Consider the following 113,413-nt stretch of genomic DNA (forward strand, 5'->3'; position numbering starts at 1 on the left):
GCTCGGGCGCGGCCTGCGCCACCGGCCACAGCGCCGGGCGGTAGTTGACGTCGAAGGTGATCCGGGCGCGGCGGGGGCGGGTGAGCAGGTGGCGGACCAGCCGGTCGCAGCCCGCCGAGAGCGCGGGGGTGATGCCGGACAGGTGCAGCACCTGCGGCGCGTCGAGCACGTCGTCGGGCAGGAAGTCCTCGTCCATCGTGGACGCCGCGGACCCGGCGCGGTAGTAGTGCACCCGCGTGCCCTGCGGGGTGGGGTCCTTGAAGTAGACGCCGGTGGGCGCGTCCGACCGCACCTCCACCAGGCCGGTGTCCACCCCGGCCGCGGCGATCGTCGCGACCAGGCGGCGGCCCAGCGGATCGTCGCCGACCCGGCTCGCCCAGCCGACCCGGTGCCCGAGCGCGGCGAGGTGGATGGCGACGTTGGACTCCGCACCGCCCGCGGAGAGGGTGAAGACCGGAGCCTGCTCCAGGGGCACCGGAGAGGCCGGGGAGACCAGCGACATCGTCTCCCCCAAGCACAGCACCTCGGGGCCGCCCGGCTCCGCCACGTCCGCCTCCTCGATCCGCCACGACGTCGGCGCCCAGCCTATCGAGGATGGTGCGAAATACACACTGCCGTTGCATTGCGCGCAATATCGCTGCTGAGATCGGGCATTCCCCGCCGCAGCGTGATCCGCGGTGCGCGATGCTCCTGACCGGGAATCCTGCGGTGCGGCCCCGCCGCGCGAACAGGACACCGGAACATCCCTAAGCTGGCCGCTGATCGTCCTCAGTCCCAGGAATGGAGGTTGCTCGCAATGAGTCTGGAGCGCCCGATCGACCCCGATCCGTACTCGCTGCTCCCCGCGGTCCCGAGCTTCGACGTCACCTCCGACGACGTGGCCGACGGGCGGCCGATGCCGCGCGCCCACGCCTTCGACGGGATGGGCGCCGAGGGGCAGAACCACTCGCCGCACCTGCGCTGGTCGGGCTTCCCGGAGGCCACCAAGAGCTTCGTGGTGACCTGCTTCGACCCGGACGCGCCGATCCCCGGCGGCTTCTGGCACTGGGTGCTGGTCGACATCCCGGCCGACGTGACCGAGCTGGCCACCGACGCGGGCAACCGCAACGGCCACGGCATCCCGGCCGGGTCCTTCCACGTGGCCAACGACTTCGGCGAGCGGGCCTTCGGCGGTGCCGCGCCGCCGCCCGGCGACCGGCCGCACCGCTACTACTTCGTGGTGCACGCCGTGGACATCGAGAAGCTCGGCCCGGACGACACGGCCAGCCCAGCGGTGATCAGCTTCAACCTGGCGTTCCACACCCTCGCCCGAGCCGTGATCACCCCCACCTACCAGCACTGACTCCGCGCTTTCGAGCCACAGTTTCAATGAGGTTTTTCCAACCTCGTTCTGCGTGGCGGTGCCGGTGGCGGTGCAGGCTGCGAGGGTGGGCTATGCGCCTGGCGGCGCATGCGACCCTCGCCGACCGGTGCCGGTCGCCCTTCGCAGCTGCGGTCCACGGGCAGGATGAAAAAGGCTCAATGGAAACTGTGATCCGCCGTGGGGAGGATCTGCAGTTTCCATTGAAACTGCAGGAGGTGCACGAGCCGCGCCCGTCCCGGTTCCCGGGGCGGGCGCGGCTTTTTCGCGTTCGACGATCACTCGATCGAGATGTATCTGAAACGGGCCTTCGCTCCTCTATATCAGCGGGGAGGTTTTCGGACGTCAGGAGATCGAGATGAGCGTGCTGCCCGGATCGTTCGCCGTGCTGGTCGCCACCGGCCTGGCGGCGGTGCTGTTCGCGCCGTTCGTCGCCGCCGAGCACCGGCGGCACGGCGAGCTGCGCGTGGGCGTCGCGCTGCTGCGCTTCGCCGTCCTGCTCTACGCGGTCGCGCTGGCCTGCTACGTGCTGCTGCCGTTCCCCGGTTCCCCGGCCTGCTACGAACCGCAGTGGCAGCCGTTCGCCGCCTTCCGCAGCACCGCGGGGCTGGAGCAGTTCGCGTGCAACATCGCGCTCTTCGTCCCGCTGGGCGCACTGCTCCGGCGCGGCCCAGCAGCGGCGGCGCTGGTCGGCGGGGCCGTCTCGGCGGTCGTCGAGCTGACCCAGCTCACCGGCATGTGGTTCCTGCTCCCCTGCCCGCACCGGGTGTTCGACGTCGACGACGTCCTCGCCAACACTGCCGGGGCCGCCCTCGGCGGGGTGTTCGGGCCGCTGCTGCGCCGCGTGCCCACCACCGCCCGCGACCGACCGGCCGAGCCGCGCCCGGTCAGCGCACCCCGCCGCCTGCTGGGCATGAGCTGCGACCTGCTCCTGCTGTGGTGGCTGGGCGTCGCCTGCGCCCGCGGCGCCGAGGTCGTGCTCTGGCTGACCGGCGCCGAGCCCGACACCTGGTGGGAGGCATCGGCGTTGTGGTTCGCGCCCGCAGTGGTCCTGCTGGGCGCGATGCTGCTCAGCGGCGGCAGCTCGCTCGGCCAGCACGCCGTCTGCCTGCGCGCCCGCGCGCCCACCAGGCCGACCGCCGCCGCGCTGCTGCGCTGGGCGTCCGGCATCGGCGGCTTCGCCGCAGCTCAAGGCATGTGCACGGCGGTGCTCGGCGAGGCGGATGCGACGCTGGGGGTGCTGTGGTGCGCAGTGCACGCTTGCGGCGTGATGCACACCCGAGATCACCGCGGAATCACCGGCCTGGTCTCCGGGTTGGAAGTGATCGACGCCAGACGACGCCAGCGCGCCCCGACCGCGGCCCGCTCGACCTGAGGCAGGATGGACCAGTGCGGCACTTCGACCTAGTGATCATCGGATCCGGCTCCGGCAACTCGATCCTCGACGACCGGTTCTCCGACTGGGACGTCGCCATCGTCGAGAAGGGCATCGGCCCCAACGACGCCTACGGCGGCACCTGCCTGAACGTCGGTTGCATCCCGACGAAGATGTTCGTGCACACCGCCGACGTGGCGAGCTCCCCGGGCAGCGGCGCCAAGCTCGGCGTCGACCTGGAGCTGCGCGACGTGCGCTGGCCGGAGATCCGGGACCGGATCTTCGGCCGGATCGACCCGATCGCCGAGGGCGGTCGCCGCTACCGCGCCGAGGACAACCCGAACGTCACCCTCTACCAGGGGCTGGCCAGGTTCACCGGCGTCAAGCAGCTGACCGTGCAGACCGCGGACGGACCCGAGACGATCACCGCGGACCGGTTCGTGGTGGCCGCGGGCGGGCGTCCGGCGATCCCGGACCTCCCGGGCCTCGACCAGGTCGACCACTACACCAGCGACACCGTGATGCGGCTCGACCGGCTGCCCCGCCGGATGATCATCATGGGCACCGGGTTCGTCGGCGCCGAGTTCGCGCACGTGTTCTCCGCGCTCGGCGTCGAGGTCACCATGATCGGCCGGTCCGGCCGGGTGCTGCGCAGCGAGGACACCGACGTCTCGGCGCGGTTCACCGAGCTCGCCGCCCAGCGCTGGGACCTGCGGCTCAACCGCAAGGAGATCTCCGTCGAGCGCGAGGGCGACCTGGTGCGGCTGCACCTGGAGGGCCCGGAGGGTGCTGAGGTGGTGGAGGCCGAGGCGCTGCTGGTCGCGATCGGCCGGGTGCCCAACGCCGACCTGATCGACGCCGCCGCGGGCGGGCTGGAGCTCACCGACGGCGGCAAGATCAAGGTCGACGCCACCCAGCGGACCTCGGTCGACGGCGTGTGGGCGATGGGCGACATCAGCTCCGACCACGAGCTCAAGCACGTCGCCAACCACGAGATGCGGGTGGTGCAGCACAACCTGCTGCACCCGGAGGCCCCGATCGAGTCCGACCACCGGTTCGTCCCGCACGCGGTGTTCTCCGCCCCGCAGATCGCCTCGGTCGGCCTGACCGAGCAGGAGGCCGAGCGGCGCGGCGTCGAGTACGTCACGTCGACCCAGGACTACGCGGGGATCGCCTACGGCTGGGCGATGGAGGACACCACGGGCTTCGCCAAGCTGCTCGCCGACCCGGACACCGGCCTGCTGCTCGGGGCGCACATCATCGGCCCGCAGGCCCCGACCCTCATCCAGCCGCTGATCCAGGCGATGCAGTTCGGGCTGGACGCCCGCAGCATGGCCCGCGGCCAGTACTGGATCCACCCCGGCATGCCGGAGCTGGTGGAGAACGCCCTGCTCAACCTGCCGCTGCGCTGACGCGCGTCCGGCGGAACCCGCGCAAGACCTGATCGGCCGGACACACCGCCGCCCGCGGTGTGTCCGGCATCATCTTGATCCGTTCCAGACACGGCTGTGTGCTGGAGCGGCAGTTGTGTCCTGGCCCTGGGGGTGCAACCCGTCCTGTAGCGCAGAGAACGAAGGAGTTCGACCAGTGCTTCACGAACGTCTCGAGCCGGTCTACGACAACGTGGTCCAGCGCAACCGCGGCGAAACCGAGTTCCACCAGGCCGTTCGCGAGGTGCTGGAGAGCATCGGGCCGGTCATCGACAAGCACCCCGAGTACGCCGACCAGAAGATCATCGAGCGCATCTGCGAGCCGGAGCGCCAGATCACCTTCCGCGTGCCGTGGGAGGACGACCGCGGCGAGGTGCACATCAACCGCGGGTTCCGGGTGGAGTTCAACAGCGCGCTCGGCCCGTACAAGGGCGGTCTGCGCTTCCACCCGTCGGTGTACCAGGGCATCGTGAAGTTCCTCGGCTTCGAGCAGATCTTCAAGAACGCGCTCACCGGCCTGCCCATCGGCGGCGGCAAGGGCGGCGCGGACTTCGACCCCAAGGGCCGCTCGGACCGCGAGATCATGCGGTTCTGCCAGAGCTTCATGACCGAGCTGCACCGGCACATCGGCGAGTACACCGACGTTCCGGCCGGGGACATCGGCGTCGGCGGCCGCGAGATCGGCTACCTGTTCGGCCAGTACAAGCGGATCACCAACCGCTACGAGTCGGGCGTGCTGACCGGCAAGCACCTGTCCTTCGGCGGCGCCCGCGTGCGCACCGAGGCGACCGGCTACGGCTGCGCCTTCTTCGTGCAGGAGATGCTGGCGGCGCGCGGCGAGTCCTTCGAGGGCAAGCAGGTCGTGGTCTCCGGCTCGGGCAACGTCGCGATCTACACGATGGAGAAGGTGCACCAGCTCGGCGGCACCGTGGTGGCCTGCTCGGACTCCTCCGGCTACGTGCACGACGAGAACGGCATCGACGTCGAGCTGGTCAAGCAGCTCAAGGAGGTCGAGCGGACCCGGATCGCGGCCTACGCCGAGCGCCGGTCGGGTGCGAAGTTCGTCGCGGACCGCAGCGTCTGGGAGGTGCCCTGCCAGGTCGCGATGCCCTCGGCCACCCAGAACGAGCTCGGCGCCGACGACGCGGCAACGCTGATCGCCAACGGCTGCATCGCGGTCGGCGAGGGCGCGAACATGCCCACCACCCCCGAGGCGGTGCGCTCCTTCCAGGAGGCGGGCGTCGCCTTCGGCCCGGGCAAGGCGGCGAACGCGGGCGGGGTGGCGACCTCGGCGCTGGAGATGCAGCAGAACGCGTCCCGCGACAGCTGGAGCTTCGAGTTCACCGAGCAGCGCCTCCAGCAGATCATGAAGGACGTGCACGCCCGCTGCTACGCCACGGCGGAGGAGTACGGCATGCCGGGCAACTACGTGGCCGGAGCCAACATCAACGGCTTCACCAACGTCGCCGACGCCATGCTCCGCCTCGGCCTCATCTGATCCGGGCTCGGACGAACGCGAAGGGCGCCCCCGACCGAAAGCCAGGTCGGGGGCGCCCTTCGTCGAATCCGGCGTCAGACCGTGCGGGGACGTCCGGCAATCACGCCGAAGACCGCCTGGACCGCGACCACCACCAGGAGCACCACCAGCGACGCCGACCACTGGTGGGTCACGTCGTGCAGGACGCCGAACAGGAACGGCCCGAAGGACGCGATCAGGTAGCCGATGCTCTGCGACATCGCCGACAGCGAGCTGGTGTCGGCGGCGTTGGCCGTGCGCAGCGAGATGAGCACCAGGGCCAGCGGGAACGCGCTCATGCCGATGCCGATCGCCAGCGCCCACACCACCGGCATGGTCAGCGGCGCCAGCAGCAGGCCGAGCAGACCGCTGATGGTGAGCACCGCCAGCCCGATGGCCCAGCCCGACTGGCTGCGGGTCTTGGTCACCAGCGGCGGCAGGACCATGTTGATCGGCACGCCGACCAGCAGCAGGAGGCCGAGCAGCATGCCCGCGGTGGTGCCGTCGATCCCGGCGCCCTTGAACACCTCGGGCAGCCAGCCCATCACGACGTAGGCGACCAACGACTGCAGCGCGAAGTACCCGGTGATCACCCACGCCAGCGGGCTGCGCATCAGCGACCGCCGCGGCCCGGTCGAGGCCGTCACCTGCCTCGCCGACGAGCGGCGGGCGGTGGCCGGAACCCACACGCACAGCGCGGCCAGCGCCACCACCGCCCAGGTGGCCAGCGCGAGCCGCCAGCTGCCGGTGGCGGAGTTCAGGTACGGCGTCAGCGCGGAGCCGGTCGAGCCGCCCGCGGCCATCGCCGTCGTGTAGAGCGCGGTCGCCATCCCGACCTTGGTCGGGAACGACTCCTTGACCACCACCGGGATCAGCACGTTGCACATCGCGATCGCCGCGCACACCAGGACCGTGCCGCTGAGCACCGTCCACGGACCGCCGACGGTCCGCAGCAGCATCGCGGCGGTCAGCACCGCCAACGAGACCCCGATGACCTTGTTGATGCCCATCCGCCGCGCCAGCAGCGGAGCACCGATGCCCGCCACGCCGAAGCACAGCGTGGGCACGGACGTCACCACGCTCGCCCAGGTGCTGGAAGCGCCGAGCGAGTCCCGGACCTCACCGAGCACCGACGCCAGGCTGGTGACCGCCGGGCGCATGTTCGCCGCCGCGAGCGCGACACCGGCGAGCAGCAGACCGCCACCGGCGGTCGCGAGGTGCCGGTTCGGGTTGACGGTCTCCGCGGCACCGTCGTTCTCGCGGGCGAGCGCGTCCGGGTGCACATCGGTGGGGAGTCGGGTGGCATCCTGGTCAGCCACATGGTCAGGGACGTGCTGGGTGCGTGACTCGGTGGACATCACGACCTAGTATGTCAAACGTAGGATGTTTGGACGAAAGGACCTGTCAGTGCCTTTGGTCACCGCCAAACGGACCGGGCTGGTCGATCAGGTCATCGCCCAGATCCGCGAACTCGTGACGTCCGGGGAATGGCCGCTGGGCGAGAAGATCCCGCCCGAGGCCGAACTGGTGGCCGCGCTCGGCGTCGGGCGCAACACCGTCCGCGAAGCGGTGCGCGCGCTCTCCCACGCCGGACTGCTGGAGGTCCGGCAGGGCGACGGCACGTTCGTGCGCGCCACCAACGAGATCTCCGGCGCGGTTCGCAAGCTGTGCGGGCAGGAGCTGCGCCAGGTCCTGGAGGTTCGGCGCGCGCTGGAGGTCGAGGGCGCGCGATTGGCCGCGAAGACGCGCACCGAGGACGACCTGCGGGAGATGTCGGCCTGCCTGACCGAGCGCGACGCAGCCGTGCAGAACCGGGACAGCGAATCGGTCGTCACCACCGACACCGAGTTCCACCGGCTCCTGGTCGCGGCCTCGCACAACCCGGTGCTCATCTCGCTCTACGACGGGATCCGCGAAGCGGTGACCTCCAGCGTGGCGACCACCTTCAACCCCGAGATCCCGCCGGAGCAGCACGTCTCGCACACGGCGCTGCTCGCCGCGGTGCGCGACGGCGATCCGCGGCGGGCCGCGGAGGAAGCGGGCGGGTTCCTGGACGAGCTGCTCGCCCAGATGGGTCCTCAGGCCGAGGAATCCGGCCAGTAGTCGGTCCCGACGTCGAAGGCCTCGGCACCGGCCGGGACCACCCAGGATCCCGCGATCAGGCCGGTGGCGAAGCCACCGCCGGACCGGCCCTGCACCGGCAGCAGCTGGACCGACGGCGCGCCGAACCGGGTGATCACGATCTCCTCCCCCGATTCGGCGCGGTCCAGCAGCTCGACCAACCGCTCGCGGGCTTCGTCAACGGAGAACTCGACAGCCATGCCGACGACGTTACCCGCGTCACACCGCGAAGGCCCGCATTCGCCGCGGTCTCAGCCGAAACTGCGGCGCAGCGTCGGGAGCCCGGCGGGGGCTCCCCCGTCGAGCAGCCGCCGCAGGGCGTCGGTGTCCAGGTGCTTCTCCACCAGGTCGCCGAGCAGGTCGAGCTGCCCGGCGCGGATGTCGGCGAACACCGTGTCCCCGGCCGGTTCGAAGCCGTCCCGCCCGGCGCGCCGGGCCGCCCAGCGCAGGAAGGACCGCCGGAAGGCGTCGTTCTCGAACAGCCCGTGCCAGTGCGTGCCGAGCACGGATCCGGCGATGCCGCCCTCCGGCTGCCCGTCGGCGGTGGTGACCAGCGGTTCGAGCTCGCCGCGGCGGACCGGCTGCCCGTGGTGGATCTCGTAGCCGGAGACCGGCTCGCCGAACGCGCGACCGCTGGGCCGCGCCAGGGTCTTGCGGGCCGCGAACTCGATCTCCAGGTCCAGCAGCCCGAGCCCGTCGACCGCCCCCGCACCGGATTCGACCTCGTCGTGGATGCGCCGGGTCAGCATCTGGAAACCGCCGCAGATCCCGGCCACCGGCAGCCCGGCGCGGGCGTGCGCGAGGACCGCGTCGGCCAGCCCGCTGCTGCGCAGCCAGGCCAGGTCCGCCGCGGTCGACTTGGACCCGGGCAGCACCACCAGGTCGGCGTCGGACAGCCGCGAGGGCTCGGTGACGAACCGCACCGCGACGCCCGGCTCCGCGGCCAGCGCTTCGACGTCCGTGGCGTTGGAGATCCGCGGGAGCCGCGGCACCGCGACCCGCAACCACTGGTCGCCCCGGGGCGGCGCGGGCCGCCCGACGACGCCGTCCGCGGCGTAGGAGAGCGAGTCCTCGGCGTCCAGCCACAGCTCCTCGGCCCACGGCAGCACGCCGTGCACCGGACGTCCGGTCAGCTCCCGCAGCTGGTCCAGCCCGGGTTCCAGCAGCGCCGGGTCACCGCGGAACTTGTTGATCACGAACCCGGCGATCAGCGCCTGGTCCGCCGCGTCCAGCAGCGCGAGGGTGCCGAAGAGCTGCGCGAACACGCCGCCGCGGTCGATGTCGCCGACCACCAGCGCCGGAAGTCCGGCGGCCCGCGCCAGCCCCATGTTCGCGATGTCGTTGGCCCGCAGGTTGATCTCGGCGGGCGACCCGGCGCCCTCGCAGATCACGTGGTCGTGCTCGGCCCGCAGCTCTTCCAATGTGGACACCACGGTGTCCAGCAGGGCGGCCTTGCGGGCCCGGTAGGACATCGCGGTCACCTCACCGGCGACCCGCCCGAGCACCACGACCTGCGAACTGCGGTCGCTGCCCGGCTTGAGCAGCACCGGGTTGAACCGCACCGAGGGCTCGAGCCCGCACGCGGCGGCCTGCACCGCCTGGGCCCGCCCGATCTCCCCGCCGTCGGGCGTGACGACGGAGTTGTTGGACATGTTCTGGGCCTTGAACGGAGCCACCCGCGCCCCGCTCCGGGCCAACCACCGGCAGATCCCGGCGGTGACGACGCTCTTCCCGGCATCCGAGGTGGTTCCGGCCACCAACAACGCATTCACGAGAACTTCCTATCCCATCGCCCGAGTTGCTCGCGCAAATTCCGTCGCACACCACATGCCTCCAGCACGCTCCTCTACTCTCTCCGCAACGCCCGGGTACACCGATTTGAGGAACGATGCATCCAGACGATTGGCTGAGCCAGTACGACTCCAAACTGCGGAAGCTCAAGGAGGACACCGACCGCGCGCAGTCCGAGCTCTCGCAGCTCGGTGCCACTGCCACGTCCCGCGACGGGCAGGTGACGGTCCGGGTCAACAGCAGCGGTGTGCTGGAGGACATCCAGTTCGGCCACGGCTTCCAGCACCCCAAGCCCGACCAGGTCGCAGCCTCGATCATGGAGTGCGTCCGCCGGGCCCAGCGGGACGCCGCTGGCCAGATGGTCGACGTCATGCAGCAGTTCGTCGGCGACGGGACGGCGCTGGACTTCGTCAAGAGCAGCCTCCCGCACGGCTACGCCGGGGACGGCACCGATCCGGACGAGACCCCGAAGCGCCCGGCCCCGCCCGCCGACGAGGACGACTACGACAACGGCGGGAGCTTCCTGCGATGAGCGACGACGGCTTCAAGGCCGACGTGCCGGTGATCAAGGAGCACAGCGGCCAGGTCCAGGGCTTCGCCAACCGCGTGAAGACGGCGCACGGCGCGGCCCAGACCACGCTGGACAGCAACGCGTTCGGCATCTTCGGCCAGTTCCTGGCGATGCAGTGCACCGCCCAGGGCGAGCTCACCAAGTCCGCCATCGAAACCGGCGCGAGAGCGCTGGAGGCCATCAAGACGGCGCTGGACGAGACCGCGGCCGAGTACGAGCGGACCGACCAGGAGAACAGCGACTTCATCAAGGGGGTGACCGTTGAGTTCGGAAAGTGACCTCGTCGTCACGGCCGACGAGTCCTCGAAGGAGTCCGAGGCGAAGGGGACGGCCAACCCGGCCAGCGGTGCCGGTGGTGTCGAGAACGTCATCGGCACCGTCCAGTCGATCCAGAACGGCGACTGGGACTCCGCCGGGCTGAACGCGCTCGGCGTCGGCGTCGACGCGGTCGGCCTCGCCGCCGACCCGCTGGCCACCCTGGCCAGCTGGGGAGTCGGGTGGTTGATGGAGAACGTCTCCTTCCTGCGGGAGCCCTTCGACGCGCTGATGGGCAACCCGGACGCCATCAGCGGCATGGCCAGCACCTGGGAGAACATCGGCAAGGAGCTCAAGGCGGTCGGCCAGGAGTACGGCCAGTCCGCGCAGGGCACCACCTCCTGGGAGGGCAAGGCCGGTGACGCCTACCGCACCCTCGGCGCCGACACCGCCAAGACCGTCGACGCGCTCGGCGAGGCGTGCAACGGCATGAAGGCCGCGGTGGACGGCGCCGGTGTCGTGGTCGGCGCGGTGCGCGGCATCGTCCGCGACCTCATCGCCGGGGCCATCGGCGAGATCATCTCCATCGTCCTCAAGTGGGGCCTGGCGGCCGTCGCCACCGCGGGCATCGCGGCGGGCGGGATGATCGCCGAAGCAGTCCAGACCGCGATCACCTGGGCTGGCAAGATCAAGGGCTGGATGGACAAACTCGCCGACGTCCTGAAGAACCTGTCCAACGTCCTGAACAAGCTCGGTTCCGCCGGGCAGTCGCTCAAGACCAAGGTGGACGACTTCTTCAGCGGCCTCGCCAACGCGCCGAGCGCCAGCGTCGTCAACCCCAACGCCCAGAAGGCCGTCACCGGTCAAGGAGTGAAGGAGCTCGGTGAGGGTCTGCAGAGTTCCACGACCGGTCGGCTCAAGGACGCCTGGGCGGGCTTCAAGGCGGGCGGCGCCGAGTACAAGCCTTGGGCGGAAGGCAACCTCTTCCAGAAGCCGACCGTCGACATGGGCCCGGACGGCGGTCGCGCGAAGATGACCTACGAGGTGACCAAGGGCGCGGCCGCGCTGGACGACGGCAAGGACCTCGCGCACGAGAACCAGCAGGAGCAGAAGTAGGTGAGGTCGGTGTGGAGGTCGGACAACCCGGTCGCCCGCGTCCTGCGGGTGCTGATCGGGTTCGGCATCGTCGCGCTGATCGCCTTCACCGCGCTCACGGTGATCTTCTCCTTCCAGCGCAAGACGGAGGCGACGAACGCCACGGCGCGGGTGACCGCGTGCGAGGACACCGGGCCGATCACCCGCCGCGGCTTCGGTCACAACTGGAACTGCACGGCGACCATCCGCGATGACGAGTCCGGCGAGACCTGGACGACCGACATCGACATGAACTTCTTCACCCCGGAGGACATCGGACAGGACAAGCGGCTCTACTGGGGCTACGGCGGCAACCGGATGGTCACCTCGGACTACCGGGTGTACGCCTCCCCGGAGGGGGTTTCCGCGGGCACCTACGCCGTGATCTCAGCGGCGGTCGGGTTCCCGGCGATCATGGCGATGCTCTGGTTCTTCGCCAAGGCTGTCGTGTGGGGGTTCTCCCAGGAAGAGCAGCGGAAGTTCTGGGAGAAGATCCACGGCACGCCGGAACAACGCGCCGCGAAGAAGCAGAAGGAGCTCGAAGAGCGCCAAGCCCGCAAAGCCCGGCTGGCGCGGTACGCCGAGATCAAGGAAGCCCGCCGCAGGGCGAAGGAGGAACGCCGTCGGGCCGGGCGCTAGCGCACCAGGTCCGGCCTGACCTCCGACACTGCCCGGGTGAGCCGCTGCACGGTGGCTTTCCCGGGCAGTTCCAGTTGCGCCTCCGGCGGGTTCGGGCTCTTCAGCAGCACCGCGTGCCGCACGCCGAACGCCCGGTCGGCCGGGTGGAGCACCAGCGCGGCAGGCGTCGGCCTGGAGTTCGGGTCGTCCTTCGCCTTCGGCTTCGGCTCCTGGCCGCGCACCGCGCGCAGCTCGCCCCACGAGATGAAGTCGGTGTCACCGCCGCTGCGCAACCACAGGCCGCGCTCGTCCACCCGGACCTGATGCCCCTTGAACAGCATGAACAGCCCGCCGACCAGCATGATCAGGGCGAACGGCGCGAAGATCGCGGCGAAGACCCAGCCGATCACCGGGTGGTGCCCCTCGGCTGCCACACCGGGCTCGACGGCGTAGAGCACGAACATCCCGTCGAAGGCGCACAGGAACAACGCGCCCGCGAGGAATCCCCAGCCGTACCGGTACCGGACGACCTTCGCCGAACGGCTCGGCGCCCACGTCTCGCTGTGCACGGGCACCGAGCCTAGACGCTTCAGCCGCAGGCGCGACGCCTTCAGCCACGAGGTATGAGCTGCCGCAAGCGCGAAGCGCTCAACCTTCCCTGCACTTCACGGCAGGGTCAGGATCTCGTTGCCGTCCTCGGTGATCAGGATGGTGTGCTCGAACTGGGCCGTCCAGCTCTTGTCCTTGGTGGTGACCGTCCAGCCGTCGTCCCACAGGTCGTACTCGTGGGTGCCGAGGGTGATCATCGGCTCGATGGTGAAGGTCATGCCCGGTTCGAGGATGGTCTGCACCGACGGCTCGTCGTAGTGCAGGATCACCAGCCCGCTGTGGAACGAGCGGCCGATGCCGTGCCCGGTGAAGTCGCGGACCACGCCGTAGCCGAAGCGCTTGGCGTAGGACTCGATGACGCGGCCGATCACGTTGAGCTGGCGGCCCGGCTTGGCGGCCTTGATGCCGCGCATCATCGCCTCGTGGGTGCGCTCGACCAGCAGCCGCGCCTCTTCGGAGACCTCCCCGGCCAGGAACGTCGCGTTGGTGTCGCCGTGCACGCCGCCGACGAAGCCGGTCACGTCGACGTTGACGATGTCGCCGTCCTCGATGACCGTCGAGTCCGGGATGCCGTGGCAGATCACCTCGTTCAGCGAGGTGCAGGAGGACTTCGGGAAACCCCGGTAGCCGAGCGTCGACGGGTACACGCCGTGGTCGCAGAAGAACTCGTGCACGACCGCGTCGACGTGGTCGGTGGTCACGCCGGGCTGCACCGCCTTGCCCGCCTCGACGAGCGCCTGCGCGGCGAGCTTGCCCACGACCCGCATCGCCTCGATGACCTCGGGCGGCTGCACGTCGGGGTCGGTACCGCGCTTGGGAGCCGGCTTGTCGACGTACTCGGGACGCTCGATGTGCGCGGGGACTGGGCGGCGCGGCGTCTGCACGCCTGGTTGCAACGGAGCTCGAACCGGCATGCCCCCCACTCTAACCGCGCCGCCCGGCCGAACTCAGAGCGGTGACGGCGGGTCAGCCGGTCCTCGGCGGTGCGGTCAGTTCGCGCCCGGGGAGGCGGTGGCCAGGCCCGCTTCCTCCGCCGCGGCCAGCAGGGCCGGGTCGTAGGAGAGGTAGGCCACCAGGCCGTCCTTGATCTTGCAGGCCGATGCCAGGTGGACGGCGTCCACCGGCCCCACCTTGGCCTGCAGCTCGCTGGCCGCGTCCAGCACGTCCTGCTTGACCGGCAGGTGGTCGATCTTGGAGATGATGATCGCGGCCAGGTCCACCGCGTGCGGCCCGATCTCGCGGAAGGTCCGCAGCACGTCGACCTTGGACAGCGCGCTGGTGACCCTGGGGTGCTCCCAGCGCTCGCGGACCCACTGGCTCAGCGCCTTGCTCTCCGGCTCGGGGGCGATCAGCTTGATCAGCGCGGAGGAATCGAAGTAGATCAAAACCGCTCCTGTTCACGCCTGCGCAGCAGCCGGTCGGACACGCTCGGGGTGGGCGCTGCGGGCAACGGGTCGGGCAGCTCGCCGCCGTCGCCGGGCACCAGCTCCCCGGCCGCGACGAGCTCGTCGTACAGGGCTTGGTCACGCGTGGGCGGAGCCAGCACTGCGACGGTGCGACCTCGGTCGGTCACCAGGATCGACTCGCCGGCGGCGACCCGCTTCAGGTACCGGCTCGCGTTCTGCCGCAGCTCGCGCACACCGATCCGCTCCATGAGCTACAACGTAGCACAACGATCACCCGCCGCGATCACCCGAACACGTGACGCGATCAGCTCGCCGACAGGAACCGCCGCGCCGCCTCGACCGCCGGGCCCGACGAGCCCGCGTCGGTCACCAGCACCGCGAACGCGACGTCGTCGCGGTATCCGACGAACCAGCCGTGCGAATGGGTGCCGTCGCCGAACTGCGCGGTCCCGGTCTTGCCCCGGACCTCGCCGGACCCGGCCAGCGCGGTCGCGGTGCCCGCGGTGACCACCTCGCGCATCATCTGCCGGAGCTGGTCCAGGGACTGCGGCGACGGCGGCTGCGGGGTGGCGTCGGCCTTGGTCTGCGCGCCCCGGATCAGCGAGGGCACCGGCATCCGCCCGTTCGCGATCGAGGCGGTGACCAGCGCCATGCCGAACGGGCTGGCCAGCACCGTGCCCTGGCCGATGCCGTTCTCCGCCCGCTGCACCGCGGTGTCGGCCGGGGGCACCTTGCCGGTGATCGTCGTCGCGCCCGGCATCTCGAAGTCCACGCCGAGCCCGAGCTGGTGCGCGGAGTCGGTCAGCGCCTGCGCGGGCAGGTCGACCGCCAGCTGCGCGAACGTGGTGTTGCAGGACCGCGCGAACGCCGTGTGCAGCGGCACCCGGCCGAGGTCGAACTCCTTGTCGTTGGGCAACACCCGGCCGTCGAAGGTCTTCTTGGCCGGGCAGTCCACCTGGGTGCCGACGTCGACCTTGCCCGCTTCCAGCCCGGCCGTCGCGGTCACCGTCTTGAACGTCGAACCGGGCGGGTACTGGCCGGACAGCGCCACCGGCCCCTGCGCGTCGGCCGCCGAGTTCTGCGCGACCGCGAGCACCTCGCCGGTGGAGGGCTGCAGGGCCACCAGCATCGACGCCTGCGGGATCTGGTCCACCGCCTGCTCGGCGGCCCGCTGGGTGCGGTCGCCGAGGGTCACCGCGATCGGCTCGACCGGCCGCTCGGCGACGCGGTGCAGCTCGGCCGCCTCGTTCCCGGCCGCGTCCACCACCACGACCCGCCACCCGGCGTTGGCCGCGACCTGCTCGTCGGACTTGCGGGCCACCCCGGCCAGCACCTGCGAGCCGTAGCCGCGCTCGGCGGCGACCAGCCGGGTCTGCGCCGGGAAGCGCACCCCGGGCAGCTCGTAGATCTGCCCCTTGACCTGCTCGTAGTCGCCCTGCCGGAGGGTCACCACCGGGTACGGCTGGCCCGGCGGCGTGCGGCCGACCCCGTCCATGATGGACTGCTGGGTGATCGCCGGTTCGATGGCGCTCAGCGCGTTCGCCAGCGAGCCCGCCACCTTCGGCACGTCACCGGCCTCCTGCGGGCTCAGGCTGACCGTGACCAGCTGCTCGGGGCGCATCACCTCGACGCCGTCGCGGTCGCGCACCGGCGCCGGGTCGGGGCGCTGCTCCCGGAACGCCAGGCTCTGCCCGGCCTGCAGCTGCGGGTGCAGCACGCTCGGCGCCCAGCGGACCTTCCAGCCCTGCTCCCCCTCGGCGAGCTTGAGCTCACCGGGGTAGTTCCAGACCTTGCCCGCGCCGAAGTCCCAGGACATGTCGAACTTCGCCGTCGGCGTGCCCTGCTGGTCCTCGGCGACGTCCCGGACCGTCGCGTGCACGGCCTCCGGGGACATGGCGCGGCGCACCGCCTCCACCGCCTGTCGGGCCTGCTCGGGGTTGTCGGTCTGCGCGGCCGCGCCTGCTGCGTCCCCGGCCGCCACGGCGGTCAGGAAGGACGTCGCGACGTCCTCCTCGGACGGCCCGGTGCTGCACGACGCGAGGGGCACCAGCAGCAGGGCGGCGAGTCCGGCGAAGATCCGGGTGGAAACCATGCCCGCGAGTATGCCGAAACCAGCGGACAGATCCACCCGCCTTTTCCGCCCGGTTCGCCCCCACCTCCCGCGGCCCGCGATTTCCACGGGATCCGCGGATCACCGGCGTGTCGCACCCCGGCACGCCGACCCGCCCCGCAACTTCAATGGAAGTCGGACCCGCGATTTCCATTGAAATCGCATTGCAGGGGCCCGGGCCGGGTCAGAGCAGGACGGTGGCGAAGGAGCCGATCCGGCGGAAGCCGACCTTGCGGTAGGCCAGCCGGGCGGCGACGTTGTAGTCGTTGACGTACAGGCTCGCGGTGCGGCCGAGGCCGCGCACCAGGCGGTCGGCGACCGCGGCGGTGCCCGCCGTGCCCAGGCCGGTGCTGCGGCGGTCCGGGTGCACCCAGACGCCCTGGATCTGGCCGACGGTGCGGGACAGCGCGCCGATCTCGGCCTTGAACACCACCTCGCCGCCCTCGAAGCGGGCGAACGCCCGGCCGCTGGCGATCAGGTCGGCCACCCGCGCCCGGTAGCTGGCCGCGCCGCCGTCGCTGCACGGGTCCACGCCCACCTCCTCGGTGAACATGGCGATCGCCGCGGGCAGGTAGCGCTCCAGCTCGTCCGGGCGGACCTGGCGCACCAGCGGGTCCGGGGCGACGTGCGGCGATTCCGCCAGCACCATCAGCGGCTGCTCGGCGCGGACCTCCCGGGCCGGTCCCCACTGCGCGGCGACCTCGTCCCACAGCGCCAGCACCTGCTCGGTCGGGCCGACCAGCGAGGAGCACACCCGGCGGCGGCGCAGCGCCCGATCGGCGAAGGCGCGCATCGCGTCCGGCCCGCCGCGCAGCGGGATCAGGTTCGCCCCGGAGAAGCACATGCCGGTCAGCTTGCTGCCGTAGCCCCACAGCTCACCGCCGAGGCGCAGCGGGTGGATGCCCGCCTCCTCGACGCGCGCGGCGACCATGCAGGCCGCGACCGGAGCGGAATCCAGCACGGAGCGGACCAGCATCGCGTCCCGCTCCTCCAACAGCCGTGCACCGGCGAGCTTGAGCACCTGCCAAGACTGCCAGAAACGCCTGCCCGGCAACTCCCCCGGCCGGGACGCGCCACACCCGGAGAGCCCGCGCTCACCCATTCGGAGTAGCCCGGTAGGCGGAACCGCCCGGAACCCGATCGCCCGAGCCCGGGACGCAGCCGATCGGCCGCCCCCGAACCGGGGACGGCCGACCTCGCGAACTCAACCGACCGTCACGACCGGAGCGTCACCGTCCGCGGGCTCCATGTCCTCGGCGATCCGCATGGCCTCCTCGATCAGCGTCTCGACGATCTTGTGCTCGGGGACGGTCTTGATGACCTCGCCCTTGACGAAGATCTGCCCCTTGCCGTTGCCGGACGCGACACCCAGGTCCGCCTCGCGGGCCTCGCCCGGCCCGTTGACGACGCAGCCCATCACCGCGACGCGCAGCGGGACCTCCATGCCCTCCAGCCCGGCGGTCACCTCGTCGGCGAGCTTGTAGACGTCGACCTGGGCGCGGCCGCAGGACGGGCAGGAGACGATCTCCAGCTTGCGCGGGCGCAGGTTCAGCGACTGCAGGATCTGCGCGCCGACCTTGATCTCCTCCACCGGCGGCGCGGACAGCGAGACCCGGATGGTGTCGCCGATGCCCTGCCGCAGCAGCGCGCCGAAGGCGACCGCGGACTTGATCGTGCCCTGGAAGGCCGGACCGGCCTCGGTGACGCCGAGGTGCAGCGGGTAGTCGCACTGCTCGGCCAGGATCTCGTAGGCGCGCACCATCACGACCGGGTCGTTGTGCTTCACCGAGATCTTCAGGTCGTGGAAGTCGTGCTCGGCGAACAGGCTCGCCTCCCACAGCGCCGACTCGGCCAGCGCCTCCGGGGTGGCCTTGCCGTACTTCTGCATCAGCCGCGGGTCCAGCGAACCGGCGTTGACGCCGATCCGGATCGGCGTGCCGTGGTCCTTGGCGGCCTGCGCGATCTCCTTGACCTTGTCGTCGAACTTCTTGATGTTGCCCGGGTTGACCCGCACCGCGGCGCACCCGGCCTCGATCGCCGCGAAGACGTACTTCGGCTGGAAGTGGATGTCGGCGATGACGGGGATCTTCGACTTCTGCGCGATCGCGGGCAGCGCCTCGGCGTCGTCCGCGCTGGGGCAGGCCACCCGGACGATGTCGCACCCGGCGGCGGTCAGCTCGGCGATCTGCTGCAGCGTGCTGTTGATGTCCGCGGTGACGGTCGTGGTCATGCTCTGCACGGAGATGGGGAACTCGCTGCCCACTCCGACCGCCCCGACCTGCAACTGCCGGGTCTTGCGCCGTTCCGCGAGCACCGGAGCGGGAGCCGCGGGCATGCCCAGATCGACGGTCATCGAAACCTCTCCACCTCTTCTGGTGTTCTTCGGCGGCTGCCACCGCCCGCGCTCCACGATACCGGCGAGGCTTCATCCGGCTGGACGTCACGGTGGTAGGACGGATCACGTTGGGTGATCGTCTCGGGGGTCAAGGTCGCGTTCAGCGCAATTCCACCCGGTGATCGTCACTCGTTCGCCGAAGCTCCGGAAGCCCCGGCCGAGCGGCCGTCGGCACCGCTGACCCCACTTCTGCCCCACCGCAAGCCGTCACCCGACCGTGCCCAATCCGCCCCGTACCGCCCACGAGCACCAACGCACCCGCGAGCGCGCTGGGACCAGCGCACTCGCGGGCCCGCGCTAGAACAACTTGACCGGGTTCACCACGTCGGCGACCAGGACGAGCAGCGAGTACGCGATGAAGACGAGGCTTATCGCGTAGGCCAGCGGCATGAGGCGGGCCGTGTCGAACGGGCCCGGGTCCGGGCGCCGGACCAGCTTGGCGAAGCCGCGCCGGATCGACTCCCACAGCGCACCGGCGATGTGGCCGCCGTCCAGCGGCAGCAGCGGCAGCATGTTGAACACGAACAGCGAGAGGTTCACCCCGGCCAGCAGGTTGAACATCAGCATGATCCGGCCGTCCACGCTGATCTCGTCCGAGGACAGCACCTCGCCGCCCAGCCGGCTGGCGCCGACGATGCCCACCGGCGAGTCCTGGTGGCGTTCGCCACCGAAGATCGCCGAGACCAGGTCCGGCACCCGCTGCGGCAGCTCGATGACCTTCTGCGCGGTCAGGCTGACGAACCCGCCGATGGTGCTCACCACACCGCCGACGTCCTGCTTGGCCAGCACCTGCGTCGGGCTCAGCCCGAGGAAGCCGACCGTCTCGTACTCGCTGGGCGAGTTCAGCTTCGGCATCTGGTTCTGCATCAGGTTCGGGGTCAGCGTGACCCGCTGGCCGTCGCGCTCGACGACCACCGGCACCGGCCCGGTCGACTGGCGGATGGCCAGCTGCAGGTCGGCCCAGGTGGTGTAGGGCTTGCCGTTGAACTCCACGATCCGGTCGCCGGGCCGGAACCCGGCCTCCGCGGCCGGGGCCTGCTTCGCGCCGGGCGGGCAGACGTCCTTGTTCGGCGCGTCGGCGGGCAGCACGCACTCGCTGACCGAGGCGACCGTGGTGGTCGGGGTGTAGAGGCCGTGGCCCATCAGGATCGCGGCGAAGATGCCGATCGCCAGGATGAGGTTCATCACCGGCCCGGCCATCATCACGACGACCCGCTTCCACGGGCTGCGCTGGTAGAACTGCCGGTGCGCGTCCTCGGGGGTGATCTCCTCGGCCGACATCTGCCGGGCGTCCTCGACCATCGCCCGGAACGGCGAGGAGGAGCGGGTGGTCCCGTACTTCTCGTCCTTCTTCGGCGGGAACATGCCGATCATCCGGATGTAGCCGCCGAACGGGATCAGCTTGACGCCGTACTCGGTCTCCCCCTTCTTGCGGGACCAGATGGTGCGGCCGAAGCCGACCATGTACTGGGTGACCTTGATCCCGAACAGCTTCGCCGCCGCGAGGTGGCCCAGCTCGTGCCACGCGATGGAGAACAGCAGCCCGAAGAAGAAGATCACGATGCCAATGACGACCAGCATCCGCTACTCCGCCTTCCCCGCGGCCACCAGCTCGTTCGCCCTGGTGCGCGCCCAGTCCTCGGCCGCGAAGACCTCGTCCAAGCTCGTCGGCGCGGACCGCCACTGGTCGGCCCCGGCGAGCACATCACCCACAGTCTGCACGATTCCGGTGAAGCCGAGTCGGCCGTCGACGAATGCCGCCAGCGCCTCCTCGTTGGCCGCGTTGTAGATGGCGGGCAGGCATCCGCCGCCGGAACCGGCCGCGCGCGCCAGCTCGATGGCCGGGAACGCCTCGTCGTCGACCGGTTCGAAGGTCCACTCCTGCGCCCGGGAGAAGTCCAGCGCCGAGGCGGCCCCGGGCACCCGGCGCGGCCACTCCAGGCTCATCGCGATCGGGATCCGCATGTTCGGCGGGCTGGCCTGGGCGATCGTGGAGCCGTCCACGTAGGTGACCATCGAGTGCACGATGGACTGCGGGTGCACCGCCACCTCGATGCGGTCGTAGCCGACGCCGAACAGCAGGTGCGCCTCGATCAGCTCCAGGCCCTTGTTCACCAGGGTCGCCGAGTTGATGGTGACCACGTTGCCCATCGACCAGGTCGGGTGCGCCAGCGCCTGCTGCACCGTGACGTCGACCAGCTCGTCGCGCTTGCGGCCGCGGAACGGCCCGCCGGAGGCGGTCAGCACCAGCTTCTCGACCTCCTCGGACCGCCCGCCGAGCAGGCACTGCGCGAGCGCCGAGTGCTCGGAGTCGACCGGCACGATCTGCCCGGGCGCGGCCTGGTCCAGCACCAGCGAACCGCCCGCGATCAGCGATTCCTTGTTCGCCAGCGCCAGCTGGGCGCCGGTGGCCAGCGCGGCCAGGGTGGGCTTGAGGCCGCGGGACCCGTCGACGCCGTTGAGCACCACGTCGGCGGGGGCGGACTCGATGAGCTCGGTCACCGCGTCGGGCCCGGCCAGCAGCCTGGGCAGCGGGAACTCGCCGGCGGCGTAGCCGCGCCGCTGGGCCTCGGCGTAGAGGGCGAGCTGGACGTCCTCGGCGGCGGTGCCCCTGGCCACCGCGACGACCGGGACCTGGAACTCCAGCGCCTGCGCGGCCAGCGTCCGCGGATCGCTGCCGCCCGCGGCCAGGCCTGCGACCCGGAAGCGGTCCGGGTTCTGCCGGATCACGTCCAGCGCCTGGGTGCCGATGGATCCGGTCGAGCCGAGCACCAGGACGGTGCGGGGGCCGGGAGCGCTCTGTTTCGGGGTGTCGGCGTGCATCGTCGCCATTGTCCCCGAAGGAGGTGAGGAGAGGTCGCTCGCGGTGCACAAATCACGATCGGGGGTCACGATCTGGCCATCGGTCGTTGCACGGAGGAGGTCGGCCATGGGAATCATCGGATGGATCGTTCTCGGGCTCATCGTGGGCGCGCTGGCCAAGGCGATCATGCCCGGAAAGGACGGCGGCGGGATCCTCGTCACGATGCTGCTCGGAGTCGTCGGCGCCTTCGTCGGCGGGCTGATCGGCAACTGGATCTTCGGGGTGGGCATCGACCGGTTCTGGTCGCTGAGCACCTGGATCCTGGCCGTCGTGGGTTCGCTGATCGTGCTGGGCGTCTACCGGGCGATCATCGGCCGCAAGTCGGTCACGCGCGGTTGACCGCGCGGCGGGGTGTCGCGGAAGCCGCTTCCGCGACACCCTTTTCGCTGCTCGCGCCGAGACGGGCGGACGCCGCCGCATCGATGGCGTGTGCGAGGATGGGGCGCGTGGATCGCCGGTCGGTGGTTCGCGCTTCGAGCATCATCATCCGGCCCCGCGCGGCCGGGCGTGGCACCAGGAGGGGAACGTGGCGAGCACCGAGCTGGAGAAGAAGCCCAGCCAGGCCATCGACCCGGCCGATGAACCGTCGGTCGAGTGGGGCTGGCACGGCGGTTTCCCGAAGGCGACGCAGGTCGCCGGGTGGTTCTCCGTCTTCGCGTGCCTGATCATGCTGATCGGCAACCACCAGGGCATCCTCAGCGGCGGCGGTCACTTCAAGACCGAGGACGCCTGGCTGATCATCATCGCGGTGGTGCTGGTCATCGGCCTGCTGATCGACCTGCGCCGCAAGAAGACCGCTTGGCGCCGCTGACCCGAGAGCACGAGAACGCCGCCCCGGACTTCCGGAGGCGGCGTTCTTGCGTTCGGGGCTGAACCTTCCGGTCCCGGCGTCCCGTGTTGGTGGTGTCGTGAGTGCACAACCGCGCCCGCGCACTCACGACACCTAATCTTCAGACCGCGATGCCGGTCAGGACCGTGACGTGCTCCTGGGTCAGGTCGAGCATCGCGGCGTGCACGCCCTCGCGGCCGACGCCGGACTCCTTGACGCCGCCGTAGGGCATCTGGTCGGCGCGGAAGCTCGGCACGTCGCCGATGATCACGCCGCCGACCTCCAGCTCCGCCGCGGCGCGGAAGGCCAGCTGCAGGTCGCGGGTGAACACCCCGGCCTGCAGGCCGTAGCGGGAGGCGTTGACCTTCTCGAACGCCTCGTCCACCGAGTCCACCGGCGCGAGCACCAGCAGCGGGCCGAAGACCTCCTCGCAGGAGACCTTCGCGTCCTCCGGGACACCGGTGAGCACGGTCGGCGCGAAGGTGGCGCCCTCGCGGGTGCCGCCGGTGAGCACCTCGGCGCCCGCTTCGACGGCCTCGCCCACCCACGCCTCCAGGCGCGCGGCGGCGTCCTCGTTGATCATCGGGCCGACCTTGGTCGCCGGGTCCTTCGGGTCCCCGGTGACCTGCGCCTCGACCGCCTTCACCACGCGGGCGGCCAGGTCGTCGTAGACGTCGCGGTGGGCGTAGACGCGCTGCACCGAGATGCAGGACTGCCCGGCCTGGTACATCGCGAAGGTCGCGATCCGGTCCGCGGCGAAGTCCAGGTCCGTCCAGGTCGGGTCGACGACCACCGCGGCGTTGCCACCGAGCTCGAGGGTCACGTGCTTGCGCGGCGCGGCGTCGCGGATGCCCCAGCCGACCGGGCCGGACCCGGTGAAGGACACCACCGGCAGCCGCGGGTCGGCGACCAGCTCGGCGGCCTTCTCGTTGCTGGTGGTCAGCACCGACCAGGATCCGGCGGGCAACTCGGTCTCGGCCAGGATCTCGCCCAGCACCAGCGCGGACAGCGGCGTCTTCGGCGCGGGCTTGAGCACGATCGGCGTGCCGACCGCCAGCGCCGGGGCGACCTTGTGCGCGACCAGGTTGAGCGGGAAGTTGAACGGGGCGATGCCGAGCACGGGGCCGCGCGGGACGCGGCGGACCAGCGCCATCCGGCCGGTGCCGCCGGGATCGGTGTCCAGCCGCTGCAGGTCGCCGGAGAACCGCCGGGCCTCCTCCGCGCCCCACCGGAAGGTGGAGACGGCGCGGGCCACCTCGCCGCGGGCCCAGCTGATCGGCTTGCCGTTCTCGGCGGTGATCAGCTGCGCGATCTCCTCGGCCCGCTCCTCGAGCCGCCGGGTCACGTGGTCCAGCGCGGCCGCGCGCACGTGCGCGGGCGTGGTGGCGAACTCGCGGCGCACCGCGTCCGCCGCGGCCACGGCGCGCTCCACGTCGGCGTCGGTGGCGTAGCACGTGGTGGCGACCGGCGTGCCGTCGTAGGGGTGCCGCACCTCGAACGTCGCGTCGTTGGTGACCCGCTCCCCCGCGACCCAGTTCCCGATGACCGATGACATCGGCTGCCTCCTGTCGTATCCGATCCTGCCCAGACGCTACGACCGAACCCGATCGCCCAGCACTGCCAATCCGTCCACCGGCACCGCTGGCGCTGTCCAAACCGTCAGGGCTCGCGGGCGAACGCCGCGCAGCCCGGGCACTCGTCGAGGTACCGGTGGCGGCACTCGACGGTGTGCTGGAGGAAGGTGATCACCGCCCGCCTGCTGGCCACCTCGTCCTCGAGCGCGGCGATCTTCGCCCTGACCACCGCTTGCGCCGCCTCCTTCGTCGGCGCCATGGCGGCGATGACCTCCGGCAGGGAGAGCCCCGCCCGCCGCAGCTTCAGCACCGTGCGGGCCTGCTCCAGGGCCTCGTCGTCGTAAACCCGGTAGCCCTTGCCGTCGCGGCGCGGGGTGAGAGCTCCGACCTGCTCCCAGTGGCGCAGCACGTGCGCCTCGATCCCCAGCTCGGCGGCCACTTCCCCGATCGTCCGCAACGCGACCTTGCCTTCATGCCGACCTGAACCCATAGCGTCCCCAGCATGACCGAAAACCCCCGCACCGCGGACACCTCCCGGATCCTCGTCACCGGCGCGACCGGCAACCTGGGGCGCGAAGTCGTCGACCAGCTCGTCGCACGCGGCGCGCGCGTGCGGTGCCTCCACCGCCGCCCGGCAGCCGCCCGCCCCGGCGTGGAGTCGGTGGTCGGCGACCTGACCGCCCCGGAAGCTCTCCGGGAGGCGCTGACCGGAGTCGACGCCGTCTTCCTGATCTGGCCGCTGCTCGACGCCACCCCGGTCCGCACCGTGCTCCCGGAGCTGATCCGCGCTGCTCCGCGCGTCGTCCACCTCTCGTCGTCGGCCGTCGACGACGACCGCGCCCGGCAGACCGACCCGATCGTCCAAGTGCACGCGGACGTGGAAGCGCTGCTCACCGATGCCGGGTTGCGCCCAGTGGTGCTCCGCTGCGACACGCTGGCCTCCAACGTCCGCGGCTGGACCGCGCAGCTGCGGGCGGGCGATGTGGTGGCCGGGCCGGACATCGCGCGGACACCGGTGGTCGACGAGCGCGACGTCGCGGCAGCTGCGGCGGCCGTCCTGCTCGCCGACGACGACCGCTTCGGCCGCGGACCGCACGTGCTCACCGGTCCGGAGGTGCTCAGCCGCGCCGACCAGGTCGCCCAGCTCGGCGCCGCGCTGGGGCGTCGGCTGCGCTTCGAACCGGTCCCGACCGATCTCGCGCGCTCGCGGATGCTTGCCGACGGTCGTCCCGAAGTGCTGGTGGAGGCGCTGATCGCTGCCGCCGAGCACCGGCCGGAGTCGACCCGCACCACCGACTGCGTGCAGCGGCTCACCGGCCGTCCACCCCGGACGTTCGCGCAGTGGGCCGCCGACCACGCCGCCGAGTTCCGCTGACCGGTGGCGCCCATGCGGCCCGCCGCGGGTTCTCAGACGTCGCCTGGCGAGGACAGCCCGTGTTGGACAACGGGCTCCCGCAGCCAGGCGGCGTCTGAGGTTCCGCTACCGGCGCCGCCGCGCAGAACGAGCCGGGAATTTCGTTCTGTCAGGTGTGGCTGTGCATGACGTGCTTGATGCGGGTGTAGTCCTCGAAGCCGTAGCGGGAGAGGTCCTTGCCGTAGCCCGAGTGCTTGAAGCCGCCGTGCGGCATCTCCGCGACCAGGACCATGTGCGTGTTCACCCACACGCAGCCGAAGTCCAGGTCCGCCGTGCAGCGCTGGGCCCGGCCGTGGTCTCGGGTCCAGACGCTGGAGGCCAGGGCGTAGTCCACGCCGTTGGCCAGGCTGAGGGCCTCCGCCTCGTCGGCGAACGGCTGGACGGTCAGCACCGGGCCGAAGATCTCCTCCTGCACCACCTCGTCGTCCTGGCGGACGCCCGCGAGCACCGTCGGCGCGAAGAAGCAGCCCTCGTCGCCGATCCGCTCGCCGCCGACGAGCACCTGGGCGTGCTCGGGCAGGCGGCCGATGATGCCCTGCACCCGCTCCAGCTGCGCGGCGTTGTTCAGCGGCCCCAGATCGGCGTCCACATCGGACGGTGGTCCGCAGCGCAGGGCGCGGACCTGCTCCACCAGCAGGCGGGTGAACTCCTCGGCGACGGACCGCTCCACCAGCACGCGGGTCGCCGCCGTGCAGTCCTGCCCGGCGTTGAAGGTGCCCGCGGCGGCGATGCCCGCCGCCGCTGCCGCCAGGTCCGCGTCGGCGAACACCAGCGCGGGCGCCTTCCCGCCCAGCTCCAGGTGCACCCGCTTGACGTCCTCGGCCGCGGCCGCGGCGACCTGCCGCCCGGCCCGCGTGGAGCCGGTGATCGACACCATGGCGGCGGCGGAGTTCGCGACCACGGCCTGGCCGGTCTCCCGGTCGCCGCACACCACGTTGAGCACGCCGGGCGGCAGGATCCCGGCCGCCAGCTCGGCCAGCAGCACCGCGGACACCGGCGTGGTGTCGGCGGGCTTGAGCACCACGGTGTTGCCCGCCGCGATCGCCGGGGCGATCTTCCACACCGCCATCAGCAGCGGGTAGTTCCAGGGCGCGACCTGCCCGACCACGCCGACCGGCTCGCGCCGCACGTAGGAGGTGTGCTCGGGCGCGTACTCGGCGGCGGCGGTGCCCTCCAGCACCCGCGCCGCACCGGCGAAGAACCGGATCTGGTCGACGGAGGCCTCGACCTCCTCGCTGCGGGTGGTCGCCACCGGCTTGCCGGTGTTCTCCACCTCGGCCGCGACGAACTCGTCGGCGCGGCGCTCGAGCTCGTCGGCCAGCTGCAGCAGCAGTCGCTGCCGGGTGCCGGGCGTGCTGCGCCGCCACTCCGCGAATGCGCGCCGGGCCGCGGCGTACGCCGCCTCGACGTCCTCAGCGGACGAGAGCGGCGCGGTGCCGAAGACCTTCCCGGTGCAGGGGTCGACCAGTTCGGTGGTGAGCCCGCTGCGGGCGTCCACCGCGCGGCCGTCGATGATGTTGCGGATCTGGCGCATCAGCGGCCTCCGGGCAGGATGCAGAGCAGGTCGTAGAGCACGTGCGCGGCGGCGATGCCGGTGATCTCGGCGTGGTCGTAGGCCGGGGCGACCTCCACCAGGTCCGCGCCGACCACGTTGAGGTCGGCCAACCCCCGAACCACCTCAAGCAGCTCGCGGCTGGACAGCCCACCGGCCTCCGGGGTCCCGGTGCCCGGCGCGAACGCCGGGTCCAGCACGTCGATGTCGATGGACAGGTACACCGGCCGGGAGCCGAGGCGGGCGCGGATGCGCTCGATGATGGTGTCCAGCGGGGTCCGGGCGAACTCGCGGCTGTGCACCGCCGCGAAGCCCATCCGCTCGCTCTCGTCCAGGTCGAGCTTCGAGTACAGCGGGCCGCGCAGCCCGACGTGCATGGAGTGCTCGAAGTCGATCAGGCCCTCCTCGGCGGCGCGGCGGAACGGGGTCCCGTGCGTGTAGGGCGCGCCGAAGTAGGTGTCCCAGGTGTCCAGGTGCGCGTCGAAGTGCAGCACCGCGATCGGCCCGTGCCGCTCGTGCTGCACCCGCAGCAGCGGCAGCGCGATGGTGTGGTCGCCGCCGATGGTCAGCAGCGTGCGGCGGGTGCCGGACAGCTCGCGGGCGCTGCTCTCGATGGTGCTGATGGCCTCGTCGATGTCGAACGGGTTCACCCCGACGTCACCGGCGTCGGCGACCTGCCGCGCGGCGAACGGTTCGGCGTCCATCGCCGGGTTGTACGGCCGCAGCAGCCGGGAGCTCTGCCGCACGTGGTTGGGGCCGAACCGGGCGCCGGGCCGGTAGCTGACGCCGGTGTCGAAGGGCACGCCCCAGAGCAGCACGTCGGCGTCCGGCACGTCGGCGAGCCGGGGCAGCCGCGCGAACGTGGTGTCCCCGCCGTAGCGCGGGACGCGCGTGGCGTCGACCGGACCGATCGGGTGGTTCATGCTCGTTCCTCCACTACCTCGTGAGTGCGAACACCGGCTCCAGGCGGCTTTCGCACTCACGACCTCACTGCTCGGCCGCCAGGATCTCCGCGGCCGTGCGCTTTCCGGATTCGATCGCACCGTCGATGAAGGCCCGCCAGCGGCGCGCGGTGTGCGAACCGCTGAAGTGCACCCGGCCCTCGGCCCGGCCCACGCACAGCTCGTACTTGGCGAACTGCCCGGCGCGGAACGTCGCCCAGGTGCCCTTGGAGTACTCGTCGTGCACCCAGGCGTGCGAGTGCGCGTCGAGGACCTCGGCTTCCGGCGCGAACTCCCGCACCGCGCGCTGCACGTCGGCGAGGTCGTCGGCGTCCACGCGGTCGTGCTCCGGGGCGAAGCAGACCAGCACCACACCGCGGTCGGTGGTCTTCATCGCGCCGACGTAGTCGAAGCTGGTCCCCCAGCCGAAACCGCTGATGTCCTCCGGCACGTTGCGCGCCAGCGCCCAGATCTTCTGGCCCTGACCGGCGTGGTTCTCCCGGGAGATCGCCAGCTTGTCGGCGGGCAGCGCCGGGGAGAACTCGATGTCCTGCCACACGCCGACCGGCGTCGTCATGACCACGCGGTCCGCGCGCACCACCCCGCCGTCGCAGGTGACGGTGACGCCCTCGTCGTCGGACTCGACCTTGCGCACCGGGCTGGACAGCCGCAGCTCCGCACCGCCGTCGTCGCGGATCGCCCGCGCCAGCGACGCGGTGCCGTCGACGAAGGTGAAGCCCAGCACGCTGGCCTGCACCATGCCCCACAGCGAACTGTCCATCGAGGAGCACCAGCGCAGGATGTCCAGCGCCGACCCGGTGTCCTCGCTGGCGTTGGCGCAGCCGCAGAACCAGGACATCATCAGTTCCTTGGCGTTGCCGGTCAGCCCGGCGTTCTCGGCCCACTGCCGGATCGGCACGTCCAGGTCGGCGACGTCCTGCTCGGACAGCGGCCGCGTCGGGTCGAACCGGGACGCGTCGGTGATCAGCGCCCGCACCGCGTGCTCCAGCTGCTCGTACTCCTGCGGCGGCACCGGCAGCAGGGTGTCCAGCACCTGGCCGCGGTCGGACCAGGTCATCCGGGCGGGCAGCTCGCTGTCCTCGACGGCGATGCCGTAGCGCTGCACCTCGGCCCACACGTGCGTCTGCTGCGGGACGATCCAGGTGCCGCCCATCTCCAGCCCGACGCCGTCGAAGACGTCCGGCTGGTACCAGGTGGAGCCGCCGATCCGGTCCCGCGCCTCCAGGACCAGCACGTCCTTGCCCGCTTCGCGCAGGTCGCGCGCGGCGGTGAGCCCGGCGAAACCGGCACCGATGACGACCACGTCGTAACGATCCATTGCACTTCCTCGTTCGTAGCTCGACAGATCAGACGTTCGCGGTTGCCCGCACGTCGGGTTCGGCGGGCACCGGCTGCGGACTGCCGATGCCCAGCAGCAGGTAGCTCGCGGCGGTGGCCGCGGCGGCCAGCACGAAGCTCAGGTCGATGCCGCCGGTCAGCGCCAGCAGCGGCCCCTTGTACAGCGCGGTGTCCACCGCCAGCAGCCCGACCAGCGAGCCGATCGCCCAGGCCGCCGCGGCGCGCAGGTTCCAGCCTCCCGAGTACCAGTAGATGCCGCCCCGCGAGCGCCGGTTGTAGACCTGCAGCGCGTCCGGGTCGTAAGCGCCCCGGCACCGCGCGAAGCCGATCAGGGTGATCACCGCCCACGGCGTGCCGACCGCGGTGAGCAGCAGCACGAACGCGGTCACCGCGTCCTGGGCGTCCCAGACGAAGTAGCCGAGGAACACCAGCACCGTGGAGATCGCGGAGGTCAGGACGGTCGCCTTGACCCGCGACAGCGGCGGCACGATCGCGTCCAGGTCCAGGCCCATGCTGTAGATCAGCACCCCGGCGTTGCCGATGGTGCCGAACACGCCGTTGAGCAGCAGCGGCAGCAGGAACCACAGCGGTGCGGCGGCGACGAGGGAACCGACGTAGTCGTCGGCGGCGCGGGAGGCGAAGGCGGTGAACGTGCCGAACAGCTGCGGGATCAGCAGGCCGAGCAGCATCCCGGCGCAGGTCGCGCCGAACACCGTGCCCGCGGAGTGGCGGCGCGGCGAGACGTAGCGGCTGTAGTCGCCGAGCAGCGTGATGAACGCCATCGGACCGCTGAGCCCGGCGGCCACCACGGACAGCGCCCAGGTCGGCCAGAAGTCGCCGAGCAGGTAGCCGGAGTCGGTGACCGGGCTGGTCTGGAACTGGTCGGCGTAGGCGAACAGCCCGACCGCCATCAGCAGCACGGTGCCCAGCGCGACCCACTTGCTCAGCCTGGTCAGCAGCTGGTAGCCGAAGATCGCGACCAGCACCGACAGCACGGCCAGCACCGCGTAGGTGATGCTGTGGCTGACCCCGTCGTCGGGCAGCCCGAACATCCGGTGCAGCGGGCCGACCACGGCCGCCCCGCCGGTCCACACCGTCAGCGCCGCGTAGCCCAGCGACAGCAGCAGGCCGATGACCGAGCCGATCAACCGCCCGCGCACCCCGAAGTGGCCGCCGCTGCTGGTGGACAGGTTGGTGCCGGTGCGGAAGGACACCAGCGCCAGCGGCGCGACCAGCAGGGTGCCCAGCAGCGTCCCGACGATCATCGAGGTCACGGCGGGCCAGAACTCCAGGCCGAACGAGGCGGGCAGCCAGCCGAAGATGACCACCCCGAGGCAGAGGTTCGAGCCGAGCAGGATTCCGGCGATGTCGCGGGGCCGACCGGTGCGGTCGGCGTCGGGGATGGTGTCCACGCCGTGCGTCTCGATGCTGACGGGCGCGGCCGGTCTGGGGTCCGAGGGCATTCGCAGCGGTCCCGCCTCTCCGGAATTCTCAGTGGTGGTCGCGTCCGGGATCGAGCGCACGTTTCGCGGTTTCTCGTGGCTGGGTTGCATCACGGTCCCCTGAGGTGCGGTTGAGCAGGACTCCGGTTGGCACAAGGGGTGTCATTCGTCGACCTCCGGAAACGGATCCGGTGGCCGCGCGGCACCGGAACACAGCGTGGCCCCGGTCACCCGTCGGAGGTAGTCACCGATCCTCCGAAGTCCCCCACCCCCGTTGGACGATCGCACAACGCCCCAAGATGATCGTCCGACACACGATTTCCAGGAGGTTTTCCAACCTCGTTCTGCGTGGCGGTGCCGGTAGCGGAACCTCAGCACCCGCCTGGACTCCAGGCGCCCTGCCTTATGCGTGCCAGGTCCCCCTCCGCGGCTGCGGTCCACAGACGAATGAACAAGTTCAATGGAAATCGGACGTCCGATTTCCATTGAAATCGCGGAGATCCCGACACCCCGTCGGCATGTCGGCGCACGACACGCCGTTCGACCGCAGTTTCAATTGAAACCGCGGGGAGGTCAGGACTGGCGGAGGGCGCGGAGGGCGAGGAAGAGGTCCACGCGGTCCGCCGTGCTGGAGAGGCTGCGGCCGGTCAGCTCCTCGACCCGGCTCATGCGGTGGCGCAGGGTGTTGATGTGCACGTGGAGGCGCTGCGCCGCCTCCTGCCACCGACCGCCCGCGTCGAGGTAGACCGCCAGGGACGGCAGCAGGTCGCTGCCGCGGCGTTCGTCGTGGTCGAGCACCGGGCCGAGCAGCGTCCGGGAGGTCGCCGCCAGCAGTTCCGGGTCCTGCGCCGAGAGCAGCAGCGCCGGACTGCTCAGCTGCTCGTGCGTCATCCAGCCGCGCTCGCTGCGCGAGGACACCGCTTCCGCGGCGTGCGCCGCCTGCAGCAGGCTCACCCGCAGCTCCGAGGCGGTGCCCGGCTTGCCGACGCCGACGTGCACGCCGGCCATCGCGTCGTGGATCCGCCGCGCCAGCTCCACCGCGCTGTCCGGCACCCGCGCGAACGCGACGACGTCGCTGCCGCGCTGCGCCGCCACGCCGTCGGTGCCCAGCAGGTCACCCAGCCGCAGCGCCACGGCGTCCGGGTTCGCGGTCCGCACCACGACCGCGGCGAGCGGACCGTCCGGCGGCAGCCCGAGCGAGTGCAGCCGGGTGCGGATGGTGTCGATCCCGACCGCTCCGCTGTGGACCCATTCGAACAGCTCCCACGCGTAGCGCAGCTCCGTCGCGCGGACCGCCCGGGTGCGCTCGATCTCCAGCGCGATGAACGGCATCGCCTGCACCACGGCGGCCTGCTGCTCCACGTCGAGCTCGTCCGTCGGCCGGGGCAGCAGCAGCTCCGCCTCCGCCAGGCCCTCGCCCACCAGCGGCAACGGGTGGTTCGGCGTCGGCACCTCACCGGCCACCAGGCCGCCCGCGACGCGCACCGCCACCGGCTCGCCGAGCTGCCTGGCCAGCGTGCTGACCACGGTCCCGACGCCCCGGTCGACCCGCAGCGCGGCCACGATCGCGTCGTGCTGCGCGAGGTGGCGGCGCAGCGGGCGCTCCCACTCCGCCCGCTTGGTGTTGACGAAGGCCTCCACGATCTGCAGGAACGCGACCTCGACGGGCACCACGAAGCAGGTCAGCCCGCGATCGCGCGCGGCGGCCACGAACTCCTCCGGCACCTCGGACTCCGGCGGCACCAGGCCGAACCCGACGGCGGCGACGTCGGCGGCGACGAGATCGGCCACGAAGGCCTCCGCGGTGATCCCGGCGGTGCGCCACACCCCGGCGGTGAGCACCACCTCGCCGCCGCGCAGGAACCGCCCCGGCGCCTGGATCTCGATGGTGTGCACCCAGCGGATCGGCCGGTCCACCCGGCCGCGCACCCGCACCTGCAGGTCGAGTCCCGGCAGGTTCAGCAGATCTTCGACGAGCACCGCAGCACCTCCGTCACGTGCCGAGCACTTGCAGGGCCAGCCACAGCTCCGCGCGCACCCCGGGCTGGTCGAGGCTCCGGCCGAGCAGCTCCTCGACCTTGTGCACGCGGTTGCGCAGGGTGTGCCGGTGCACGCCCAGCCGGTTCGCCGCCGGATCCCACTGCCCGTGGTGCGCCAGCCAAGCGTGCAACGACCTCAGGAGCACCTCCTGGTCCCGCAGCGGCGCGAGCACGGCCTCGGCGAAGGCCTGCGCGTCGCCCTCGGGCACCAGGTCGAGCAACCCGCGCCCGGCGAGATCGGCGAACCGCACCGCCGCATCGCCGCGCTTGGCCACCTGCGCCGCCTGCTCGGCCTGCCGCAGCCCCTCGGCCAGCTCGGCCGCGGTGCTCGGTTCGGACACGCCGACGGCGAGTCCGGGCTGACCGGTGAGCCAGTCCAGCGCATCATCGCCCACCAGCCCCACCACCGCGTCGCCGCGCTCGGCCAGGTAGGCGGGCGCGCTCGGCTGGTCGGCGACCAACCTGGCCAGCAGCTCGTCCCGGTCGCGCGCCCCCAGCAGCACGACCACCCGGAACGGCTCCGGCGGGAGTTCGGCGTGCAGATCGCCGAGCACGTCCTGCACCGGCTCGCCGCGAAGCATCAGCTCCAGGAATCCCGCCCGCAGCCGCCGCCGCGCCGCCCCCAGCGCCTCGACCTGCTCCAGGGCGAGCGTCAGCAGCGAAGCAGCCGAGTTGATCACGTGGTGGTCGGCGGTGCCGAACGGCCCGCTCCGGCCCACGACCAGGAACCCCCGCGCCCGGCCGCCCAGCGCCTGCATGCTCACTTCCTGGTCGCCGAGCGAGAAACCGGCCGCGGCCAGTCCCCGCTTCGCGCGCATCTTGTCCACTTCGGACGACAGCGCCCCCAGCCGGGACCCGGCCGCGACCGGCGCGCTGTGCAGCAGCCGACCGCCGGAGTCCAGCAGCAGCACCCACGCGTCGAGCAGCCGGGCGAGCTTGCGCACCAAGGCGTTGACGCCGTTGGTCGTGCCCGCCGCCTGCGCGAGTTCGTGCTGGGCGCGGCTCGTGCGCCGCAGGCTCGCGTACTCGTCGGCGGCGACGGCGTGCGAAACCGCTTTGCTGATCGCGATGAACGGGGTCGGCCGGGGCACTTCGAGCAGCGGCAGCCCGGCGCGCTCGGCGGCGGTCACCAGCTCGGCGGGCACCGCCCGGTGGCTCAGCCCGACGCCGAACCCCAGCCCCGCGGCCCCCACCGAGGTCAGCCGCTCGACCAGCTCCGCGCAGTCCGCCGCGCGCAGCGCCAGGCCCGTGGTGAGCAGCAGCTCGCCGCCCTCCAGGAACGGCGCCGGGTCGGCCAGCTCGCTGGTGTGCACCCAGGCGATCGGCCGGTCCAGCGCCCGCTCCCCGGCCCGCGCGGTCAGGCCCAGCTCGCTGTCCGCGACCAGGTCGCGCAACGTCAGCGGCACCGGCCACCTCCTGACATTGTGTCCAACACCAGCACCCGAGTTAACCAGATCGTCACCTGTTCGGATCGGCGCCTCCCGCCGAGTCTGGTCCCAGTACGACACCACCAGGAGGCCCCGTGACCACCACCCAGGCGCGCGTCCTGCGCACCGAGATCCCCGGACCGAACTCCCGCGAGCTGCAGCGCCGCCGCGACGCGACGGTGGCCGCGGGCGTGGCCAGCGTGCTGCCGGTCTACATCACCGAGGCCTCCGGCGGCGTGCTGCAGGACGTCGACGGGAACTCGCTGATCGACCTGGGCTCGGGCATCGCGGTCACCAACGTGGGCAACGCCGCGCCGGAGGTCGTCGAACCGGTGCGCCGCCAGGTCGCCGAGTTCACCCACACCTGCTTCATGGTGACGCCCTACGAGAACTACCTGCAGGTCTGCGAGGAGCTCGCCGCGCTGACCCCCGGCGACCACGAGAAGCGCAGCGCGCTGTTCAACTCCGGCGCCGAAGCGGTGGAGAACGCGGTCAAGATCGCGCGCCGCGCCACCGGCCGCCCGGCGGTGGTGGCCTTCGACCACGCCTACCACGGCCGCACCAACCTGACCATGGCGCTGACCGCGAAGTCCGTACCGTACAAGCACGGTTTCGGCCCGTTCGCCCCGGAGATCTACCGGGTGCCGATGTCCTACCCGGCGCGCGACGGCCGCCCCGGCGAGCAGGTCGCGCGGGAGGCGGTCGAGCGGATCGAGAAGCAGCTCGGCGCCGACCAGGTCGCCGCGGTGCTGATCGAGCCGATCCAGGGCGAGGGCGGGTTCATCGAGCCCGCACCGGGCTTCCTGCCCGCGATCGCGCAGTGGTGCCGCGACAACGGCGTGCTGTTCGTCGCCGACGAGATCCAGACCGGTTTCTGCCGGACCGGCGCGTGGTTCGCCTGCGACCACGAGAACGTGGTGCCGGACCTGATCACGACCGCCAAGGGCATCGCGGGCGGCCTGCCGCTGGCGGCGGTCACCGGCCGCGCGGACCTGATGGACGCCATGCCGCCGAGCAGCCTGGGCGGCACCTACGGCGGCAACCCGATCGCCTGCGCGGGCGCGCTCGGCGCGATCCGCGCGATGCGCGAGCAGGACCTGGCCGCCGCCGCGCGCGCCATCGGCGACCTGGCGCTCCCCCGCCTGCGCGCGCTCGCCGAGGACACCGACGCGATCCTCGACGTGCGCGGCCGCGGCGCGATGATCGGCATCGAGTTCGTCAAGCCGGGCACCACCGAACCGGACCCGGAGACGACGGCGCGCATCGCCAAGGCCTGCCACGCGCAGGGCGTCGTGATCCTCACCTGCGGCACCTACGGCAACGTGATCCGCCTGCTCCCACCCCTGGTGATCGACCACGCCCTCCTGTCGGAAGGCCTGACGGTCCTGGAAGAAGCGATCCGCGAGCACGCGCGGTGACGAGCCGGGCCGCGGGCGCTCCTGCCGGGCACCCGCGCCCGCGGCCCACCCCCGCAGGTGCACAACCACACCAGCATGTGACACACATCGTCTACTCGTGACACTAATCTCAAATCAGGTCACCTCCGAGGACGTCCGACCTTGCCACGTCCCCATTAGTCATCCATGCTGACGGTATGGCGTTGGCTGACGAACGTGGAGCACGCACCGAAATCACGGCCAACGGGCAGGGCCGTGTGACGATTCCCGCTTCGATCAGGCGGGCTGCCGGGATCGAACCAGGCACGCCACTCGCGGTCTACGTGGAAGACGGTCGGGTGGTCATCGAAACGCGCGAACAACTCGGCGAGCGCATCCGGCGCGACGTCGCAGCGGCTTGGCGGGGCAGCGGGTCCGTCGTGGACGAGCTGATCGACGACCGCCGTGCAGCGGCCGCCGCCGAGGCCGACGAAGCCGCTGGAGGTCACCGTTGACCACAGTGCTGGACACGTCGGCAATCCTGGCTTGGCTGCGGGACGAGACCGGGGCGAACACGGTGAACGCGGTGATCAGCAGTGCGACGATGTCGACGGTGAATTGGTCGGAGCTCGCCCAGAAGCTGACTCAGCACGGGGCGGATGCCGGACGCACATGCGACCGGCTCCGCACGCTCGGGCTGGCAGTTGAACCGTTCACCACCGAAGACGCGGTGCGAGCTGGCGAGCTGTGGGCACGCACAAGGTCGGCCGGGTCGTCCCTCGGAGATCGCGCCTGCCTGGCGTTGGCCATCCGGCTCGACGCCCCGGTGCTCACCGCCGACAAAGCGTGGCAGGACATCGAGGCCGAGGTATCCATCGAGCTGCTGCGCTGAGTGCGGCCGCGGAGACCCGGAACTCACCCCACGGGCGCGTGACGGAGCTTGATCCGCGCGCCGCGTCCGGACCAGCATGTCGGCCGTGAGGAACGCGGAGTGCACCGAGATCACCGCCGACGGGGAGATGCGCATCACCCTGCCCCGGGCGATCATGCGGGCGGCTGGCATCGAGCCCGGGATGCCGCTGGTCGCCTACGAGGAGGACGGGCAGATCGTGGTCGAGATGCGGCCCGCGGCCTGGCACGGCGGGTCGGTCGACGAGGAGCTGTTCGGGAAGCGCCTGGTCGCGGGCGAACGGGCCTGAGCCGCGCAGCCGGTGCGCGCCACTCGGGGGGCGGTTCGCGACGCGCACCGGCCGGGCGCGGACCTCCGTCCACTTCGGACGTCGGTCCGGCAGTGCGCGGGCCGCAGGACCTCACCGGGTGCTGCCCCGCACACCGTCGCCGCGGTCACGGCGAGGTCGCACCCGCTCCGGCCACCAGCGGCAGCAGGATCATGGGGCACCGATCACCCGGAAGTCACCGTTGTGTTCATTTCGTTCACAGCAACCGCGGGCCCCGCGTGAGCGACGAACTCACTCCTCGGCGGCGAGCTGACCGCAGGCCGCGGCGATCTCCTGGCCCCGGGTGTCGCGGACCGTGCAGGGCACGCCCGCTTCGCGGACGCGGCGGACGAACTCGCGCTCCACCGGCTTCGGGCTGGCGTCCCACTTGCTGCCCGGGGTCGGGTTCAGCGGGATCAGGTTCACGTGCGCGTACTGGCCGAGGTGCCGGTGCAGCAGCTTGCCCAGCAGGTCCGCGCGCCACTGCTGGTCGTTGACGTCGCGGATCAGCGCGTACTCGATCGACACGCGGCGCCCGGTGTGGTCGGCGTAGCCGCGCGCGGCCTCCAGGACCTCGGCGACCTTCCAGCGGTTGTTCACCGGGACCAGCGTGTCGCGCAGCTCGTCGTCCGGGGTGTGCAGCGACACCGCCAGCGTCACGTGCAGGTTCTCCGCGGTCATCTTCTTGATCGCCGGGACGAGACCCACCGTCGACACGGTCACCGAGCGCTGCGAGAGGCCCAGGCCCTCCGGCGCCGGGTCGCAGATGCGGTGCACCGCGTTGATCACCCGGCGGTAGTTCGCTAGCGGCTCGCCCATGCCCATGAACACCACGTTGGACAGCCGCCCGGCACCGCCGGGGACCTCGCCGTCGCGCATCGCCGCAGCAGCCGAGCGCACCTGGTCGACGATCTCCGCGGTCGACAGGTTGCGCTGCAGGCCGCCCTGGCCGGTGGCGCAGAACGGGCAGGCCATGCCGCAGCCCGCCTGGCTGGAGATGCAGACCGTGGCGCGGTCCGGGTAGCGCATCAGCACGCTCTCCAGCAGCGTGCCGTCGTGCGCGCGCCAGAGCGTCTTGCGGGTCGTGCCCTCGTCGGTGACGAGGTTGCGGACCTCGGTGAGCAGCGGCGGCAGCAGGCTCTCGCCGAGCTTGGCGCGGCTGGCGGCCGGGATGTCGGTCATCGACTCGACGTCGGCGTTGAGCCGCCCGAAGTAGTGGTGCGCCAGCTGCTTGGCGCGGAACGGCTTCTCCCCCAGCTCGACGACGGCGGCCTTCCGTTCGTCGGCGGAGAGGTCGGCGAGGTGCCGCGGGGGCATGCCGCGGCGCGGGGCGTCGAAGACGAGTGGCAGGGAAGTCGCAGACATAGCGCCGCCCATCTTCCCACGCCCGGAGACGACCTTGGTGGCGGCCGTCGCTCGCGGTACAGTTTTCGGCGTGGCGAAAACCCGGTCCGCACGCTTCCGAAACACATCTCTCGTCGCAGCGGAGCTCCTGCTGCTCACCGCGGCCTGCGGAACCGGGTTCAGCCAGCCCGACGACGAGCGCAAGCAGGTGGTCACCACGTTCACCGTGATCGCCGACATGGCCCGCAACGTCGCCGGTGACGCGATCGCGGTGGAGTCGATCACCAAGCCGGGCACCGAGATCCACGAGTACGAGCCGACCCCCAGCGACATGCTCAAGGCGGCCAAGGCCGATCTGGTCCTGGACAACGGGCTCGGCCTGGAGCGCTGGTTCGACAAGTTCGTGCAGCGCAGCGAGGCCGAGCACGTGACGCTCACCAGCGGCATCGAGCCGATCGCCATCCGCGGCGGCGAGTACCGGGGCAAGGCGAATCCGCACGCCTGGATGTCGCCGCGCACCGCGATGACCTACGTCGCCAACATCCGCGACGCGTTCATCCGCCTCGACCCGGCGCACGCCGCGACCTTCCGCGCCAACGCCGACGCTTACCAGCAGCGGCTCGCCGAGATCGACCGCTACCTGCACCAGGAGCTGGCGAGCCTGCCCGACGAGCACCGCGCGCTGGTCACCTGCGAGGGCGCGTTCTCCTACCTGGCCCGCGACGCGGGGCTGCGCGAGGCGTACCTGTGGCCGGTGAACAGCGATGCGGAGGGCACGCCGCAGCAGATCAAGGCGACCACCGAGTTCGTCCGGGAGAACGGAGTCCCCACCGTGTTCTGCGAATCCACCGTCAACGACAAGGCCCAGCAGCAGGTCGCGCGGGAGACCGGTGCGCGGCTGGGCGACAAGCTCTACGTCGACTCGCTGTCCGGTCCGGACGGCCCGGTGCCGACGTACCTGGACCTGCTGCGCCACGACGCCGAGGCGATCGTCGCCGGACTGCGGGGTGCCCGGTGACCCTCGCGATCAGCGCGCACCGCGTGACCGTCCACTACGGCGAGACGCTGGCGCTCGACGACGTGTCGGTGGACATCGGCCCGGGGCGGATCTGCGGCCTGCTGGGCATGAACGGCTCCGGCAAGTCGACGCTGTTCAAGGCGCTGATGGGCCTGGTCCGCCCGGACTCCGGCGACATCCGGCTGCTCGGCCGCGACCAGCGGCAGGCGCGGCGGGACGGGCTGATCGCGTACGTGCCGCAGTCCGAGGCCGTCGACTGGACGTTCCCGGTGACCGTGGGCGACGTGGTCATGATGGGCCGCTACGGCCACCTCGGCCTCACCCGGCACCCCAAGCAGAAGGACAAGGCCGCGGTGCGCGCCGCGCTGGAGCGGGTCGGGCTCACCGAGCTGGCCGGAAACCCGATCGGCGCCCTGTCCGGTGGCCAGCGCAAGCGCGCGTTCGTCGCGCGCGGCATCGCGCAGGAGGCGCAGCTGCTGTTCCTCGACGAACCGTTCGCCGGGGTGGACAAGAAGTCCGAGGCGACCATCAGCGACCTGCTGCGCGAGCTGCGCTCCGAGGGACGCACGGTGGTGATCTCCACCCACGACCTGGCCAGCGTCCCGGCGCTGTGCGACGAGGCGGTGCTGCTCCAGCAGCGGGTGATCGCGCACGGCCCGCTCGACGAGGTGCTGTCCCCGGAGACCCTCGCCCGCACCTTCGGCGTCGAAACCGCCGTGGAGCCCTCATGACCGCCCCACCGACCTCCGGCAGTCCGCCCGCGCGCGAATCCGGCGGACGGCGAGACCACCTGACATCGCAGTGCGACGAACTCCGGGAGACAAGGTGAACGACATCCTCCAGTGGCTCGTCGAACCGGTGCAGTTCGGCTTCATGCAGCGCGCGCTGCTGGTCAGCCTGGCCGCCGGGCTGGTCTGCGCCGTGCTGTCCTGCTGGATCACGCTGATCGGCTGGTCCCTGCTCGGCGACGCCGTCTCGCACGCGGTGCTGCCCGGCGTGGTGCTCGCCTACGTGCTGGCGCTGCCGTTCTCCCTCGGCGCGTTCCTGTTCGGCACCCTCGCCGTCGGGTTGATCGCCGGGGTCCGCAGCACCACCCGGTTGAAGGGCGACGCCGCGATCGGCGTGGTGTTCACCGGCCTGTTCGCGCTGGGACTGGTGCTGGTCTCGCGCATCCCGAGCCAGGTGGACCTCAACCACATCCTGTTCGGCAACGTCCTCGGCGTCACCGACTCCGACATCGTGCAGGTGCTGGTGATCGCCGCGGTCGTGCTGGCGGTGGCCCTGATCAAGCGCCGCGACCTCACGCTCTACGCCTTCGACCCGACCCACGCGCACGCGATCGGCCTCAACCCGCGGCGGATCGGCGCGCTGCTGCTGACGATGCTGGCGCTGACCGTCGTCGTGGCGCTGCAGGCCGTCGGCGTCATCCTGGTCACCGCGATGCTGATCACCCCGGGCGCCACGGCCTTCCTGCTGACCAAGCGCTTCCCGAAGATGCTCGCGGTGGCGGCCGCGCTGTCGGTGTTCAGCAGCGTCCTGGGCACCTACCTGAGCTTCCACCTGGACACCTCGACCGGCGGCATGATCGTGGTCTGCCAGACGGTCGTGTTCGGGCTGGTCTACCTGGGAGCGCCGGAGCAGGGCCTGATCGCGCGGGCGGTGCGCCGCCGCGCCGGTGAGCGCCCCGCGGTCGGCGTCTGACCAGCGACGCCGCGCGAACCACCTTCGGGAACGCACCTCGGCCGCCCGTATCGTGAAAGCATGACGAGTATGGCCGAGCGTCCGTCGCCGTCCGTCGAGGACTACCTCCGGGCGATCTACGGGCTCAGCGAACGAGGCGTGCCCGTCACGAACGCCACCCTGACGCAGCGCCTCGGGCTGAGCCCGTCATCGGTGTCCGGGATGATCAACAAGCTGGCGCAGCTCGGCCTGGTCACCCACGTCCGGTACCGCAGCGTCGAGCTGACCCCGGAAGGCCGCCGGCTGGCCCACGACGTGCTGCGCCGCCACCGGCTGATCGAGCTGTTCCTGGTCGAGGAGCTGGACTACAGCTGGGACGAGGTGCACCGCGAGGCCGACGCCCTGGAGCACGCGGTGTCCGACGAGCTCGTCGCGCACATCGCCGCCAAGCTCGGCAACCCCACCCACGACCCGCACGGCGACCCGATCCCGACCGCCGACGGCCGGATGGAGGAACCGCAGACCAAGCTGCTGGACCAGGTGGACCCCGGCACCGTCGGCACCATCGCGCGGGTCTGGGACACCGATTCTGAGCTGCTGCGCTACCTCACCGAGCACGGCATGACGCTGGGCTCGCGCATCGAGCTCGTGGAGCGCAAGCCGTTCGGCGGGCCGCTGGTGGTGCGCGTCGGCGAACCCCCGCACGACGAAACGCACTTCGTGGGCGACGAGATCGCCGCGGCGCTATCGATCAGCGTGCACCGGTGAACCGTCGGTGAACCGCGGGCCGACCGAGCGCGCGGTCACCACCCGAGTGCGTTCCGGCTGCTCCGCGGGCTCCTCGCCGTAGATCTGCTCGGTCACCAGCCGACCGTGCAGCTCGTCGGTCCGGTGCGCGCCGAGCACCGCCAGCAGCAGGTCGAACCGGCTGTCGGTCAGCGCCACCGCCACGTAGCAGAACCCGGCCAGGCCGATGAACACCAGCCCGGAAACCCACACCACGGGCGCGCCCTGCACCAGGAACATCACCGCGACGGCCAGCACCAGGCCGGACCCGAACGCCACCCCGCGGGCGATCGACACCTGCTTCAGCAGCGCGCGGAAGGCCGGGTACTGCTCGCACAGCTGCCGGAGGATCCGGGCCCGCTCCCGGCGGTCCAGCTCGGCAAGCCGGCTCAGGCCCGCGGTGACCGGCTTCGCCGCGCGGTTGGCCATGGCTGCTCCTGTACCCCCGGGTGCTTGCACGATCGGGCACTCCACGCGCGTATACGCACGCTGAGTGACCACTCCTAGTCGATCACGTGGACCGTCCAGGATCAAGGCGTCATTCGGGGGCGTTCGATTGCGGAAAAGGCACCGAAAAGTAACGCCACCGGGTGACGGGCGTTCTCTTGATCGGCCGCAGGTGTTTTCGCCGCCGAGGCGCCGGTCACCCTCTGAGGTAGCCGGGGACGCTGCGGAGCCCCGCGGAAGCGCCGGAGGAGGAGCGATGGCCATCGCAGTGGGCGCGCCCGCCTGGGTGGACCTGGCCACGAACGAGCTGTCCGCCACCCGCGACTTCTACACCGGTCTGTTCGGCTGGCACTGGATCCAGCGGCCGGACTACAACATCGCGCTGAAGGAGCACAAACCGGTCGCGGGCCTGCTCCCGCCGGAGACCGACGCGCCGACCGCCTGGACCCTGTACCTGGAGTGCGGTTCGGCCCGCCGAGCGGTGGAGCGCATCCGCGCGCTGGGCGGGAAGGTGCTGGTCCCGCCCACGGAAACGCCCGCGGACGAGATGTTCCTGGTCGCCGAGGACCCCACCGGAGCGGTGGTCGGCCTCTGGGAGGCCCCGCCCAACGGCACCTTCGGCCGGGATCACGCGGGCATGCTCTGCTGGGCCGAGCTGCACACCCGCGACGGCTCCGCGGCCGACCCGTTCTACGCCGACCTGCTGGGCTACCGCCAGGAGCAGATCGGCGAGCCGGGCGAGAGCTTCGACTACACCGTCTGGTACGTCGACGACCAGCCCACCCTGGGCCGGTTCGAGACCAGCCTGACGCTGCAGGAGGAAGTGCCCGCGCACTGGCAGCTGTACTTCCAGGTCAACCCGGACCGCAACACCGACGAGGCGACCGCGAAGGCGGTGGAGCTCGGCGGCGAGGTCCTCCGCGAACCCACGGACTCCCCGCACGGCCGGGTCGCCCTCCTCCGCGACGTGGTCGGCGCGACCTTCTTCATCATCGACACCGCCCAGCGCACCGGCGAGTGAGCGGGCGTTCAGGGCGTCAGGAGGGTGGTCGGCTTGCGGCGGGTGCGGAGGCGGTAGCGGACCGGCAGCGTGCAACCGGTGGTTTCGCGGGCCGCGCGGGCGGCGACCTTCGCGGAGAACTCGATGCCCAGGACCGCTTCCAGGGATTCCCGGTCGTCGAAGCGCCAGAGGGTGTCCACCGAGGTGCTGTCGAAGTCGTGGCGCTGGAAGAACGACTCGATCGCCGCCGGGTCGACCTGCGGCGCGTCCGCCCGCATCCAGTCGCCGTAGGGCGAGCTGCCCGCGTCCAGGTCCACGATGGCGATCGTGCCGCCCGGCCGCAGCACCCGCTCCGCCTCGGCCAGCCCCGGCTCGCAGCCGGGACCGAAGAAGTACGCCGTCCGGGCGTGCACCAGGTCCGCGCTGGCGTCGGCCAGCGGCAGCTGCTGGGCGGGCGCCTGCCGGACGTCCACGCCGGGGGTCCCGGCCACCCGGTGCCGCGCCCGCTCGACCAGCGGCTGGTGCGGTTCGACGCCGATCACGCTGCGCGCCTCGGCGGCGAACAGCGGCAGGTGGAAGCCGTCGCCGCAGCCGATGTCGACCACGTCCCGACCGGCCCAATCGCAGCGCTCCCGAAGCGCGCTCCACAGCACCCCGGTGGCGTCCTGGGCCCGGTTCTCGATCTCGAACAGCTCCGGCCAGTGCCAGATGTTCGGGCTCGGCGTGACCTGCGGCCGAGCCGCCTTCCGCCAGCTGCGCATCAGTGCTTGCCTTCGATCCTGGTCTTTTCTTGAAACGCCGAAGGCGTTCAGCCCACCTAAGCAACCGGCACCGCTGCGGGTTCTCAGACGTCACCTGCCGAGGACAGCCCGTTCGCCGTGTACTGGGCACGGGATCCCTCAGGCAGGTGGCGTCTGAGGTTCCGCTACCGGCACCGCCCAGCAGAACGAGTTCGTCAGAAAGATCTTCAGGTCGGGATCAGCCAGAAGAGCATCATCCAGGCCGCTGCCGCGGACGGGAGGAGGGAGTCCATCCGGTCCATCAGGCCGCCGTGACCGGGCAACAGGTTGCCCATGTCCTTGATGCCCAGGTCGCGCTTGATCAGCGACTCCATCAGGTCGCCCAGCGTCGCGGTGCACACCAGGGCGGCGCCGAACAGCACGCCCTTCCACCAGTCGCCGCCCAGCAGCAGGGTCACCGACAGGGCCCCGGCCACCACGCCGACCAGCATCGATCCGCCAAAGCCCTCCCAGGACTTCTTCGGGCTGATCGTCGGCGCCATCGGGTGCTTGCCGAACAGGACGCCGAACGCGTAACCACCGGTGTCGGAGGCGACGACGCCGATCATGAAGCACAGCGCGCGGAACGCGCCGTCCTCCGGCCGCACGAGCATCGCGGCGAACGCGGCGAACAGCGGGACGTAGGCCGCGGTGAACACCGATGCGGTCACGTCCCGCACGTAGCCGTCGACCCCGTGCCGGAACCGCCACGCCAGGCAGGCCAGCACCGTGATCGCGAACGCCACCAGCGCTCCGCGCAGGCCGAACGGCCAGGACAGCCACACCATGGCCTGCCCGCCCACCAGCACGGGGACGAGCGAGACCCGGATGTCGGCGCCGCGCTTGAGCGCGTTGGACAGCTCCACGCTGGAGACCGCCACCGCGGCGGCGACGATGCCGATGAAGACGAAGCGCACCATCAGCAGCGAGAGGATGATCGCGGCACCGAGCACTACCCCGACGCCGATGGCGGCACGGAGATCGCGTCCGGCCCGGGAAGGACGCGAAGGCGGGTCCGGGGCGCCAGCGGGCATTCCGGACTCACCTTCGCACTGGCCGGCCGTCACCACTCAGACCTCGAGCAGTTCTGCTTCCTTGTGCTTCACAAGGTCGTCGATCTGGGCGGTGTAGCGGTGGGTGAGGTTGTCGAGCTCCTTCTCCCCGCGGGTGCCCTCGTCCTCACCGGCCTCGCCGTCCTTGACGATGCGGTCGATCTCTTCCTTCACCTTGCGGCGGATGCCCCGCACGCTGACCTTGCCGTCCTCGCCCTTCTGCTTGGCGAGCTTGACCATCTCCTTGCGGCGCTCCTCGGTCATCTGCGGGATCGCCACCCGGATGAGCTGACCGTCGTTGGACGGGTTGACGCCCAGGTCGGAGTCGCGGATGGCCTTCTCCATCGCCGCCAGCTGGCTGGCGTCGTAGGGCTTGATGACCACCAACCGCGCCTCCGGCACGGAAACGCTGGCCAGCTGGTTCAACGGCGTCGGCGAACCGTAGTAGTCGACGACGATGCCGGAGAACATCGCGGGGTTCGCACGGCCGGTGCGCACGGTGGCCAGCTCGTCCTTGGCCCGCTCCACCGCCTTTTGCATCTTCTCCTCGCCTTCGAGAAGAGCTTCGTCGATCACGGCTGCTCCTTAAGTCTGCCGACCGGTGGACATTGCAAGTGTCGCCCGCGGTGCGCCGCCGTCCCACGGCGGGCCCGCGACCAGATCAGGATCCCAGCACCGTCAGGCCGGCGCGGCGGCTGGGGTGCTGACCAACGTGCCGATCTTCTCCCCGCCGACCGCTCGGGCGATGTTGCCCTCCTGCAGCAGGTTGAACACCAGGATCGGCATGTGGTTGTCCATGCACAGGCTGAACGCGGTCGCATCGGCGACCTTCAGGCCGCGCTCCAGCACCTCCCGGTGCGTGATGCTGTCGAACAGCTTCGCGTCCGGGGTGGTCTTCGGGTCCGCGGTGTAGACGCCGTCGACGGCCTTGGCCATCAGCACGACCTCGCAGCCGATCTCCAGCGCCCGCTGCGCCGCGGTGGTGTCGGTGGAGAAGTAGGGCATCCCGGTGCCCGCGCCGAAGATCACCACGCGGCCCTTCTCCATGTGCCGCATGGCGCGGCGCGGGATGTAGGGCTCGGCCACCTGGCCCATGGTGATCGCGGTCATCACGCGGGTGTCGATGCCGTGCTCGCGCTCCAGGAAGTCCTGCAGCGCCAGGCAGTTCATCACGGTGCCCAGCATGGCCATGTAGTCGCCACGAGCCCGCTCCATCCCGCGCTGCTGCAGCTCGGCGCCGCGGAAGAAGTTGCCGCCGCCGATCACGATGGCCACCTCGACCCCGTCGGCGACGATCTCGGCGATCTGCCGGGCCACCGTGCCGACCACGTCCGGGTCGATCCCGACGCTGCCCCCGCCGAACATCTCACCGCCCAGTTTGAGCAGCACCCGGCCGTAACCGCGCTGCGTTGGGCCCTCGTCGGTCACTGATTCCTCCTGCGAGGTTCTTCTGTGGTCAATTCGCGTTGGTGGGCACCTGGCGGAACCTCATGCGCCTTCTCGGCCGGGACCCGCCCGTCTGGGCCGGTCCTCGAGAAGGCGCATGAGAACCCGCAGGTCGTGAGCCCACTGCTGTCCAGTGCAGTCGAGCGCGTCGCACTTCTCAACCGCGCGGGCCGCGCCGACACCGCGATCTTGCGAAAGCGCCCCGCCTTTCCACGAAGGCGGGGCGCCGAAGCCGCGTCTGGCGGCTGCCGAGCCGACCTGCGCAGCTGCGCAGGTGGGACACCGCTGGGTGCTGGCCCGGCAGGCCGCCCGCAGCAGCAGGTCAGGCCTGGCCGACCTCGAACCGGACGAAGCCGGTGACCGTCACGCCGGCCTCGTCCAGCAGCGCCTTGACGGTCTTCTTGTTGTCCTGCACGGACGGCTGGTCCAGCAGGGCGTTCTCCTTGAAGAAGCCGTTCAGGCGACCCTCGACGATCTTCGGCAGGGCCTTCTCCGGCTTGCCCTCCGCCTTCGCGGTCTCCTCGGCGATGCGCCGCTCGTTGGCGACGATGTCCTCCGGGACCTCGTCGCGGTGCAGGTACTTCGGCTTGAGCGCGGCGACCTGCATCGCGGCACCGCGAGCGGCCTCGGCGTTGTCACCGGTGTACTCGACCAGCACGCCGACCGCCGGGGGCAGGTCCGCGGAGCGGCGGTGCAGGTAGGTGGCCACGGCGCCGTCGAACTTGGCGACCCGGCGCAACTCCAGCTTCTCGCCGATCTTGGCGGACAGCTCCTGGATGGCGTCGGCGACGGTCTTGCCGTCCAGCGGCGCGGCCAGCGCGCTCTCCAGGTCACCGGCACCGGCCTCGCGGACCGCGGCGGCGATCTTGTTCGCCAGCTGGATGAACTCGTCGTTCTTGGCGACGAAGTCCGTCTCGCTGTTCAGCTCGATCAGCACCCCGCCGTCCGCGGCGACCAGGCCCTCGGCGGTCGCGCGCTCGGCGCGCTTGCCGACGTCCTTGGCACCCTTGATGCGGAGGCTCTCGACGGCCTTGTCGAAGTCGCCGTCGTTCTGGTCGAGCGCCTTCTTGCAGTCCATCATGCCGGCGCCGGTCAGCTCGCGAAGACGCTTGACGTCGGCCGCACTGAAGTTCGCCATCGTGCGTTATCCGTCCCTCTTGTTACGCAGCTTCGAAGGTCTTGCAGGCGGGCAACGACCCCGCGGCGTCCGATCCGCTCGGCGGGGCGGCGTGCCCAGCTCGGGAAATCACACCCGCAAGTGTGACTGGCAGGCAGCCTGATCGCGCCCCGCGCCCGACCAGCGGACGCGGGGCGCGGCGCATCAGGACTGCGCGGGCTGCTCGCCGCCCTCGGCGGCCTGGCCGGAACCGGCCAGCAGCTCCTTCTCCCACTCGGCCAGCGGCTCGCCACCGGCCGGCTTCTCCTCGCCCTCCGGGGTGCCGTTGGTGCGGCCGCTGCGGGCCATCAGGCCCTCGGCGACGCCGTCGGCGACCACGCGGGTCAGCAGGGCGGCGGAGCGGATCGCGTCGTCGTTGCCCGGGATCGGGTAGTCGACCTCGTCCGGGTCGCAGTTGGTGTCCAGGATCGCCACCACCGGGATGCCCAGCTTGCGGGCCTCGCCGACGGCGATGTGCTCCTTCTTGGTGTCCACGATCCACACGGCGCTGGGCACCTTGCTCATGTCGCGGATACCGCCGAGGGTCTTCTCGAGCTTGTCCTTCTCGCGGGTCAGCATCAAGATCTCCTTCTTGGTGCGACCCTCGAAGCCCCCGGTCTGCTCCATGGTCTCGAGTTCCTTGAGACGCTGCAGACGCTTGTGGACGGTCTGGAAGTTGGTGAGCATGCCGCCCAGCCAGCGCTGGTTGACGAACGGCATGCCGACCCGCTGGGCCTGCTCGGCGATCGCTTCCTGCGCCTGCTTCTTGGTGCCGACGAACAGGATCGTCCCGCCGTGCGCGACCGTCTGCTTGACGAAGTCGAACGCCCCGTCGATGTAGGACAGCGTCTGCTGCAGGTCGATGATGTAGATGCCGTTGCGCTCGGTGAAGATGTAGCGCTTCATCTTCGGGTTCCAGCGACGGGTCTGGTGCCCGAAGTGCACGCCGCTGTCGAGCAGCTGCTTCATGGTGACGACGGCCATGGCCTGATTCGCACCTCGTGAGTCGGGCGCGCCGGGTGGCGCGCGATTCGGTTGCCGCGACGAGCCGGGTGACCCGCCGCCCTGGTACCCGCCCCGGCCACCCCACCCGGGCTCGCGAGGAGCTCGGGACCGCGGGGCACCGGCACCCTGCCGGGGGCAGCAGCGTCCGAGGTGTTGAACTCGGTACTGAGCCACCTGGTGGCCGACCGTTCGGTCGAGCTACCTGCGCAGGCGTGGCGTGCGGGCACGCGAAGTCGGTCCGTGCGGACACGAAACCGCGCCAACAGTGTACTGGACGCACCAGCTGACCCGATCGTGGACCGCGAGTTGTCCACAGCCGCCTGGTTTGTCCACAGATTTCCGCTTCCCCCTGTTGCCCGCGGCGGCGCGCGGCCACTGTGGGGGCATGCGCTTGTTGATCACATCAGCCCTGCTGTGCGGCGGTTTCACCACCGCCGCGATCGGCCTGGCCGCCGCGCCAGAGCCGACCACCCCGCCCGCCCCGGCACCGGCCGCGCGGGCCTCCGAAGGCCAGTTCGGGTGGCCGCTGGCACCACCGCCTGCCGTCGCCCGACCGTTCGAAGCCCCGGCGCACACCTACGGCCCCGGCCACCGCGGGGTGGACCTGGTCGGCGAGGTCGGCCAACCCGTGCTGGCCGCGGGCGACGGGCTCGTGGTCTTCGCAGGTCAGGTGGCCGGGCGCAACCTGGTGTCGATCGAGCACCCGACGGGCCTGCGCACCACCTACGAGCCGGTCCGCCCGGCGGTGTCGGTCGGCGACCAGGTCGCCAGGGGTCAGCCGATCGGCGACCTGGAGCCGGGCCACCCGGAGTGCACGGCGCAACCGCCTCAGGCCTGCCTGCACTGGGGAGCCCGCGAGCGGGTGGCCTACCTGGACCCGCTCCGCCTCCTGGGCATCGGCCACGTCCGCCTGCTGCCCTGGGACTGACCGGAGGCACGAGCCGGGGTGGCGACCTCCGCGAGATCGCCACCCCGGCTCGACGGGCCGTCAGCCCGCTTCGGTGAGCTTGGTGCGCAGGCGCAGCACCGCCCTGGTGTGCAGCTGGCAGACGCGCGACTCCGTCACCCCGAGGACCTTGCCGATCTCGGCGAGGGTGAGGTTCTCGAAGTAGTAGAGCGTGACCACCACCCGATCGCGCTCGCTCAGGCGTTCCACCGCTTCGGCCAGCTGTCGGCGGCTGTCCCGGTCCACCAGGGCCGCGACCGGGTCCTCGGCGCGGTCGTCGGGCAGCGTCTCGGCCAGGGAGGCCTGCATCGGCCCGGCCCCGATCAGGTCGTCCAGCGCGATCACGCTGGTCATCTGCAGCTGGGCGAACAGCTCGCGGAGCTCGTCCAGGGACAGCTCCAGCTCGGCGGCCAGCTCGGCGTCGGTGGCCGTGCGCTGCAGCTTCGCTTCCAGGCGCTCCAGCGCCCGCTCGACGTCCCTGGCCCGGCTGCGCACCGATCGGGGGACCCAGTCCTGGGCGCGCAGGTCGTCCAGGATGGCGCCCCGGATGCGCTGCATCGCGTAGGTCTCGAACTTCAGGCCGCGCTCGGGCTCGAACTTCTCGATCGCGTCGACCAGGCCGAAGATGCCGGACTGGATCAGGTCGGAGACCTCGACGTGCGAGGGCAGCCCGGTGCCCACCCGGCCCGCGACGTACTTGACCAGCGGCGCGTAGTGCAGCACCAAGCGGTCGCGGAGCTCCTGGTCGCGCCGCTCGCCGAACGCCTGCCAGAGCGCGACGATGCCCGCTTCGACGTCGTCGGCGCTGCGCTGGTCCCCGTCCGCGGCCGCAGCGGCTTCGGCCGCCAGGGACAGTCCGCGGCGACGCACGCACTCGTGGGCGTGACCGTTCGTCGCGCCGCCTTGATCACGGGCGGTCACCGGCGCCGAGTTCGGTCTCGCGGCCACCGTGTCGGCGCCGCCCCCGGCGTGGTCAGGAACGGGGGTGGGTTCGGTCATGGATCGCCTTCAGCCGTTCAACTGTCACGTGGGTGTAAAGCTGGGTCGTTGCGAGCGTAGCGTGACCAAGCAACTCCTGAACGCTACGGAGGTCCGCACCGCCTTCCAGCAAATGGGTCGCCGCTGAATGCCGCATGCCGTGCGGACCGACGTCCGGTGCACCGGAAACGGTCCCGACCGCGTCGTGCACGGTCCGGCGTGCGGTGCGCGGGTCCAGCCGTCCACCCCGGACCCCCAGGAACAGCGCGGCGCCGGATGCCGCGCGAACCAGCTTCGGCCGTCCAGCGGTGAGCCACCGGTCGAGCGCATCATCCGCGGGTAGCCCGAACGGCACAACGCGTTCCTTGTCACCCTTGCCGATCACGCGGATCACCCGGCGCTCGCGGTCGACGTCGTCGACGTCCAACCCGCACAGCTCGGCGACGCGGACGCCGGTGGCGTACAGGAGCTCGAGCACCGCGTGATCACGCAGCGCTACCGGATCACCCTGTTCGGCTCCCGCCGCGGAGGCCCGCATCGTCGCGTCCGCCTGGTCGGTGCGCAGCACCGCGGGCAGCTTCCGCGGCTTGGACGGCACCGCGAGGCGCGGCCCGGGGTCGCTCTGCAGCAGCCCGGCGCGCAGCGCCCACGCCGTGAAGGTGCGGGCAGCCGCCGTCCGCCGGGCCATCGTCGAGCGGCTCGCACCCTGCGCGTGCTGCGCCGACAACCACTCCCGGAGCACCGAGATGTCCAGTTCGGCGAGGGTTTCCCGGCCCGCTGCCCCGGACAGGTGATCGAGCAGCGACACGACGTCGCCGACGTAACCGCGGACGGTGTGCACCGACAGCCCGCGTTCGGCGGCGAGGTGCCGTTCGAACCCGTCGACCGCAGCACCCAGCGGCTCGGGCAGTTTCGCCCGGACCGCGCGGAAATCGGGTCTTCGCGATTCGGGGGAACGGGCACGGGACATGCCTCAGACGCTGGCCCTTGCACCGCCACCGGTCAAGCATCGCCACGCCGAATCATGATCACTCGACCCCGATCAGCCGGTCACCACACGGGTTCTCCGCGCCCCACCCCACGGGAACCCGGCATTTCACGCGCGTACGGCTGCCACCGCAGCGTTTCCGGCCCGCGCGAACGACATCACTGCGGCCTCTCAGAGATTCCCCAGCTAGAGGGCCTTCCACCGCGCATCGGGCATGCGCGGTGGAAGGTCCCGCCGTTGACCCGGAAACCCCGCTGGTGCCGGAACTGTGAGCTCATCGTGCGATCGACCACCCCCGATCGGAGCGGACCGCGAATCCGGACAGCTCCAGTTCCGGCAGCAGCGCCCGCACCTCGCCCAGCGGGAGGCCGCAGTCCCGCGCGAGCTCGTCCGCGCTGGCCCCCGCCATGCCGCGCAACGAGTCGTGCAGGCGCTGGGCGTGCGGATGCAGTCCGTCGGTGCGGCGGTGCGCCCCCGAGACCTCAGCCGCGCTCGGCGCACCGATCGGGCTGACCGCCTCGAGGACCTCCTCGGTGCTGGTGACCAGCACTGCTCGCCCGGAACGCACCATCCCGTGGCAGCCCACCGAGTTCTTCGAGGTGACCGGCCCTGGCACGGCCAGCACCGGGCGCCCCAGCGCATCCGCGGTGTTCGCGGTGTTGCCCGCGCCGCTGCGCGCCCCCGCCTCCACCACGACCGTGGCCCGGCCGGAGGCCGCGATCAGCCTGTTCCGGACCAGGAACCGGTGCTTGCGCGGCTCCGTTCCAGGCGGGTACTCGCTGACGACGGCGCCCTGCTCGGCCACCGCGCGCAGCAGGCGGCTGTGCCCCGCCGGGTAGTCGATGTCGACCCCGCAGGCCAGGAACGCCACCGTCCGGCCACCAGCGGCCAGCGCACCCCGGTGCGCCGCACCGTCGATGCCGTACGCCGCACCGGAGACCACCGTGAACCCGGCTTTCGCGAGCCCGTGGCCGAACTCCGCGGACACGTGCTCGCCGTAGCCGGAGGCCGCGCGAGCGCCGACCACGGCGATCGCCCGGTCGAGGACCGCGGTCAGGTCGGCCCGCCCCCGCACCCACAGCGCGATCGGCTCGGCCACCTCCGGGAGCCCGACCTCCCGCGCCCCGGCCAGGTTCTCGAAGGCGCTGCCCGGCCAGTCCGGGTCCTCCGGCACGACGAGCCGGGCTCCGGCCGCCTCGGTCGCCTCGAGCAGCTGCTCCGCGGACACGTGCTCGTACCTGGCCTCGACCTCGGCCAGCACGTCCGGCGGCGCCTTCCCCCGCAGGATCACCTCGACCGTCCGGCACGCACCGTGCCGGGCGACGAAACCTGCCAGCGCCGGGGCCGGGGGCTCGGCGGCCGCGGCCAGGAAAGCCCTCGCCAGCCGCACTTCCCGCCGCCCCTTCTCGCCCATCTTCGCCCAGTTCCCCATCACGCAGCCCTCCTGTCCCGAAACTCCAGCGCCGCCGCCACGTGCTCGGCGTCGGGGCGCTCCTTTCCGTCGAGGTCGGCCAGCGTCCACGCCACCCGCAGGCAGCGGTCCGCGCCGCGGGCGGTGATCGCGCCGACCTCCAAACCTCGATCGAGCAGCCCGGTGACCTGGTCCGGCAGGGCGAACTCGCGCCGCAGCACCGGTCCCGGGACCTCCGTGTTGGTCTGCCACCCGTGCTCCGACCAGCGCTCCCGCGCGGCGGCGCGCGCCCGCGCCACCCGGTCGCGCACGACAGCGGTGCTCTCCGGCTCAGCACCGCTGTGGACCGTCATCGCGGTGATCGGGCGCATCCGCACCCGCAGGTCCACCCGGTCCAGCAGCGGGCCCGACAGCTTGCCGAGGTAGCGCCGCCGGACCTGCGGCGGGCACTGGCAGTCGAGATCCCTGGCGGGCGCGCAGGGGCACGGGTTGGTGGCCAGGACGAGCTGGAACCTCGCCGGGTAGCGGAGCGTTCCGTCCCGCCGCGCGAGCCGGACCTCGCCCTCCTCCAACGCCGTGCGCAGCGCTTCGAGCCGCTTCGGCCCGAGCTCGCACGCCTCGTCCAGCAGCAGGACCCCGCGGTGCGCCCTGCTGACCGCGCCCGGCCTGGCCAGGCCCGTGCCGCCGCCGACGAGCGCCGGGATGGACAGCGACGAGTGCGGTGCCACGAAGGGCGGGGTCCGCACCAGGGTCGCCGAGCCGGTGAGGTCCCCGGCCACCGACCGGATCGCCGTCACCTCCAGCGCTTCCTGCCCGCTCAGCTCCGGCAGCAACCCGCACAACCGCTTGGCCAGCATGGTCTTGCCGGTACCGGGCGGACCGACCATCAGCAGGTGGTGCCCGCCCGCTGCCGCGACCTCGAGCGCCCAGCGCGCCTCCGGCTGGCCCAGCACGTCGGCGAGGTCCGGCGCCGGCTCCGCCGGGGGTTCGTCCATCGGCGGTGGGTACCGGGCCAGCTCACCGAGTTCGCGCAACCACGCCACCACCTCGCGCAGGTGCGTCGCACCCAGCACCTCGATGCCCTCCACCAGGTGCGCCTCGGCCAGCCCTTCCGCGGGCACGATCGCCCGGCGCATGCCCTCCTTCCGCGCGGTCAGCAGTGCGGGCAGCAGGCCGTTCACCGGGCGAATCCGACCGTCCAGCGCCAGTTCCCCGAACAGCACCGTGCCCGCCAACCGGTGCGGCGGCACCAGTTCCGCCCCGGCCAGCACCGCGCAGGCCAGCGCGAGGTCGTACGAGGTCCCGGCCTTGGGCAGCGCAGCCGGGGACAGCGCGAGCGTCACGCAGCTCGCGGGCCAGTCCTCCCGGCAGTTCTGGACGGCCGCCCGCACTCGGTTCTTGGACTCCTGCAACGCGGTGTCCGGCAGGCCGAGCAGCTGCAACGAGGGCAGACCGCCCTTGCGCACGTCCGCTTCGATCTCGACGAGCACGCCGTCCACGCCGAACAGCGCGACCGCCCAGGTCCGTCGCAACGCCATTCAGAACACCCCCTCGAGGTGCCGGAGGCGCGCGGATCTGCCCGGTGGCCAGAGCACCGAGACGAAGTCGAAGCGGACCGGACAGCCCACCAGCTCGCGCGCGGCCAACCAGGACCGCGCGGCGCTGCGGATGCGCACGATCTTCTCCGGGTTGAGCGCGTAGATCGGCCCGCCGTAATCGGCTCCGGACCGCGTCTTGACCTCGCAGCACACCACGGTGTCGCCATCCGCGGCGACGATGTCGAGTTCGCCCTGCGGGCACCGCCAGTTCCGGTCCAGCACGGTCATTCCGCGGCCCTCCAGCAGTTCGGCGGCCAACCGCTCCCCGGCCAGCCCCAGCGCATGCCTGCCGTCACCGGTGCAGGCATCGCTCACCGGGCCCAAGATCTTCTTCCGACGCACGAATTCCTCCTCTGCTTCCGGGACTTCCCGCACCTGGGCAGCACCGGTCGGCTCGGCGAGGGGTTTTCCCGCAGCGCACCAACGGTTCCGGGCACGGGTGGACAACTCCAATTTGCCCGGAAATCCCGTCGATCTCCAGCGCCAATCGAAATCTGTGGATAAACGAGTCCCCTGTGGACAACTCCGCTCACTCGGAAGAGTGGGAATGCGAAGAAATGCGAAGAAGAATTTGTAAAACCGGCTCTAATTTTGGATCTCGGGCGTCTAGGGCGTCCAGCGACCGAGGGTCGTTCAGAGGTGATAACGCGCGGACTTGAGGCGGTGGGGCGCGGGGTCCCGTTGGGATCAAAGCGGTAGGCGGCCGCTTCGGGAGTGCGATTTCAATTGAAATTGGCGTCGTCGCCGACGGAACCCACGGCGACGAGGTGGGCCAATTTCAATCGAAATCGCAGTCGTCACCACCTCGGGGACTGCCGTGATACCGAGCTGGACGACCGTGCGTCCCGCGGCGACCGGGCCTGCGGCACGGCGAGCGCGCAGCCGGGCTTCCAGTCGTCGCCGCGGTTTGGTCGCTGCGGAGCGCAAAAAGCTCGGGCGGTGGTCTTGCGACGGCCGCCCGAGCTTCGCTTCGACGGTAGGTCAGGAACCGAACGGGCCGCTCTCCGGCAGGCGGAGATCCGGTTTGTCCAGCTCCTCGACGTTGACGTCCTTGAACGTGATCACGCGCACGTTCTTGACGAACCGCGCCGGGCGGTACATGTCCCACACCCACGCGTCCGACATCGCCACCTCGAAGTAGACCTCCGAGTCGGAGTTGCGCACCTGCACGTCCACCGCGTTGGCCAGGTAGAAGCGCCGTTCGGTCTCCACGACATAGGTGAACTGCCCGACGATGTCGCGGTACTCCTTGTAGAGCTGCAGCTCCATCTCGGTCTCGTACTTCTCGAGATCCTCGGCGCTCATCGCTGTGCGAGCCCTTCTGCGTTGCCGATCGGACTACAACACCTCATTGTCCACCACTTCCCCCTCAGAAGCATCGAACAGCCCGGGCTTGCTGCTCACCGAGCGCGGCGAGCGCAAGCCGTGCCGCCGCGCCGCGGCCACCACGTTCGCATAGGACCAGCGGTGCTCGTGGCAGGGCCCGTGCTCGGTCAGCCGCGTCGAGTGCAGCGGTGTGCTGTACCCCTTGTGCACGTCGAACCCGTAGACCGGGAACTCGAGGTGCAGCTGCTCGGTCATCAACCGGTCGCGGGTCACCTTCGCCAGCACCGATGCCGCCGCGACGCAGGCCGCCACCAGGTCGCCCTTGACCACCGCCACGCTCGGCGTGGCCAGGCCCTGCACCCGGAACCCGTCGGTCAGCACGTAGCCGGGGTGCTCGGACAGCTGGGCGACCGCGCGCCGCATGCCCTCCAGGTTGGCCACGTGGATGCCGAGCGCGTCGACCTCCTCGGCGGGGATCACGACGGTGGACCAGCTCAGCGCGCGCTCGGTGATGCGGTCGAACAACCGCTCCCGGTCGGCCTCGGAGAGCGCCTTCGAGTCGGTCAGCCCCTCGAAGCGCCGGTCGTCACCCGGCTTCAGGACGCAGGCGGCCACCACCAGCGGCCCGGCGCACGCACCTCGCCCGGCCTCGTCCACGCCGGCCACCGGCCCGAGGCCCCGGCGGTCCAGCGCGCGCTGAAGGGCCCAGTTGCCGCTGCTGCGCCGGATCACCGACCTCGGCGGCCGGAACTCCGCCACCGTCACGTCAACGTCACTCCGAGGCTCGTCGCTTGCTCACCACACCGACGAGCCTACGACCCAGCCACACCGTCGGGAACGCCGCGGCCACCCCGAACCCGACCGGCAGGCCGGTCTGCCAGGCGGGCGCGCCCAGCGCGACCGCCTGCGGGTTCGGGTCGTCGATGCCCTGCCAGCGGGTCGGCGGCAGCACGATGAACTGCGCCTTGCCGATCACGTTGTCCACCGGCACCGCACCGTTGACGCCGCCACCGCCCTGAAACCGGGAGTCCATCGAGTCGTTGCGGTTGTCGCCCATCACCCACAGGTGCCCCGGCGGGACCGTCACCTCGCTGAACTCCTTCTGGCCAACGCCGCGGCCCGGCTCCCAGTACAGGTACGGCTCGTTGAGCGGCTTGCCGTCGACCAGAACCCGGTTCTGCGCGTCGCAGCACTCGACCTTCTGGCCGCCCACCGCGATGACCCGCTTGACGAAGTCCTTCTCATCCGGGGCGCCGAAGCCCAGCAGCGAGGCCACGCCCTGGAAGAAGCCGGCCACCGGGTTGGTGGGCTCCTCGGCGGTGAACTCGTTCTGCATCCACGGCTGCGGGCCGCGGAACACCACGACGTCGCCCGGCTTCGGGTCCGAGAACCGGTAGGTGATCTTGTCGACCAGCACCCGGTCGTTGTTGCAGCCGGTGCACCCGTGCAGGGTCTGCTCCATCGACTGCGACGGGATCACGTAGACCCGCGCGATGAACGCCTGGATGAGGACCGTCAGCACCAGGGCGGTGACGATCAGGATCGGCAGCTCGCGCCAGAACGAGCCCTTCTTCTTCTCCTTGGGCTTGCGGCGACGAGGAGCTTCCCCCGAGTCCTCCGGGGCACCGCTGTGGTGCTCCGCCTCGTGGGGCTCCTCCGCTGATCCGCTGCGCATGACGTCGGCCACCCGGCCAGGCTACTGGAACCGCAGCGGGCGTCGTCGCGCTCCCCCGCTTCGACGAGCCCGGATGAGCCGCCATGACGTGCTCTTTTCCACCGCGGCCGGGACGAGGAGCACGCCCCGCCCCGCGCTGATCACCCGAAGGTGGAACAGCGCCCCGGACAAAAGGAACAGCCCGGATGCGGGGCATCCGGGCTGTTCACCACACGTCCGTCCGATCAGGAAGCGGCGGTCTCCCGCTTCTCCTTGATCTTCGCGGCCTTGCCGCGCCGGTCGCGCAGGTAGTACAGCTTCGCCCGCCGAACGTCACCGCGCGCCACGACCTCGATCTGCGCGATGTTCGGGGTGTGCACCGGGAACGTCCGCTCCACACCGACACCGAAGGAAACCTTGCGCACGGTGAAGGTCTCCCGGATGCCATCGCCCTGCCGGCGGATGACCACGCCCTGGAAGACCTGAGTCCGCTCGCGCGAACCCTCGATGACGCGGACGTGGACCTTCAGCGTGTCACCGGGCCGGAAGGCCGGGATGTCGGAACGCAGCGACTGGGCGTCCAACGCGTCCAGGGTGTTCATCGGTGGTCCGTCCTCATCCGTGTCGAAGGCACCCGTGTTCTCGCATGCCGATGACCCGACCTACTGCTGGTGGGCACCGCCTGACACGGGGTGAACTTGCTTAACGCACGCCGAACACCTGTCCGGCTGTGTCAACCGTTCCAGTGTGCCAGATCCGCTTCTCGGTGTCTCAACCGCCCCCACCGACGCGGGGTCAGCGAGGTGCATCTCCGGCATTCCGGGACTCGTCGGAGTGGTCCGACGCCCGCAGTTTATCGAGTTGCGCGCGGTCGGCCTTATCCAGGGCCCCCTCCGGCAGCGCGGCCAGCAGATCCGGGCGCCTGCGGTAGGTGCGGGCCAGCGCCTGGTCCCGCCGCCAGCGGTTGATCGCGGCGTGGTTGCCGGAGCGCAGCACGTCCGGGACGGCGTGCCCACGCCAGACCTCGGGGCGGGTGTAGCAGGGCCCTTCCAGCAGGCCGTCGGAGAAGGAGTCCTGCTCGGCCGACAGCGGGTTGCCCAGCACTCCGGGCAGCAGGCGGGCCACCGCCTCGATCATCACCAGCGCGGCGACCTCGCCGCCGACCAGCACGTAGTCGCCGATGGAGACCTCCTCCACCGGCATCCGGGTGGCCGCGTCGTCGATCACCCGCTGGTCGATGCCCTCGTACCGGCCGCAGGCGAAGACCAGCCACGGCTCGGCGGACCAGCGGATCGCGGTGCGCTGGTCGAACGGCCGACCGGCCGGAGTCGGCACCACCAGCCGAGGCATCGGCTCCTCGCCGGTCCCGCACACGGCATCCAGCGCCTCGCCCCACACCTGGGGCTTCATCACCATGCCGGGACCGCCGCCGTAGGGGCTGTCGTCCACCGCGCGGTGCACGTCGTGCGTCCAGTCCCGCAGGTCGTGCACGCCGACCGCGATCCGGTCGCGCTCGATGGCCTTGCCCAGCAGCGCTTCCCGCAGCGGGTTCAAGTAGTCGGGGAAGATCGTGATGACGTCGATGCGCATGGGCTCTACTGACTCCGAACTCGACTTGCGTGGCGGTGCCGGTAGCGGAACCTCAGGCCCGCCTGGCTGTGGGTGCCCAGCCTGATGTATGGCCAATACACGGCGGCTGGGCCGTCCTCGCCAGGCGAACGCTGAGAACCCGCGGCGGTGCGAGTTGCGAGGGTGGGCTAAGCGGCTGGCGCCGCTTCGAAGACAAACCGAAAACGCCCCCGCCGGACGGCGAGGGCGGGACTGCTTCGCTTGCGGTTACTCGCCGAGCAGGCCTTCGGGCGGGTCGACGACCAGCTTCCCGGCGGCGAGGTCGATCTCGGGCACGATCTCGGCCACGAACGGCACCAGGACCTCGCGGTCGTCGGCCGTGCGCACCGACAGCAGCTCGCCCGCGGGCGTGTGGATGACCTCGCGCACCTCGCCGACCTCGGCCCCGGAGACCTGGACGGCCCGCAGCCCGACCAGCTCGTGGTCGTGGAACTCGTCCGGGTCCTCGGTGGGTTCGAGGACGTCCGTGGTGACGGTCAGCATCACGCCCCGCAGGTCCTCGGCCGCCTCCCGGCCGTCGACGCCCTCGGCGCGCAGCAGCAGCCGCCCGGCGTGCGGCCGGGCGGCTGCCACGGTGAGGTTCTGCCCGCGGTCCTTGCCGCGGAGCTGGGTCCCGAGCACCGAGCCGGGTGCGAACCGCAGCTCGGGGCTGTCGGTGAGCACCTCGACGACGAGCTCTCCCCGCACACCGTGCGGTCGGACGATGCGCCCCACGGCGAGGGTCTCCGGCCCGGGTTCAGCCATGGCGCTCAGCGGTCGGTGTCGACCACGTCGACCCGGATGCCGCGACCGCCGATGCCGGACATCACGGTCCGCAGCGCGGTCGCGGTGCGACCGCCGCGGCCGATGACCTTGCCCAGGTCGTCGGGGTTCACGTGCACCTCGAGGGTGCGACCGCGCCGGGTCGTGAGCAGCTGAACGCGGACGTCGTCGGGGTTGTCGACGATGCCGCGCACCAGGTGTTCAAGCGCGTCCGCGAGGACCGTCACGCCTGACCTTCCTCGGACTTCTGCTCCTCGGCCTTGTCCTCAGCCTTGTCCTCGGCCTTCTTGCCACCCTTCTTCTTCGGGGTGGTGGCCTCGACGGTCGGCTCCTCGCCGGCGGCGGCCAGCGCGGCCTCGAACAGCTCCTGCTTGCTCGGCTTCGGCTCGGCGACCTTCAGGCGGCCCTCGCTGCCCGGCAGGCCCTTGAACTTCTGCCAGTCGCCGGTGATCTCCAGGATGTTGCGCACCGGGTCGGTCGGCTGCGCCCCGACACCCAGCCAGTACTGCACCCGCTCCGAGTCGACGACGATGCCGCTCGGGTTCTCCTTCGGGTGGTACTGCCCGATCGTCTCGATGGCCCGGCCGTTGCGGCGGGTGCGGGCGTCGGCGACGACGATGCGGTAGTGCGGCTCGCGGATCTTGCCGATCCGCGCGAGCTTGATCTTCACAGCCACGGGTGCTGGTGCTCCTCAGACTCTCGTTCGTGCTCCGGTGAGCACGCCGAACCGCGTGGGGCAGCGCTTCGGAATGCTCGTAGGTCAAATCGGCCACAAGCGGTGAGAGGGACCCCTCGCGGCGAACAGCTAACCATTCTGCCAGATCCAAAGCCCGCAGCAGCTGCGGGGTACTTCCAGTCTGACGAACTCATCCTGCGCAGCGGGACCTCAGCGGCGCCGGTTGCAAGCGCGGACCGAGCGGCTACGCCGCTTCAATGATGCAGGTCAACATCGGGAAGCGGTCAGGCCGGGAGGAGGCCGAGGGAGATCAGCAGGAGGCCGAGCGCGGGCAGGAAGTTGTTCACCTGGTGGGCCACCACGCTGGCGGTCAACCGGCCGGTGACCATGCGGGCCACGCCGATCGGGATCGCGATCACCAGCAGCAGCGCCGTGCGCTGCGGTTCCAGGTGGCCGATCGCGAACACCGCGGTGCTGAGCACGAACACGTTCAGCTGGCTCCAGCGCATCCGCTCCATGGCGCCCCAGAGCAGGCCGCGGTAGAGCAGTTCCTCGCACAGCGGTGCGATCAGCCAGATGTGCAGGAAGACCACCACGGCCACGACCGGGGGCAGCTCCACCCCGTCGAGCACGCTGCTCACCGTCGAGTGGGCGTTGTCCGGGCCGACCCACCTCGCCCACAGCGTGGTCGCGATGGTCGTGGTGACCAGGCCGATGCCGCCGATGGCCAGCCCGGTGGTGACGTCCGACCAGCGCCACTCCAGGCCGAAGTCCAGCCGCGGGCCGTTGCCGCGCACCACGGTGATCACCACCGCCAGCGCCCCGGCCAGCACCGTGGGCAGCATCAGCATGATCACCAGGGTCCCGGCGTCCGGGCTGCCGAGGGCGGCGGCCAGCGTCACCGACACCAGCACGAAGACCGCCTGCGTCAGGAAGAACGCACCGAGCCCCCACCGGTGGGTGCGGACGGGTGCGGTGGTCGACCGCTCCGGGGAGTCCCCGGCCGATTCTGGCTGTTGCACTTCGTTCACGGGCGTCTCCGCAGTGCCGATCGGCATGGCCGGTCCCTGCCTGACCGCTGGCGAGCCGCCAGGTTACCGCCACCGGCGCAACGCGCGGCAGCGGTTTTCACCGGGCGACGGCGAACAGCAGGAGGGCCGGCAGGAAGTTGTTCGTGGCGTGGGCGATCATGCTGGCAGCGACCCGTCCGGTGATCATCCGCGCCGCGCCGATCGCCAGACCACCGACGAACAGCACCGGGGTGCGCCACACCTCCTGGTGAATCAGCGCGAAGATCAGCGTGGTCAGGATCAGGATCGCATATCTCGGCAGCCGGTAGTGCTCCAACGCGCCCCAGAGCGCGCCGCGCATCAGCAGCTCCTCGGTCAGCGGCGCGCCCAGGAAGGCGAACAGCGCGAACAGGAACAGCCACACGGTGCGCTCGCCCTGCATCAGCCGGGTCAGGTCGGTCTCCGGCGGTGGGCCGGACACCGCGATGATCACCAGGGTCAGCAGCCAGGAGCCGATCAGCGCGGCGACCCCGCAGGCCACCCCCACCTTGAAGTCGCGCCGCTTGGGCACGATGCCGAAGTCCGAGCGCAGGCCTCGGCCGCGCCACCAGGAGAACACCGCGGGCACCAGGCCGAGCAGGATGTTCGGGGCGAAGGCGAGCAGCAGCAGCGGACCGGTGTTGGGCGGGGTGGTCGGGTCGAACCCGCCGTGCCGCTCCGGCCGGGCCGCGGTGAGGATCAGCACGAGCAGGTAGTAGCCGCCGTAGCCGATGAAGAACGCGGCGAGGCCCCAGGCCAGCGAGCCGCGGCGCGCGGCCTCCAGCTGGGCCTCCCAGAACGTCGGGTGCAGGTCGGGGTGCGTCGGCTGCGCAGGCCGGTCCGGACTGTTCTGCGGCTGCTCCCCCACGGCGCACTCCCCTCGACGCCATCAACCCTAAGTGCTCAGCGGGTTCGACGCCGATCACGCCTCCGCGCGCTGACCTGGCCGTTCGAAGGCCTCCGGGCGTTCGCGAGGACCGCAAAACTGCGGTTGATCAGGCCGGGCCGACGACGACGTTGCCGCGCAGGAGGATGCGGCGGGGGTTGCGGAGCTCGGTGAGGTCCTTGCGGGGGTCCGCAGCGTAGCAGACCAGGTCCGCCGGGGCGCCGTGCTCGAGCGCGGGCCAGCCCAGCCACTCGCGTGCCTCCCACGCCGCTGCGCCGATGGCCTGCTCGGTGGACATCCCGACGCGGTGCAGGGCGATGACCTCCTCGGCCAGCACGCCGTGCGCGATGCCGCCGCCCGCGTCAGTTCCCGCGTACACCGGGATGCCCGCCTCGATCGCCTTCGCCACGGTCCGGTCGGCCCGCTCGTACAGGTCGGTCATGTGCGCGGCGTAGGTCGGGTACTTGGTCGCCGCCGCCGCGAAGGACGGGAAGTTCTCGATGTTGATCAGCGTCGGGACCAGCGCGGTGCCGTGCCGGGCCATCAGCTCGATGGTGTCGTCGGTGAGGCCGGTGCCGTGCTCGATGCAGTCGATGCCCGCCGCGATCAGCCCGGGCAGCGCGTCCTCGCCGAAGACGTGCGCGGTGACGCGGGCGCCCATCCGGTGCGCGGTGGCGATCGCCTCGGTGAGCACCTCGTCGCTCCACAGCGGGGCCAGGTCGCCCACCGAGCGGTCGATCCAGTCGCCGACCAGCTTGATCCAGCCGTCCCCGTAGGCGGCCTGCTCCGCGACCGCGGCGGGCAGCTGCTCCTCGTGGTCGAGCTGGTCGGCCAGGTACGGGATGTAGCGCTTCGGGCGGGCGATGTGGCGTCCGGCGCGGATGATGCGCGGCAGGTCCTCGCGCTCCTGCAGCGGCCGGGTGTCGACGGGCGAACCGCAGTCGCGGACCAGCAGGGTGCCCGCGTCGCGGTCGAGCTCGGCCTGCGCGACCGCCTCGTCCAGCTCCACCGGGCCCTCCGGGCCGATGCCGATGTGGCAGTGCGCGTCGACCAGGCCGGGCAGCACGAAACCGCCGTCGAAGACGGTTTCGGCGCCCGGCACCGGGTCGAGGCTGATCCGGCCGTCGCGGACCCACAGGTCGCGGTGCGCGCCGTCGGGCAGCACCACCCCGCGCAGGTGCAGCGCGGTCACTTCTTCTTGCCGTTTCCGAAGTTCAGCTTGGACGGGTCGAAGCCGGGCGGCAGGTCGTTCATGCCGCCCTCCAGCTTGGACAGGTCCGGTCCGCCGGGCGGCAGGCCGGGCATCCCGCCCGGGGGCATGCCGGGGAAGCCGCCGGGCAGGCCGCGCATGCCCTTGGGCTGCGTCGGGCCGCGCCCCTTCTTGCCCTTCTTCCCCTTCTTGCCCTTGCGGTTCTTGCTGCCGCCACCGCCGCCGAAGCCGAAGCCGCCGGCCATCTGCTGCATCATCTTGCGGGCTTCGAAGAACCGGTTGACCAGGTCGTTGATGTCGCTGACGGTCACCCCGGAACCCCGCGCGATGCGCTGGCGGCGGGAGGCGTTGATGATCTTCGGGTCGGCCCGCTCGGCGGGCGTCATGCCGCGGATGATCGCCTGGATGCGGTCCAGGTGCTTCTCGTCGAAGTTGGCCAGCTGGTCCTTCATCTGACCGGCGCCCGGCAGCATCCCCAGCAGGTTCTGCAGCGGGCCCATCCGGCGCACCGCCTGCATCTGCTCCAGGAAGTCCTCCAGGGTCAGCTGGCCGGTGCCCAGCTTCTCCGCGGCCTTCTCCGCCTGCTCCTGGTCGAAGGCCTGCTCGGCCTGCTCGATGAGGGTGAGCATGTCACCCATGCCCAGGATCCGGTTGGCCATCCGGTCCGGGTGGAAGAGGTCGAAGTCCTCCAGCTTCTCGCCGCTGGAGGCGAACATGATGGGCTGGCCGGTGATCTCGCGGACCGACAGCGCGGCGCCACCGCGGGCGTCGCCGTCGAGCTTGGTCAGCACCACGCCGGTGAAGCCGACGCCGTCGCGGAACGCCTCGGCGGTGTTGACCGCGTCCTGACCGATCATCGCGTCGAGCACGAACAGGACCTCGTCCGGGGTGATCGCATCCCGGATGTCGGCGGCCTGCTTCATCATCTCCTCGTCGATGCCCAGCCGGCCGGCGGTGTCGACGATGACGACGTCGTGCTGGGCCCGGCGGGCCTCGTCGATGCTGCGGCGGGAGACCTCCACCGGGTCGCCGACGCCGTTGCCCGGCTCCGGCGCGAACACCGGCACCCCGGCGCGCTCGCCGACCACCTGCAGCTGGTTCACCGCGTTCGGGCGCTGCAGGTCGCAGGCCACCAGCAGCGGCGTGTGGCCCTGCCCGGACAGCCACTTGGCGAGCTTGCCCGCCAGCGTCGTCTTACCGGAACCCTGCAGACCCGCCAGCATGATCACGGTCGGCGGGGTCTTGGCGAACTCCAGCCGCCGGGTCTCGCCGCCGAGGACGGTGACCAGTTCCTCGTTGACGATCTTGATGACCTGCTGGGCCGGGTTGAGGGCCTGGGAGACCTCGGCGCCCTTGGCGCGCTCCTTGACACCCTTGATGAAGCTGCGCACCACGGGAAGCGCCACGTCTGCTTCGAGCAGGGCGATGCGGATCTCCCGCGCGGTGGCGTCGATGTCCGCGTCGGACAGCCGCCCCTTGCCGCGCAGGTTCGTCAGGACCGAGGTGAGCCGGTCGGAGAGAGTGTCGAACACGGGTTCACGGGCTCCAGAGTCGATGGATTACCTATGCGAGGGTAACTGCCCGCACCTACCGCCCGGTGTGGGCTGGGCAGCGCAATCGCGGAAATGGCGCAACCCCGGGTGACCGCGAGGGCCACCCGGGGTTTCCGCCAGCTTGATCAACCCTCGCAACGTGCACCGCCGCGGGTTCTCAGCGCTCGCCTGGCGAGGACAGCCCGTTCGCCGTGTATTGGGCATACATCAGAACGGGCTCCCGCAGTCCAGGCGGGCGCTGAGGTTCCGCTACCGGCACCGCTGCGCAAGGTGGCTGCAACGAAAATTTCCGCTCAGCTGCGCTGGTAGTCCTCGCGGCGCGGGCCTCGGGACTGCGGCGAGCGCTGGCCCTTGCGGTGCGGGCGGCGGTCGCCGCGGTCGCGCTCCCGGGCGGGGCGGCGCGGTCGGCGGCTGATGAACTCGCCGTCCGCGCGGCTGATGCGCAGCCCGCGCCCGGCCACCTGGGTGGTGCGCAGCTTGCTGAGCAGCTCGTCCGGGAGGTCGGCGGGCAGTTCGATCAGGGTGTGCTCGTTGCGGATGTCGATGTGCCCGATGTACTTGCTGGGCACACCGCCCTCGTTGGCCAGCGCCCCGACCAGCGCGCGCGGGGTGACCCGGTTGCGGCGGCCGACCTCGACCCGGTAGGTCTCGGTGTCCGAGCTGCTCGGGTGGAACGACGGGCCCTCGCGGCGCGGCGGCTCCGGCTCGGCCTCCAGCAGCAGCGGGCGGTCGCCCTGGGCCATGGCGGCCAGCGCGGCGGCGATCTCCGCGGCCGGCACGTCGTGGGTCTGCTCGTACTCCCGCACCAGCTCCTGGAACACCTCGAGACCGCCCTTGGCCAGGGTGTCGGTGATGCTCTGCGCGAACTTGGCCAGTCGGCGGTCGTTGACCGCGTCGATGGTGGGCAGCTCCATCTGCTGGATCTGCTGGCGGGTGGCCCGCTCGATGGCGCGCAGCAGGTGCCGCTCGCGCGGCGAGACGAACAGGATCGCCTCCCCGCTGCGCCCGGCCCGGCCGGTGCGGCCGACGCGGTGCACGTAGGACTCGGTGTCGTGCGGGATGTCGTAGTTGAGCACGTGCGAGATGCGCTCGACGTCCAGGCCGCGGGCGGCGACGTCGGTGGCCACCAGGATGTCGATCTTGCCGTCCCGGAGGTGGCCGATGGTGCGCTCCCGCTGCGCCTGCGCGATGTCGCCGTTGATCGCGGCTGCGCTGAAGCCGCGGGCCTGCAGCTTCTCCGCGAGCTCCTCGGTGAGCTGCTTGGTGCGCACGAACACGATCATCGCGTCGAACGGCTCGACCTCGAGGATGCGGGTCACCGCGTCCAGCTTGTTCGCGCCGCGCACCGGCACGTACCGCTGGTTGATGTTGGTGGCCGTGCTGGTCTTGGTCTTGACCGAGATCTCGGCGGGCTCGTTGAGGTAGTTCTGGCTGATCTTGCGGATCGCGCCGGGCATGGTCGCGGAGAACAGCGCCACCTGGCGGCTGTCCGGCACGGCCTGCAGGATCCGCTCCACGTCCTCGATGAAGCCCATCCGCAGCATCTCGTCGGCCTCGTCGAGCACCAGGTTCTTCAGCCCGGTCAGGTCGAGCGAGCCCTTCTCCAGGTGGTCGATCAACCGGCCGGGGGTGCCGACGACCACGTGCGCGCCGCGGCGCAGCCCGGCCAGCTGCGGGCCGTAGCCGGTGCCGCCGTAGATCGGCAGGACGTGGAAGCCGGGCAGGTGCGCGGCGTAGCGCTGGAACGCCTCGGAGACCTGGATGGCCAGTTCCCGGGTCGGCGCGAGCACCATGGCCTGCGGGCCCTTGGCGTCGAGGTCCAGGCGGGACAGGATGGGCAGCGCGAACGCGGCGGTCTTGCCGGTGCCGGTCTGCGCCAGACCCAGCACGTCGCGCCCCTCCAGGAGCAGCGGGATGGTCTGCGCCTGGATCGGGGAGGGGGTTTCGTAGCCGATCTCGGTGAGCGCCTGGCGGACGCGCGGGTCGAGGTCGAGCTCGTCAAAGGTCTGCATGCTGAACGCGGGTCTCCTCGCTGGGGTCGACAGGGGGCTGATGGATCGCGGAAACGGCCCGGTGCTGCCCGCCAGGAGGGGGGCGTGGGGTCGGCGCGGTGGTGGAGCCGACCACGGGGCGGTCGCTTGCGCTTGTCGAACCGCGCGTTCCGCTGGACGCACACCCTGTTGCCAGTCACCCGCAGCTCGATGATTCTCAGCCTGGTGCGGCGACCTCCTGGCCGCAGCACCAGCAATCCAGCCTAGCGATCGAGATCCGCGCCCGCCGCGCCGCCCCGGCACAACGGGACGCACATCACGCCCGGACGTCCAGCCGGAGCCCGGGAGCGACGTCGTCGCGGGTCAGCAGGTGCACCCGCTGCCAGCCGCGCGGCACCGCGCCACCGCGCAGCCTGCGGTGCATCCGGTCCGCGCGCTGGACGTGCCGCTGGAACGACGTGCGGCGGATCAACCGGCCGCGCTGCTGCTGCCCGGCCAGCGCGTCGCGCGGATCGGCGTGCAGCCACACCAGCACCCGCTGCCGCCCGCTCAGCCAGCCGAACACCACCAGCAGGGCGCGGGTGGTGGCGCGGGTGGCGGGTTCGTGCGCGACGACCGGGCCGGGCGCGGTCAGGCAGAACCAGACGATGCGGGTCCGGTGCGCCAGGTGCACCACCGGCCGGTAGTAGCGGTAGGGCAGCCGGTCCGGCAGGACCTCGCGCAGGCGCGCGCGGACCTGCTCGGAGTCCAGCGCCGAGATGCTGGCGTCCGCGCGCAGCTTGCCCAGCGCCGTGCTCTTGCCGGCGCCGGGCAGTCCGGCCAGGACGACGAGGGATCGGCGGCCGACGCGCACGGTCGGCGGGGGGTTTGCGACCACTGGTGGTGAGTCCGGTATGTCCACGACGAGGACCAGATTACGCGTTGATCGATCTTGCCCGGAGGGGTCCGGCGCGGGGGAACGCGGTTTCGATGAAGCCGTTCTCATGATGGCTGGTGGCCGCGGGCGCGAAGGAAGGAGGCGGCTCGCCCTCCCCTCGCGAGCCGCCTCCCGCACCAACCCCCTGGTGCACTTCGCAGTCCGCCCGGGTGGCCCTTCCCCTGCCACCCGCGCGGGTTCCCCCGTTGCGATCGCCAGGCCCGGAATCACCCGCCCGACCCCCAGTGCGGGCGGGTGCCCCCTCCGGTTCCCCCTGATCTCCGCGTCGCACCTAGAAGTCTGCCGCCCGGCGGGCTCCGGCGAGACCGTGAAGCCCCCTGAGTGCGGCTGCGTAGTGCTACTCACCTCGGCCCGCTCCCGGTCGGAAAACCACTCACGAAAAGCCGGGAGGGCGCCTCCGGCCGGTGGCCGGGGACGCCCTCCCGAGAACTCGCCAGGGGTCAGATCGCTTCGGGGCCGGTCTCGCCGGTGCGGACGCGGACCACCGTGTCCACCGCGGTGACCCACACCTTGCCGTCGCCGACCTTGCCGGTGCGGACGGCGTGCACGATCCCGTCCACCACCTTGTCCGCGTTGGACTCCTCGACCAGCACCTCGACGCGCAGCTTCTCGATGAAGTCGACCGGGTACTCGGCCCCCCGGTAGACCTCGGTGCGGCCCTTCTGGCGGCCGTAGCCCTGCGCCTGGCTGACCGTCATGCCCAGCACCCCGATCCGGCCCAGCGCCTCCTTCAGATCGTCCAACTTGGACGGTTGCACGATCGCGGTCACCAGCTTCATGCGCGGCTGCCCTCCAGCTTGCGTTCCGCCTCACCGGCCGGGACCTGGGTGCGGCGCGCGGAGCCGCTGTCCCCGAAGTGGTAGGCCGCCTCGGCGTGCTCGGTCTCGTCGATGCCCACGGCCTCGTCCTCCGCGCTGACCCGGAAGCCCACGACCGCCTTGACCAGCAGCGCCAGCACCAGGCTGAGCACGAACGAGTACACCAGAACCGCGACCGCGCCGACGGCCTGCCGCCACAGCTGGTCCAGCCCGCCGCCGTAGAACAGGCCGTCCACCCCGGCCGGGGCGGCCGAGGACGCGAACAGGCCGACCAGCAGGGTGCCCATCAGCCCGCCGACCAGGTGCACGCCGACCACGTCGAGCGAGTCGTCGTAGCCGAACCGGAACTTGAGGCTGACCGACAGCGCGCAGACCGCACCGGTGATGGCGCCGACCGCGATGGCGCCCAGCGGGGTCACCGAGGAGCAGGCCGGGGTGATCGCGACCAGCCCGGCGACGATGCCCGAGGCCGCGCCGAGGGTGGTGGCGCGACCGTCGCGGATGCGCTCCACCAGCAGCCAGCCGAGCATCGCGGCGCTGGTGGCCACCAGCGTGTTGACCAGGACGACCGCGGCGGTGGTGTCGGCGGCCAGCGCCGAACCGGCGTTGAACCCGAACCAGCCGAACCACAGCAGCCCGGCGCCGAGCACCACGAACGGCAGGTTGTGCGGCTTGCCGGGGTCCTTCGGCCAGCTCTTGCGCTTGCCCAGCACCAGCGCCAGCGCCAGCGCCGCGGCACCGGCGTTGATGTGCACCGCGGTGCCGCCGGCGAAGTCGATCGCGGCGATCCGGTTGGCGATCCAGCCGCCGACCGCGGTCACGTTGCCCGCGTCGTCGGTCGAGTCGAAGGCGAACACCCAGTGCGCGACCGGGAAGTACACCACGACCGCCCACAGCGCGGCGAACAGCAGCCAGGGGCCGAAGCGCGCGCGGTCGGCGATCGCGCCGGAGATCAGGGCCACCGTGAGGATCGCGAACATCGCCTGGAAGCCGACGAACGCCAGGGTGGGGATCGAGCCGGAGAGCTGGTCCTCCCCGAGCAGCGAGCTGAGCCCGAAGAACTCAGCGGGGTTGCCGAGCAGGCCGACGCCTCCGACGTCGGAGCCGAAGGCCGCGGAGTAGCCGAAGAGCACCCACAGCACGCCCACCACACCGATGCTGCCGAGGCTCATCATCAGCATGTTGAGCACGCCGCGGGAGCGCACCATGCCACCGTAGAAGAACGCCAGACCGGGGGTCATGAGCAGGACCAAGGCCGCGCTCACGAGCACCCACGCGGTGTCGCCTGAATTCACATCGCCTCCCGTGCGGACCGAGTTGCGCCGCATCATCGGGAATGCCTGTTTCAGCCGACCCGTCCTGCTGTTTCAGCGCGGTGAAATCGAGCTCACCGGGTGTTAAGCCCGCGTTGTGAGGTCACCGCCGTGTTGCACGGACGGCACCTGGCGGTGGCGGCAGGCGAGCAGACCGGCGATCAACCAGGCGGCGCAGCAGGCCATCAGCAGCGCCATCGGGGCGGTCCAGTTGCCCGCGAGGTCGTGCAGGAGCCCGATCAGCAGCGGACCGGTCGCGGCGATGAGGTATCCGACGCCCTGCGCCATCCCGGACAGCGCGGCCGTGGTGTCGCTGTCCGGCGAGCGCAGCCCGATCACCGTCAGCGCCAGCCCGAACGCCGCGCCCTGCGCGACCCCCAGCAGGATCACCGCGGGCCACACGGCGGCGGCCGGACCGACCAGGATCCCGGCGAAGCCGAGCGCGATGCACACGGCCAGCGCGGTGGAGATCGGCCGCTGGTCGCGGAACCGGCGGCACAGCACCGGCACCGTGAGCGACCCGACGGCCTGCACCGCCGCCTGCACGCCGAGCGCCAGCCCGGCCAGCCCGGCGCTCATGCCGCGGCCCTGCAGCATGGTCGGCAACCAGCCGAACACGACGTAGGCCATCGCCGACTGCAGGCCCATGAACGCGGTGACCTGCCAGGCCAGCGGGCTGCGCCACAGCGCGCCGGGCCGCGACGGCTGCGGCGGCTCGCCGGAGCCGCGGCGCAGGACGAAGGCGCTGATCACCAGGGCCACCAGCACCGGAACCGCGAGCAGCCCGAGCGGGGCCTGCCAGGCGGAGCCCAGCGCGACGCCGACCGGCACCACGACGCTGGCCGCGAAAGCGCCGCCCAGCGTCAGGCAGACCGTGTACACGGCGGTGATCACCGGGATGTTGTGCGGGAAGTCGCGCTTGATCAGCCCCGGCAGCGCCACGTTCGCCACCGCGATGGCGGCCCCGACCACGACCGTGCCCGCCAGCAGCGCCCAGGTCGATCCCACCGCCCGCAGCGAGTTGCCGACCAGCAGCACGACCAGGCAGCCGACGACGACCTTCTCGTCGCCGAACCGCTGCCGCAGCGCCGGGGCGACGAACGCGAACACCCCCAGGCACACCACCGGCAGCGTGGTCAGCACCCCGCCGAAGGTGTTCGACACCCCGAGGTCCTGCTGGATCCGCTCCAGCAGCGGCGCCACCGCGGTGAACGGCGGCCGCAGCGCCAGCGCGACCAGCACGATCAGGACCATGGTGGCCACCGCGGCCCTGCCCGCAGCGCGCGGCGGCGCCTGCTGGACTCCGGTACTCACTGCGCAGTTCCCCTCTCGTCGACGACGCCCTGCAGCGACGTCAGGCACGGTTCGATCACGGCTTGAGCGGCTCTGGCCGCGGATTCGGGATCGCGACCGGCGATCGCGTCGAACAGCGCGCGGTGCGCCTCCGGACCGCCTTCGTCCAACGCGCTGTCCGCGCGCAGCGCCACCAGGCTCTCCCGCAGCCGTTCGCTCAGGTAGCGGTACATCTCGGTGAGCAGCGGGTTGCGCGCAGCGTCGACCACGGCGGAGTGGAACTCGACGTCGGCGGCACCGAACGCTTCCGGTGAGGCAGCGCGGTCGCGCCGGTCCAGCAGCTCGCGCAACCGCTCGACGTCGGCGTCCTCGCGCCGCTGCGCGGCCAACCGCGCGGCTTGCACGTCGTGGGCCAGCTGCACCTCGAAGACGTCCCGCAGCTCGGCCAGCCGCAGCTGCCGCAGCATCGGCGTCGGATCGGCCGCGGACACCACGAAGGTCCCGGCCCCCTGCCGGGCTTCCAAGCACCCGAGCTGCACCAAAGCCCGAACGGCCTCCCGAACGACGGCCCGGCTCACGCCGAGCTGAGCAACCAGCTCCTGCTCGGTGGGTATCCGCTCTCCCGGCGCCCAAGCCCCGTTCGCCAACTGCTCGTTCAGCGCAGCGATGACCTCGTCGACGGAAGACCGCCGCCCGACAACCCGCATCCCACAACCTCCCGCCAGACGGTATGCGACAGGTCAGTCGTCAGACAAATTTCCGCCCGGTGAGAACCGCCACCAAACCACCGTGATCATCCCGACAAACAACCAACCACCAGGACAAAACGGATACGGTTCAAGACGGCTGATCAAGCAGAGCGGAGGCCAACCCGTGCCGGAGAGAAGCTGTGACCACGCCCGGAGGAGCGCGTAGTGCCGACCAGGACGAGCCCTGAGCAGCTGGCGACCAGCCGCAGGAACCTCTTCCGGATCTTCGCGGCGGCGGCCCTGACCGGGGTGGCCATGTACGTCCTGGAGCAGAACCTGGTTGCCGAACCCGGTTCACCGCTGAACCTCGGTTGGCTCCTCGCGGGGTACCTGGCGATGGTGAGCGGAATGCTCGGCCACGTCGTCTTGCGCCGTTCGGGCCTCAACGACAAGCCAGCCACCCTCCTCGCCGCGGCCGGGTGCCTAGCGCTCTTCCCGCTCCTGTGGTGGCTCTTGGTCTTCGCCAGAAGTCCGCACGAGGTCTGCACCGTCCGGCACCCGGACGGGATCATCCGGAACGAGTGGTGCCTCGAACGGATTCCGGGAACCTACGACGTCATCCCGGACAACGGCGGCCCCCTCGGACTCGCGCTGCTGGCCGCCGCGGCGATCGTCCTGGTGTTCATCGGAATCGGATACGCGCTCGGTCGGACGAATCGACGCCGAACGGTCCCGCTGCGCTGGTACCTGATCACCGGCGCCCTCTGGTCGGCGGTCCCGGCAACCCAGCTCGCGCTGAACCTGGCCAACACCCCCGGGCCCGAACGCCTCTGGATCGTCCTCACCGCGACCGTCATCAGCGCCGTGGGCCTGACCGCCTGCTTCCACCAGAAGCGCCAACGCGATCAGTCAGCACGAGGTGAAGGTGAATAGCTTCGACCAGCACGCTCCGACCGTGGAAAGAACGGCCACCCTGTTCAACGGCGCCAGAACCGTCTTCTGGTTGGAGGCCGCACTCGCCGCGCTGAGCGGCACGCTCTACGTCCTCCAGCGCAACGGGTTCATCGAATTCGGCTCCGCCGCGGCAACAACATTCCTGCTGGCCGGATCTTCGTCGATCGCCCTCTCCCCGCTCATCTACACGGTGCTTCACCGCTTCGCCCGCACCGAGAAACGGGCGGAACCCCTCGCAATCGCTGGTGCTCTCGTGGTGATGTCGCTCCTCCTGTGGCTGCTGCACTTCGCAGAACCTGCGCTCTGCGCCACTGCCCACCTCGAAGGCCGTCCCGATCGAGTGGTCTGCGTCGGAACAGCGTTCAACCTCAGCGATTTCCTCGGCTGGCCGCTTCTGGTCGCTGCGCTCACCTACGCAGTGATCATCGGTATCGGCTTCGGTTTCGCCCGGCTCAGCGGAACGCGCCTCGAACCCCCGAAGTGGTTCTGGCACCAAGCGATTCTCATGGGCGCTCCGATAGCAGCCCTGGGCGCCATGAACGTGGCCGACTCTCCCAAGTCCCACAGGATCTGGATCCTCCTCGCCGTAGTGGCCATCACCTTCCCGCTCCTGATCCACGTTCTCCGACGACGGCAACAGCTGTCGAAGGCATCGCGAAGCAAAAAGCCTGCTCAGAGGATCAGAGGTGAGTAGCTTCCGCCCGGAGCCCAAGCGGACGCCGTTCCAGATCGCCCTCTGGGGCGTGGTCGTGATGTCGGCCAGCTCCACCATCGCGGCCTTGTGGGTTCAGCAAACCGCGCTGGTACTCCTCTTCAACGTCACGTTCTTGCTCGCCTTGGGTGTCGCGAAGACTCTCCGCGAAAGGCAGCTGGAGGACCACGCACGCGAAAGCGAGCCCAGCGATGAGGAGCACGCAGCGGATGCTGGAGAGCAGCAGCCCGCTCGGCGAAGCATCACGCTGCCTCGCGATGCGAAAGTCGTCCTCCTGGTGGAGCTGGTGGTGGCACTCGCGGGCGGAGCGCTCCACCTCCTCCAGATCGAAGGAGTCATCGGATTCGGGTCCGTCATCGCGACCACGTTGCTGCTGGCAGGCTCGGCATCGATCGCGTTCGGCATCCTCCTGCGCAGCCTCTTCCACCGGTTCGGAACTCCTGGCAGGTGGACCGACGCCGTCGCCACCGCTGGCGTCCTCGCGGCGTTCCCGCTGCTGTGCTGGCTCGGTTACTCCGCAGGTCGGCGAAACGGGCACTGCAGCGTTCGACACCCCGACGGGACCGAGCAGGACTACACCTGCGTGCCGCACGAGCCGGGGGAATACCTGCTGGTCAGCGACATCGGCAGCCAGCTCGGCCGACCGGTGCTCGGGGCGGCGCTCGTAGTCGCCCTGTTCATCGCGGCCGCCGTCGCGATCGGCGTCCCGGACCGGGGCAACCGCAGCATCCTCAGGCAGAACCTGATCTGCGCAGCCCTCGTTTCAGCTGTTCCCGCGACGGTGTTCGCACTGGAGCTCGGTGCCGCACCCAAGCTCGACAAGGCCTGGTCCGCGCTGGCAGTGCTGGTCGTGTTCCTGCCGCCCGCGATCCACGCGATCCGGCGGAGAGTTCGGCTGGAGCGGATGCGCAAGGCCGGGACTCCCCGCTGACAGCAGACGGCCCCCGCACCGGGGGGGTGCGGGGGCCGTTCGGCGGGGGTCAGTCGAGGAGGGCGTCCACGAAGGCTCCGGGTTCGAAGGGGGCCAGGTCGTCGGGGCCTTCGCCGAGGCCGACCAGCTTGACCGGGACTCCCAGCTCTCGCTGGACCTGGAAGACGATGCCGCCCTTGGCCGTGCCGTCGAGCTTGGTCAGGACGATGCCCGTCACGTCCACCACCTCGGAGAAGACGCGGGCCTGGGTCAGGCCGTTCTGGCCCGTGGTGGCGTCCAGGACCAGCAGGACCTCGTCCACCTGGGCCTTCTTCTCCACCACGCGCTTGACCTTGCCCAGCTCGTCCATCAGGCCGGTCTTGGTGTGCAGGCGGCCCGCCGTGTCGACCAGGACCGCGTCCACCGCCGTGTCCGAGCCGCGGCTGACCGCCTCGAACGCCACGCTCGCCGGGTCCGCGCCCTCCTTGCCGCGGACCACCTCGGCACCCACCCGGTGGCCCCAGGTGGCCAGCTGCTCGACCGCCGCCGCGCGGAACGTGTCCGCCGCGCCGAGCAGGACGGTCCGGCCGTCGGCGACCAGGACCCGGGCCAGCTTGCCGGTCGTCGTGGTCTTGCCGGTGCCGTTGACGCCGACCACCAGCACCACTGCGGGCTTGCCGCCATCGGCCGGGTCGCCGTGCGGCAGCGCGCGCACCGCGCGCTCCATGTCCGGGCCGAGGGTGTCCACCAGCACCTCGCGCAGCAGGGCGCGCGCCTGCTCCGGGGTGCGGATGCCGCGCGAGGCGATCTCGGTGCGGAGGCGTTCGGTGATCTCGGTGGTGGTGGCCGCGCCCAGGTCGGCCATCAGCAGGGTGTCCTCGATCTCCTCCCAGGAGTCCTCGTCGAGGTCACCCGCGCCGAGCAGGCCCAGCAGGCCCTGGCCGAAGGTCGACCGGGAGCGCGACAGGCGACCGCGCAGCCGCTCCAGGCGGCCCGCCGTCGGCTCGATCTCCTCGATCTCCTCGGCCGCTCCCGGCTCCGCCGGGGTCGGCTCGGGCACCGGCTCCACGCGCTCCTGCACCGGCACCTCGGGCTCGGCCGGGGCCTCGGGCGCCTTCTCGGGAGCCTCGGGCTGCTCCGGCTCCGAGGGCTTCTCCGGGGCCTCGGGCTGCGCGGGAGGCTCCTCCGTCGTGGTGCCGCCGTCCGGGAGCTGGACGTCGACGATGCCGCGGCGCTCGGTGTCGCGCGGCACCGCCGCGTCGTCACCGACCCCCGGCTGGCCCTCCACCTCGGTGCGCTCGCCCGCGGGGTGTTCCGGCGGGGCGGCCGTGGTGGGGCCACCGCTGGAGAGGCTGATACCGCCGCCCGCGCGGTAGCCGCCGCCCTTGACGGCCTCGGTCGGCGCGGCGCTGTCGTCCCGTTCGCTCAGGCTGATCCGGCGCCGACGGTTCAGCACCACACCGGCGATCACGGCGATCGCCAGCACCAGCACCACGGCGACGATGATCAGAATCACGGTAGAGGTGGTCACCCGCCCATCCTCCCACCTGCTGATTCGGACACCGGCACGCGCCCCGCAGCCCAGCTCGCCAACTGAAGCGATGTAGTGAGCAAATAACCAACAAAACGAGTCCGACGCTTGCATTTGTCAGCCGCTGTGCCTTAGACCACATACGTGAACTGGTGGCGAGTGCTCGGGTTGATCTCCGGAACGTCGATGGACGGCGTCGACGTCGCCGCGGCCGAGCTGCGGTTGGACGGCGACACCCTGGAGCTCCGGCCGCTCGGCAGCACGACGGTGCCCTACCCCCCGGACCTGCACCGGGACCTGCTGGCGGCGCTGCCGCCCGGCGGGTGCAGCGCCGCGGAGCTGTGCCGCCTGGACACCCTGGTCGGCCAGCACTTCGCCGCCGCGGCGGGCGTCGGGCTGGAGCTCGCGGACGGCCGCGCGGACCTCGTCGCCTCGCTGGGCCAGACGCTCTACCACTGGGTCGAGGACGGCCGGGCGCGCGGCACGCTGCAGATCGGCCAGCCCGCGTGGATCGCCGAGGCCACCGGCCTGCCCGTGGTGTCGGACCTGCGCGCCCGCGACGTCGCCGCAGGCGGGCACGGCGCACCGCTGGCCGGGGTCCTGGACGCGCTGTGGCTGGCCGACGAGCCCGGTCCGGGCGTCGCGCTGAACATCGGCGGCATCGCCAACATCACCGTGGTCGGCGGCGAACGCCCGCTGGCCTACGACACCGGCCCCGGCAACGCGCTGATCGACCTCGCCGCCGCGCGCGCGACCGGACGACCGCAGGACACCGACGGCGCGCTCGCCGCCAGCGGCGCCGTGCGGTCCGACCTGCTCGAAGTCCTGCTCGCCGACGACTACTACCGGCAGGCCCCGCCGAAGTCGACCGGCAAGGAGCGGTTCAACGCCGCCTACCTGGACCGCGCGCTGGCCCGGGCCGGCACCGGGATCACCGACGCCGATCTGCTCGCCACGCTGACCGAGCTGACCGCGCGCACCATCGCCGACGCCTGCCGCGCGGAGGGGGCCGTGCGGGTCGTCGCCTCCGGCGGGGGCGTGCGCAATCCCGTCCTGCTCGCTACGCTGCGCCGCCAACTGGACGTTCCGGTGCTGGTCAGCGACGAGCTCGGGCTACCGGCCGACAGCAAGGAAGCGCTGCTCACCGCGCTGCTCGGGTTCCTCACCTGGCACGGCACATCCGGCAACACGCCGGGCACCACCGGCGCCGCCGGACCCCGGTTGTTGGGCAGCATCACACCCGGGGCCGGACCGCTGCGGATGCCCGCACCGGCCGACCACCAGCCGACCCGGCTGCGCGTGCAGCCCGGCGACACCGCGTAGGAGGCAGCATGCGATCGCTCGACCTGGCCGTGATCGGCCTGTACCTGGTCGCCATGCCGGTGCTCGGGCTGCTGCTGGGCGGTCGGCAGCGCAGTTCCCACGACTACTTCGTGGGCAGCCGCCAGCTGCCCTGGTGGGCGGTGTGCTTCTCGGTGGTGGCCACCGAGACCTCCACGCTGACCGTGATCAGCGTGCCGACGGTGGCCTACCTCGGCAGCTTCACCTACCTGCAGCTGGCCGTCGGCTACCTGATCGGCCGGGTCGTGGTGGCGTTCGTGCTGCTGCCGAAGTACTACGCCGGGAACCTGGTCAGCGCCTACGAGTTCCTCGGGAAGCGGTTCGGGCCCGGGCTGCAGGGCACCGCGTCGGTGACGTTCCTGGTGACCCGGCTGCTGGCCGACGGCCTGCGGCTGTTCGCCACCGCGATCCCGGTCAAGGTGATGCTGGCGGCCTTCGGCGTGGACCTGGCGTACTGGCAGATCGTGCTGGTCCTGGCGGTGCTGACGGTGATCTACACCTACCTGGGCGGGATCAAGGCGGTGGTGTGGGTCGACGCGATCCAGATGTTCGTCTACGTCGGCGGCGCGATCCTGGCCGCGGTGGTGCTGGCCGGGCAGCTGCCGTCCGACTGGTTCGGGACCGCGCTGGAGGCGGGCAAGTTCCAGCTGCTCGACTTCACCTCGTCGATCGTCACCGACCAGTACGCCTTCCTCACCGCGGTGCTCGGCGGTGCGGTGTTCGCGATGGCCTCGCACGGCGCCGACCAGCTCATGGTGCAGCGGCTGCTGGCCTGCCGGAACGTGCGGGACAGCCAGAAGGCGCTGATCGCCAGCGGTGTCGTGGTGGCGCTGCAGTTCGCGCTGTTCCTGCTGATCGGCACCATGCTGTGGTCGTTCTTCCGCGGCGCGGCCCCGGCCGAGATGGGCATGGCCAGCAACGACGAGCTGTTCCCGACGTTCATCGTGAACGACCTGCCGCCGGGCCTGTCCGGGCTGCTCATCGCCGGGATCCTGGCCGCCGCGATGAGCACCCTGGCCTCGTCGCTGAACTCGCTGTCCACCTCCACCGTCAGCGACCTGTACCAGCGGTTCGGCAAGCGGAAGCTGGACGACGCGACCGTCCTGCGGATGGGCAAGCTCTGGACGCTGGTCTGGGCCGTGGTGTTCGTGGTGTTCGCGTCGATGTTCAGCAGCACCGACAACCCGGTGGTGGAGGTCGGGCTCAGCATCGCCAGCTACACCTACGGCGCGCTGCTCGGCGCGTTCCTGCTGGGGCTGTGGAACAAGCGGGCCCGGCAGACCGACGCGACGATCGCCTTCTGCGCCACGATCGCGGTGGTGCTGGTCTTCGTGCTCTGGGTGCAGTTCCCCGACGGCGAAGGCGGCGAGGCGTCCCTGGCGTTCCCCTGGTACACGCCGCTGGGGGTGATCGTGACGCTGGTGGTGGGCGGCCTGCTGTCGCTGCGGCACGGCCGCCCCGCCGTCGAGCAGCCGGTCGAGCACGCCGACAACTCGTGAGCGCTCGACCGTTCCCCGAACGTCACAGCATCGAGATGAGCGTGACGAGGAAGACCAGGAAGGCCAACCCGAGGCCGCCGAAGAAGAGGCCCATGGCGATGCCCATGCCCGGCGCGTCCTGCGGCGTCGGGCCGATCGCACCGTCGACGAACACGATCGCCGGGGCCTTGTAGTAGACGTCGAGCTGCTGGCCCGCCGCGACCGGGACCACCGCGACCGCGTTGCCGACCCGCCACAGGTAGTTCACGTGCACCTGCACCTGGTACTGGCCCGGCGGCAGGTCGATCGGGGTCTTGCCCCAGGACAGCGGCTGGCCGGGCTGACCGTTGATGGTGACCTGCGGCTTGAAGAACATCAGCGCCCAGGTGAGCCAGTGGTACGAGCAGTCGATCACGATGCGGGCCATGCCCGGCGGGATCGGCGCCATCGGCTGCTGCACCGGCGCGGGAGGCCCGGCCTGCGGCACGCCCTGCTGCGGGTAGCCCTGCTGCTGGGGATAGCCGCCCTGCTGCGGATAACCCTGCGGCGCCACCGGCATCGGGCCGGACTGGGGGTAGCCCTGCGGGGCCGGGGGCTGCTGCACCGGCATCGGGCCGGACTGCGGGTAGCCCTGCTGCGGATACCCCTGCTGGGGGTACGGCTGCTGGCCTGGCGGCGGGCCGTAGGGGTTGGTCATGGTCTCCTCCTGGTCTCCGGTGGACGCCGCGCTCGATGCCGGTCCACCGGACATCCTCCCGCACGCGGATCTCCGGCCCGAAACCGACCGGCCGACCCCTTCAGCAGCGGTTCCGCTGGGACGATGAACCACAGGAACGCACTGGGGACGGGGGTCGATGGTGCACGAGGGCGATCACACGGAATTCCGGGCCAAGCTCAACGCGTACTCCGCGGGCGTGCTCGACGACGTCGAGTGGCTCGTGGTGCGCACGCACCTGGCCGAGTGCGAGCTCTGCCGCGCCGAGCTGGGCCGACCGGAGCTGTGGAACCGCGCTGCGCCGCAACGGATTTCGCCCACCCCGCAGCGGGTGAACCGCCGCCCCGGCTGGCCGGTGGTGATCGGCGCGGCCGCGGTCGCGGCGCTGATCGCCTTCGGTGTCGGCTACGCCCTCGGCGTCACCGCCTGAACGGCCCGTGAGCACTTTGTGGGCCTATAGCCCCAGAAAGTGCTCACGAGCCAGGAATCATCTAGTCCAGCACCGCGGCGACGTCGCCTTCGGCCGGGGCGTCCGGGGCCTGGTTCTTCTCCGGTTCGCCGCGCAGGCGCTGGGAGATCACCTGCGTGATGCCGTCGCCGCGCATGGTCACGCCGTAGAGCGCGTCGGCGATCTCCATGGTCGGCTTCTGGTGCGTGATGATGATCAGCTGCGAGGTGGTGCGCAGCTGGTCGAGCAGGGTGATCAGGCGGCGCAGGTTGGTGTCGTCCAGCGCCGCCTCGACCTCGTCCATCACGTAGAACGGCGAGGGGCGGGCGCGGAAGATCGACACCAGCATGGCCACCGCGGTCAGCGACTTCTCGCCACCGGACAGCAGCGACAGCCGCTTGACCTTCTTGCCCGGCGGGCGCGCTTCGACCTCGACGCCGGTGGTCAGCATGTCCTCGGCGTCGGTGAGCGTCAGACGTCCTTCGCCGCCCGGGAAGAGGACCTTGAAGACCGTCTCGAACTCGCGCGCCACGTCCTGGAAGGCCGAGGAGAACACCTCGAGGATCTTCTCGTCGACCTCCTTGACCACGCTGAGCAGGTCGCGGCGGCTGTCCTTGAGGTCCTCCAGCTGCGTGGACAGGAACTTGTAGCGCTCCTCCAGCGCGGCGAACTCCTCCAGCGCGAGCGGGTTCACCTTGCCCAGCAGGGAGAGGTCCTTCTCGGCGCGCTTGGCGCGGCGCTCCTGGGCGGCGCGGTCGAACGGCACCGGCGGCGGTGCGCTGACGTCCTCGCCGCGCTCCTTCGCCGCCTCGTACTCGGCGAGCTCGGCCGGGCCGGGCGGGATCGGCACGGTGGGCCCGTACTCGTCCACCAGGTCGTCCAGCCCGATCCCGAAGTCCTCGATGATCTTGGTCTCGAGCTGCTCGATCCGCAGCCGCTGCTCGGCGCGCACGACCTCGTCGCGGTGCACCGCGTCGGTCAGCTTCTCCAGCTCACCGCTGAGCTCACGCACCCGCGCGCGGATCGCGCCGAGCGCCTGCTCGTGCTCGCTCTGCTTGGCCTGCGCGACATCCCGCTCCTCCGTCGCGGCGCGCAGCGACTGCGCGATGCGCTCCAGCGCGGTCTCGCAGCCCGCGACCACGGCCTGCGTCACGCGCGCTGCGCGTTCCTTGGCCTTGCGCGCCGCCTCCGCGCGGGCCCGCGCTTCGCGCTCGTGCCGCGCTGCGCGGCGCAGCTGGTCCGCGCGTCCTTGCACCGCTCGGGCGCGCTCTTCGGCTGTGCGCTGGGTGAGCCGCGCGTCCATCTCCTGCTGGCGGACGGTGGTGAGCTCGGCGCTCAACCGGTCGCGGTCCGCGGTGTCGGGCTCGGCGGCCTCGTCCTGCTCGGTCTTGACGATGCGCAGGCGTTCTTCGAGTTCGGCGAGCTTGACCAGGGACTGCTCGCGGGACTGCTCGACCTTCACCCGCTGGTCGCGCGCACGCTCGACGTCGGCCGCCGCGGAGCGGGCCGCGCGCTGGAGGCTGGAGAGCCGTTCGGTGCTTCGGGCGCGCTGGACCTTCGCGTCGTTGATCTGCTCCTGGATCGCGCGGACTTCGGCGCGGCGGGATTCCTCCTCCGCCCGTGCGCCTTCCAGCGCGGCCGAGTGCTGTTCGGCGCGGCGCTGGGCCGCGGCGAGTTCGCGTTCGGCTTCGTCGACCGCGGCCTGCACCTCGATGGCGCTCTGCCGGTTGTCGGAGCCGCCGATCGCCCAGTGCGCGCCGAGGACGTCGCCATCTGCGGTGACCGCGCGGACTTCCGGGTGGCGCTGGACGAGTTCGCCCGCCTCGGCCAGCGAACCGACCACGGCGACCCGGTCGAGCGCCCTGGTCACCGCCGCGCGGAGACCATCCGGGGCGCTGATCAGGTCGACCGCCCAGCGCGCCGAACCGGGCAGCTGCGGCCAGTCGGAGCGGTCCGGCTCCACCTCGGTCCCGATGAGCAGACCCGCCTGGCCAGCTTCGTCGGCGCGGAGCAGTTCCAGCGCGGTCACCGCGTCGGTCACGCCGCGGACCGCGACCGCGTCCGCCACCGCGCCCAGCGCCGCCGCCAGCGCGGCTTCCGCACCGGGTTCGACGGTCAGCAGCGCTGCGACCGAACCGAGCAGCCCGGGCACCCGGTCCCCGGCCGCCATGAGCGCGCCCGCGCCGTCCTTGCGCTGCAAGCCCATCGACAGGGCCTCGACGCGGGCCTTCCACGACGCGATCTCCCGCTCCGCGGCCCGTTCCGCCTTGACCAGCTCCTCCACCCGCGCCCGCGCGGCGTCGCGCGCCTCGGCGGCGGATTCGCGGCGCTCCTGCAGGCCCGCGTCGTCGGAGTCGTAGCCGCCGCTCTCCTCCTCGGCGTCGGCCAGCGCCCGCTCGGCCTCCTCCGCGCGGGCGGTGGCCTCCTCCAGCGCGTCGGACAGCCGCTCGATCTCGTCGGAGGTGTCGTTGACCTTGCTGCGCAGCGACTCGACCTGGCCGGACAGACGAGCGGCGCCCTCCCGGCGGTCGGCGATCGCCCGGACCGCGGCCAGGTGGGCCTGTTCTGCCTGCTTGAGCGCCGATTCCAGCTCCGAGCGGCGCTGCACCACCTCGTGCAGGGCTTCCCGCGCCTCCTCCAACTGCTCGCGCAGCTCGATCTCCTGCTCGGCGGCTTCCTCGGCCTCCGCCTCCAGCTGGTCGGGATCGCGGCCCGTCCGCTGCTCGTCGGTCTGCGCGGTCAGGTGCCGGTGCCGCTCGGCGGCCAGCCGCAGCGTGCCGTGCAACCGCTCTTCCAGCGCGGACAGGCGGTACCAGGTCTCCTGCGCGCGGTTGAGCCGCGGCGCGTCGGCGGCGACCTGCTCCTCGAGGGCCTTCTCCTCGGACTGCGCGAACTGCAGCGCCCGCTCCACCTCAGCGCGCTTGGCGCGGGCGGCTTCCTGGTCGGCCTCGTCGCGGGCCAGGTCGGCGCGCGCGGTGACCAGGTCGTCGGCGATCAGGCGCAGCCGGGCGTCGCGCAGGTCGGCCTGCACGGTCTGGGCCTTGCGGGCGATCTCGGCCTGCTTGCCGAGCGGCTTGAGCTGGCGGCGCAGCTCACCGGTGAGGTCGGTCAACCGGGTCAGGTTGGCCTGCATCGCGTCGAGCTTGCGCAGCGCTTTTTCCTTGCGCTTGCGGTGCTTGAGCACGCCCGCGGCCTCTTCGATGAGCCGCCGGTTCTCCTCGGGCTTGGCCTGCAGGATCGAGGCCAGCTGCCCCTGCCCGACGATGACGTGCATCTCGCGGCCGATGCCGGAGTCCGACAGCAGCTCCTGCACGTCCATCAACCGGCACGAGTTGCCGTTGATCTCGTACTCGCTGGCCCCGTCGCGGAACATCCGGCGGGTGATGGAGACCTCGGTGTAGTCGATCGGCAGCGCGCCGTCGGTGTTGTCGATGGTCAGCGTGACCTCGGCGCGGCCCAGCGGGGCGCGGCCCGCGGTGCCCGCGAAGATCACGTCCTCCATCTTGCCGCCGCGGAGGTCCTTGGCGCCCTGCTCGCCCATCACCCAGCGCAGCGCGTCGAGCACGTTCGACTTGCCGGATCCGTTCGGCCCGACGACGCAGGTGATGCCGGGCTCGAAGCGCAGCGTGGTGGCCGAGGCGAAGGACTTGAACCCCTTCAGCGTCAGGCTCTTCAGGTGCACGGCTGCGATCGACCTTCCCGTGGTTGGTACCCCTGGTCACGTCCGGCCGAGCCTACCTCTGCCGCCTCCTCCGACCACGCAGAACCGCAGGTGGTGGCCCGTGAGCATTTTCCGGTGCTCTGCCCCCGGAAAGTGCGCACGGGAGCTGACCAGGGCAAACGCCGGGTCAGCGCTCGACGAAGCCGGTGAGGCCGCCCTTGGGGTCGGACCACTGCTCGGCGACGAAGTCGACGCGGCCCGGGGTCTCGCCGGAGCGCAGGGCCGCCAGGAGCTTCTCGCAGGCTTCGCGGGGCCCTTCGGCCACCACCTCGACGCGGTTCGCCGGGAGGTTCGTAGCGCTGCCGACCAGCCCCAGCTCCAGCGCCCGAGATCGCGTCCACCAGCGAAAACCCACGCCCTGCACATGTCCGTGCACCCATGCGGTCAACCGCGCAGCTCCGGAATCCGTCACGCCGGCATGATGCCGCACCCACCCCGCGCCCGCCCCAGCGCGTCCACCGCATCTGGCCGGGCCGGTATGATCCGCCGCGATTCTGCGGAGGCCGGGTGTTTCGGCGCATCCGGTGCACGACCGCGCGAAGCGCCGACGAGTGGGGCACCGATGGACCCGTTGCAGGTGGAAGACCCGGACGCGCGGCCGAAGCGCCTGGTGGTGCTGGCCGCGGCGGGCATCGTGGTGGCCACCGCGTTCGCGACCACGGCCGCGATGGTGGCCGGGACCCAGCAGCAGACCGAGGCCACCCCGGACTTCTCGCTGAAGCCGACCGCGACCTCCCGCCCGGCGAGCACCACGACCTCCGTGCCACCGCTGCTGCCGCCCCCGCCACCCATTAGCGCGGAGTCCTCGCAGGAGAGCACCACCAGCAGCAGCACCAGCACGGCGACCAGCACCGCCCCGAGCTCGCCGAGCGATGTGGCGCCGCCACCGGGTCATACCCCGCCGCCGCGGCCCACCGGCCCGGGGCCGGGGCCGGACCCGACTCCCGACCCGACGCCGACTGGGAACCCGCCGACCAGCGAGACGACCACGCCGACGGAGGAACCGCCGACCAGCGAAACGTCCACGACGACGCACACCACCTACTCCGAGACCGCGGGCGGTCCCGAATGACGCTGGCCGTGCACTCGTGCCGGTCGCTGTGCTCGTGGCACCGGACGCGCAAGCAGCTCAACGGCCTGCCGCTGCTGGCCTGCCGGGGCTGCGGCTCGCAGTGGGTGCGCAGCGAGCCCTGGACGCCGATCGACCACACCGGCCGCATCCCGGACGACGTGCGCGCCGAGCTCGCCGAACGGGACTGACCGGTCAGCGCGGGTCGCCGACGACGACCAGGTCGGCACGGGCGCGGGTGGGCGCGATCAGGGCCGCGTTGGCCTCGTCGCTGCGCCGCACCCACTCCTCCGCCTCCACCGGCGTCCGGCCGTGCGAGACGTGCCGGGCGACGAGCCGCTGCACCCGGATCTCGTCGTCCGGGGCGAGGAACCAGCACTCGTCGAGCAGCTCACGCACCTCGGACCACGGCGGCGTGTCCAGCAGCAGGTAGTTGCCTTCGGTGATTACCAGCGGAACATCCGGCGGCACCGCGATCGCCCCGGCGTAGGACTCCTCGATCTCACGGTGGAACTCCGGCGCGTACACCGTCTCCTCGGCGGCCCGGATGCGACGCAGCAGCGCCACGTACCCGGCAGCGTCGAAGGTGTCGGGCGCGCCCTTGCGGTCCTCCCGCCCCAACCGCCGCAGCTGCGCGTTCGCCAGGTGAAACCCGTCCATCGGCACGATCACCGCGGCATCGCCGAGCTCCCGGAGGACCCGCTCGGCGACGGTCCCCTTCCCCGCTCCAGGCGCGCCGGTGATCCCCAAGACCCGCCGCTGCCCGCTGTCGGCAAGCGCCCGCGCGCGCTTCACCAGCTCCACGTACCCGACCAAGCTGACACCTCCCGTGACCGCCGCCAGGCTACGAGAGCGCGCTCAGTCCTCCCAGACCTCGGTGAGCAGTTCCCGGGTGTACTCGGCGATCCGGGCGTTGTCCGCCGGGGCGATCGTGCTCCAGCGGCGGCCGTCGCCGCTGGTGCGGACCACGTGCAGGTAGCGGCCCTGGTCGGTGTCGTGGAAGGCCACCACCCGGTTGGCCCGCTCCGGGCGGCCGCGGTTCCGGCTGGCCTCCACGCCGAACTGGCCGCGGATGCCCATGCCGTTGGCCATGTGGGCGACGTCGGCCGCGTCGTCCGGCGGGATGCCCAGCGCGCGCAGCTCGTCGCTGAACGCCAGCGGGTTGTCCGGGCCCGCGTAGTCGCTGGCCTTGCGCAGGACGTCGTTGGGCAGGCTCACCGCCCGGCCGGTCCCGGCGGGCATGTCGCCCGCGACGGACACCGCCGCCTCGGCCAGCGCGCCGCCCCGGATCGGGGTCAGCTCCACCACGTCGGCGTCCACGATGGTCAGCAGCCCGGCCGAGCCGTTCGCCGAGGCCAGCGCGCGGATCGACCGGTCGGCCCAGATCCGCACGTCCACGCTGCGCTGCGGGCGGTCGAGCAGGCCGACCAGGTCGGCGAAGTCGACGTCCAGCCGGTCGCGGCCGGGTTCGGCGAGGCGCTTGTCGCGCAGCGACGCCCACGCCCCGGCCACCAGCTCGGCGCGCTCGGTGTAGGTCGTCCCCGGGCTGGGCACGTCCAGCACGATGTGCCGGTGCTCGGTGAGCTTCTCCGCCTCGCAGACCACATCGAACTCCAATGTGGACAGCACGATCGGATCGGCTTCGGCTCCAGGTCGCAACGTCAGTCCTGCTTCTTCGGCTCGGCCTCGGCGGGCGGCTCGTCGTCGCGCTCGGCACCGCCCAGCACCGGCGGCGCGACCAGCCGCTCGTCGTCGAAGGGGGTTTCCTCCGCGACGTACTTGTTCTCGTGCTCGGCGTCCTCGCTGCGCTTCTCGCCGCGGGTCGCGGCCGGGCCCATCATCGAGCCCGCCGCCGGGCGGCTGCCCGGGGTGCTGCCCGCGGACTTCCCGGCCGTGGTGTCACCGGGTCCGCCGCCCACGCTCCCGCCGCGCGCCACGGACCCACCGGGCGCCGGGGTCGCGGGCGCCGGAGCACCCCGACCGCCGAGCACGCGGCTCGCGGCGTACGCGCCGATGCCCGCGACAGCCGCACCACCGGCGGCGATACCGAGCACGGTCCCGGCGCTGATGCCACCGCTGTCCCCGGTCGCCTCCGGCGTCGGGTCCGCCTCGCCGCCCCGGTCGATCTCGGCCTTCTTCCGGTCGTCGGGGCGGTCCCCGGGTCGCGGCGAAACCCCGCGCTCACCGGGACGCCCCTGGCCGGACCGGCCGTCGCCGCCGACCACGACCCCGCCACCGGGCACCGCGCTCCCGGGCGTACCCACGCCGGGGGAACCGACGCCGGGCTGCGCAGAACCGCCGACGGTACCCGCCACGACGACCCCCGAGCCGATCCCGGAACCGGCCATGCCGCTCGGCGAAGCCGATTGCGGGGACACGGTCGCGGGCGGCATCTCCGGCAGCGGCTGGTAGCTCTCCGCCTGGGTCACCGAGGTGTCGCGGTAGGACGCCAGCGCGGCCTGCGCGGCCTTCTTGTTGGCGTCGATCTGCTTGGCCTCCTGGTCGTAGTCGCTCTCGTAGCCGAAAGCGCCACCGGCCCACTCAAGCGCGTTCTCCGACTGCTTGTGCCGCAGCTCGTCGGTGTTCGGCAAGGTGTGGCGCGCGGACTCGTACCCGCGGCCCTGCTCGTCGACGCTCTGCGCGGAGGCCCGCAGCGGATCCGGGGCGTCGGACATGAACACCGACTGCTGCTGGGTCGCGGCGGCGGCGAGGTCACCCGCATTGCCCTCCCAGGCGACCTGCAGCTTGCCGAGCTCCCGGCGCAGCGTCTCGTCCAGCTCGACGACGACCTTCACGCACTCGTCCAGCGCCCGCACCGCGGACTGCATCGACTCCGTGCCGCGCCCCTGCTTGACCTGCGTGATCCACTCCTGGAGCTGGGGGATGTCCATCCCCTCGAACCGGATGTCGCGGATCGGATCGATGCTCGTCACAACGTCCCCCTAGCCCTTGGCCTGCAAGGTCGTCACCGCCGCAGCAGCGGCCTGCCCGGCCTTCTCGCACATCTGCTGGTCGTCCATGGCGCCGGGCGTGGTCAGGGTCATGTCGACGTAGAGCGTCTGCCCTTCAGCTGCGTCCACGAACACCGCGCAACCGAGGCCTTCGGCACCCGGCACCTGGCTCCGCACCGCTCCGAAACCGTTGACCTGGTCCTGCGCGGGGGCGGAATCGGCGAGCTTCTTCGCGAAGGCGTCGAGCCCTTCGGGCACGACCCGCAGCGAGATCCCGTACTGCGCGCGGCCGGACTGGCCGAGGAATGTGCAACCGTTGTAGTTGTTCCCGCTCTTGACCACCGGACGACCGCCGCCGACCTCCAGCTGCGCCTTCTGCTCCGAAGCGAGCCAGGTGCACACGTCAGCGTCCTGCTTGCCCGCGATCGGGAGCTCGGCAGGACGCGCCGGGAAGTCGAACGACGCCGGTTCGGCGCTCGAAGTCGGTGTCGTGCCGCCGGGTTCGGGTGCGGGGTCGGGTCCGTTGACCGTGCACCCGGTCAGCGAGACCGCAGTCGCGGCCATCGCGATCAACCCGTACCGAATTCGCGCTCGCACAGGGGCCCCTCACACCTGGTTCTGCTGCGGACTGAACGATGCAGCGATCTCGTCGTCCGAGTAGCCGTACTGCTTGGCCGCCTCTTCCAGCTGCATCCCCAGGTCGAAGACGTTGGACACGTACTGCATGAGGCGCGCGTAGTGGGAGTCCTCGTTGCCGACCAGGTTCCCGGTCCACACCGCGGCCGCCGTCTTGCTGACCTCGTCGTCCCCCGGGGCCCGGACGATCAAGTTCGGCGCCAGGCTCGACAACTTGATTCGAGCGTCCTCCGCTGCGGCGAGGATGACCTTGCGCACTTCGAGGACGTTGTCCTTGTTCACGGTGATGGTCTGGCCGCCGCCCGGTCCCGGCGGCGGTGGCGGCGGTGCTGGCGTCGTCATCGCGGGAAAACCCCCAGTCAGCGGCTTCTGATCACCGAGTCGTCCGCGACGATAGCAGCGGCGTTCAACGCCCGTCAGCAAGTCGCGAGAACTTCACAGGAACCCAACGCCACCATGCGCGATCGCGAATGCGACGGCGAAATCCGAAAACCGGCAAAAGCCCCTCCGGCGCCGCTCCGGCCCAGCTCGCCGGGGTCCGGACAGCACCTCTCCCCGCCTCGGCCGGGCCCCACCAGGCAGCACGACCGGGCCTTTCGTTGGTTGCGAGAAGAAACAAGTCGCACCGACGGATTCTCGAATCCCGGAAACGGCACCGAGCGCCCGCAATTGATTCCACGACGGCGGAATCCAGCGATCCCGAAAATGAGAAGAACCTCATCCCCGCCGCTCCTTTACCGCTGAAGGGAGCAATAAGCGCCGTGATTCAACCGACATGGGGAGCAAGTCCGACTCCGGCCCCGCCGATGGGTCCACTTGATACGGTTCCGCCCCGGTTGATCTTCATTGTCCACGTTGGGGAGGCGTGGCACCATGACGCTCGCACATCCGCGCCCGGGAATCGGGTTTCCGCGCTCTGAAGGGGTTTTGCGCCTCAGCGGCGTGCTGTTCACCCCGCCCGCCCCGGCCGTCGACCTCGTCGACGCCCTGCACTCGTTCCGCACCGACCGCTGCTCGCTCGAGCAGCTGGCCGGAGTTCTCCGCGACACCGCGCTCTTCGTGCCGGTGTCCGATGAGGACGGTGGCGTGGCGCTGGTCACCGCGCGCGAGGGCGAACTGGGCTGGCTCGGTGCGTTCACCTCGCTGCCCCGGATGGCCGAGTTCTACCGCGCATCCGGTCGCGGTTCGGACGTGGTGCGCTACGCGGAGCTGACCGGGGCCGAGCTGCTCGACCAGTGCCTGCCCGCCCTGCCCGAGGGCACCGGCCTGGTCGTCGACGCCGGTTCCGAGCACAGCACCGCGCTGGGCCCGGTCGCCGGTCTGGTACCCGATGAGATCGCACTCACCGAAGGCGGGAATTGATGGCGCACGACGGTTTTCGCGTCGACGTGGGCGCGTTGCAGGATGCCGAGGAAGGCATCCGCGGCGCCGTGGCCGAACTCGGCGAAATGGCCGGGTGGGGCGGTGCCGCAGTTGGCGAGCAGGGCATGGGCCTGAAGGAGGGCCTGCTCAACTCGGCCGTGCACGTCGGGCACGAGACGCTCGGCGGCGCTCTGATCCAGTTCGGCGTCTCCTGGGAATGGGGCGTCCGGTACATGGTCGAGGACGGCTACGCCGCTGCGGACGCGCTCGGCGAGTCCCGCGCGGCCTACCAGCAGATGGACGCCGAGGCCGAGCAGAAGCTCATCGCAAGTCTGCGGGAGGGCTGATGGTCAGCAACAGCAGCACCTTCGACCAGGACCTCGCCGAAGCCGGGCACGAGCTGCACAAGCTCGGTCAGCTGACCGGGATCGGCCCGCAGGACGTCATCCCGGGCGATCCGGTGACCGTCGCCGAGATCGGCGATCACCTGACCACTCTCGGCACCGCTTTCGAACGAGCCGGGCGGGGCATCAAGTCGATCGACTCCGGCGGCTGGACCGGACAGGCCGGGGACGCGTTCCGGGAGAACTTCCTGGACAGGGCGCCGGGTGAATGGTTGAAGGCCGCCGACGCGTTCAGCGATGCGGGCAAGGCCGTGATGGACTACCACCGGGTCCTGGCCACCGAGAAACCCCGCGCGCAGCGGGCGAAGGAGGAGCTGGATCGCGCGAACGAGGCCTCGGAAGCGGCCACCGCCAAGCACAACGCGGCCGTCGAGGCCTACAACTCGGGTGGTTCGGGCTCGGCCCCGGGTGCGTTCGTGGACCCCGGCGCTGAAGCCCGGGAGCGGGCGCAGCGCGAGATCGCAGCGGCGAAGGCTGCCGTGCAGGAAGCTGGCGACCGCGCCGCGAAAGCCGTCACGAACGCGGCGATGAGCGCCCCGGCAGCGCCGAGCAAGCTCAGCCAACTCGGCGCGCAAATCGCCGATGTCGGGCAGCTGATCGGCGGGACGCTCTACGACATCGGCGCTGGCGCGGTCGAAGGCGTCGTCGGCACGGTCACCGGCGTGGTCGGACTCGGCGTCGGTCTGGGCAAGGCGTACTTCTACAGCACGCCCGGCGTGCAGTTCGTCGACCCCGAGGGCTACGCGAAGTTCAACGAAACCGCGGCCACCACGATCCAGTCGGTCATCGAGAACCCCTGGCAGGCCGTCAAGACCGTGGTCGACGTGGACGGCTGGAAGGAGAACCCGGCCAGGGCGATGGGCTCGATGGTCCCCGACGCGGTGGGCTCCATCGCCGGTGGCGCCGGAATCGCCACCAAGGTCATCAAGTCCACCGACCGGATCACCGACGTGGCCGACACCGCGGGCGACATCTCCCGCACCGCCGACCGGGCCGGCGACCTCGGCCGCCACGCCCCGGACAACTCGCCGCCCTGGGGCGACATCGACTCCCCGCCCCCGCCGCGCGCCCCGGAGGCCCCCGCGAGCCCGAACCCGTGGGACGGGCACGAATTCGGCCCCAAGGGCTCGGACCCGCTCCCCGACCCGGAACCCCCGCAGACCCCGGCCCCGGAACCCCGGGGCCGCGAACTGCCGGACTGGTTCGACGACCACGACACCCCGGACAGCTGGCTCGACGACGGCAAGGGCACCCCCGACCACGCACCGGACCCGGCACCCGACCCGGTGCCGGAGAGCCCGCCCGTGAACCTCGACAACCCGGCAGCCCGGGCGGAGGAAATCGCCCGGGTGAACGACGAACTGGCGAGGTACGACCGCGCGCTGAGGGACCCGAACCTGGATCCCGGCACGCGACAAGCGCTGGAACGGGAGTGGTTGAACTCGGCACGTTACTTGGACCAGCTGAAGGGAAGGGACTGATCAGCGATGGAGAACGCACGCACCGTCCTGGGATTCGGGCCGGAGAGGCAGGCCCAGCCCTGCGTGATCAAGTGGGGCCGTGTCGGCCAGGAGGTCCACGTCTGGATCTCGCCCGAGGGCGGGGGCACCTGCCCGGAGGTCGGGGCCGCGGGCCCGGACCTGTTCCGCGGTCTGATGGGCGTCCGCAGGCAGTTGTACGGGCGCGGTTGGCAGCTGCTCGTCGCGGGAGCTCGCCGGGATGCCTGGCACGGCACCCCTCAGCACCCCTGCAGCCCGGATCACCTGCGGGTCTACCGGAACTTCGGGGCAGCGCCCTCGTCCGAGGTCCACGTCCTGAACCACGAACGCGACCTGCAGGCGCTCGCCACGTCGTGGGAGGAGCAGTTCCTCTGGCGCCAGGAATGGGAGAACCCGCAGAGCCGGGCGTGGACCAACACCTTCGGAGCCAGCTACGCCCGCTGACCCGCCCCAGACCATGCTCGTGAGTGCTTTCAGTCGCTGTAGCAACCAAAAGCGCTCACGAGCGCTCCGGGCCGCTCAGAGTTCGAAGCGGTAGCCCATGCCTGGTTCGGTGATCAGGTGCTTCGGGTGGCTGGGGTCCTGTTCCAGCTTGCGGCGGAGTTGGGCCAGGTAGACGCGGAGGTAGTGGGTCTCGTTCGCGTACTGGGGGCCCCAGACCTCCTTGAGCAGCTGCTTCTGGCCCACCAGGCGGCCCTGGTTGCGGGCCAGGACTTCGAGCATGCCCCACTCGGTCGGCGTCAGGTGGACCTCCGCGCCGTCGCGCAGGACCTTCTTCGCGGGCAGGTCGACGGTGAACGTCGCGGTCTCCACCACCGGTTGGTCGGCCGCGCCGCTGGTGTTGGCCCGGCGCACCGCCGCGCGCAGGCGGGCCAGCAGTTCGTCCATGCCGAAGGGCTTGGTGACGTAGTCGTCCGCTCCGGCGTCCAGCGCCAGCACCTTGTCCGTGGAGTCGGTGCGGGCCGAGAGCACGATGATCGGCACCGTGGTCCAGCCGCGCAGGCCCGCGATGACCTCGCCGCCGTCCATGTCCGGCAGGCCGAGGTCGAGCACCACCACGTCGGGTTTGCCGTCGCTCGCGGCGCGCAGCGCGGACGCGCCGTCCACAGCGGTGAGCACCTGGTAGCCGCGGGCGCTCAGGTTGATCCGCAGTGCGCGCAGCAGCTGCGGTTCGTCGTCGATCACCAGGACCTTCGTCATCGTCTCCCCTGTCCGTCCGCCGCCGGTAGCGACAGCACGATCGTCAGCCCGCCGCCGGGGGTGTCCTCGGCGCGGATCGCGCCGTCCATCGCGGTCATGAACCCCTGCGCCACGCTCAGCCCCAGACCGACCCCGGCCGGTCCCTGGTCGCCGCGCTCGCCGTGCTCGCCGAGGCGCTCGAACGGGGCGAACACCGCCTCCGCCGCGCCTTCGGGCAGGCCCGGGCCGTGGTCGACCACCCGCAGCTCCACGCGGGCGGCGTGCGCGCTGGCGCGGACGCCGATCCGGCCGCCGTCCGGGCGCCCGTACTTCAGCGCGTTCTGCACCACGTTCGCCACCACCCGCTCCAGCAGGCCTGCGTCGGCCAGCACCGGGGGCAGCGACTCGTCGATCTCGACGTCGATGTGCTGCTGGCCGTCCAGCCCGGCCAGCGCCCCGGCCACCACCTCGTCGTAGCTGATCGGGCGCAGCCGCGGGGCGATGGCGCCGGTGGCCAGCCGGGAGGAGTCCAGCAGGTTGCCGACCAGGTCGGTCAACCGGTCCGCGGACTCCTCCACCCCGGCCAGCAGCTCGGCGGTGTCCTCCTCCGACAGCTGCAGGTCGGGCGCGCGCAGGCTGCTCACCGAGGCCTTGATCGACGCCAGCGGGGTGCGCAGGTCGTGGCCGACCGCGGACAGCAGCGCGGTCCGCAGCTGGGTGGCGTCGGCGCGGCGCTGGGCCTCCTGCGCCTCGGCGGCCATCCGCTGCTGGCGCAGCGCCACCAGGGCTTGGCCCGCCGCGCCCTCCAGGACGGTGCGGTCGGCGGCCGGGAGCGGTCGGCGGCCCGGGCGCCGCAGCACCAGGTGCACGTCCTGGTTCACCTCGATGTCCACATCGGACTCCTCGGGGCGGGCGCACGGTTCGGCGCCGGTGGCCGCCGCGACGTGCCAGCCGTCTTCGCTGCGCTCCAGCAGCGCCGCCGAGGTCAGGCCGAAGTTCTCCACCACCTTCTCCAGCAGCCGGGGCAGCGGGTCCGGGTGGGTGAGCACGGTCCGGGCGTAGGAGGTCAGCAGCGCTGCTTCGGTGCGCGCGTTGGCGGCCTTCTCCGCCAGCCGCGCGGCGCGGTCGACCGTGAACGCGACCACCATGCCGACGATCATCATCGCGATCACCGTCACCAGGTTCTGCGGTTCGGCCACGGTCAGCGTGTACAGCGGAGGGGTCAGGAAGAAGTTCAGCAGCCCGCCGGACAGCAGCGCCGCGACGATCGCCGGCGCCATCCCGCCGACCAGCGCGACGATGACGGTGACCAGGAAGTACGCGACCACGTCGGTGGACAGCGCGTCGAAGTCGGTGCAGTACGCCACCGCGGTGACCGCGCCGGGCAGCAGCACCGACAGCGCCCAGCCCCAGAACTGCCGCACCGCGGACAGCGGGTTGCGGGCGATCCTCCGCAGCAGCCGCCGTCCCCCGGCTTCGGGGTGGGTGACCATGTGCACGTCGATGGCGCCGGACTTCTGCACGGTGACCGCACCGATGCCCTCGTCGAACAGGCGCGCCCACCGGGAGCGGCGGGAGGTGCCGACCACCAGCTGCGTGGCGTCCGCGGCGCGGGCGAACTCCAGCAGCGCCTCCGGCACGTCGTCGCCGACGACCGTGTGGAAGCTGGCGCCGACGGCGTCGGCGAGCTTGCGGGCCCGGGCGACACCGCTCGGCGAGGCGCCCGCGAGGCCGTCGCTGCGCAGCACGTGCACCACCTGGAGCTCCGCGCCAGCGCGGGCCGCGATGCGGCGGGCCCTGCGGATCAGCGTCTCGCTCTCCGGGCCGCCGGTGACGGCCACGACCACCCGCTCGCGGGCCTCCCAGGTGTCGGTGATCTTCTTCTCCGCGCGGTACCGGCGCAGCGCCACGTCCACCTGGTCGGCCAGCCACAGCAGCGCCAGCTCGCGCAGCGCGGTGAGGTTGCCGGTGCGGAAGTAGTTGCCCAGCGCGGCATCCACGCGATCGGCGGCGTAGATGTTGCCGTGCGCCATGCGGCGGCGGAGCGCCTCGGGGGTGATGTCGCTGAGCTCGATCTGCTCGGCTCGGCGCACCACCTCGTCCGGCACCGTCTCCTGCTGGCGGATGCCGGTGATCGACTCCACCACGTCGTTGAGGCTTTCCAGGTGCTGCACGTTCACCGTGGACAGCACGGTGATCCCGGCCTCGAGCAGCTCCTCGATGTCCTGCCAGCGCTTCTCGTTGCGCGAGCCGGGTGCGTTGGTGTGCGCGAGCTCGTCGACGACCGCGACCTCCGGTTTGCGGGCGAGCACGGCGGCGAGGTCCATCTCGGTGAGCTGGACCCCGCGGTGCTCCACCTTCGCCCTCGGTACGACCTCCAGGCCGTCGAGCAGCGCCGCGGTCTTGGCCCGGCCGTGGTCCTCCACGAAGCCGACCACCACATCGGTGCCGCGCTCGAGCCTGCGGTGCGCCTCGTTGAGCATCGCGTAGGTCTTGCCGACCCCCGGTGCCGCCCCGAGGTAGATCCGCAGCTCGCCGCGCCGCCGTCCCTTCTCCGCCACGCTCCCAGTCTCCTACGACCTGCTGCTAATAGCGGCGGGTCCCACCGGACCGCCGCGCCGCCACCCGGACCGGTTCGCCCGGGTGGCGGTCAACTTCTCGCGGAATCGGTCACCTCCTGGTCAGCGGGCCTGGTGGACGGCGACGTTGAGGGTCGTCACGTTGACCACCCGCTCGGAGATCACCCCACCTGTGGTGCTCTCCGCGATCAGCCGCCGGACCTGGTCCAGCGGGAGCCCGGTGACGCGGGCCACGCGCGGTGCCTGCAGGTCCGCGTAGGCCGGGCTGATGTCCGGGTCCACACCGCTGGCCGATGCCGTCACGGCGTCGGCGGGGACCCGCTCCGGCGCCACACCCTCGCGGGCGGCGATCGCGGCGCGCCGCTCCTGCACCGCCGCCAGCAGCTCCTCGTTGGCCCCGCCGTGGTTGCTGCCGCCGGTGGTCGACGGGTCGCCGGGGCCCAGCGGCCCCTCGGCGGAGGCCGACGGGCGGGTGTGGAAGTACGGGTCGCGCGCCGGGTCGGCGGGGACCGGGTCGATGCCGATCCGCGACGACCCCACCACCCGGCCGTCCACCACCACCTGCGAGCCCTCGGCGTTGGCCTGCAGGGCGGGGATCCGGCTGATCCCCCAGATCGCCAGCGGGTACGCCACGCCCAGCGCGACGGTGGCCACCAGCAGCAGCCGCAGCCCGGCCAGGGTCTGCCGCAGCAGTGTGCTCTTCATCAGTGCCTCTCAAGGTGTTCCAGCGGGGTCGTGAGCGGCGGTGGCCGCAAGGGCCGCCATCGCCGCTCACGAGATCAGCAGGTCGATCAGCCAGATGCCCAGGAACGGCGTGGCGATGCCGCCCAGCCCGTACACCAGCAGGTTGCGGCGCAGCAGCGCGCTCGCGGTGGTCGGCCGGTAGCGGACCCCGCGCAGCGCCAAGGGGATCAGCGCCACGATGACCAGCGCGTTGAAGATCACTGCGGACAGGATCGCCGAGGTCGGCGTGGCCAGCCGCATCACGTTCAGCGCGTCCAGCTGCGGGTAGATCGCCACGAACATCGCGGGCAGGATCGCGAAGTACTTGGCCAGGTCGTTGGCGATGCTGAAGGTGGTCAGCGCGCCGCGGGTGATCAGCAGCTGCTTGCCGATCTCCACGATCTCGATCAGCTTGGTCGGGTCGGAGTCCAGGTCGACCATGTTCCCGGCCTCCTTGGCCGCCGCCGTGCCGGTGTTCATCGCCACCCCGACGTCGGCCTGGGCGAGCGCGGGCGCGTCGTTGGTGCCGTCGCCGGTCATCGCGACCAGCCGACCGCCCTCCTGCTCGGCCTTGATCAGCGCCATCTTGTCCTCGGGCTTGGCCTCGGCGAGGTAGTCGTCGACGCCCGCCTCGGCCGCGATGGCCTTCGCGGTGAGCTCGTTGTCGCCGGTGACCATCACGGTGCGGATGCCCATCGCGCGCAGCTCGGCGAACCGCTCCTTCATGCCCGGCTTGACCACATCGGACAGTCGGATCACGCCGACCACGCGGGTGGTTCCGCCGCTGCGCTCGGCGACGACCAGCGGGGTGCCGCCCTGCGCGGCGATCTGCTCGGTCAGCTGCACCACCTCGTCGGACACCCCACCGGCCCAGGCGCGGACCGCGCTGGTGGCGCCCTTGCGGATCTCGCGGCCGTCGATGTCGATGCCGCTCATCCGGGTCTGCGCGGTGAAAGCGACCTCCTCCGCCCGGAGTTCCGCGCCCTCCGCCCGCGTCGGCAGCCCGAACTGCTCGGCGCAGAACGCCACGATGCTGGTGCCCTCGGGCGTCTGGTCGGCGAGGCTGGACAGCCGCGCCACCTCGGCCAGCTCGGGCAGCGTCGCGCCGCCGACCGGCAGCAGCTCGGTGCACCGCCGGTTGCCGAAGGTGATCGTCCCGGTCTTGTCCAGCAGCAGGGTGTCCACGTCCCCGGCGGCCTCCACCGCGCGCCCGGACTTGGCGAGCACGTTGCGCTGCACCAGCCGGTCCATGCCCGCGATGCCGATCGCGGACAGCAGCGCGCCGATGGTGGTCGGGATCAGGCACACCAGCAGCGCGGTCAGCGTGATCACCGACAGCAGCGATCCGGAGTAACCGGCCATCGGCTGCAGCGCGACGACCGCGAGCAGGAAGATGATGGTCAGCGTGGACAGCAGGATCGTCAGCGCGATCTCGTTCGGCGTCTTCTGCCGCTGCGCGCCCTCGACCAGCGCGATCATCCGGTCCACGAAGGTCTCGCCGGGGGCGGCGGTGATCCGCACGACGATCCGGTCCGACAGCACCGCGGTCCCGGCGGTCACCGCCGAGCGGTCGCCGCCGGATTCCCGGATGACGGGGGCGGATTCGCCGGTGATGGCCGACTCGTCGACGGTCGCGATGCCCTCCACCACGTCGCCGTCGCCGGGGATGATCTCCCCCGCCTCGACCACCACGTGGTCGCCGATGCGCAGCGCGGTGCCGGGCACCCGCTCCTCGACGCCGTCGACCAGCCGCCGCGCGACGGCCTCGGTCTTGGTGCGCCGCAACGATTCCGCCTGCGCCCGGCCGCGGCCCTCGGCGACGGCTTCGGCGAGGTTGGCGAACAGCACGGTGAACCACAGCCAGGCGGCCACCGCGATGCTGAACACGTCGGGCTCGAACACGACGAGCACGGTGGTCAGCGCCGAACCGACCCACACCACGAGCATGACCGGGTTGGCCAGCTGGTGCTTCGGGTTCAGCTTGCGCAGCGCCTCGGGCAGCGAGGTCCACAGCTGGCGGGGGCTGAACGCGCCCGCGGCGAGCTTGCGCGGACCGGTCTGTTCCGCCTCTCCCTGGCCCGCCTCTCCGCGATTTTCAGTGGTGGTTGCGCCTGGAATCAAACTCATGTTTCGCGGTTTCTTGTGGCTGGGTTGCGTCACGGTCCCCTGAGGTGCGGTTGAGCAGGACTCCGGCTGAGGTGCGGTGGAGCAGGACTCCGGCTGAGGTGCGGTGGAGCAGGACTCCGGCTGAGGTGCGGTGGAGCAGGACTCCGGTTGGGACATGGGCTTCATGCGAGGGCCTCCGCGATCGGGCCGAGGGCGAGCGCGGGCAGGAAGGTCAGCGCCGCGACGAGGACAACGGTTCCGCCGAGCAGTCCGGCGAACAGCGGGCCGGTGGTGGGCAGCGTGCCCGCGGTGGCGGGAGCTCTGCGCTGCGCGGCCACCGAACCGGCCAGCATCAGCACCGCCAGGATCGGCACGAACCGGCCGAACAGCATCGCCAGGCCGAGCGCGACCTGGAAGAAGTCGCTGGTGACGGTCAACCCGGCGAAGGCGCTGCCGTTGTTGTTGCCCGCCGAGGCGAAGGCGTAGAGGACCTCCGAGAGCCCGTGCGCCCCGCTGTTGGCCATGGCGTCCGGTGTGGACGGCAGCGCCAGCGCGGTTCCGGCGCCGAGCAGCACCACCGTCGGCATGGCCAGGATCGAGATGGCCGCCGCGGTGACCTCCCGCCGCCCGAGCTTCTTGCCCAGGTACTCCGGGGTGCGCCCGACCATCAGCCCGGCCAGGAACACCGCGATCACGGCCAGCACCAGGATCCCGTACAGCCCGGCGCCGACACCGCCCGGCGCGACCTCGCCGAGCAGCATGTTCAGCAGCGGCACCAGTCCGCCGAGCCCGGTGTAGCTGTCGTGCATCGAGTTCACCGCGCCGGTGGAGGTCCCGGTGGTGGCGACCGCGAACAGCCCGGACAGGAACAGCCCGAAGCGCGCCTCCTTGCCCTCCAGCGCACCACCGGCGGCGAGCGCGGCCGGGCCGTTCGGGTGGGACTCGGCCCACCAGTTCACGGCCAGCATCACGGCCATGATCGCCACCATCACCGACAGCAGCACCCGGCCCTGGCGGCGGTCGCCGACGATCGTGCCGAAGGTGCGGGTCAGGGCCAGCGGGATCACCAGGATCAGGAAGATCTCCAGCAGGTTGCTGATGCCGCCGGGGTTGGCGAACGGGTGCGCCGAGTTGGCGTTGAGCACCCCGCCGCCGTTGGTGCCGAGCTCCTTGATGGCCTCCTGGCTGGCGATCGGCGCGGTGGCGATGGTGTGCGCCTGCCCGTCCAGCCCGACGACCTCGATGCCGGACGCGAGGCTCATGGCCCCGCCGAGCGCGACCAGCAGCACCGCCGCGGCCGCCGCGATCGGCAGCAGCACGCGGGTGCAGCCGCGGGTGATGTCCACCCAGACGTTGCCGATGCGGCCGGTGCCCGCGGCGGCGAAGCCGCGCACCAGCGCGATCGCGACCGCCATGCCCACCGCCGCCGACACGAAGTTCTGCACGGTCAGCCCGGCCATCTGCACGGTGTGCCCGAGGACCTCCTCCGGCACGTAGGACTGCCAGTTCGTGTTGGTCACGAAGCTGACCGCGGTGTTGAACGCCATCCCGGGCTCGACCGAACCGCGGCCGAAGCTCAGCGGCAGCCACGGCTGCACCCGCTGCAGCAGGTAGAGCAGGACGATGGACGCGAACGAGAAGCCGAGGACGCCCGCGGCGTAGGTGGTCCAGCGCTGGTGGGCGTCGCCGTCGACGCGCACCAGGCGGTAGACCGCCTTCTCCACGCGCCAGTGCTTCTCGCTGGTGTAGACGTGGGCCAGGTAGTCACCGAGGGGCCGGTAGACCACTCCGATGGCCAGGATCAGGAGGCCGACCTGGGTCAGGCCGACCAGCAGCGAACTCATCAGAACTTCTCCGGCCGAACCAGTGCGACGAACAGATAACCGATCAACAGCAGCGCCAACACGCCTCCGGCGACGTTGGCCAGCAATGCGCTCACAACCGCTCCAAACCGCGCAGTGTCAGGGCGAGCACGAGGAACCCGCCGATCAGCAACACGGCGTAGGCCAGATCAGCCACCGCTGCGCACTCCTCACTCGAACTCGGGCCGCCGGGTTCGGCGACCGCTCGGCTCCAGCGAAATCCCCGGCACCCGATCGGGTCGATACCCATGACGGCTCCTTGATGCCCCTCAGCAGCGCGTTGATGTGTTCTTGATGCACCGGTTTCGGCCGGTTCCTACCGCTGCGCACGGATTGTGAGTGGCCGACTTCACCCGGTCATCTGGTTTCATCGATGCAACGATCTAGTTAGCCTGAGTAAACACCGGTGCGCACCCGGGGACTCCACCCGCACGAAATCGCCAACACCGAAGGAGAACGGGCCATGTGCGGCATCTCCGGCTGGATCGACTTCCAGCGCGACCTCACCCGCGAGCAACTCGCGATCGACGCGATGTGCGACACCATGTCCTGCCGCGGACCCGACGCCCGCGGCACGTGGGTGGCCCCGCACGCCGCGCTCGGCCACCGCCGGCTGGCCATCATCGACCTCCCCGGCGGCACCCAGCCGATGACCTCCCCCGACGGCGACGTGGTGATCGTCTACAGCGGTGAGGCCTACAACTTCACCGAGCTGCGCGACGAGCTGCGCCGCCGCGGCCACCAGTTCACCACCGACAGCGACACCGAGGTCGTCCTGCACGGCTACCTGGAGTGGGGGCCGCAGGTCGCCGAGCACCTCAACGGCATGTTCGCCTTCGCCGTCTGGGACACCCGCACCGAGCAGCTGCTGCTGGTCCGCGACCGGATGGGCATCAAGCCGCTGTACTACTACCCGACCGAGCAGGGCGTGCTGTTCGGCTCCGAGCCCAAGGCGATCCTGGCCAACCCGCTGGCCGAGAAGGTCGTCGACGCCGACGGGCTGCGCGAGCTGTTCGCCCCGGTCAAGACCCCGCGGCACGCGGTGTGGTCGGGCATGCGCGAGGTCGAGCCCGGCACCGTCGTCACCGTCGACCGCACCGGCCTGCGCGAGCACACCTACTGGCAGCTGCGCGCCACCGAGCACACCGACGACCAGGAGACCACCGTGCGGCGCGTGCGGGAGCTGCTGGACGACATCGTCGCGCGGCAGCTGATCTCCGACGTGCCGCGCTGCGTGCTGCTCTCCGGCGGCCTGGACTCCAGCGCCATCACCGCGCTGGCCGGTCTCGAGCTGCGCCGCAGCGGCGAGCAGGTGCGCAGCTTCGCGGTGGACTTCCTCGGGCAGGCGGAGAACTTCGTGCCCGACGAGCTGCGCGCCACCCCGGACACGCCCTACGTGCACGACGTGGCCGAGCACGTCGGCTCGCTGCACCAGGACATCGTGCTCGACCCCGACGCGCTGGCCGACCCCGCTGTGCGGCGCGCCGCCGTGCAGGCACGCGACCTGCCGATGGGGCTGGGCGACATGGACCAGTCGCTCTACCTGCTGTTCAAGTCGATCCGCGAGCACTCCACGGTGGCCTTGTCCGGCGAGTCCGCCGACGAGGTCTTCGGCGGCTACAAGTGGTTCCACGACCCGGCGGTGCGCGAGGCCGACACCTTCCCGTGGTTCGCCGCGGTGCGCACCCAGCAGGGCCAGCAGGCGAGCGTGCTCGCCCCGCACGTGACCGAGGCGCTGGACCTGGAGTCCTTCGTCGCCGACAGCTACCGCACCGCGATCGCCGCGGTGCCGACGCTGGACGGCGAGAGCGGCCTCGAACGGCGGATGCGCGAGATCAGCCACCTGCACCTGACCCGGTTCGTCCGGGTCCTGCTGGACCGCAAGGACCGGATGAGCATGGCGGTCGGCCTGGAGGTCCGGGTCCCGTTCTGCGACCACCGCCTGGTCGAGTACGTCTTCAACGCGCCCTGGTCGTTGAAGACCTTCGACGGCCGGGAGAAGAGCCTCCTGCGCCACGCCGCCGCGGACGCGCTGCCGAAGTCGGTGGTGGAGCGGGTGAAGAGCCCCTATCCGTCCACTCAGGACCCGAAGTACGCGGCGGTCCTGCAGGGCCAGGTGGCCGACCTGGCCGCCACCGGCAACGAGGCGCTGTCCCTGCTGGACGGCGGGTGGCTGCGCGAGGCCCTCGCGAAGGACCCGGCGAACATCGACACGCCGACGCGCTACGCCTTCGAGCGCGCCCTCGACCTGGCGACCTGGTTCGACATCCACCACCCGACGATCAAGCTCTGATCGGGTCGGGGTGCGCGACCTCGGGTGGGGTCGCGCACCCCGGGTCGGGGGTTGGCCTTGGGATCGGTGGTGCTGGGGTTGGCCTTGCGATGGGATGGTGCGGTGGACGGCCGAAACCGGGCCACCGCCGGGGGATCAGCGGTGGTACCGGGTGGGGTTGGTGGGGAGAGGTGCGGTTGCGTGGGGGGTTGGGTTTGGGTTCAAAGCGGTGGGTGGTTGCTTTGCGCGGTGTGGCAATTTCAATCGAAATTGCCACCGTTCTCGACGGAACCTGCGGTGGCGAGGTGAGGCAATTTCAATCGAAGTTGCGGACGTCACCACCAGGGGGTCGGTCGGGGTCAGGGGGGAGGAGGAGGCTGAAGGTGCTGCCTCCTTGGGGGTTTGTTCGGAGTTCTACTCGGCCGTGGTGGGCCTCTGCGAGGGCTGCTGCGATGGCCAGGCCTAGGCCTGTTCCTCCGGACTTGCGGGTGCGGCCGTCGTCCGCTCGGTAGAAGCGGTCGAAGATGCGGGGTGCGTGTTCGGGGGCTATGCCCGGGCCGGTGTCGGCGACCGACACCACCGCGACCGGGCTCCCCGGCGGCAGTTCCGCGCCCGCCGACGCGAGCGCTCCCCCGCTGACCGTGCCGTGGGCGACCTCGACGGTGATCGGCGAGCCGGGCGTGCTGTGCAGGAGCGCGTTGCTCACCAGGTTCGTCAGCACCTGGCGGAGGCGCGGGCCGTCGCCCAGCACTCGCAGCTGCTCCGGTCCTCGCTCGGTGATCTGCCGGTCCGGGGCGCGTGCTCGGCCGTCCGCGACGACGTCCTGCACCAGGGGCACCAGGTCGAGCTCCACCAGGTCCACTGTGCGCTCGCGGTCCAGTCGCGCCAGCAGCAGCATGTCCTCGACCAGGCCGCCCATGCGCACCGACTCGGATTCGATGCGGCGCATCATCGTCCGCACGTCCTCCGGCCGGTGCTGGTCGCTGCGCCGGTACAGCTCGGCGAAGCCGCGGATCGACGTCAGCGGCGTGCGCAGCTCGTGCGAGGCGTCCGCGACGAACCGCCGCAACCGCTGCTCCGACTGCTCACGCTGCTGCAGCGCGTCCACCAGCCGACCGAGCATCGTGTTCAGCGCCGAGCCGAGGCGACCGGTCTCCGTCCGCGGGTCCTGGTCCGGCACGCGCCGATCCAGCTGCCCGGCCGCGATGGCGTCGGCGGTGCGCTCGATGCGGTTCAGCGGCCGCAGGCTCAGGCGCACCGTCACCGCGGCGGCCGCCGCCAGCACGACCAGCACGACACCGCCCACCACCAGCTCGATGACCACCAGCTGCCGCACCGTCGCGTCCACCCCGGCCAGCGACAGGGCGAGCACGGCGAGGCGCCCGTTGGGCAGCGCGACGGTCCGCACCCGCCAGTCCGCGCCGCCCGCCCGGTCCGGCACCGTGCCGACCTCGGGGCCGCGCTCCGGGTCCACCAGCAGCGGCCCGCCGACGTCCCCCTCCGGGCTCCCGATCACGCCGCCGAGCTGGCCCCGACCGGGGTCGAACACCAGCACCCGGAAGTCGGTGGGCAGCTCCCCCCGGCCCCGCCCGGGCTCCGGCGGGGCGCGCGTCGGGTCCGGCGGCGGCAGCGCGCCGTGCTCCCACGGCCCGGCCAGCTCGGCCAGCCGGTCGTCGGTGCGGTTGATCAGCGACCTGCTCAGCAGGGCCGTGCTGGTCAGCCCCATCGCCAGCAGGCCGATCACCAGCGCGCTGAGCAGCACGAGGACCAGCCGCCCGCGCAACGTGCGGAAGATCCTCATCGGTGCTCCGGCGGCAGCCGCAGCACGTACCCGACGCCGCGGATGGTGTGGATCAGCGCGGGCGCGGTCGAGTCGACCTTGCGCCGCAGGTAGCTGATGTAGGACTCGACGATCCGGCTGTCCCCGCCGAACTCGTAGTTCCACACCCGGTCCAGGATCTGCACCTTGCTGACCACCTTCTCGGCGTTGATCAGCAGGTAGCGCAGCAGCTTGAACTCGGTCGGCGACAGGGTGATCAGCCGCCCGCCGCGGCGCACCTCGTAGCTCTCCTCGTCCAGCTCCAGGTCGTGGTAGCGCAGCGTCGAGTCGTCGGCCCGCGCGGGCCGCACCCGCCGCAGGATCGCGCGCAGCCGCAGCACCACCTCGTCCAGGCTGAACGGCTTGGTCACGTAGTCGTCGCCGCCAGCGGTGAGCCCCGCGATGCGGTCCTCGACGGCGTCCCGCGCGGTCAGGAACAGCACCGGAACGGTGTCCCCGCCCGCGCGCAGCTCGGCGGCCACCGAGAACCCGTCCCGGTCCGGCAGCATCACGTCCAGCACGACGATGTCCGGCCGGAACTCGGCCGCGGCGCGCAACGCATCCGCCCCGGTACCGGCACCGCGCACCTCGAACCCGCTCAACCGCAGCGCGGCGGTGAGCAGCTCCAGGATGTTCGGCTCGTCGTCGACGACCAGCACCCGAGCTCCACCCGAATCGACCACGCCAACCAGCCTCCCCGGCCAACCTGGGAAAAACCTGGACGTCCCCTGGGAATCACACCCCGAACCAACCGCCGACGCGGCGGGCGCGCAATTCCGCGCGCAATCGCCACCCTCTTTCCTCAGGTGGTGGCCCGTGAGCACTTTGTGGGGCCCTGACCCCACAAAGTGCTCACGGAGCTCAGCGGCACACGTACAGCTCGAGGCCGCTGTCCGCCGAGCCTCCCCACACCGCCGGGTCGACCGGGGTGCAGTTCTGCTTCACCCACTCCTCGCGGTCGCTGCTCGCTTGACCGCCAGGGCCGCCCATGATCGCCGCAGCGTCCGGCAGGTCGGCGTTGCCAGGTGGGCGCATGCCACCCGGGCCACCGCCTCCGAGCAGGACGAAACCGAGCTGGCCGGACTGCTTCCACCCGGTCAGCTGGGCCACCGACGGTGCGTCGTCGCTGCCGCTGAAGCCGCCCATGCCGACCACGGTCAGATCGGAGTTGATGATGTAGGACGACGCACCCATCGACCCGCCGTCCACCGCGAGCGGCACCTCCAGGTCACCGGCCTGCGCCCGCACGTAGTCGAGCAGCTTCTGCTGCTCCGCGCTGAGCGACTCGCCGCCCGGACCGCCCATCCGAACCCGCCGCCCGTCGGACTCCGGCGCGGTCCCCGGCTCCTGCGCACCGTCGTCCATTCCGGGCGGCTGCGCACCGCCGGGACCACCCGGCCCCCGGCCGCCGGGACCACCCATGCTGTTCTCCGGCCCGGCCATCGGGTTCGCCCCGCCCATGCCGGATTGGCCGCTGACCGCGGCGATCGCCGACCACGCCGTCGGCACCAGCAGGACCGCGGCCAGCCCCAGCGCCAGGCCGGACTTCGCCAGCGCCGCGCCGCCGCGCCGACCGATCAGCAGCACGACGAACGCGACGACGCCCAAGCCGACCGCGGCGTACCCGGCCCACGCGTGCCAGCTCAGATCGCGGGCCACCACGGCCATCGCCCACGCCACCGTGATCGCGACACCGATCGGCAGCAGCAGCCACGCCCTGCCCCGAGGTTGCCGGTACCAGCGCCAGAGCTGCACCGCACCGGCCCCGACCACCGCGCCGACCGCGGGTGCGAGCATCGTCGTGTAGTAGGGGTGCATGATGCCCTGCGCGAAGCTGAACATCAGGCCGATGACCACCAGCCAACCGCCCCACAGCACCCAACCGGCGGTCCGCCCGCGCTCCGGCGGACGGCCGCCCCGCCAGCCCCGGACCCCGGCCACCAGCACCGCGACCAGCACCAACGCGCACAGCGGCAGCAGCCAGCTGATCTGCCCGGCGAGCTGGTCGTTGAACAACCGCAGGATCCCGGACGAACCGGAGAAACCACCGCTCCCGCCAGGACCACCGCCGGGGCCACCACCGCCGCCGGGGCCGTTCTCCCCGAAGATCCGGCCGAACCCGTTGTAGCCGAAGATCAGGTCCCAGGCCGACCCGTCCTCGCTGCCCCCGATGTAGGGCTTGGGCGACGGCCACAGCGCGGTCGCCACGACCCACCAGAACGAGCTGACGACCAGCACCGCGGCCGCTGCGCCGAGGTCCAGCAGGCGCCGCCCCCAGCCCGCGCGGCTGCCGACCAGGTAGGCGGCGATGAACGCGGGCAGCACCATCCACGCCTGCAGCATCTTGGTCAGGAAGCCGCAACCGACCAGGAACGCGGCCAGCACGACCCATCCCGTCGCCCGGCGCTGGCCGAACGCCCGGGTCATCGCGTACGCCGCGGCCACGACCAGCAGCACCAGCAGCGTGTCCGGGTTGTTGTCGCGGTTGATCACCACCGTGATCGGGGTCAGGGCCAGCACCAGCGCGGCCAGCAGCGCGGCGTTCTCCCCCGCCCACCGCCGAACCGCGCGGTGCAGCAGGAAGACCGCCGCCACCCCGGCCACGACCTGCGGGAACAGCACGGCGAACTGGTTGAACCCGAACACCTCCACCGACAGCACCTGCAACCACAACGCCATCGGCGGCTTGTCGACGGTGACCACACCGGCGGCGTCGAAGGAGCCGAAGAAGAAGTTCTCGAAGCTCTGCGACATCGACTTCACGGCCGCGGAGTAGTACGAGTTCCCCCACGAGCTCCCGATTCCCCAGCAGTACAGCAGCCCGGCCAGCACGCACACCGCGGCGAGCGAGAGCCGCTGCCACGGCGCAGTCGCACGCGGCTCCACGCGGGCCGCATCCTCGACCGACGTCATCCCCGTTCCTCCCCCTCGGACACCGCCGCGGGCCGGAAGACCCAGGACCGCAGCAGCGCGAACCGCACGCCGGTACCGACCACCGACGACACCACGAGCACGAGAACTTCCAGCCACCGCGCCGGATCCGGCTGCCAGGCGTGCAACCCGAGCAGCGCACCGGAGGTCACCGCGTAGTAGACGGCGAACACGACCAACCCCTGCAGGTGCACCCGCCCGGACGAACCGGCCCGGTCGAGGAAGGTGAACCTGCGGTTGGCCTCGGTGTTCCACAGCGTGGTGACCGTCAGCGCCACCAGGTTGGCCAGCAGCGGCGGCCACCAGGTGCGCAGCACCGCGTACAGCACGGATGTGACCGCAGTGGACACCAATCCGATGGCGCCGAACGAGACCAGCTGCCACAGCAGGCCGTTCTCCCGCTCCGCCAGCACCGCCTGCGGGTGCGCGGCGCGAGGCTCCGGTCGTCGCGGCAGGTCCGGAACCCGGGCCGCACCGGTGATCTTGGCGCGCGCCACCCGGATCAGGCCCGCGATGTCGTCAACAGCGGTCTTGACCACGTTGACCCGCGTGTCCACGTCCTCGACCCAGTCCACCGGCACCTCGTGCACCCGCAGGCCGTTGTGCTCGGCCAGCAGCAGGAGTTCGGTGTCGAAGAACCAGGAATCGTCCCGGACCGCGGACAGCAGCGGCTTGATCACGTCCGCGCGCGCCGCCTTGAACCCGCACTGCGCATCGGTGAACCGCGCACCGTGCGTCCAGCGGATCATCCTGTTGTAGCAGCGCGAGATCAGTTCCCGCTTGCCGCCGCGCACGGTCCGCGCCCCGGTCGCCAACCGCGACCCCACGGCCAGGTCGGAATGCCCGTTGACCAGCGGCGCGACCAGCGGCAGCAGCGCGTCGAGCCCGGTGGACAGGTCCACGTCCATGTAGACCACGACATCGGCGTCGCTGTACCCCCACGCGGTGCGCAAGGCCAGCCCGCGCCCCTTGCGGTCCAGGTGCAGCACCCGGACCCGGTCCATCGACGCGGCCAGCTCGTGCGCGACGCGCAGCGTCGCGTCGGTGCTGGCGTTGTCGACGACCGTGATGGTCCAGGGGAACGGAAAACCCTTGGCCAGGTGCTCACCGAGCACCTGCAGGCAACCGGGCAGCGAACGTTCCTCGTTGTGCACCGGGATCACGACGTCGACCGTCGCGGTCCGACGCGGCGCCCGGCTCCCGACGTCGAGCTGCGGCACGGCGCTCATCTCCCACCACCTCTCCTTCCGGCTTCGCGACCATGAAGCCGGACCGAGGTGCGAGCACCGTCGACATCACCTGGGAACCACCTGGGAACGCACCACCCCGCGCGCAGACCCCGGCAGCGTCACCTGAAACTGAGGTCCCCACGGCATGTCGCACCCCAACACACCGACGCCTGCTGGCAACTCCCGCAATTTCAATGGAAATCAGACATCCGATTTCCATGAGCCTTTTTCATCCTGCCCGTGGACCGCAGCTGCGAAGGGCGACCGGCACCGGTCGGCAGGTGTCGCATGCGCCGCAGGCGCATAACCCACCCTCGCAACTCGCACCGCCGCGGGTTCTCAGCGTTCGCCTGGCGAGGACGGCCCTGACGCCGTGTATCGGTCATACACAAGTCAGGGCACCCACAGCCAGGCGGGCGCTGAGGTTCCGCCACCCGCACCGCCACCCAGAACGAGGCTGGAAAAACCTCCATTGAACTTTCATCCAGGCTGCGGACAGCAGCTGCGAGGGGTGACCGGCACCGACCGGCAGGTGTCGCATGCGCATAGCCCGCCCTCGCAGCTCGCACCGCCGCGCAAAACGCGCCTGGAAACCCCGTGAATCGCGGTCAGAGGTGGGCGTTGCGGGGTTTCGGCTGGCAGACCGGGCAGGTGTAGGAGGAGCGGTTCATGAAGGCGTCGCGCCGGATCGAGGCGCCGCAGCGCGGGCACGGGCGGTCGAGCTGGCCGTACACCGCCAGCGACCGGTCGAAGTAGCCGGACTCGCCGTTGACGTTGACGTACAGGGCGTCGAACGAGGTGCCACCGGCGTGCAGCGCGTCCTGCATGACCTCGACCACGCCGTCGAAGAGCTCGCGGATCTTGGGCCGGGTCAGCGTCGCCGTGGGCCGCGCCCAGTGCAGCTTCGCGCGCCACAGCGCCTCGTCCGCGTAGATGTTGCCGATGCCGGACACCAGGCTCTGGTCCAGCAGCGCCCGCTTGATCCCGGTGCGCCGCGCCCGCAGCCGCTCCGCCAGCCGGTCCAGGTCGAAGGCCGGTTCCAGCGGATCGGGCGCGATGTGCTCGACCGGCTTCGGCAGTGCGATCCCGTCCACCTCGACCAGGTCGGCCAGGTGCAGGCCGCCGAACGTGCGCTGGTCGACGAACCGCAGCTCCGGGCCGCCGTCGGCGAACCGGAAGCGGACCCGCAGGTGCTTCTCGTCCGGGGCGTCGGCGGGCTGCACGAGCAGCTGCCCGCTCATCCCGAGGTGCACCACCAGCGCCTCACCGCCGGTGAGCTCAGCCGCGCTCCCGTCGCCGAGCTCCAGCCACAGGTACTTGCCGCGGCGCCGCGCCGCGCTCAGGACCCGACCGGCCAGGCGACCGGCGAGATCCTCCGGTCCCGGCACGTGGCGGCGCACCGCCCGCGGGTGCAGGACCTCGACGCCGGACACCGTCCGGCCGACCGCGTGTTCGGCGACACCGCGCCGGACGACCTCGACTTCAGGCAACTCGGGCACGAAAACATCTTCGACCACGCCCGCCGGTCGACGACAAGCGGCCCCGCGGAAGACCCGCGGGGCCGTGCACGTCTCGAGTTCTCAGCGATCGCCTGGCCGGGACAGCTCCGGGATGCCACGGCCAGGCGGACGCTGAGGTGCGCTGGAACGAGTGCCGCTCAGGCGGACGACTCGGCGCTCTCACCAGCCTGCTGGGACAGCTGGCGCCAAGCGGCCTCGGCGGCCTTCTGCTCGGCTTCCTTCTTGGTGCGACCGTCACCGCGACCGTAGGTCTGCCCGCCCACGGCCACGTAGGCGCTGAACTCCTTGCGGTGGTCCGGTCCCTGCTCCTCGACCCGGTACTCCGGAACGCCCAGGCTGGCCGACGCGGTCAGCTCCTGCAGGCTGGTCTTCCAGTCCAGGCCGGCGCCCCGCTGCGGCGCCTCGGCCAGCAGCGGCTCGAACAGCCGGTGCACCACGTCGCGCGCGACGTCGATGCCCTTGGCCAGGTACACCGCGCCGAGCACGGCCTCCAGGCCGTCCGCGAGGATGCTCGCCTTGTCCCGGCCCCCCGTGAGCTCCTCGCCCCTGCCCAACAGCAGGTATTCACCCAGGCCGCCCTCACCGAGACCGCGCGCGACACCGGCCAGCGCGTGCATGTTGACCACGCTGGCGCGCAGCTTCGCGAGCTGCCCCTCCGCGAGTTCCGGGTGGTCGTTGTACAGGCGATCGGTGATCACCAGTCCGAGCACCGCGTCACCCAGGAACTCCAGCCGCTCGTTCGGCGGCAGGCCACCGTTCTCGTACGCGTACGAGCGGTGGGTGAGAGCAAGGGTGAGCAGCTCGGCGTCGAGCTCGACGCCGAGCGCTGCCAACAGCGGAGCCCGGTCGATCTTCCGGACCCGCGACTGCTTTCCCCCCACTGCGCGACTGCCGATCAGGCGGGCTGGACGACCTGGCGGCCGTCGTACTGGCCGCAGGCCGGGCAGACCACGTGCGGCAGCTTCTGCTCGCGGCAGGAGCGGTTGGAGCACTGCACCAGCGTCGGCGCCGAGGTCTTCCACTGCGACCGGCGGTGACGGGTGTTGGCCCGGGACATCTTGCGCTTCGGGACGGCCACGACTACTTCTCCTCCTCGGTCCCGCCGAACCGCTCTTGCAGCGCGGCCCAGCGAGGGTCAATGGTCTCATGCGTGTGATCGGGGGCGAGTTCGGCCCACTTCACGCCGCACCCGGAGCACAGCCCCTGGCAGTCCGGCGAGCACAACGGCGCCGAGGGCAGCGACAGCAGCATCGCGTCCCGCACCACCGGTTCGAGGTCGACCAGGTCGTCCACGACCCGCTCCACCTCGTCGTCATCGCTGGTGGCGTCCGTGGCGCTGTCCGGGTAGGCGAACAGCTCCCGCACCTCGACCTCGAGCTCGTCGGAGATCGGGTCCAGGCACCGGACGCACTCACCGGCCAGGTGGGCCACGGCGGTACCCGACACCAGCACGCCCTCGACCACCGACTCGGCCAGCAGGTCGAGCTCGACCGGCTCACCCTCGGGCACCTTGATCATGTCCAGCCCGAACCCGGCCGGTGCCGGGGCACTGCGCTTGTAGGCATGGCTGCTACCAGCGCGGTGGCCGATCTCCCGGGTGTCGATCACCCAGGGGCCGGCCTGCGCGGCGCGTGCATCGTGGTTCTGAGACATCACAAAGTTTCGGTGGTTAATTCAATCGGGCAGTTCGCGGCATCGGCGGACGACGCGAGCACCGGTACCGAACCGGCACGCCGTCCGAAGCCAGCTTTTCCAGGGTACGCGACCCGGCACCGGAGACGACACCAGGCCCTGCGACGCCGATCAGTTCGCCGCCGCCCCGCTGCCCGAACCCCACTCCTCGTAGTCGAACGGCGCGCCGACCGGGCTGCGCAGCTGCTGGCGGCCCTTGCCGACGGTGCGCAGGGTCCGGCCGAGGAGGTCTTCGAAGTCCGCGAGGCGGGAGTCGACGTAGGCGTCGCACTCGCTGCGCAGGCGCTCGGCGTCCTCGTTGGCCTCGTCGACGATGCGCTTGGCCTCGGCGTTGGCCGCCTGCACCACCTCGGTGTCGGCCACCAGCCTGGCCTGCTCCGCCTTGCCCTCGTGCACCGACTGCTCGTAGGCGGCCCGACCGGCCTGCACCATCCGGTCGGCCTCCGACTGGGCACGTCCGACGTAGTCCTCGTACTCGCGGCGGCCCGCGGTCACCGCCTGCTCGGCCTGGCCGCGCGCCTCGGCGAGCAGCTCGTCGGCCTGCTCGCGGGCGTCGGCGAGCAGCTGCTCGGCCTCCGCGCGGGCGGCGGCGAGGGTGCGCTCGGCCTCGTTGCGGGCCTCGGTGACGGCCTTGTCCGCCTTCGCCTCGGCGGTGGAGACCACCTCGTCGCGGTGGTCGAGCACGTCCTGGGCGTCGTCCAGTTCCTGCGGGATCGCGTCCCGGACGTCGTCGAGCAGCTCCAGCACGTCTCCTCGGGGCACCACGCACCCCGAGGTCATGGGAACGCCGCGCGCCTCTTCCACGATCGTGACCAGCTCGTCGAGGGCCTCGAACACCCGGTACACCTTGATCTCCCTGCCGTCGTAGCCGCCGCAGCGGCAAGCATCTCAGAACACCCCGAAACCGACGATCACGGGCCGCTCCGCTCCCCAGTCTGCCCGCGCCGGGCACCGGGGCGGGGGAAATCCGGCACCCGCGTGTCAAGGCCCCGAGCGCCGATCACCCGCACCGGTGAAACGCGGAACGCCTCCCCGGCAGTTCCCCGGGGAGGCGTTCGCAGATCGGTTCAGGCGTCGATGTTGGTCAGCTTGAAGCTCTCGTAGTGGTCCTCGGTGTAGAAGTACTCGCCGCCCTCGCCGACCACGAAGCGGCGGGCGCCGCGGTCGTCGCTGCCGGGGGTCTCCACGGTGTACTCGTGGTAGTAGCCGCTCTCGCAGTCCGGGAGGATTCCCTCGCGGTTCTGGAACACCGTGCCGTCCTGCGGGTACGGGAACGGGCCGCCCTTCTTGATCAGGTCCACCGTCTCGGCGGCCTCCGGTGGCAGCTCGGAGAGGTTGACCTTCTGGAACTCGGACGTGTCGCCGCACGGCGCCTGCACGGCGACCGGAGCGGAGACGGCACTCGTCTGGAAGCCGACCAGACCCACTACGGCGAGCAGGCCGACCAGCAGCAGCTGCACTGTCTTCGACGTGATCCGCATCATGCGGCGCACGCTAGACGCCGACCGTGATCACCTGCTGAAACTGACGTGAACCCGAAGTGTCCCCACCACCATCGTGGGACGGGTGTTACTCCCGACGGCCCAACCGGCCCGCGCGTTCAGGCCCGCTCGGCGAGGCGCTCGC

Annotated in this window: 114 protein-coding genes (2 of these 114 cut by a window edge); 35 read left to right on the plus strand and 79 right to left on the minus strand. The window is 71.4% G+C overall.

Annotated elements, in window-relative coordinates:
* Positions 1–547 carry the 5' portion of a sugar kinase gene (locus F1721_RS16000; protein WP_246155001.1) on the minus strand. The gene continues 419 nt to the left of window position 1, outside the view, so only the first 547 of its 966 coding nucleotides appear in the window; it begins with the start codon at positions 545–547; its stop codon lies beyond the left edge, outside the window.
* Positions 548–796: 249 nt separating this feature from the next.
* Between F1721_RS16000 and F1721_RS16005 the strand changes: the two genes are divergently transcribed.
* The 4 genes from F1721_RS16005 (at position 797) to gdhA (ending at position 5,663) form a co-directional block, all read left to right on the plus strand.
* Entirely contained in the window at positions 797–1,342 is a 546-nt protein-coding gene (locus tag F1721_RS16005) for a YbhB/YbcL family Raf kinase inhibitor-like protein (RefSeq protein WP_150067497.1), read from the plus strand.
* A gap of 376 nt (positions 1,343–1,718) precedes the next feature.
* Positions 1,719–2,735, plus strand: a complete 1,017-nt coding sequence (locus F1721_RS16010) for a VanZ family protein (protein WP_150067498.1) — start codon at positions 1,719–1,721, stop codon at positions 2,733–2,735.
* A 14-nt stretch (positions 2,736–2,749) separates the two neighbouring features.
* Positions 2,750–4,147: a mycothione reductase gene (locus F1721_RS16015; protein ID WP_150067499.1), complete on the plus strand. Its 1,398-nt coding sequence runs from the start codon at positions 2,750–2,752 to the stop codon at positions 4,145–4,147.
* Between the two features lie 175 nt (positions 4,148–4,322).
* Positions 4,323–5,663: an NADP-specific glutamate dehydrogenase gene (gene gdhA / locus F1721_RS16020; RefSeq protein WP_150067500.1), complete on the plus strand. Its 1,341-nt coding sequence runs from the start codon at positions 4,323–4,325 to the stop codon at positions 5,661–5,663.
* Positions 5,664–5,737: 74 nt separating this feature from the next.
* Here the strand turns inward: gdhA and F1721_RS16025 are convergent, their stop codons facing one another.
* Positions 5,738–7,000 carry a CynX/NimT family MFS transporter gene (locus F1721_RS16025; protein WP_246155014.1) on the minus strand — a complete coding sequence of 421 codons (1,263 nt, stop codon included), beginning with the start codon at positions 6,998–7,000 and terminating at the stop codon, positions 5,738–5,740.
* A gap of 88 nt (positions 7,001–7,088) precedes the next feature.
* Here F1721_RS16025 and F1721_RS16030 point away from each other — a divergent pair, with 88 nt between their 5' ends.
* Complete coding sequence (locus F1721_RS16030) at positions 7,089–7,784, plus strand: FadR/GntR family transcriptional regulator (RefSeq protein ID WP_150067502.1); 696 nt, start codon at positions 7,089–7,091, stop codon at positions 7,782–7,784.
* On the opposite strand, the gene F1721_RS16035 is transcribed toward F1721_RS16030, so the two are convergent.
* Positions 7,760–8,002: a type II toxin-antitoxin system Phd/YefM family antitoxin gene (locus tag F1721_RS16035; protein ID WP_150067503.1), complete on the minus strand. Its 243-nt coding sequence runs from the start codon at positions 8,000–8,002 to the stop codon at positions 7,760–7,762. The genes F1721_RS16030 and F1721_RS16035 overlap by 25 nt on opposite strands.
* Before the next feature lie 51 nt (positions 8,003–8,053).
* The gene (locus tag F1721_RS16040) at positions 8,054–9,574 is read right to left on the minus strand and encodes a cobyric acid synthase (protein WP_150067504.1); all 1,521 of its coding nucleotides are present in this window, start codon (positions 9,572–9,574) and stop codon (positions 8,054–8,056) included.
* Between the two features lie 116 nt (positions 9,575–9,690).
* Here F1721_RS16040 and F1721_RS16045 point away from each other — a divergent pair, with 116 nt between their 5' ends.
* From F1721_RS16045 to F1721_RS16060, 4 genes are read left to right on the plus strand one after another with little or no spacing between them, the layout of a single operon-like run.
* On the plus strand, positions 9,691–10,125 hold the full coding sequence (locus F1721_RS16045; RefSeq protein WP_150067505.1) for a YbaB/EbfC family nucleoid-associated protein: 435 nt from the start codon (positions 9,691–9,693) through the stop codon (positions 10,123–10,125).
* Entirely contained in the window at positions 10,122–10,442 is a 321-nt protein-coding gene (locus tag F1721_RS16050) for a type VII secretion target (protein ID WP_150067506.1), read from the plus strand. The genes F1721_RS16045 and F1721_RS16050 overlap by 4 nt, the downstream gene beginning before the upstream one ends.
* On the plus strand, positions 10,426–11,535 hold the full coding sequence (locus F1721_RS16055; protein WP_150067507.1) for a WXG100 family type VII secretion target: 1,110 nt from the start codon (positions 10,426–10,428) through the stop codon (positions 11,533–11,535). Before F1721_RS16050 ends, F1721_RS16055 begins: the two co-directional genes overlap by 17 nt.
* Before the next feature lie 9 nt (positions 11,536–11,544).
* On the plus strand, positions 11,545–12,192 hold the full coding sequence (locus F1721_RS16060; RefSeq protein WP_150067508.1) for a DUF6346 domain-containing protein: 648 nt from the start codon (positions 11,545–11,547) through the stop codon (positions 12,190–12,192).
* On the opposite strand, the gene F1721_RS16065 is transcribed toward F1721_RS16060, so the two are convergent.
* The 9 genes from F1721_RS16065 to dxr all read right to left on the minus strand — a co-directional run bounded on the left by F1721_RS16065 (position 12,189) and on the right by dxr (position 21,523).
* Positions 12,189–12,740, minus strand: a complete 552-nt coding sequence (locus F1721_RS16065) for a hypothetical protein (RefSeq protein ID WP_150067509.1) — start codon at positions 12,738–12,740, stop codon at positions 12,189–12,191. The two genes, F1721_RS16060 and F1721_RS16065, sit on opposite strands and share 4 nt — an antisense overlap.
* Positions 12,741–12,836: 96 nt before the next feature.
* Positions 12,837–13,694, minus strand: a complete 858-nt coding sequence (gene map / locus F1721_RS16070) for a type I methionyl aminopeptidase (protein WP_150067510.1) — start codon at positions 13,692–13,694, stop codon at positions 12,837–12,839.
* Positions 13,695–13,769: 75 nt separating this feature from the next.
* Complete coding sequence (locus tag F1721_RS16075; RefSeq protein ID WP_150067511.1) at positions 13,770–14,165, minus strand: type II toxin-antitoxin system VapC family toxin; 396 nt, start codon at positions 14,163–14,165, stop codon at positions 13,770–13,772.
* Positions 14,162–14,434 (minus strand): type II toxin-antitoxin system Phd/YefM family antitoxin, encoded by a 273-nt coding sequence (locus F1721_RS16080; protein ID WP_150067512.1) that lies wholly within the window; start codon positions 14,432–14,434, stop codon positions 14,162–14,164. Before F1721_RS16080 ends, F1721_RS16075 begins: the two co-directional genes overlap by 4 nt.
* 56 nt (positions 14,435–14,490) lie before the next feature.
* On the minus strand, positions 14,491–16,278 hold the full coding sequence (locus F1721_RS16085) for a penicillin-binding transpeptidase domain-containing protein (RefSeq protein ID WP_150067513.1): 1,788 nt from the start codon (positions 16,276–16,278) through the stop codon (positions 14,491–14,493).
* Between the two features lie 202 nt (positions 16,279–16,480).
* The gene (locus tag F1721_RS16090) at positions 16,481–17,317 is read right to left on the minus strand and encodes a GNAT family N-acetyltransferase (protein ID WP_150067514.1); all 837 of its coding nucleotides are present in this window, start codon (positions 17,315–17,317) and stop codon (positions 16,481–16,483) included.
* Between the two features lie 183 nt (positions 17,318–17,500).
* On the minus strand, positions 17,501–18,649 hold the full coding sequence (ispG, locus tag F1721_RS16095; RefSeq protein ID WP_150067515.1) for a flavodoxin-dependent (E)-4-hydroxy-3-methylbut-2-enyl-diphosphate synthase: 1,149 nt from the start codon (positions 18,647–18,649) through the stop codon (positions 17,501–17,503).
* A gap of 339 nt (positions 18,650–18,988) precedes the next feature.
* Positions 18,989–20,272 (minus strand): M50 family metallopeptidase, encoded by a 1,284-nt coding sequence (locus tag F1721_RS16100; RefSeq protein WP_150067516.1) that lies wholly within the window; start codon positions 20,270–20,272, stop codon positions 18,989–18,991.
* Between the two features lie 3 nt (positions 20,273–20,275).
* Positions 20,276–21,523: a 1-deoxy-D-xylulose-5-phosphate reductoisomerase gene (gene dxr, locus F1721_RS16105; RefSeq protein ID WP_150067517.1), complete on the minus strand. Its 1,248-nt coding sequence runs from the start codon at positions 21,521–21,523 to the stop codon at positions 20,276–20,278.
* Positions 21,524–21,620: 97 nt separating this feature from the next.
* On the opposite strand from dxr, the gene F1721_RS16110 reads away from it, so the two are divergent.
* Both F1721_RS16110 and F1721_RS16115 read left to right on the plus strand, forming a co-directional pair.
* Complete coding sequence (locus F1721_RS16110) at positions 21,621–21,893, plus strand: GlsB/YeaQ/YmgE family stress response membrane protein (protein ID WP_150067518.1); 273 nt, start codon at positions 21,621–21,623, stop codon at positions 21,891–21,893.
* 187 nt (positions 21,894–22,080) lie between these two features.
* Positions 22,081–22,365 carry a DUF2631 domain-containing protein gene (locus F1721_RS16115; RefSeq protein ID WP_150067519.1) on the plus strand — a complete coding sequence of 95 codons (285 nt, stop codon included), beginning with the start codon at positions 22,081–22,083 and terminating at the stop codon, positions 22,363–22,365.
* 139 nt (positions 22,366–22,504) lie between these two features.
* Here the strand turns inward: F1721_RS16115 and F1721_RS16120 are convergent, their stop codons facing one another.
* Positions 22,505–23,938, minus strand: a complete 1,434-nt coding sequence (locus tag F1721_RS16120) for an aldehyde dehydrogenase family protein (protein WP_150067520.1) — start codon at positions 23,936–23,938, stop codon at positions 22,505–22,507.
* A gap of 104 nt (positions 23,939–24,042) precedes the next feature.
* Positions 24,043–24,396: a MerR family transcriptional regulator gene (locus tag F1721_RS16125; protein WP_150067521.1), complete on the minus strand. Its 354-nt coding sequence runs from the start codon at positions 24,394–24,396 to the stop codon at positions 24,043–24,045.
* Between the two features lie 63 nt (positions 24,397–24,459).
* Here F1721_RS16125 and F1721_RS16130 point away from each other — a divergent pair, with 63 nt between their 5' ends.
* Positions 24,460–25,332, plus strand: a complete 873-nt coding sequence (locus F1721_RS16130; RefSeq protein WP_150067522.1) for an NmrA family NAD(P)-binding protein — start codon at positions 24,460–24,462, stop codon at positions 25,330–25,332.
* Between the two features lie 148 nt (positions 25,333–25,480).
* Here F1721_RS16130 and F1721_RS16135 read toward each other — a convergent pair whose 3' ends face one another.
* The 6 genes from F1721_RS16135 to F1721_RS16160 all read right to left on the minus strand — a co-directional run bounded on the left by F1721_RS16135 (position 25,481) and on the right by F1721_RS16160 (position 34,110).
* Complete coding sequence (locus F1721_RS16135) at positions 25,481–26,905, minus strand: aminobutyraldehyde dehydrogenase (protein ID WP_150067523.1); 1,425 nt, start codon at positions 26,903–26,905, stop codon at positions 25,481–25,483.
* Complete coding sequence (gene speB, locus F1721_RS16140) at positions 26,905–27,846, minus strand: agmatinase (RefSeq protein WP_150067524.1); 942 nt, start codon at positions 27,844–27,846, stop codon at positions 26,905–26,907. The genes F1721_RS16135 and speB overlap by 1 nt, the downstream gene beginning before the upstream one ends.
* 64 nt (positions 27,847–27,910) lie before the next feature.
* On the minus strand, positions 27,911–29,203 hold the full coding sequence (locus F1721_RS16145; RefSeq protein ID WP_150067525.1) for a flavin monoamine oxidase family protein: 1,293 nt from the start codon (positions 29,201–29,203) through the stop codon (positions 27,911–27,913).
* A gap of 28 nt (positions 29,204–29,231) precedes the next feature.
* On the minus strand, positions 29,232–30,686 hold the full coding sequence (locus tag F1721_RS16150; protein WP_150067526.1) for a purine-cytosine permease family protein: 1,455 nt from the start codon (positions 30,684–30,686) through the stop codon (positions 29,232–29,234).
* A gap of 552 nt (positions 30,687–31,238) precedes the next feature.
* Positions 31,239–32,645: a helix-turn-helix domain-containing protein gene (locus F1721_RS16155; protein ID WP_150067527.1), complete on the minus strand. Its 1,407-nt coding sequence runs from the start codon at positions 32,643–32,645 to the stop codon at positions 31,239–31,241.
* A 13-nt stretch (positions 32,646–32,658) separates the two neighbouring features.
* Positions 32,659–34,110, minus strand: coding sequence for a PucR family transcriptional regulator (locus F1721_RS16160; protein WP_150067528.1), 1,452 nt, complete (start codon positions 34,108–34,110; stop codon positions 32,659–32,661).
* 116 nt (positions 34,111–34,226) lie between these two features.
* On the opposite strand from F1721_RS16160, the gene gabT reads away from it, so the two are divergent.
* From gabT to F1721_RS16180, 4 genes are all read left to right on the plus strand, one after another.
* A complete protein-coding gene (gene gabT / locus F1721_RS16165; protein WP_150067529.1) occupies positions 34,227–35,549 on the plus strand; it encodes a 4-aminobutyrate--2-oxoglutarate transaminase in 1,323 nt (440 codons plus the stop codon).
* Between the two features lie 176 nt (positions 35,550–35,725).
* Positions 35,726–36,022, plus strand: a complete 297-nt coding sequence (locus F1721_RS16170) for an AbrB/MazE/SpoVT family DNA-binding domain-containing protein (RefSeq protein WP_246155017.1) — start codon at positions 35,726–35,728, stop codon at positions 36,020–36,022.
* A 5-nt stretch (positions 36,023–36,027) separates the two neighbouring features.
* Positions 36,028–36,399: a type II toxin-antitoxin system VapC family toxin gene (locus F1721_RS16175; RefSeq protein ID WP_246155102.1), complete on the plus strand. Its 372-nt coding sequence runs from the start codon at positions 36,028–36,030 to the stop codon at positions 36,397–36,399.
* Between the two features lie 85 nt (positions 36,400–36,484).
* A complete protein-coding gene (locus tag F1721_RS16180) occupies positions 36,485–36,706 on the plus strand; it encodes an AbrB/MazE/SpoVT family DNA-binding domain-containing protein (RefSeq protein ID WP_150067531.1) in 222 nt (73 codons plus the stop codon).
* Between the two features lie 270 nt (positions 36,707–36,976).
* Here F1721_RS16180 and rlmN read toward each other — a convergent pair whose 3' ends face one another.
* Entirely contained in the window at positions 36,977–38,089 is a 1,113-nt protein-coding gene (gene rlmN, locus F1721_RS16185) for a dual-specificity RNA methyltransferase RlmN (protein ID WP_150067532.1), read from the minus strand.
* A gap of 70 nt (positions 38,090–38,159) precedes the next feature.
* On the opposite strand from rlmN, the gene F1721_RS16190 reads away from it, so the two are divergent.
* The 4 genes from F1721_RS16190 to F1721_RS16205 all read left to right on the plus strand — a co-directional run bounded on the left by F1721_RS16190 (position 38,160) and on the right by F1721_RS16205 (position 41,534).
* Positions 38,160–39,086, plus strand: a complete 927-nt coding sequence (locus F1721_RS16190) for a metal ABC transporter substrate-binding protein (protein WP_246155020.1) — start codon at positions 38,160–38,162, stop codon at positions 39,084–39,086.
* Complete coding sequence (locus tag F1721_RS16195; RefSeq protein WP_150067534.1) at positions 39,083–39,817, plus strand: metal ABC transporter ATP-binding protein; 735 nt, start codon at positions 39,083–39,085, stop codon at positions 39,815–39,817. Before F1721_RS16190 ends, F1721_RS16195 begins: the two co-directional genes overlap by 4 nt.
* Positions 39,818–39,911: 94 nt before the next feature.
* Positions 39,912–40,787 (plus strand): metal ABC transporter permease, encoded by an 876-nt coding sequence (locus F1721_RS16200; RefSeq protein WP_150067535.1) that lies wholly within the window; start codon positions 39,912–39,914, stop codon positions 40,785–40,787.
* A 69-nt stretch (positions 40,788–40,856) separates the two neighbouring features.
* Positions 40,857–41,534 (plus strand): metal-dependent transcriptional regulator, encoded by a 678-nt coding sequence (locus F1721_RS16205; RefSeq protein ID WP_425474408.1) that lies wholly within the window; start codon positions 40,857–40,859, stop codon positions 41,532–41,534.
* On the opposite strand, the gene F1721_RS16210 is transcribed toward F1721_RS16205, so the two are convergent.
* On the minus strand, positions 41,511–41,981 hold the full coding sequence (locus tag F1721_RS16210; protein ID WP_150067537.1) for a hypothetical protein: 471 nt from the start codon (positions 41,979–41,981) through the stop codon (positions 41,511–41,513). The two genes, F1721_RS16205 and F1721_RS16210, sit on opposite strands and share 24 nt — an antisense overlap.
* 274 nt (positions 41,982–42,255) lie before the next feature.
* Here F1721_RS16210 and F1721_RS16215 point away from each other — a divergent pair, with 274 nt between their 5' ends.
* Positions 42,256–43,020 (plus strand): VOC family protein, encoded by a 765-nt coding sequence (locus tag F1721_RS16215; protein WP_150067538.1) that lies wholly within the window; start codon positions 42,256–42,258, stop codon positions 43,018–43,020.
* An 8-nt stretch (positions 43,021–43,028) separates the two neighbouring features.
* On the opposite strand, the gene F1721_RS16220 is transcribed toward F1721_RS16215, so the two are convergent.
* From F1721_RS16220 to rpsB, 6 genes are all read right to left on the minus strand, one after another.
* Entirely contained in the window at positions 43,029–43,760 is a 732-nt protein-coding gene (locus tag F1721_RS16220) for a class I SAM-dependent methyltransferase (RefSeq protein ID WP_150067539.1), read from the minus strand.
* 206 nt (positions 43,761–43,966) lie between these two features.
* Positions 43,967–44,812, minus strand: a complete 846-nt coding sequence (locus F1721_RS16225; RefSeq protein ID WP_150067540.1) for a phosphatidate cytidylyltransferase — start codon at positions 44,810–44,812, stop codon at positions 43,967–43,969.
* Positions 44,813–44,848: 36 nt separating this feature from the next.
* Complete coding sequence (gene frr, locus F1721_RS16230) at positions 44,849–45,406, minus strand: ribosome recycling factor (RefSeq protein ID WP_150067541.1); 558 nt, start codon at positions 45,404–45,406, stop codon at positions 44,849–44,851.
* 102 nt (positions 45,407–45,508) lie between these two features.
* Positions 45,509–46,258: a UMP kinase gene (gene pyrH, locus F1721_RS16235; protein ID WP_150067542.1), complete on the minus strand. Its 750-nt coding sequence runs from the start codon at positions 46,256–46,258 to the stop codon at positions 45,509–45,511.
* Positions 46,259–46,598: 340 nt separating this feature from the next.
* A complete protein-coding gene (tsf, locus tag F1721_RS16240) occupies positions 46,599–47,414 on the minus strand; it encodes a translation elongation factor Ts (protein ID WP_150067543.1) in 816 nt (271 codons plus the stop codon).
* Positions 47,415–47,597: 183 nt separating this feature from the next.
* Positions 47,598–48,416: a 30S ribosomal protein S2 gene (gene rpsB, locus F1721_RS16245; RefSeq protein ID WP_150067544.1), complete on the minus strand. Its 819-nt coding sequence runs from the start codon at positions 48,414–48,416 to the stop codon at positions 47,598–47,600.
* A gap of 406 nt (positions 48,417–48,822) precedes the next feature.
* On the opposite strand from rpsB, the gene F1721_RS16250 reads away from it, so the two are divergent.
* The gene (locus tag F1721_RS16250) at positions 48,823–49,365 is read left to right on the plus strand and encodes a M23 family metallopeptidase (protein ID WP_150067545.1); all 543 of its coding nucleotides are present in this window, start codon (positions 48,823–48,825) and stop codon (positions 49,363–49,365) included.
* 60 nt (positions 49,366–49,425) lie between these two features.
* On the opposite strand, the gene whiG is transcribed toward F1721_RS16250, so the two are convergent.
* From whiG to F1721_RS16365, 23 genes are all read right to left on the minus strand, one after another.
* On the minus strand, positions 49,426–50,382 hold the full coding sequence (gene whiG / locus F1721_RS16255; protein WP_150067546.1) for an RNA polymerase sigma factor WhiG: 957 nt from the start codon (positions 50,380–50,382) through the stop codon (positions 49,426–49,428).
* The gene (locus F1721_RS16260; RefSeq protein ID WP_150067547.1) at positions 50,357–51,331 is read right to left on the minus strand and encodes a tyrosine recombinase XerC; all 975 of its coding nucleotides are present in this window, start codon (positions 51,329–51,331) and stop codon (positions 50,357–50,359) included. The genes whiG and F1721_RS16260 overlap by 26 nt, the downstream gene beginning before the upstream one ends.
* Positions 51,332–51,623: 292 nt before the next feature.
* Positions 51,624–52,781, minus strand: coding sequence for a DNA-processing protein DprA (gene dprA, locus F1721_RS16265; RefSeq protein WP_150067872.1), 1,158 nt, complete (start codon positions 52,779–52,781; stop codon positions 51,624–51,626).
* Positions 52,781–54,298, minus strand: a complete 1,518-nt coding sequence (locus F1721_RS16270) for a YifB family Mg chelatase-like AAA ATPase (RefSeq protein WP_150067548.1) — start codon at positions 54,296–54,298, stop codon at positions 52,781–52,783. The genes dprA and F1721_RS16270 overlap by 1 nt, the downstream gene beginning before the upstream one ends.
* On the minus strand, positions 54,299–54,700 hold the full coding sequence (locus F1721_RS16275) for a YraN family protein (protein ID WP_150067549.1): 402 nt from the start codon (positions 54,698–54,700) through the stop codon (positions 54,299–54,301).
* Positions 54,701–55,339: 639 nt separating this feature from the next.
* Positions 55,340–55,663, minus strand: a complete 324-nt coding sequence (locus F1721_RS16280; protein WP_009943624.1) for a DUF2469 domain-containing protein — start codon at positions 55,661–55,663, stop codon at positions 55,340–55,342.
* A 33-nt stretch (positions 55,664–55,696) separates the two neighbouring features.
* Positions 55,697–56,449 (minus strand): ribonuclease HII, encoded by a 753-nt coding sequence (locus F1721_RS16285; RefSeq protein WP_150067550.1) that lies wholly within the window; start codon positions 56,447–56,449, stop codon positions 55,697–55,699.
* A 7-nt stretch (positions 56,450–56,456) separates the two neighbouring features.
* Positions 56,457–57,359, minus strand: a complete 903-nt coding sequence (gene lepB, locus F1721_RS16290) for a signal peptidase I (RefSeq protein WP_211840512.1) — start codon at positions 57,357–57,359, stop codon at positions 56,457–56,459.
* Positions 57,360–57,583: 224 nt separating this feature from the next.
* Complete coding sequence (gene rplS / locus F1721_RS16295; protein ID WP_150067552.1) at positions 57,584–57,940, minus strand: 50S ribosomal protein L19; 357 nt, start codon at positions 57,938–57,940, stop codon at positions 57,584–57,586.
* A gap of 193 nt (positions 57,941–58,133) precedes the next feature.
* A complete protein-coding gene (gene trmD / locus F1721_RS16300; protein ID WP_150067553.1) occupies positions 58,134–58,928 on the minus strand; it encodes a tRNA (guanosine(37)-N1)-methyltransferase TrmD in 795 nt (264 codons plus the stop codon).
* Between the two features lie 246 nt (positions 58,929–59,174).
* Positions 59,175–59,711: a ribosome maturation factor RimM gene (gene rimM, locus F1721_RS16305; protein ID WP_150067554.1), complete on the minus strand. Its 537-nt coding sequence runs from the start codon at positions 59,709–59,711 to the stop codon at positions 59,175–59,177.
* A 5-nt stretch (positions 59,712–59,716) separates the two neighbouring features.
* Entirely contained in the window at positions 59,717–59,956 is a 240-nt protein-coding gene (locus tag F1721_RS16310; RefSeq protein ID WP_010305954.1) for an RNA-binding protein, read from the minus strand.
* A complete protein-coding gene (gene rpsP, locus F1721_RS16315; RefSeq protein ID WP_150067555.1) occupies positions 59,953–60,405 on the minus strand; it encodes a 30S ribosomal protein S16 in 453 nt (150 codons plus the stop codon). Before rpsP ends, F1721_RS16310 begins: the two co-directional genes overlap by 4 nt.
* A 284-nt stretch (positions 60,406–60,689) precedes the next feature.
* Positions 60,690–61,436, minus strand: coding sequence for a CPBP family intramembrane glutamic endopeptidase (locus tag F1721_RS16320; protein WP_246155022.1), 747 nt, complete (start codon positions 61,434–61,436; stop codon positions 60,690–60,692).
* 97 nt (positions 61,437–61,533) lie between these two features.
* Complete coding sequence (locus F1721_RS16325) at positions 61,534–62,322, minus strand: CPBP family intramembrane glutamic endopeptidase (RefSeq protein WP_150067557.1); 789 nt, start codon at positions 62,320–62,322, stop codon at positions 61,534–61,536.
* Between the two features lie 127 nt (positions 62,323–62,449).
* Positions 62,450–63,532, minus strand: a complete 1,083-nt coding sequence (locus tag F1721_RS16330; protein ID WP_150067558.1) for a metal-dependent hydrolase family protein — start codon at positions 63,530–63,532, stop codon at positions 62,450–62,452.
* Positions 63,529–65,082: a signal recognition particle protein gene (gene ffh, locus F1721_RS16335; RefSeq protein WP_150067559.1), complete on the minus strand. Its 1,554-nt coding sequence runs from the start codon at positions 65,080–65,082 to the stop codon at positions 63,529–63,531. Before ffh ends, F1721_RS16330 begins: the two co-directional genes overlap by 4 nt.
* Positions 65,083–65,396: 314 nt before the next feature.
* Positions 65,397–67,115: a DEAD/DEAH box helicase gene (locus tag F1721_RS16340; RefSeq protein ID WP_150067560.1), complete on the minus strand. Its 1,719-nt coding sequence runs from the start codon at positions 67,113–67,115 to the stop codon at positions 65,397–65,399.
* 295 nt (positions 67,116–67,410) lie between these two features.
* Positions 67,411–67,971, minus strand: a complete 561-nt coding sequence (locus F1721_RS16345; protein WP_246155026.1) for an AAA family ATPase — start codon at positions 67,969–67,971, stop codon at positions 67,411–67,413.
* A gap of 500 nt (positions 67,972–68,471) precedes the next feature.
* On the minus strand, positions 68,472–68,810 hold the full coding sequence (locus F1721_RS16350) for a P-II family nitrogen regulator (protein WP_150067562.1): 339 nt from the start codon (positions 68,808–68,810) through the stop codon (positions 68,472–68,474).
* Positions 68,807–70,144: an ammonium transporter gene (locus F1721_RS16355; RefSeq protein WP_150067563.1), complete on the minus strand. Its 1,338-nt coding sequence runs from the start codon at positions 70,142–70,144 to the stop codon at positions 68,807–68,809. Before F1721_RS16355 ends, F1721_RS16350 begins: the two co-directional genes overlap by 4 nt.
* A gap of 102 nt (positions 70,145–70,246) precedes the next feature.
* Complete coding sequence (locus tag F1721_RS16360; RefSeq protein WP_246155029.1) at positions 70,247–71,476, minus strand: CynX/NimT family MFS transporter; 1,230 nt, start codon at positions 71,474–71,476, stop codon at positions 70,247–70,249.
* On the minus strand, positions 71,473–72,162 hold the full coding sequence (locus tag F1721_RS16365) for a FadR/GntR family transcriptional regulator (RefSeq protein WP_150067564.1): 690 nt from the start codon (positions 72,160–72,162) through the stop codon (positions 71,473–71,475). The genes F1721_RS16360 and F1721_RS16365 overlap by 4 nt, the downstream gene beginning before the upstream one ends.
* Positions 72,163–72,369: 207 nt before the next feature.
* Between F1721_RS16365 and F1721_RS16370 the strand changes: the two genes are divergently transcribed.
* The 3 genes from F1721_RS16370 to F1721_RS16380 are packed head-to-tail and all read left to right on the plus strand — an operon-like array spanning position 72,370 to position 74,741.
* Positions 72,370–73,077, plus strand: coding sequence for a hypothetical protein (locus tag F1721_RS16370; RefSeq protein ID WP_150067565.1), 708 nt, complete (start codon positions 72,370–72,372; stop codon positions 73,075–73,077).
* The gene (locus F1721_RS16375; protein ID WP_150067566.1) at positions 73,070–73,792 is read left to right on the plus strand and encodes a hypothetical protein; all 723 of its coding nucleotides are present in this window, start codon (positions 73,070–73,072) and stop codon (positions 73,790–73,792) included. The genes F1721_RS16370 and F1721_RS16375 overlap by 8 nt, the downstream gene beginning before the upstream one ends.
* Complete coding sequence (locus F1721_RS16380; protein ID WP_150067567.1) at positions 73,785–74,741, plus strand: hypothetical protein; 957 nt, start codon at positions 73,785–73,787, stop codon at positions 74,739–74,741. Before F1721_RS16375 ends, F1721_RS16380 begins: the two co-directional genes overlap by 8 nt.
* A 49-nt stretch (positions 74,742–74,790) precedes the next feature.
* Here the strand turns inward: F1721_RS16380 and ftsY are convergent, their stop codons facing one another.
* Positions 74,791–76,251 (minus strand): signal recognition particle-docking protein FtsY, encoded by a 1,461-nt coding sequence (gene ftsY / locus F1721_RS16385; RefSeq protein WP_150067568.1) that lies wholly within the window; start codon positions 76,249–76,251, stop codon positions 74,791–74,793.
* A 144-nt stretch (positions 76,252–76,395) separates the two neighbouring features.
* On the opposite strand from ftsY, the gene F1721_RS16390 reads away from it, so the two are divergent.
* A complete protein-coding gene (locus F1721_RS16390; protein WP_150067569.1) occupies positions 76,396–77,574 on the plus strand; it encodes an anhydro-N-acetylmuramic acid kinase in 1,179 nt (392 codons plus the stop codon).
* An 8-nt stretch (positions 77,575–77,582) separates the two neighbouring features.
* Positions 77,583–79,091, plus strand: a complete 1,509-nt coding sequence (locus tag F1721_RS16395; RefSeq protein WP_150067570.1) for a sodium:solute symporter — start codon at positions 77,583–77,585, stop codon at positions 79,089–79,091.
* A 22-nt stretch (positions 79,092–79,113) separates the two neighbouring features.
* On the opposite strand, the gene F1721_RS16400 is transcribed toward F1721_RS16395, so the two are convergent.
* Positions 79,114–79,767, minus strand: a complete 654-nt coding sequence (locus tag F1721_RS16400) for a hypothetical protein (protein ID WP_150067571.1) — start codon at positions 79,765–79,767, stop codon at positions 79,114–79,116.
* A 157-nt stretch (positions 79,768–79,924) separates the two neighbouring features.
* On the opposite strand from F1721_RS16400, the gene F1721_RS16405 reads away from it, so the two are divergent.
* The gene (locus F1721_RS16405; RefSeq protein WP_150067572.1) at positions 79,925–80,215 is read left to right on the plus strand and encodes a hypothetical protein; all 291 of its coding nucleotides are present in this window, start codon (positions 79,925–79,927) and stop codon (positions 80,213–80,215) included.
* Positions 80,216–80,276: 61 nt separating this feature from the next.
* On the opposite strand, the gene smc is transcribed toward F1721_RS16405, so the two are convergent.
* Both smc and F1721_RS16415 read right to left on the minus strand, forming a co-directional pair.
* A complete protein-coding gene (smc, locus tag F1721_RS16410) occupies positions 80,277–83,915 on the minus strand; it encodes a chromosome segregation protein SMC (protein WP_150067573.1) in 3,639 nt (1,212 codons plus the stop codon).
* A 166-nt stretch (positions 83,916–84,081) separates the two neighbouring features.
* Complete coding sequence (locus tag F1721_RS16415; RefSeq protein WP_211840496.1) at positions 84,082–84,366, minus strand: acylphosphatase; 285 nt, start codon at positions 84,364–84,366, stop codon at positions 84,082–84,084.
* A gap of 150 nt (positions 84,367–84,516) precedes the next feature.
* Here F1721_RS16415 and F1721_RS16420 point away from each other — a divergent pair, with 150 nt between their 5' ends.
* Positions 84,517–85,026 carry a hypothetical protein gene (locus F1721_RS16420; protein ID WP_150067575.1) on the plus strand — a complete coding sequence of 170 codons (510 nt, stop codon included), beginning with the start codon at positions 84,517–84,519 and terminating at the stop codon, positions 85,024–85,026.
* Positions 85,023–85,214, plus strand: coding sequence for a hypothetical protein (locus tag F1721_RS16425; protein WP_150067576.1), 192 nt, complete (start codon positions 85,023–85,025; stop codon positions 85,212–85,214). Before F1721_RS16420 ends, F1721_RS16425 begins: the two co-directional genes overlap by 4 nt.
* A gap of 4 nt (positions 85,215–85,218) precedes the next feature.
* On the opposite strand, the gene F1721_RS16430 is transcribed toward F1721_RS16425, so the two are convergent.
* The 5 genes from F1721_RS16430 to F1721_RS16450 are packed head-to-tail and all read right to left on the minus strand — an operon-like array spanning position 85,219 to position 88,952.
* Entirely contained in the window at positions 85,219–85,839 is a 621-nt protein-coding gene (locus F1721_RS16430; RefSeq protein WP_150067577.1) for a nucleoside/nucleotide kinase family protein, read from the minus strand.
* Between the two features lie 42 nt (positions 85,840–85,881).
* Entirely contained in the window at positions 85,882–86,682 is an 801-nt protein-coding gene (locus F1721_RS16435) for an ESX secretion-associated protein EspG (RefSeq protein WP_150067578.1), read from the minus strand.
* Positions 86,683–86,684: 2 nt separating this feature from the next.
* A complete protein-coding gene (locus tag F1721_RS16440) occupies positions 86,685–87,956 on the minus strand; it encodes a PPE domain-containing protein (protein WP_150067579.1) in 1,272 nt (423 codons plus the stop codon).
* Between the two features lie 9 nt (positions 87,957–87,965).
* Entirely contained in the window at positions 87,966–88,538 is a 573-nt protein-coding gene (locus tag F1721_RS16445; RefSeq protein WP_150067580.1) for a DUF3558 family protein, read from the minus strand.
* Positions 88,539–88,580: 42 nt separating this feature from the next.
* Positions 88,581–88,952 (minus strand): hypothetical protein, encoded by a 372-nt coding sequence (locus F1721_RS16450; RefSeq protein WP_246155031.1) that lies wholly within the window; start codon positions 88,950–88,952, stop codon positions 88,581–88,583.
* 585 nt (positions 88,953–89,537) lie between these two features.
* Here F1721_RS16450 and F1721_RS16455 point away from each other — a divergent pair.
* The 4 genes from F1721_RS16455 to F1721_RS16470 are packed head-to-tail and all read left to right on the plus strand — an operon-like array spanning position 89,538 to position 92,319.
* A complete protein-coding gene (locus F1721_RS16455) occupies positions 89,538–89,972 on the plus strand; it encodes an SseB family protein (protein WP_170301508.1) in 435 nt (144 codons plus the stop codon).
* Between the two features lie 26 nt (positions 89,973–89,998).
* Positions 89,999–90,319: a hypothetical protein gene (locus F1721_RS16460; protein ID WP_150067582.1), complete on the plus strand. Its 321-nt coding sequence runs from the start codon at positions 89,999–90,001 to the stop codon at positions 90,317–90,319.
* Positions 90,319–91,857, plus strand: a complete 1,539-nt coding sequence (locus F1721_RS16465; RefSeq protein ID WP_150067583.1) for a putative T7SS-secreted protein — start codon at positions 90,319–90,321, stop codon at positions 91,855–91,857. Before F1721_RS16460 ends, F1721_RS16465 begins: the two co-directional genes overlap by 1 nt.
* 6 nt (positions 91,858–91,863) lie before the next feature.
* On the plus strand, positions 91,864–92,319 hold the full coding sequence (locus F1721_RS16470; protein ID WP_150067584.1) for a hypothetical protein: 456 nt from the start codon (positions 91,864–91,866) through the stop codon (positions 92,317–92,319).
* Positions 92,320–92,394: 75 nt separating this feature from the next.
* Here the strand turns inward: F1721_RS16470 and F1721_RS16475 are convergent, their stop codons facing one another.
* The 7 genes from F1721_RS16475 to F1721_RS34440 form a co-directional block, all read right to left on the minus strand.
* Positions 92,395–93,075: a response regulator gene (locus F1721_RS16475; protein WP_150067585.1), complete on the minus strand. Its 681-nt coding sequence runs from the start codon at positions 93,073–93,075 to the stop codon at positions 92,395–92,397.
* Positions 93,072–95,615 (minus strand): sensor histidine kinase, encoded by a 2,544-nt coding sequence (locus F1721_RS16480; protein ID WP_150067586.1) that lies wholly within the window; start codon positions 95,613–95,615, stop codon positions 93,072–93,074. Before F1721_RS16480 ends, F1721_RS16475 begins: the two co-directional genes overlap by 4 nt.
* A gap of 120 nt (positions 95,616–95,735) precedes the next feature.
* Positions 95,736–96,338 carry a potassium-transporting ATPase subunit C gene (locus tag F1721_RS16485; protein WP_150067587.1) on the minus strand — a complete coding sequence of 201 codons (603 nt, stop codon included), beginning with the start codon at positions 96,336–96,338 and terminating at the stop codon, positions 95,736–95,738.
* Positions 96,339–96,404: 66 nt separating this feature from the next.
* Positions 96,405–98,483: a potassium-transporting ATPase subunit KdpB gene (gene kdpB, locus F1721_RS16490; protein WP_246155035.1), complete on the minus strand. Its 2,079-nt coding sequence runs from the start codon at positions 98,481–98,483 to the stop codon at positions 96,405–96,407.
* Positions 98,484–98,644: 161 nt separating this feature from the next.
* Positions 98,645–100,306 carry a potassium-transporting ATPase subunit KdpA gene (gene kdpA, locus F1721_RS16495; protein ID WP_150067588.1) on the minus strand — a complete coding sequence of 554 codons (1,662 nt, stop codon included), beginning with the start codon at positions 100,304–100,306 and terminating at the stop codon, positions 98,645–98,647.
* On the minus strand, positions 100,306–100,401 hold the full coding sequence (gene kdpF / locus F1721_RS16500; protein WP_093146669.1) for a K(+)-transporting ATPase subunit F: 96 nt from the start codon (positions 100,399–100,401) through the stop codon (positions 100,306–100,308). Before kdpF ends, kdpA begins: the two co-directional genes overlap by 1 nt.
* Positions 100,398–100,574 carry a hypothetical protein gene (locus F1721_RS34440; RefSeq protein WP_170301501.1) on the minus strand — a complete coding sequence of 59 codons (177 nt, stop codon included), beginning with the start codon at positions 100,572–100,574 and terminating at the stop codon, positions 100,398–100,400. Before F1721_RS34440 ends, kdpF begins: the two co-directional genes overlap by 4 nt.
* Positions 100,575–100,787: 213 nt before the next feature.
* Here F1721_RS34440 and asnB point away from each other — a divergent pair, with 213 nt between their 5' ends.
* Positions 100,788–102,617 (plus strand): asparagine synthase (glutamine-hydrolyzing), encoded by a 1,830-nt coding sequence (gene asnB, locus F1721_RS16505; RefSeq protein ID WP_150067589.1) that lies wholly within the window; start codon positions 100,788–100,790, stop codon positions 102,615–102,617.
* A 295-nt stretch (positions 102,618–102,912) separates the two neighbouring features.
* Here the strand turns inward: asnB and F1721_RS16510 are convergent, their stop codons facing one another.
* The 11 genes from F1721_RS16510 to coaD all read right to left on the minus strand — a co-directional run.
* Entirely contained in the window at positions 102,913–104,397 is a 1,485-nt protein-coding gene (locus F1721_RS16510; RefSeq protein WP_150067590.1) for a sensor histidine kinase, read from the minus strand.
* Positions 104,394–105,098: a response regulator transcription factor gene (locus F1721_RS16515; protein ID WP_170301509.1), complete on the minus strand. Its 705-nt coding sequence runs from the start codon at positions 105,096–105,098 to the stop codon at positions 104,394–104,396. The genes F1721_RS16510 and F1721_RS16515 overlap by 4 nt, the downstream gene beginning before the upstream one ends.
* Before the next feature lie 178 nt (positions 105,099–105,276).
* Positions 105,277–107,328 (minus strand): ArnT family glycosyltransferase, encoded by a 2,052-nt coding sequence (locus F1721_RS16520; RefSeq protein WP_150067591.1) that lies wholly within the window; start codon positions 107,326–107,328, stop codon positions 105,277–105,279.
* Positions 107,325–108,575: a bifunctional glycosyltransferase family 2/GtrA family protein gene (locus tag F1721_RS16525; RefSeq protein WP_150067592.1), complete on the minus strand. Its 1,251-nt coding sequence runs from the start codon at positions 108,573–108,575 to the stop codon at positions 107,325–107,327. Before F1721_RS16525 ends, F1721_RS16520 begins: the two co-directional genes overlap by 4 nt.
* Positions 108,576–109,183: 608 nt before the next feature.
* On the minus strand, positions 109,184–110,074 hold the full coding sequence (gene mutM / locus F1721_RS16530; RefSeq protein ID WP_150067593.1) for a bifunctional DNA-formamidopyrimidine glycosylase/DNA-(apurinic or apyrimidinic site) lyase: 891 nt from the start codon (positions 110,072–110,074) through the stop codon (positions 109,184–109,186).
* A gap of 158 nt (positions 110,075–110,232) precedes the next feature.
* Positions 110,233–110,931 carry a ribonuclease III gene (rnc, locus tag F1721_RS16535; RefSeq protein WP_246155105.1) on the minus strand — a complete coding sequence of 233 codons (699 nt, stop codon included), beginning with the start codon at positions 110,929–110,931 and terminating at the stop codon, positions 110,233–110,235.
* Positions 110,932–110,990: 59 nt separating this feature from the next.
* Positions 110,991–111,173 (minus strand): 50S ribosomal protein L32, encoded by a 183-nt coding sequence (gene rpmF / locus F1721_RS16540; protein ID WP_150067595.1) that lies wholly within the window; start codon positions 111,171–111,173, stop codon positions 110,991–110,993.
* A gap of 2 nt (positions 111,174–111,175) precedes the next feature.
* Entirely contained in the window at positions 111,176–111,748 is a 573-nt protein-coding gene (locus F1721_RS16545; RefSeq protein WP_170301510.1) for a YceD family protein, read from the minus strand.
* 150 nt (positions 111,749–111,898) lie between these two features.
* Complete coding sequence (locus tag F1721_RS16550) at positions 111,899–112,633, minus strand: DivIVA domain-containing protein (protein WP_150067596.1); 735 nt, start codon at positions 112,631–112,633, stop codon at positions 111,899–111,901.
* A gap of 221 nt (positions 112,634–112,854) precedes the next feature.
* Entirely contained in the window at positions 112,855–113,271 is a 417-nt protein-coding gene (locus F1721_RS16555) for a guanyl-specific ribonuclease (protein WP_150067597.1), read from the minus strand.
* Between the two features lie 116 nt (positions 113,272–113,387).
* Positions 113,388–113,413 carry the final stretch of a pantetheine-phosphate adenylyltransferase gene (gene coaD / locus F1721_RS16560; RefSeq protein WP_150067598.1) on the minus strand. 457 nt of this gene lie beyond the right edge of the window, so the window shows 26 of its 483 coding nt (coding positions 458–483); its start codon lies off the right edge, out of view; it ends in the stop codon at positions 113,388–113,390.

The sequence above is a fragment of the Saccharopolyspora hirsuta genome, from assembly GCF_008630535.1.
Classification (GTDB): Bacteria; Actinomycetota; Actinomycetes; order Mycobacteriales; family Pseudonocardiaceae; genus Saccharopolyspora; species Saccharopolyspora hirsuta.

Bases quoted from the DNA above. Each gene is read 5' to 3' on its own strand.
- F1721_RS16220 (WP_150067539.1), bottom strand. From the start codon at position 43,760: ATGCGCAGCTGGCGGAAGGCGGCTCGGCCGCAGGTCACGCCGAGCCCG.
- F1721_RS16340 (WP_150067560.1), bottom strand. From the start codon at position 67,115: ATGCAGACCTTTGACGAGCTCGACCTCGACCCGCGCGTCCGCCAGGCG.
- F1721_RS16135 (WP_150067523.1), bottom strand. From the start codon at position 26,905: ATGCGCCAGATCCGCAACATCATCGACGGCCGCGCGGTGGACGCCCGC.
- speB (WP_150067524.1), bottom strand. From the start codon at position 27,846: ATGAACCACCCGATCGGTCCGGTCGACGCCACGCGCGTCCCGCGCTAC.
- dxr (WP_150067517.1), bottom strand. From the start codon at position 21,523: ATGGCGACGATGCACGCCGACACCCCGAAACAGAGCGCTCCCGGCCCC.
- ispG (WP_150067515.1), bottom strand. From the start codon at position 18,649: ATGACCGTCGATCTGGGCATGCCCGCGGCTCCCGCTCCGGTGCTCGCG.
- F1721_RS16205 (WP_425474408.1), top strand. From the start codon at position 40,857: ATGGCCGAGCGTCCGTCGCCGTCCGTCGAGGACTACCTCCGGGCGATC.
- F1721_RS16150 (WP_150067526.1), bottom strand. From the start codon at position 30,686: ATGCCCTCGGACCCCAGACCGGCCGCGCCCGTCAGCATCGAGACGCAC.
- F1721_RS16100 (WP_150067516.1), bottom strand. From the start codon at position 20,272: ATGCTGGTCGTCATTGGCATCGTGATCTTCTTCTTCGGGCTGCTGTTC.
- F1721_RS16005 (WP_150067497.1), top strand. From the start codon at position 797: ATGAGTCTGGAGCGCCCGATCGACCCCGATCCGTACTCGCTGCTCCCC.
- F1721_RS16350 (WP_150067562.1), bottom strand. From the start codon at position 68,810: ATGAAGCTGGTGACCGCGATCGTGCAACCGTCCAAGTTGGACGATCTG.
- kdpB (WP_246155035.1), bottom strand. From the start codon at position 98,483: ATGAGTTTGATTCCAGGCGCAACCACCACTGAAAATCGCGGAGAGGCG.
- F1721_RS16520 (WP_150067591.1), bottom strand. From the start codon at position 107,328: ATGACGTCGGTCGAGGATGCGGCCCGCGTGGAGCCGCGTGCGACTGCG.
- dprA (WP_150067872.1), bottom strand. From the start codon at position 52,781: ATGGGGAACTGGGCGAAGATGGGCGAGAAGGGGCGGCGGGAAGTGCGG.
- F1721_RS16210 (WP_150067537.1), bottom strand. From the start codon at position 41,981: ATGGCCAACCGCGCGGCGAAGCCGGTCACCGCGGGCCTGAGCCGGCTT.
- F1721_RS16420 (WP_150067575.1), top strand. From the start codon at position 84,517: ATGGACCCGTTGCAGGTGGAAGACCCGGACGCGCGGCCGAAGCGCCTG.
- F1721_RS16465 (WP_150067583.1), top strand. From the start codon at position 90,319: ATGGTCAGCAACAGCAGCACCTTCGACCAGGACCTCGCCGAAGCCGGG.
- rimM (WP_150067554.1), bottom strand. From the start codon at position 59,711: ATGGCTGAACCCGGGCCGGAGACCCTCGCCGTGGGGCGCATCGTCCGA.
- F1721_RS16485 (WP_150067587.1), bottom strand. From the start codon at position 96,338: ATGAAGAGCACACTGCTGCGGCAGACCCTGGCCGGGCTGCGGCTGCTG.
- lepB (WP_211840512.1), bottom strand. From the start codon at position 57,359: ATGCGCAGCGGATCAGCGGAGGAGCCCCACGAGGCGGAGCACCACAGC.
- F1721_RS16365 (WP_150067564.1), bottom strand. From the start codon at position 72,162: ATGCGGGTTGTCGGGCGGCGGTCTTCCGTCGACGAGGTCATCGCTGCG.
- F1721_RS16555 (WP_150067597.1), bottom strand. From the start codon at position 113,271: ATGATGCGGATCACGTCGAAGACAGTGCAGCTGCTGCTGGTCGGCCTG.
- F1721_RS16010 (WP_150067498.1), top strand. From the start codon at position 1,719: ATGAGCGTGCTGCCCGGATCGTTCGCCGTGCTGGTCGCCACCGGCCTG.
- F1721_RS34440 (WP_170301501.1), bottom strand. From the start codon at position 100,574: ATGGGTATCGACCCGATCGGGTGCCGGGGATTTCGCTGGAGCCGAGCG.
- rpsB (WP_150067544.1), bottom strand. From the start codon at position 48,416: ATGGCCGTCGTCACCATGAAGCAGCTGCTCGACAGCGGCGTGCACTTC.
- F1721_RS16510 (WP_150067590.1), bottom strand. From the start codon at position 104,397: ATGAGGATCTTCCGCACGTTGCGCGGGCGGCTGGTCCTCGTGCTGCTC.
- F1721_RS16080 (WP_150067512.1), bottom strand. From the start codon at position 14,434: ATGGAGCGGATCGGTGTGCGCGAGCTGCGGCAGAACGCGAGCCGGTAC.
- tsf (WP_150067543.1), bottom strand. From the start codon at position 47,414: ATGGCGAACTTCAGTGCGGCCGACGTCAAGCGTCTTCGCGAGCTGACC.
- F1721_RS16450 (WP_246155031.1), bottom strand. From the start codon at position 88,952: ATGACGACGCCAGCACCGCCGCCACCGCCGCCGGGACCGGGCGGCGGC.
- map (WP_150067510.1), bottom strand. From the start codon at position 13,694: ATGCCGGTTCGAGCTCCGTTGCAACCAGGCGTGCAGACGCCGCGCCGC.
- F1721_RS16475 (WP_150067585.1), bottom strand. From the start codon at position 93,075: ATGACGAAGGTCCTGGTGATCGACGACGAACCGCAGCTGCTGCGCGCA.
- kdpA (WP_150067588.1), bottom strand. From the start codon at position 100,306: ATGAGTTCGCTGCTGGTCGGCCTGACCCAGGTCGGCCTCCTGATCCTG.
- F1721_RS16085 (WP_150067513.1), bottom strand. From the start codon at position 16,278: ATGGTTTCCACCCGGATCTTCGCCGGACTCGCCGCCCTGCTGCTGGTG.
- F1721_RS16400 (WP_150067571.1), bottom strand. From the start codon at position 79,767: ATGACCAACCCCTACGGCCCGCCGCCAGGCCAGCAGCCGTACCCCCAG.
- F1721_RS16050 (WP_150067506.1), top strand. From the start codon at position 10,122: ATGAGCGACGACGGCTTCAAGGCCGACGTGCCGGTGATCAAGGAGCAC.
- F1721_RS16035 (WP_150067503.1), bottom strand. From the start codon at position 8,002: ATGGCTGTCGAGTTCTCCGTTGACGAAGCCCGCGAGCGGTTGGTCGAG.
- F1721_RS16260 (WP_150067547.1), bottom strand. From the start codon at position 51,331: ATGTCCCGTGCCCGTTCCCCCGAATCGCGAAGACCCGATTTCCGCGCG.
- F1721_RS16145 (WP_150067525.1), bottom strand. From the start codon at position 29,203: ATGGATCGTTACGACGTGGTCGTCATCGGTGCCGGTTTCGCCGGGCTC.
- rlmN (WP_150067532.1), bottom strand. From the start codon at position 38,089: ATGTCTGCGACTTCCCTGCCACTCGTCTTCGACGCCCCGCGCCGCGGC.
- whiG (WP_150067546.1), bottom strand. From the start codon at position 50,382: ATGACCGAACCCACCCCCGTTCCTGACCACGCCGGGGGCGGCGCCGAC.
- F1721_RS16445 (WP_150067580.1), bottom strand. From the start codon at position 88,538: ATGGCCGCGACTGCGGTCTCGCTGACCGGGTGCACGGTCAACGGACCC.
- F1721_RS16225 (WP_150067540.1), bottom strand. From the start codon at position 44,812: ATGCCCGCTGGCGCCCCGGACCCGCCTTCGCGTCCTTCCCGGGCCGGA.
- F1721_RS16395 (WP_150067570.1), top strand. From the start codon at position 77,583: ATGCGATCGCTCGACCTGGCCGTGATCGGCCTGTACCTGGTCGCCATG.
- trmD (WP_150067553.1), bottom strand. From the start codon at position 58,928: ATGCGCATCGACGTCATCACGATCTTCCCCGACTACTTGAACCCGCTG.
- F1721_RS16545 (WP_170301510.1), bottom strand. From the start codon at position 111,748: ATGTCTCAGAACCACGATGCACGCGCCGCGCAGGCCGGCCCCTGGGTG.
- F1721_RS16130 (WP_150067522.1), top strand. From the start codon at position 24,460: ATGACCGAAAACCCCCGCACCGCGGACACCTCCCGGATCCTCGTCACC.
- F1721_RS16280 (WP_009943624.1), bottom strand. From the start codon at position 55,663: ATGAGCGCCGAGGATCTCGAGAAGTACGAGACCGAGATGGAGCTGCAG.
- F1721_RS16110 (WP_150067518.1), top strand. From the start codon at position 21,621: ATGGGAATCATCGGATGGATCGTTCTCGGGCTCATCGTGGGCGCGCTG.
- F1721_RS16045 (WP_150067505.1), top strand. From the start codon at position 9,691: ATGCATCCAGACGATTGGCTGAGCCAGTACGACTCCAAACTGCGGAAG.
- F1721_RS16525 (WP_150067592.1), bottom strand. From the start codon at position 108,575: ATGAGCGCCGTGCCGCAGCTCGACGTCGGGAGCCGGGCGCCGCGTCGG.
- F1721_RS16170 (WP_246155017.1), top strand. From the start codon at position 35,726: ATGGCGTTGGCTGACGAACGTGGAGCACGCACCGAAATCACGGCCAAC.
- F1721_RS16425 (WP_150067576.1), top strand. From the start codon at position 85,023: ATGACGCTGGCCGTGCACTCGTGCCGGTCGCTGTGCTCGTGGCACCGG.
- asnB (WP_150067589.1), top strand. From the start codon at position 100,788: ATGTGCGGCATCTCCGGCTGGATCGACTTCCAGCGCGACCTCACCCGC.
- F1721_RS16270 (WP_150067548.1), bottom strand. From the start codon at position 54,298: ATGGCGTTGCGACGGACCTGGGCGGTCGCGCTGTTCGGCGTGGACGGC.
- rplS (WP_150067552.1), bottom strand. From the start codon at position 57,940: ATGAACACCCTGGACGCGTTGGACGCCCAGTCGCTGCGTTCCGACATC.
- F1721_RS16215 (WP_150067538.1), top strand. From the start codon at position 42,256: ATGGCCATCGCAGTGGGCGCGCCCGCCTGGGTGGACCTGGCCACGAAC.
- F1721_RS16405 (WP_150067572.1), top strand. From the start codon at position 79,925: ATGGTGCACGAGGGCGATCACACGGAATTCCGGGCCAAGCTCAACGCG.
- F1721_RS16470 (WP_150067584.1), top strand. From the start codon at position 91,864: ATGGAGAACGCACGCACCGTCCTGGGATTCGGGCCGGAGAGGCAGGCC.
- F1721_RS16250 (WP_150067545.1), top strand. From the start codon at position 48,823: ATGCGCTTGTTGATCACATCAGCCCTGCTGTGCGGCGGTTTCACCACC.
- F1721_RS16120 (WP_150067520.1), bottom strand. From the start codon at position 23,938: ATGTCATCGGTCATCGGGAACTGGGTCGCGGGGGAGCGGGTCACCAAC.